The organism is Enterobacter sp. RCC_40, assembly GCF_041360735.1.
Classification (GTDB): Bacteria; Pseudomonadota; Gammaproteobacteria; order Enterobacterales; family Enterobacteriaceae; genus Enterobacter; species Enterobacter ludwigii.
In genome coordinates this window covers 1,424,010-1,537,421 of record NZ_JBFUPR010000001.1, presented here as the reverse complement: position 1 = coordinate 1,537,421, position 113,412 = coordinate 1,424,010, and the positions used below count along the sequence as shown (strand labels likewise).

The 113,412-nt window shown below is 54.0% G+C and carries 118 protein-coding genes and 1 other annotated feature (1 of these 119 cut by a window edge); of the genes, 62 read left to right on the top strand and 56 right to left on the bottom strand.

The window, feature by feature from the left end; all coding sequences use genetic code 11:
- Positions 1-45 precede the first annotated feature (45 nt).
- Genes lolC through cobB form a run of 5 tightly spaced genes read left to right on the top strand, consistent with a single transcriptional unit; the run spans position 46 to position 4,985 of the window.
- Entirely contained in the window at positions 46-1,245 is a 1,200-nt protein-coding gene (gene lolC, locus AB6731_RS07255; protein ID WP_333168221.1) for a lipoprotein-releasing ABC transporter permease subunit LolC, read from the top strand.
- Entirely contained in the window at positions 1,238-1,939 is a 702-nt protein-coding gene (gene lolD, locus AB6731_RS07250; RefSeq protein WP_025204445.1) for a lipoprotein-releasing ABC transporter ATP-binding protein LolD, read from the top strand. The genes lolC and lolD overlap by 8 nt, the downstream gene beginning before the upstream one ends.
- Entirely contained in the window at positions 1,939-3,183 is a 1,245-nt protein-coding gene (gene lolE / locus AB6731_RS07245) for a lipoprotein-releasing ABC transporter permease subunit LolE (protein ID WP_371006092.1), read from the top strand. Before lolD ends, lolE begins: the two co-directional genes overlap by 1 nt.
- Before the next feature lie 54 nt (positions 3,184-3,237).
- Entirely contained in the window at positions 3,238-4,149 is a 912-nt protein-coding gene (gene nagK / locus AB6731_RS07240; protein ID WP_134179217.1) for an N-acetylglucosamine kinase, read from the top strand.
- Positions 4,150-4,163: 14 nt separating this feature from the next.
- A complete protein-coding gene (gene cobB / locus AB6731_RS07235; RefSeq protein ID WP_014169599.1) occupies positions 4,164-4,985 on the top strand; it encodes a Sir2 family NAD+-dependent deacetylase in 822 nt (273 codons plus the stop codon).
- Between the two features lie 46 nt (positions 4,986-5,031).
- Here the strand turns inward: cobB and AB6731_RS07230 are convergent, their stop codons facing one another.
- Complete coding sequence (locus AB6731_RS07230) at positions 5,032-6,963, bottom strand: methyl-accepting chemotaxis protein (RefSeq protein WP_371006091.1); 1,932 nt, start codon at positions 6,961-6,963, stop codon at positions 5,032-5,034.
- 237 nt (positions 6,964-7,200) lie between these two features.
- Between AB6731_RS07230 and AB6731_RS07225 the strand changes: the two genes are divergently transcribed.
- Positions 7,201-8,430: an EAL and HDOD domain-containing protein gene (locus tag AB6731_RS07225; RefSeq protein ID WP_371006090.1), complete on the top strand. Its 1,230-nt coding sequence runs from the start codon at positions 7,201-7,203 to the stop codon at positions 8,428-8,430.
- A gap of 47 nt (positions 8,431-8,477) precedes the next feature.
- Here the strand turns inward: AB6731_RS07225 and potD are convergent, their stop codons facing one another.
- From potD to potA, 4 genes are read right to left on the bottom strand one after another with little or no spacing between them, the layout of a single operon-like run.
- Entirely contained in the window at positions 8,478-9,512 is a 1,035-nt protein-coding gene (gene potD, locus AB6731_RS07220; RefSeq protein ID WP_014169602.1) for a spermidine/putrescine ABC transporter substrate-binding protein PotD, read from the bottom strand.
- On the bottom strand, positions 9,509-10,300 hold the full coding sequence (gene potC / locus AB6731_RS07215; protein WP_014169603.1) for a spermidine/putrescine ABC transporter permease PotC: 792 nt from the start codon (positions 10,298-10,300) through the stop codon (positions 9,509-9,511). Before potC ends, potD begins: the two co-directional genes overlap by 4 nt.
- Positions 10,297-11,154, bottom strand: a complete 858-nt coding sequence (gene potB / locus AB6731_RS07210; protein ID WP_020884651.1) for a spermidine/putrescine ABC transporter permease PotB — start codon at positions 11,152-11,154, stop codon at positions 10,297-10,299. The genes potC and potB overlap by 4 nt, the downstream gene beginning before the upstream one ends.
- Positions 11,138-12,289, bottom strand: coding sequence for a spermidine/putrescine ABC transporter ATP-binding protein PotA (gene potA, locus AB6731_RS07205; protein ID WP_371006135.1), 1,152 nt, complete (start codon positions 12,287-12,289; stop codon positions 11,138-11,140). Before potA ends, potB begins: the two co-directional genes overlap by 17 nt.
- 233 nt (positions 12,290-12,522) lie before the next feature.
- Here potA and pepT point away from each other — a divergent pair, with 233 nt between their 5' ends.
- Positions 12,523-13,746, top strand: coding sequence for a peptidase T (pepT, locus tag AB6731_RS07200; protein ID WP_047357245.1), 1,224 nt, complete (start codon positions 12,523-12,525; stop codon positions 13,744-13,746).
- 58 nt (positions 13,747-13,804) lie between these two features.
- Here the strand turns inward: pepT and AB6731_RS07195 are convergent, their stop codons facing one another.
- From AB6731_RS07195 to rluE, 10 genes are all read right to left on the bottom strand, one after another.
- A complete protein-coding gene (locus tag AB6731_RS07195; protein ID WP_032677894.1) occupies positions 13,805-14,926 on the bottom strand; it encodes a cupin domain-containing protein in 1,122 nt (373 codons plus the stop codon).
- A gap of 91 nt (positions 14,927-15,017) precedes the next feature.
- Complete coding sequence (gene phoQ, locus AB6731_RS07190) at positions 15,018-16,481, bottom strand: two-component system sensor histidine kinase PhoQ (protein WP_032681238.1); 1,464 nt, start codon at positions 16,479-16,481, stop codon at positions 15,018-15,020.
- Entirely contained in the window at positions 16,482-17,153 is a 672-nt protein-coding gene (phoP, locus tag AB6731_RS07185; protein WP_221716723.1) for a two-component system response regulator PhoP, read from the bottom strand.
- A 1,071-nt stretch (positions 17,154-18,224) separates the two neighbouring features.
- On the bottom strand, positions 18,225-18,980 hold the full coding sequence (locus tag AB6731_RS07180) for a glycosyltransferase family 25 protein (protein ID WP_212479898.1): 756 nt from the start codon (positions 18,978-18,980) through the stop codon (positions 18,225-18,227).
- A gap of 29 nt (positions 18,981-19,009) precedes the next feature.
- The gene (locus AB6731_RS07175) at positions 19,010-19,273 is read right to left on the bottom strand and encodes an XRE family transcriptional regulator (RefSeq protein ID WP_371006089.1); all 264 of its coding nucleotides are present in this window, start codon (positions 19,271-19,273) and stop codon (positions 19,010-19,012) included.
- A 331-nt stretch (positions 19,274-19,604) separates the two neighbouring features.
- Complete coding sequence (gene purB / locus AB6731_RS07170; RefSeq protein WP_032681234.1) at positions 19,605-20,975, bottom strand: adenylosuccinate lyase; 1,371 nt, start codon at positions 20,973-20,975, stop codon at positions 19,605-19,607.
- Positions 20,976-20,994: 19 nt separating this feature from the next.
- Positions 20,995-21,624, bottom strand: a complete 630-nt coding sequence (gene hflD, locus AB6731_RS07165) for a high frequency lysogenization protein HflD (RefSeq protein WP_014169611.1) — start codon at positions 21,622-21,624, stop codon at positions 20,995-20,997.
- A 27-nt stretch (positions 21,625-21,651) separates the two neighbouring features.
- Positions 21,652-22,764: a tRNA 2-thiouridine(34) synthase MnmA gene (mnmA, locus tag AB6731_RS07160; protein WP_025204436.1), complete on the bottom strand. Its 1,113-nt coding sequence runs from the start codon at positions 22,762-22,764 to the stop codon at positions 21,652-21,654.
- Positions 22,765-22,804: 40 nt separating this feature from the next.
- Positions 22,805-23,278, bottom strand: coding sequence for an NUDIX hydrolase (locus tag AB6731_RS07155; RefSeq protein WP_371006088.1), 474 nt, complete (start codon positions 23,276-23,278; stop codon positions 22,805-22,807).
- A gap of 9 nt (positions 23,279-23,287) precedes the next feature.
- Positions 23,288-23,941: a 23S rRNA pseudouridine(2457) synthase RluE gene (gene rluE / locus AB6731_RS07150; protein ID WP_032681233.1), complete on the bottom strand. Its 654-nt coding sequence runs from the start codon at positions 23,939-23,941 to the stop codon at positions 23,288-23,290.
- A gap of 117 nt (positions 23,942-24,058) precedes the next feature.
- On the opposite strand from rluE, the gene icd reads away from it, so the two are divergent.
- The 5 genes from icd to AB6731_RS07125 all read left to right on the top strand — a co-directional run bounded on the left by icd (position 24,059) and on the right by AB6731_RS07125 (position 28,754).
- A complete protein-coding gene (gene icd / locus AB6731_RS07145; RefSeq protein WP_014169617.1) occupies positions 24,059-25,309 on the top strand; it encodes an NADP-dependent isocitrate dehydrogenase in 1,251 nt (416 codons plus the stop codon).
- A 587-nt stretch (positions 25,310-25,896) separates the two neighbouring features.
- Positions 25,897-26,943, top strand: coding sequence for a glycosyl hydrolase (locus tag AB6731_RS07140; RefSeq protein WP_050816901.1), 1,047 nt, complete (start codon positions 25,897-25,899; stop codon positions 26,941-26,943).
- Positions 26,944-27,142: 199 nt separating this feature from the next.
- Complete coding sequence (locus AB6731_RS07135; RefSeq protein ID WP_228175643.1) at positions 27,143-27,493, top strand: DUF1304 domain-containing protein; 351 nt, start codon at positions 27,143-27,145, stop codon at positions 27,491-27,493.
- A gap of 76 nt (positions 27,494-27,569) precedes the next feature.
- A complete protein-coding gene (locus AB6731_RS07130) occupies positions 27,570-27,815 on the top strand; it encodes a YmjA family protein (protein WP_014169620.1) in 246 nt (81 codons plus the stop codon).
- Between the two features lie 243 nt (positions 27,816-28,058).
- Positions 28,059-28,754: a hypothetical protein gene (locus AB6731_RS07125; protein ID WP_371006087.1), complete on the top strand. Its 696-nt coding sequence runs from the start codon at positions 28,059-28,061 to the stop codon at positions 28,752-28,754.
- Here AB6731_RS07125 and AB6731_RS07120 read toward each other — a convergent pair.
- A complete protein-coding gene (locus AB6731_RS07120) occupies positions 28,751-30,262 on the bottom strand; it encodes an EAL domain-containing protein (protein ID WP_251884813.1) in 1,512 nt (503 codons plus the stop codon). The two genes, AB6731_RS07125 and AB6731_RS07120, sit on opposite strands and share 4 nt — an antisense overlap.
- A gap of 237 nt (positions 30,263-30,499) precedes the next feature.
- Here AB6731_RS07120 and AB6731_RS07115 point away from each other — a divergent pair, with 237 nt between their 5' ends.
- The 3 genes from AB6731_RS07115 to AB6731_RS07105 all read left to right on the top strand — a co-directional run bounded on the left by AB6731_RS07115 (position 30,500) and on the right by AB6731_RS07105 (position 34,197).
- The gene (locus AB6731_RS07115; protein ID WP_371006086.1) at positions 30,500-32,020 is read left to right on the top strand and encodes an EAL domain-containing protein; all 1,521 of its coding nucleotides are present in this window, start codon (positions 30,500-30,502) and stop codon (positions 32,018-32,020) included.
- A gap of 180 nt (positions 32,021-32,200) precedes the next feature.
- Positions 32,201-33,673: a sensor domain-containing diguanylate cyclase gene (locus tag AB6731_RS07110; protein ID WP_032679672.1), complete on the top strand. Its 1,473-nt coding sequence runs from the start codon at positions 32,201-32,203 to the stop codon at positions 33,671-33,673.
- Between the two features lie 275 nt (positions 33,674-33,948).
- Complete coding sequence (locus AB6731_RS07105; protein WP_006174788.1) at positions 33,949-34,197, top strand: GlsB/YeaQ/YmgE family stress response membrane protein; 249 nt, start codon at positions 33,949-33,951, stop codon at positions 34,195-34,197.
- Between the two features lie 54 nt (positions 34,198-34,251).
- Here the strand turns inward: AB6731_RS07105 and yoaJ are convergent, their stop codons facing one another.
- Genes yoaJ through AB6731_RS07090 form a run of 3 tightly spaced genes read right to left on the bottom strand, consistent with a single transcriptional unit; the run spans position 34,252 to position 35,499 of the window.
- Positions 34,252-34,326 (bottom strand): protein YoaJ, encoded by a 75-nt coding sequence (gene yoaJ, locus AB6731_RS07100; protein ID WP_071605476.1) that lies wholly within the window; start codon positions 34,324-34,326, stop codon positions 34,252-34,254.
- Positions 34,327-34,425: a YoaK family small membrane protein gene (locus AB6731_RS07095; protein ID WP_014883431.1), complete on the bottom strand. Its 99-nt coding sequence runs from the start codon at positions 34,423-34,425 to the stop codon at positions 34,327-34,329.
- Between the two features lie 45 nt (positions 34,426-34,470).
- Positions 34,471-35,499, bottom strand: a complete 1,029-nt coding sequence (locus AB6731_RS07090) for a diguanylate cyclase domain-containing protein (protein ID WP_371006085.1) — start codon at positions 35,497-35,499, stop codon at positions 34,471-34,473.
- 304 nt (positions 35,500-35,803) lie between these two features.
- On the opposite strand from AB6731_RS07090, the gene AB6731_RS07085 reads away from it, so the two are divergent.
- Together AB6731_RS07085 and AB6731_RS07080 are read left to right on the top strand one after the other, a co-directional pair.
- Entirely contained in the window at positions 35,804-36,058 is a 255-nt protein-coding gene (locus tag AB6731_RS07085) for a DUF333 domain-containing protein (RefSeq protein WP_020884447.1), read from the top strand.
- A gap of 80 nt (positions 36,059-36,138) precedes the next feature.
- Entirely contained in the window at positions 36,139-36,444 is a 306-nt protein-coding gene (locus tag AB6731_RS07080; protein WP_020884446.1) for a hypothetical protein, read from the top strand.
- Here the strand turns inward: AB6731_RS07080 and AB6731_RS07075 are convergent, their stop codons facing one another.
- Complete coding sequence (locus AB6731_RS07075; protein ID WP_014169629.1) at positions 36,445-36,789, bottom strand: DUF488 domain-containing protein; 345 nt, start codon at positions 36,787-36,789, stop codon at positions 36,445-36,447.
- 151 nt (positions 36,790-36,940) lie between these two features.
- On the opposite strand from AB6731_RS07075, the gene AB6731_RS07070 reads away from it, so the two are divergent.
- The gene (locus tag AB6731_RS07070) at positions 36,941-37,648 is read left to right on the top strand and encodes a CTP synthase (protein WP_014169630.1); all 708 of its coding nucleotides are present in this window, start codon (positions 36,941-36,943) and stop codon (positions 37,646-37,648) included.
- Between the two features lie 30 nt (positions 37,649-37,678).
- Here the strand turns inward: AB6731_RS07070 and AB6731_RS07065 are convergent, their stop codons facing one another.
- Complete coding sequence (locus tag AB6731_RS07065) at positions 37,679-38,866, bottom strand: CynX/NimT family MFS transporter (RefSeq protein ID WP_371006084.1); 1,188 nt, start codon at positions 38,864-38,866, stop codon at positions 37,679-37,681.
- Between the two features lie 99 nt (positions 38,867-38,965).
- Here AB6731_RS07065 and AB6731_RS07060 point away from each other — a divergent pair, with 99 nt between their 5' ends.
- Positions 38,966-39,757, top strand: a complete 792-nt coding sequence (locus AB6731_RS07060; RefSeq protein WP_270291418.1) for a helix-turn-helix transcriptional regulator — start codon at positions 38,966-38,968, stop codon at positions 39,755-39,757.
- Here AB6731_RS07060 and AB6731_RS07055 read toward each other — a convergent pair.
- The gene (locus AB6731_RS07055; protein WP_014169633.1) at positions 39,741-40,187 is read right to left on the bottom strand and encodes a DUF441 domain-containing protein; all 447 of its coding nucleotides are present in this window, start codon (positions 40,185-40,187) and stop codon (positions 39,741-39,743) included. The two genes, AB6731_RS07060 and AB6731_RS07055, sit on opposite strands and share 17 nt — an antisense overlap.
- Positions 40,188-40,332: 145 nt before the next feature.
- Here AB6731_RS07055 and yoaI point away from each other — a divergent pair, with 145 nt between their 5' ends.
- On the top strand, positions 40,333-40,437 hold the full coding sequence (gene yoaI, locus AB6731_RS07050) for a small membrane protein YoaI (protein ID WP_014169634.1): 105 nt from the start codon (positions 40,333-40,335) through the stop codon (positions 40,435-40,437).
- A gap of 20 nt (positions 40,438-40,457) precedes the next feature.
- Here yoaI and AB6731_RS07045 read toward each other — a convergent pair whose 3' ends face one another.
- From AB6731_RS07045 to yeaG, 3 genes are all read right to left on the bottom strand, one after another.
- On the bottom strand, positions 40,458-40,958 hold the full coding sequence (locus tag AB6731_RS07045) for a YbaK/prolyl-tRNA synthetase associated domain-containing protein (RefSeq protein ID WP_014169635.1): 501 nt from the start codon (positions 40,956-40,958) through the stop codon (positions 40,458-40,460).
- A 114-nt stretch (positions 40,959-41,072) separates the two neighbouring features.
- A complete protein-coding gene (locus AB6731_RS07040) occupies positions 41,073-42,356 on the bottom strand; it encodes a YeaH/YhbH family protein (RefSeq protein WP_040017223.1) in 1,284 nt (427 codons plus the stop codon).
- 99 nt (positions 42,357-42,455) lie between these two features.
- A complete protein-coding gene (gene yeaG, locus AB6731_RS07035; protein WP_014169637.1) occupies positions 42,456-44,390 on the bottom strand; it encodes a protein kinase YeaG in 1,935 nt (644 codons plus the stop codon).
- A gap of 432 nt (positions 44,391-44,822) precedes the next feature.
- Between yeaG and AB6731_RS07030 the strand changes: the two genes are divergently transcribed.
- Positions 44,823-45,572, top strand: a complete 750-nt coding sequence (locus AB6731_RS07030; protein ID WP_014169638.1) for a MipA/OmpV family protein — start codon at positions 44,823-44,825, stop codon at positions 45,570-45,572.
- A gap of 91 nt (positions 45,573-45,663) precedes the next feature.
- Positions 45,664-46,518 carry an aldo/keto reductase gene (locus tag AB6731_RS07025; RefSeq protein WP_371006083.1) on the top strand — a complete coding sequence of 285 codons (855 nt, stop codon included), beginning with the start codon at positions 45,664-45,666 and terminating at the stop codon, positions 46,516-46,518.
- A 47-nt stretch (positions 46,519-46,565) separates the two neighbouring features.
- On the opposite strand, the gene AB6731_RS07020 is transcribed toward AB6731_RS07025, so the two are convergent.
- Together AB6731_RS07020 and gapA are read right to left on the bottom strand one after the other, a co-directional pair.
- Positions 46,566-47,450 (bottom strand): D-hexose-6-phosphate mutarotase, encoded by an 885-nt coding sequence (locus tag AB6731_RS07020; RefSeq protein ID WP_371006082.1) that lies wholly within the window; start codon positions 47,448-47,450, stop codon positions 46,566-46,568.
- Between the two features lie 74 nt (positions 47,451-47,524).
- The gene (gene gapA / locus AB6731_RS07015; RefSeq protein ID WP_020884442.1) at positions 47,525-48,520 is read right to left on the bottom strand and encodes a glyceraldehyde-3-phosphate dehydrogenase; all 996 of its coding nucleotides are present in this window, start codon (positions 48,518-48,520) and stop codon (positions 47,525-47,527) included.
- Between the two features lie 341 nt (positions 48,521-48,861).
- Between gapA and msrB the strand changes: the two genes are divergently transcribed.
- Both msrB and AB6731_RS07005 read left to right on the top strand, forming a co-directional pair.
- The gene (msrB, locus tag AB6731_RS07010; RefSeq protein WP_020884441.1) at positions 48,862-49,275 is read left to right on the top strand and encodes a peptide-methionine (R)-S-oxide reductase MsrB; all 414 of its coding nucleotides are present in this window, start codon (positions 48,862-48,864) and stop codon (positions 49,273-49,275) included.
- A gap of 56 nt (positions 49,276-49,331) precedes the next feature.
- The gene (locus tag AB6731_RS07005; protein WP_153852331.1) at positions 49,332-49,595 is read left to right on the top strand and encodes a YeaC family protein; all 264 of its coding nucleotides are present in this window, start codon (positions 49,332-49,334) and stop codon (positions 49,593-49,595) included.
- A 55-nt stretch (positions 49,596-49,650) separates the two neighbouring features.
- On the opposite strand, the gene AB6731_RS07000 is transcribed toward AB6731_RS07005, so the two are convergent.
- From AB6731_RS07000 to sppA, 4 genes are all read right to left on the bottom strand, one after another.
- A complete protein-coding gene (locus AB6731_RS07000; RefSeq protein ID WP_063214570.1) occupies positions 49,651-50,910 on the bottom strand; it encodes a glycoside hydrolase family 18 protein in 1,260 nt (419 codons plus the stop codon).
- Between the two features lie 170 nt (positions 50,911-51,080).
- Positions 51,081-51,722, bottom strand: a complete 642-nt coding sequence (gene pncA / locus AB6731_RS06995) for a bifunctional nicotinamidase/pyrazinamidase (protein WP_032681225.1) — start codon at positions 51,720-51,722, stop codon at positions 51,081-51,083.
- A 9-nt stretch (positions 51,723-51,731) separates the two neighbouring features.
- Positions 51,732-52,748 (bottom strand): asparaginase, encoded by a 1,017-nt coding sequence (gene ansA, locus AB6731_RS06990; RefSeq protein ID WP_020884438.1) that lies wholly within the window; start codon positions 52,746-52,748, stop codon positions 51,732-51,734.
- Positions 52,749-52,811: 63 nt separating this feature from the next.
- A complete protein-coding gene (sppA, locus tag AB6731_RS06985) occupies positions 52,812-54,668 on the bottom strand; it encodes a signal peptide peptidase SppA (protein WP_277492293.1) in 1,857 nt (618 codons plus the stop codon).
- A 167-nt stretch (positions 54,669-54,835) separates the two neighbouring features.
- On the opposite strand from sppA, the gene AB6731_RS06980 reads away from it, so the two are divergent.
- The 3 genes from AB6731_RS06980 to AB6731_RS06970 all read left to right on the top strand — a co-directional run bounded on the left by AB6731_RS06980 (position 54,836) and on the right by AB6731_RS06970 (position 58,459).
- Positions 54,836-55,387 (top strand): NAD(P)H nitroreductase, encoded by a 552-nt coding sequence (locus AB6731_RS06980; RefSeq protein ID WP_014169648.1) that lies wholly within the window; start codon positions 54,836-54,838, stop codon positions 55,385-55,387.
- Positions 55,388-55,503: 116 nt separating this feature from the next.
- Entirely contained in the window at positions 55,504-56,547 is a 1,044-nt protein-coding gene (gene selD / locus AB6731_RS06975; RefSeq protein WP_020884436.1) for a selenide, water dikinase SelD, read from the top strand.
- Positions 56,548-56,551: 4 nt separating this feature from the next.
- The gene (locus AB6731_RS06970; protein ID WP_025204419.1) at positions 56,552-58,459 is read left to right on the top strand and encodes a DNA topoisomerase III; all 1,908 of its coding nucleotides are present in this window, start codon (positions 56,552-56,554) and stop codon (positions 58,457-58,459) included.
- 49 nt (positions 58,460-58,508) lie between these two features.
- Here the strand turns inward: AB6731_RS06970 and gdhA are convergent, their stop codons facing one another.
- A complete protein-coding gene (gene gdhA / locus AB6731_RS06965) occupies positions 58,509-59,852 on the bottom strand; it encodes an NADP-specific glutamate dehydrogenase (protein ID WP_279260632.1) in 1,344 nt (447 codons plus the stop codon).
- 228 nt (positions 59,853-60,080) lie between these two features.
- On the opposite strand from gdhA, the gene AB6731_RS06960 reads away from it, so the two are divergent.
- Positions 60,081-60,353, top strand: a complete 273-nt coding sequence (locus AB6731_RS06960) for a YnjH family protein (RefSeq protein WP_014169653.1) — start codon at positions 60,081-60,083, stop codon at positions 60,351-60,353.
- Here AB6731_RS06960 and AB6731_RS06955 read toward each other — a convergent pair.
- The gene (locus AB6731_RS06955) at positions 60,313-60,729 is read right to left on the bottom strand and encodes a pyrimidine (deoxy)nucleoside triphosphate diphosphatase (protein ID WP_025204417.1); all 417 of its coding nucleotides are present in this window, start codon (positions 60,727-60,729) and stop codon (positions 60,313-60,315) included. The two genes, AB6731_RS06960 and AB6731_RS06955, sit on opposite strands and share 41 nt — an antisense overlap.
- Positions 60,730-60,804: 75 nt before the next feature.
- Between AB6731_RS06955 and AB6731_RS06950 the strand changes: the two genes are divergently transcribed.
- Entirely contained in the window at positions 60,805-61,374 is a 570-nt protein-coding gene (locus tag AB6731_RS06950) for a carboxymuconolactone decarboxylase family protein (protein ID WP_032677957.1), read from the top strand.
- Positions 61,367-61,984 carry a CDP-alcohol phosphatidyltransferase family protein gene (locus tag AB6731_RS06945; protein WP_371006080.1) on the top strand — a complete coding sequence of 206 codons (618 nt, stop codon included), beginning with the start codon at positions 61,367-61,369 and terminating at the stop codon, positions 61,982-61,984. The genes AB6731_RS06950 and AB6731_RS06945 overlap by 8 nt, the downstream gene beginning before the upstream one ends.
- On the opposite strand, the gene AB6731_RS06940 is transcribed toward AB6731_RS06945, so the two are convergent.
- The 6 genes from AB6731_RS06940 to xthA all read right to left on the bottom strand — a co-directional run bounded on the left by AB6731_RS06940 (position 61,981) and on the right by xthA (position 68,156).
- Positions 61,981-63,288: a rhodanese-like domain-containing protein gene (locus AB6731_RS06940; RefSeq protein ID WP_371006079.1), complete on the bottom strand. Its 1,308-nt coding sequence runs from the start codon at positions 63,286-63,288 to the stop codon at positions 61,981-61,983. The genes AB6731_RS06945 and AB6731_RS06940 overlap by 4 nt on opposite strands.
- A gap of 73 nt (positions 63,289-63,361) precedes the next feature.
- Positions 63,362-63,982: an ATP-binding cassette domain-containing protein gene (locus AB6731_RS06935; protein WP_020884428.1), complete on the bottom strand. Its 621-nt coding sequence runs from the start codon at positions 63,980-63,982 to the stop codon at positions 63,362-63,364.
- Positions 63,982-65,511 (bottom strand): thiamine ABC transporter permease, encoded by a 1,530-nt coding sequence (locus tag AB6731_RS06930; protein WP_148575864.1) that lies wholly within the window; start codon positions 65,509-65,511, stop codon positions 63,982-63,984. The genes AB6731_RS06935 and AB6731_RS06930 overlap by 1 nt, the downstream gene beginning before the upstream one ends.
- A complete protein-coding gene (locus AB6731_RS06925; RefSeq protein WP_371006134.1) occupies positions 65,484-66,644 on the bottom strand; it encodes an ABC transporter substrate-binding protein in 1,161 nt (386 codons plus the stop codon). The genes AB6731_RS06930 and AB6731_RS06925 overlap by 28 nt, the downstream gene beginning before the upstream one ends.
- Before the next feature lie 15 nt (positions 66,645-66,659).
- Positions 66,660-67,343 (bottom strand): TVP38/TMEM64 family protein, encoded by a 684-nt coding sequence (locus AB6731_RS06920; RefSeq protein ID WP_025204411.1) that lies wholly within the window; start codon positions 67,341-67,343, stop codon positions 66,660-66,662.
- 6 nt (positions 67,344-67,349) lie between these two features.
- Positions 67,350-68,156, bottom strand: coding sequence for an exodeoxyribonuclease III (gene xthA, locus AB6731_RS06915; protein WP_020884424.1), 807 nt, complete (start codon positions 68,154-68,156; stop codon positions 67,350-67,352).
- A 433-nt stretch (positions 68,157-68,589) separates the two neighbouring features.
- Between xthA and AB6731_RS06910 the strand changes: the two genes are divergently transcribed.
- The 7 genes from AB6731_RS06910 (at position 68,590) to ves (ending at position 76,304) form a co-directional block, all read left to right on the top strand.
- Complete coding sequence (locus tag AB6731_RS06910; RefSeq protein WP_371006078.1) at positions 68,590-69,810, top strand: aspartate aminotransferase family protein; 1,221 nt, start codon at positions 68,590-68,592, stop codon at positions 69,808-69,810.
- Complete coding sequence (astA, locus tag AB6731_RS06905; protein ID WP_044857183.1) at positions 69,807-70,841, top strand: arginine N-succinyltransferase; 1,035 nt, start codon at positions 69,807-69,809, stop codon at positions 70,839-70,841. Before AB6731_RS06910 ends, astA begins: the two co-directional genes overlap by 4 nt.
- A complete protein-coding gene (astD, locus tag AB6731_RS06900; protein ID WP_126488349.1) occupies positions 70,838-72,325 on the top strand; it encodes a succinylglutamate-semialdehyde dehydrogenase in 1,488 nt (495 codons plus the stop codon). Before astA ends, astD begins: the two co-directional genes overlap by 4 nt.
- A complete protein-coding gene (gene astB / locus AB6731_RS06895; RefSeq protein ID WP_371006077.1) occupies positions 72,312-73,637 on the top strand; it encodes an N-succinylarginine dihydrolase in 1,326 nt (441 codons plus the stop codon). The genes astD and astB overlap by 14 nt, the downstream gene beginning before the upstream one ends.
- A gap of 10 nt (positions 73,638-73,647) precedes the next feature.
- Positions 73,648-74,613, top strand: a complete 966-nt coding sequence (astE, locus tag AB6731_RS06890; RefSeq protein WP_126488346.1) for a succinylglutamate desuccinylase — start codon at positions 73,648-73,650, stop codon at positions 74,611-74,613.
- Positions 74,614-74,951: 338 nt separating this feature from the next.
- Entirely contained in the window at positions 74,952-75,449 is a 498-nt protein-coding gene (spy, locus tag AB6731_RS06885; protein WP_020884420.1) for an ATP-independent periplasmic protein-refolding chaperone Spy, read from the top strand.
- 297 nt (positions 75,450-75,746) lie between these two features.
- The gene (ves, locus tag AB6731_RS06880; RefSeq protein ID WP_020884419.1) at positions 75,747-76,304 is read left to right on the top strand and encodes an environmental stress-induced protein Ves; all 558 of its coding nucleotides are present in this window, start codon (positions 75,747-75,749) and stop codon (positions 76,302-76,304) included.
- On the opposite strand, the gene cho is transcribed toward ves, so the two are convergent.
- The gene (gene cho, locus AB6731_RS06875) at positions 76,282-77,160 is read right to left on the bottom strand and encodes an excinuclease Cho (RefSeq protein WP_014169671.1); all 879 of its coding nucleotides are present in this window, start codon (positions 77,158-77,160) and stop codon (positions 76,282-76,284) included. The genes ves and cho overlap by 23 nt on opposite strands.
- Before the next feature lie 123 nt (positions 77,161-77,283).
- The gene (gene nadE, locus AB6731_RS06870; protein ID WP_020884418.1) at positions 77,284-78,111 is read right to left on the bottom strand and encodes an ammonia-dependent NAD(+) synthetase; all 828 of its coding nucleotides are present in this window, start codon (positions 78,109-78,111) and stop codon (positions 77,284-77,286) included.
- 232 nt (positions 78,112-78,343) lie between these two features.
- Here nadE and osmE point away from each other — a divergent pair, with 232 nt between their 5' ends.
- The 7 genes from osmE (at position 78,344) to chbG (ending at position 84,204) form a co-directional block, all read left to right on the top strand.
- Positions 78,344-78,688 carry an osmotically-inducible lipoprotein OsmE gene (gene osmE / locus AB6731_RS06865; RefSeq protein WP_014169673.1) on the top strand — a complete coding sequence of 115 codons (345 nt, stop codon included), beginning with the start codon at positions 78,344-78,346 and terminating at the stop codon, positions 78,686-78,688.
- 281 nt (positions 78,689-78,969) lie between these two features.
- Complete coding sequence (gene chbB / locus AB6731_RS06860) at positions 78,970-79,287, top strand: PTS N,N'-diacetylchitobiose transporter subunit IIB (protein WP_008500676.1); 318 nt, start codon at positions 78,970-78,972, stop codon at positions 79,285-79,287.
- A 79-nt stretch (positions 79,288-79,366) separates the two neighbouring features.
- On the top strand, positions 79,367-80,725 hold the full coding sequence (chbC, locus tag AB6731_RS06855) for a PTS N,N'-diacetylchitobiose transporter subunit IIC (RefSeq protein WP_014169674.1): 1,359 nt from the start codon (positions 79,367-79,369) through the stop codon (positions 80,723-80,725).
- Positions 80,726-80,772: 47 nt separating this feature from the next.
- Positions 80,773-81,120: a PTS N,N'-diacetylchitobiose transporter subunit IIA gene (gene chbA, locus AB6731_RS06850; protein WP_032681213.1), complete on the top strand. Its 348-nt coding sequence runs from the start codon at positions 80,773-80,775 to the stop codon at positions 81,118-81,120.
- Between the two features lie 8 nt (positions 81,121-81,128).
- Positions 81,129-81,968, top strand: a complete 840-nt coding sequence (chbR, locus tag AB6731_RS06845) for a transcriptional regulator ChbR (RefSeq protein ID WP_324285378.1) — start codon at positions 81,129-81,131, stop codon at positions 81,966-81,968.
- A 110-nt stretch (positions 81,969-82,078) separates the two neighbouring features.
- On the top strand, positions 82,079-83,434 hold the full coding sequence (locus AB6731_RS06840) for a 6-phospho-beta-glucosidase (RefSeq protein WP_371006076.1): 1,356 nt from the start codon (positions 82,079-82,081) through the stop codon (positions 83,432-83,434).
- Between the two features lie 11 nt (positions 83,435-83,445).
- Entirely contained in the window at positions 83,446-84,204 is a 759-nt protein-coding gene (chbG, locus tag AB6731_RS06835; RefSeq protein WP_047955475.1) for a chitin disaccharide deacetylase, read from the top strand.
- A gap of 87 nt (positions 84,205-84,291) precedes the next feature.
- Here the strand turns inward: chbG and katE are convergent, their stop codons facing one another.
- Entirely contained in the window at positions 84,292-86,541 is a 2,250-nt protein-coding gene (gene katE / locus AB6731_RS06830; protein ID WP_020884413.1) for a catalase HPII, read from the bottom strand.
- Positions 86,542-86,728: 187 nt separating this feature from the next.
- On the opposite strand from katE, the gene cedA reads away from it, so the two are divergent.
- On the top strand, positions 86,729-86,983 hold the full coding sequence (gene cedA / locus AB6731_RS06825; RefSeq protein WP_071605472.1) for a cell division activator CedA: 255 nt from the start codon (positions 86,729-86,731) through the stop codon (positions 86,981-86,983).
- Between the two features lie 48 nt (positions 86,984-87,031).
- On the opposite strand, the gene AB6731_RS06820 is transcribed toward cedA, so the two are convergent.
- From AB6731_RS06820 to hxpB, 4 genes are all read right to left on the bottom strand, one after another.
- Positions 87,032-88,423, bottom strand: a complete 1,392-nt coding sequence (locus tag AB6731_RS06820) for an L-cystine transporter (protein ID WP_014169681.1) — start codon at positions 88,421-88,423, stop codon at positions 87,032-87,034.
- Positions 88,424-88,550: 127 nt separating this feature from the next.
- On the bottom strand, positions 88,551-89,141 hold the full coding sequence (locus AB6731_RS06815; RefSeq protein WP_020884412.1) for a metal-dependent hydrolase: 591 nt from the start codon (positions 89,139-89,141) through the stop codon (positions 88,551-88,553).
- A gap of 93 nt (positions 89,142-89,234) precedes the next feature.
- A complete protein-coding gene (kduD, locus tag AB6731_RS06810; protein ID WP_371006075.1) occupies positions 89,235-89,996 on the bottom strand; it encodes a 2-dehydro-3-deoxy-D-gluconate 5-dehydrogenase KduD in 762 nt (253 codons plus the stop codon).
- 130 nt (positions 89,997-90,126) lie between these two features.
- Entirely contained in the window at positions 90,127-90,798 is a 672-nt protein-coding gene (gene hxpB, locus AB6731_RS06805) for a hexitol phosphatase HxpB (RefSeq protein ID WP_371006074.1), read from the bottom strand.
- Between the two features lie 148 nt (positions 90,799-90,946).
- Between hxpB and AB6731_RS06800 the strand changes: the two genes are divergently transcribed.
- The gene (locus AB6731_RS06800) at positions 90,947-91,483 is read left to right on the top strand and encodes a YniB family protein (protein WP_014169686.1); all 537 of its coding nucleotides are present in this window, start codon (positions 90,947-90,949) and stop codon (positions 91,481-91,483) included.
- A gap of 36 nt (positions 91,484-91,519) precedes the next feature.
- Here AB6731_RS06800 and AB6731_RS06795 read toward each other — a convergent pair whose 3' ends face one another.
- The 3 genes from AB6731_RS06795 to pfkB all read right to left on the bottom strand — a co-directional run bounded on the left by AB6731_RS06795 (position 91,520) and on the right by pfkB (position 93,813).
- Complete coding sequence (locus tag AB6731_RS06795; RefSeq protein WP_014169687.1) at positions 91,520-92,380, bottom strand: fructosamine kinase family protein; 861 nt, start codon at positions 92,378-92,380, stop codon at positions 91,520-91,522.
- A 105-nt stretch (positions 92,381-92,485) separates the two neighbouring features.
- A complete protein-coding gene (ghoS, locus tag AB6731_RS06790) occupies positions 92,486-92,776 on the bottom strand; it encodes a type V toxin-antitoxin system endoribonuclease antitoxin GhoS (protein WP_050736661.1) in 291 nt (96 codons plus the stop codon).
- Positions 92,777-92,880: 104 nt separating this feature from the next.
- Entirely contained in the window at positions 92,881-93,813 is a 933-nt protein-coding gene (gene pfkB, locus AB6731_RS06785) for a 6-phosphofructokinase II (RefSeq protein WP_151712264.1), read from the bottom strand.
- A gap of 295 nt (positions 93,814-94,108) precedes the next feature.
- On the opposite strand from pfkB, the gene AB6731_RS06780 reads away from it, so the two are divergent.
- Together AB6731_RS06780 and AB6731_RS06775 are read left to right on the top strand one after the other, a co-directional pair.
- Positions 94,109-94,867 (top strand): YdiY family protein, encoded by a 759-nt coding sequence (locus tag AB6731_RS06780; RefSeq protein WP_025204400.1) that lies wholly within the window; start codon positions 94,109-94,111, stop codon positions 94,865-94,867.
- Between the two features lie 272 nt (positions 94,868-95,139).
- On the top strand, positions 95,140-95,373 hold the full coding sequence (locus AB6731_RS06775; RefSeq protein WP_014169691.1) for a hypothetical protein: 234 nt from the start codon (positions 95,140-95,142) through the stop codon (positions 95,371-95,373).
- A 198-nt stretch (positions 95,374-95,571) separates the two neighbouring features.
- On the opposite strand, the gene yniD is transcribed toward AB6731_RS06775, so the two are convergent.
- Both yniD and yncL read right to left on the bottom strand, forming a co-directional pair.
- Positions 95,572-95,679 (bottom strand): small membrane protein YniD, encoded by a 108-nt coding sequence (gene yniD / locus AB6731_RS06770; RefSeq protein WP_008500658.1) that lies wholly within the window; start codon positions 95,677-95,679, stop codon positions 95,572-95,574.
- A 99-nt stretch (positions 95,680-95,778) separates the two neighbouring features.
- The gene (gene yncL / locus AB6731_RS06765; RefSeq protein ID WP_021241082.1) at positions 95,779-95,871 is read right to left on the bottom strand and encodes a stress response membrane protein YncL; all 93 of its coding nucleotides are present in this window, start codon (positions 95,869-95,871) and stop codon (positions 95,779-95,781) included.
- 323 nt (positions 95,872-96,194) lie between these two features.
- Here yncL and thrS point away from each other — a divergent pair, with 323 nt between their 5' ends.
- The 14 genes from thrS to selO all read left to right on the top strand — a co-directional run bounded on the left by thrS (position 96,195) and on the right by selO (position 108,842).
- The gene (gene thrS, locus AB6731_RS06760) at positions 96,195-98,123 is read left to right on the top strand and encodes a threonine--tRNA ligase (RefSeq protein WP_014169692.1); all 1,929 of its coding nucleotides are present in this window, start codon (positions 96,195-96,197) and stop codon (positions 98,121-98,123) included.
- Between the two features lie 3 nt (positions 98,124-98,126).
- Entirely contained in the window at positions 98,127-98,669 is a 543-nt protein-coding gene (gene infC, locus AB6731_RS06755; protein ID WP_023616141.1) for a translation initiation factor IF-3, read from the top strand.
- Positions 98,670-98,766: 97 nt separating this feature from the next.
- The gene (rpmI, locus tag AB6731_RS06750; protein WP_003030583.1) at positions 98,767-98,964 is read left to right on the top strand and encodes a 50S ribosomal protein L35; all 198 of its coding nucleotides are present in this window, start codon (positions 98,767-98,769) and stop codon (positions 98,962-98,964) included.
- 50 nt (positions 98,965-99,014) lie between these two features.
- Positions 99,015-99,371, top strand: a complete 357-nt coding sequence (gene rplT, locus AB6731_RS06745) for a 50S ribosomal protein L20 (RefSeq protein WP_000124850.1) — start codon at positions 99,015-99,017, stop codon at positions 99,369-99,371.
- Positions 99,372-99,489: 118 nt separating this feature from the next.
- Positions 99,490-99,614 (top strand) — a sequence feature (Phe leader region).
- Positions 99,495-99,539, top strand: coding sequence for a pheST operon leader peptide PheM (gene pheM, locus AB6731_RS06740; RefSeq protein WP_001386830.1), 45 nt, complete (start codon positions 99,495-99,497; stop codon positions 99,537-99,539). Its footprint overlaps the feature before it by 45 nt.
- Before the next feature lie 62 nt (positions 99,615-99,676).
- The gene (gene pheS, locus AB6731_RS06735; RefSeq protein WP_020884406.1) at positions 99,677-100,660 is read left to right on the top strand and encodes a phenylalanine--tRNA ligase subunit alpha; all 984 of its coding nucleotides are present in this window, start codon (positions 99,677-99,679) and stop codon (positions 100,658-100,660) included.
- A 15-nt stretch (positions 100,661-100,675) separates the two neighbouring features.
- Positions 100,676-103,063 carry a phenylalanine--tRNA ligase subunit beta gene (pheT, locus tag AB6731_RS06730; RefSeq protein ID WP_371006073.1) on the top strand — a complete coding sequence of 796 codons (2,388 nt, stop codon included), beginning with the start codon at positions 100,676-100,678 and terminating at the stop codon, positions 103,061-103,063.
- A gap of 4 nt (positions 103,064-103,067) precedes the next feature.
- Positions 103,068-103,367, top strand: coding sequence for an integration host factor subunit alpha (gene ihfA / locus AB6731_RS06725; protein ID WP_003857805.1), 300 nt, complete (start codon positions 103,068-103,070; stop codon positions 103,365-103,367).
- A gap of 103 nt (positions 103,368-103,470) precedes the next feature.
- Positions 103,471-104,451, top strand: a complete 981-nt coding sequence (gene btuC / locus AB6731_RS06720) for a vitamin B12 ABC transporter permease BtuC (protein WP_251884824.1) — start codon at positions 103,471-103,473, stop codon at positions 104,449-104,451.
- A gap of 33 nt (positions 104,452-104,484) precedes the next feature.
- A complete protein-coding gene (locus AB6731_RS06715; protein ID WP_014169696.1) occupies positions 104,485-105,036 on the top strand; it encodes a glutathione peroxidase in 552 nt (183 codons plus the stop codon).
- Complete coding sequence (gene btuD / locus AB6731_RS06710) at positions 105,036-105,791, top strand: vitamin B12 ABC transporter ATP-binding protein BtuD (RefSeq protein WP_059305548.1); 756 nt, start codon at positions 105,036-105,038, stop codon at positions 105,789-105,791. Before AB6731_RS06715 ends, btuD begins: the two co-directional genes overlap by 1 nt.
- A gap of 74 nt (positions 105,792-105,865) precedes the next feature.
- The gene (locus AB6731_RS06705) at positions 105,866-106,330 is read left to right on the top strand and encodes an NlpC/P60 family protein (RefSeq protein ID WP_020884403.1); all 465 of its coding nucleotides are present in this window, start codon (positions 105,866-105,868) and stop codon (positions 106,328-106,330) included.
- A 294-nt stretch (positions 106,331-106,624) separates the two neighbouring features.
- Positions 106,625-107,335, top strand: coding sequence for an EAL domain-containing protein (locus AB6731_RS06700; protein ID WP_020884402.1), 711 nt, complete (start codon positions 106,625-106,627; stop codon positions 107,333-107,335).
- A 64-nt stretch (positions 107,336-107,399) separates the two neighbouring features.
- Positions 107,400-108,842, top strand: a complete 1,443-nt coding sequence (gene selO, locus AB6731_RS06695) for a protein adenylyltransferase SelO (protein ID WP_371006072.1) — start codon at positions 107,400-107,402, stop codon at positions 108,840-108,842.
- Positions 108,843-108,901: 59 nt separating this feature from the next.
- Here selO and AB6731_RS06690 read toward each other — a convergent pair whose 3' ends face one another.
- The 5 genes in view from AB6731_RS06690 to AB6731_RS06670 are tightly spaced (at most 53 nt apart) and all read right to left on the bottom strand, a layout consistent with a single transcriptional unit that may run on beyond the window.
- Positions 108,902-109,672, bottom strand: a complete 771-nt coding sequence (locus tag AB6731_RS06690) for a 3-hydroxybutyrate dehydrogenase (protein ID WP_032681201.1) — start codon at positions 109,670-109,672, stop codon at positions 108,902-108,904.
- A 10-nt stretch (positions 109,673-109,682) separates the two neighbouring features.
- A complete protein-coding gene (locus tag AB6731_RS06685) occupies positions 109,683-111,077 on the bottom strand; it encodes a GntP family permease (protein ID WP_223145393.1) in 1,395 nt (464 codons plus the stop codon).
- A gap of 53 nt (positions 111,078-111,130) precedes the next feature.
- Complete coding sequence (locus tag AB6731_RS06680) at positions 111,131-112,312, bottom strand: acetyl-CoA C-acetyltransferase (protein WP_371006071.1); 1,182 nt, start codon at positions 112,310-112,312, stop codon at positions 111,131-111,133.
- Between the two features lie 9 nt (positions 112,313-112,321).
- Complete coding sequence (locus tag AB6731_RS06675; protein ID WP_252068151.1) at positions 112,322-112,978, bottom strand: 3-oxoacid CoA-transferase subunit B; 657 nt, start codon at positions 112,976-112,978, stop codon at positions 112,322-112,324.
- A gap of 2 nt (positions 112,979-112,980) precedes the next feature.
- Positions 112,981-113,412 carry the 3' portion of a CoA transferase subunit A gene (locus tag AB6731_RS06670; protein ID WP_068794528.1) on the bottom strand. The gene runs 276 nt beyond the window's last position, so 432 of the gene's 708 nt are visible here — the last part of the coding sequence; the start codon falls outside the window, past its right edge; the stop codon is at positions 112,981-112,983.

Here is a 113,412-nt window from a genome sequence, read left to right as displayed (position 1 = left end):
CGCTTATATACTCGTGGGTCTGCTATCAGCAAACAGACGGATTTCATGTACCAACCTGTCGCACTCTTCATAGGCTTACGTTATATGCGTGGGCGCGCCGCGGACCGCTTCGGTCGCTTTGTCTCCTGGCTTTCGACTATTGGCATTACGCTTGGCGTAATGGCTCTGGTGACGGTTCTTTCCGTCATGAACGGCTTTGAGCGCGAGCTGCAAAACAACATCCTGGGGCTGATGCCGCAGGCTATCCTCTCCTCAACCCACGGTTCCGTTAACCCACAACAGCTCCCGGAAAGCGCGGCGAAGTTACAGGGTGTCACGCGCGTTGCGCCGTTAACCACGGGCGATGTGGTGCTACAAAGCGCCCGTAGCGTAGCGGTCGGCGTGATGCTGGGCATTGACCCGGCGCAAAACGACCCGCTGACGCCATTCCTCGTGAACGTGAAGCAGACCGACCTGGAAGCCGGCAAATATAATGTGATCCTCGGCGAGCAACTGGCCGGGCAGCTTGGCGTCAACCGTGGCGACCAGCTACGCGTAATGGTACCGTCGGCCAGTCAGTTTACGCCGATGGGACGTTTGCCAAGCCAGCGCTTGTTCACGGTGGTTGGCACGTTTGCCGCCAACAGCGAAGTCGATGGTTATCAGATGCTGGTGAATATTCAGGACGCGTCACGTCTGATGCGCTATCCGGCGGGGAATATCACCGGCTGGCGCCTGTGGCTCGACGCCCCGCTAAAAGTGGATACCCTCAGCCAGCAAACGTTGCCGGAAGGGACCAAATGGCAGGACTGGCGTGAACGCAAGGGCGAGCTGTTCCAGGCCGTGCGGATGGAAAAAAATATGATGGGGCTGCTGCTGAGCCTGATCGTGGCGGTCGCGGCCTTCAACATCATCACCTCACTGGGGTTGATGGTGATGGAAAAGCAGGGTGAAGTCGCCATTCTGCAGACTCAGGGGCTAACGCCGCGCCAGATTATGGCGGTATTTATGGTGCAGGGTGCCAGTGCCGGGATTATCGGTGCGCTACTCGGTGCGGTGCTGGGGGCGCTGCTCGCCAGCCAGCTTAACAATTTAATGCCGATCATCGGCGCTCTGCTTGATGGTGCGGCGCTGCCCGTGGCTATCGAACCGTTACAGGTGATTGGAATTGCGCTGGCTGCGATGGCCATTGCGCTGCTTTCTACGCTTTATCCTTCCTGGCGCGCTGCCGCCACTCAACCCGCTGAGGCTTTACGTTATGAATAAGATCCTGTTGCAATGCGACAACCTGTCCAAACGCTATCAGGAAGGCACTGTGCAGACTGACGTGTTGCACAATGTGAGCTTCAGCGTGGGCGAAGGTGAGATGATGGCGATTGTGGGCAGTTCCGGCTCCGGCAAAAGTACGTTATTACACCTGCTCGGTGGGCTGGATACACCCACCAGCGGTGACGTGATTTTCTCCGGCCAGCCGATGAGCAAAATGTCATCTGCGGCAAAAGCGGAGCTGCGTAACCGCGAGCTGGGCTTTATCTACCAGTTCCACCACCTGCTGCCGGATTTCACGGCGCTGGAAAACGTGGCGATGCCGCTGCTGATTGGTAAAAAGAAACCCGCAGAAATTACTACCCGCGCCAGCGATATGCTGAAAGCGGTTGGGCTTGGGCATCGCGGTAACCATCGTCCTTCTGAACTTTCCGGCGGTGAACGCCAGCGTGTGGCCATTGCGCGTGCGCTGGTCAACAATCCGCGCCTGGTACTGGCGGATGAGCCAACGGGTAACCTGGACGCCCGCAACGCGGACAGTATTTTCCAGCTGCTGGGTGAGTTGAATGCCTCGCAGGGAACCGCGTTTCTGGTGGTAACCCACGATCTCCAGCTGGCAAAACGGATGGGACGTCAGCTTGAGATGCGCGACGGTCATCTGAACCCAGAACTGACCCTGATGGGGGCGGAGTAATGGCTTCACCGTTATCGTTACTCATAGGGTTGCGTTTTAGCCGCGGACGTCGTCGCGGCGGCATGGTGTCACTGATCTCGGTGATCTCCACCATCGGTATTGCGCTGGGGGTGGCGGTGCTGATCGTGGGCCTTAGCGCCATGAACGGCTTTGAGCGTGAACTGAATAACCGCATTCTGGCGGTGGTCCCGCACGGTGAAATCGAACCGGTGAATCAGCCGTGGACGCACTGGAGCGATGCCCTGAGCAAAATCGAAAAAGTGCCAGGCATCGTGGCGGCCGCACCTTACATTAACTTTACCGGGCTGGTCGAGAGCGGCGTTAACCTGCGCGCCATTCAGGTAAAAGGAGTGAACCCGGTGCAGGAAGAGCGCCTCAGCGCGTTGCCGAAATATGTGCAAAACGGCGCGTGGGCAAACTTTAAGGCCGGTGAACAGCAAATTATTATGGGCAAAGGCGTTGCCGAGGCCCTGAAGGTTAAGCAGGGCGACTGGGTCTCTATAATGATCCCGAACGCCAGTGCCGACCACAAGCTGCAGCAGCCTAAACGTGTACGCCTGCACGTCACCGGTATTCTTCAGTTAAGCGGCCAGCTCGATCACAGCTTTGCGATGGTGCCGGTGGAAGATGCGCGCCAGTATCTCGACATGGCCGACAGCGTGACGGGGATTGCCATTAAGGTCAACGACGTCTTCAACGCCAATAAACTGGTGCGTGATGCCGGCAGCGTGACCAATAACTATGTCTACATCAAAAGCTGGATTGGCACTTACGGTTATATGTACCGTGATATCCAGATGATCCGCGCCATTATGTATCTGGCGATGGTGCTGGTGATTGGCGTCGCGTGCTTTAATATCGTTTCGACGCTGGTGATGGCGGTCAAAGACAAGAGCGGCGACATCGCCGTCCTGCGTACCCTGGGGGCAAAAGACGGTCTTATTCGCGCCATCTTTGTCTGGTACGGTCTGCTGGCTGGGCTGTTCGGGAGCCTCTGCGGCGTGGTGATTGGCGTGGTGGTTTCTCTGCAGCTGACGCCAATTATCAATGGCATCGAGGCGCTTATTGGCCACCAGTTCCTGTCAGGTGATATCTATTTTATTGACTTCCTGCCGTCTGAATTGCACTGGCTGGACGTTTTTTATGTGCTGGTAACGGCACTTTTACTGAGTCTGCTGGCAAGCTGGTATCCGGCGCGTCGCGCAAGCCGAATTGATCCGGCGAGGGTATTAAGTGGCCAGTAATTACGTCATGATTTAGCGGTCGTCAGGCCGCCAAATCAAAAAGAGGAATGCGTGATGTATTATGGATTTGATATTGGCGGCACCAAAATTGCGCTGGGCGTGTTTGATAAAAACCTCAAACTGCAGTGGGAAACCCGCGTTCCCACGCCACGCGAAAGCTACGATGAATTTTTAACTGCCATTGCCGCGCTGGTGGCGCAAGCTGATTCACGCTTTGGCGTGAAAGGCAGCGTCGGCATTGGTATTCCGGGAATGCCCGAAACTGACGATGGTACGCTGTATGCGGCCAACGTTCCTGCTGCCAGCGGTAAACCGCTGCGCGCCGATCTCTCCGCTCTGCTTGAACGCGACGTGCGTTTAGATAATGATGCCAACTGTTTTGCACTCTCCGAAGCCTGGGACGATGAGTTTCAGCACTATCCGCTGGTGATGGGGCTGATCCTTGGCACGGGCGTAGGGGGAGGGATCGTCATCAACGGTAAGCCGATTACCGGGCGCAGTTACATTACGGGAGAGTTCGGCCATATCCGCCTGCCGGTTGATGCCCTGGCGGTCGTCGGGCGCGACTTCCCGCTGACCCGCTGCGGTTGCGGTCAGCATGGCTGTATTGAGAACTACCTCTCCGGACGTGGGTTTGCATGGCTTTACGAACACTTCTATCATCAGAAACTTGAAGCCCCTCAAATCATTACCTTGTGGGAGCAGGGGGATGCGCAGGCGCGAGAGCACGTTGAGCGCTATCTGGATCTGCTGGCGGTGTGTCTGGGAAATATTCTCACCATCGTCGACCCGGATCTGCTGGTGATTGGGGGAGGGCTTTCAAACTTTAGCGCGTTAACGGAACAGCTGTCCGGGCGTTTGCCCCGACATTTATTGCCGGTTGCCCGCGTGCCGCGTATTGAACGTGCGCGACACGGGGACGCAGGAGGAATGCGCGGAGCCGCATTCCTTCATCTCACCGATTAGTTTACGAGGTTTTTATGCTGTCGCGTCGCTTAGGTCGACTCAGCCGTTTTCGCAAAAATAAACGCCGCTTACGTGAGCGCTTGCGCCAGCGGATCTTTTTCAGAGACAGAATGATGCCAGAAGCGATGGATAAACCCAGAGTGGTGGTGCTGACCGGGGCGGGGATCTCCGCAGAGTCAGGTATTCGCACTTTCCGCGCTGCGGACGGGTTATGGGAAGAGCACCGTGTTGAGGATGTGGCGACGCCGGAAGGCTTTGCCCGCGATCCGGATCTTGTGCAGGCGTTTTATAACGCCCGCCGTCGTCAGCTGCAGCAGCCAGAGGTTGTGCCTAACCCGGCGCATCTGGCGCTGGCGAAGCTGGAAGAGGCGCTTGGCGATCGTTTTTTGCTGGTTACGCAGAATATCGACAATCTGCATGAACGGGCCGGTAACAAAAACATCATCCATATGCACGGTGAACTGCTGAAAGTTCGCTGCGCCTGGAGCGGTCAGGTGCTGGACTGGAAAGAGGACGTGCTGCCTGAAGATAAGTGCCACTGCTGCCAGTTTCCGTCGCGCCTGCGTCCGCATGTGGTCTGGTTTGGTGAAATGCCGCTTGGTATGGATGACATCTACAGCGCGCTGGCCATGGCGGATGTCTTTATCGCCATTGGCACGTCTGGCCATGTCTATCCGGCGGCCGGCTTTGTTCACGAAGCGCGGCTGCACGGTGCGCATACGGTTGAGCTGAATCTTGAGCCGAGCCAGGTGGGCAGCGAGTTCGAAGAGAAGCACTATGGCCTGGCCAGTACCGTCGTACCGGAGTTTGTCGATAAACTCCTGAAAGGGCTGTAATCGCGATAGCCTGAAAAGGCACCCGTCCTGCGGGTGCCTTTTTTGTTTATGGCGTAAAGTACGCCAGCGTTTTCTCCAGCGATTTCGCCTGCTCGGCCAGTGACAGGGCCGCTGCCGAGATCTGTTGTACCAGGGACGCGTTTTGCTGGGTCGTGCTGTCCATCTGATTGACGGCAATGCTGACCTGGCTAATTCCCCGATTCTGCTCATCCAGAGCCTGAACAATATCGTTAATCACCAGATGCACATGCGACACGGCCTCAATGACCTGCTTCATCATGACGCCGGTTTCATTGACCAGCTCAACGCCTTTGCTGACACGGCCTGAAGACTCGGCTATCAGCTGGGAGATCTCTTTTGCCGCGTTGGCGCTTCGCTGGGCAAGGTTGCGCACTTCACCCGCCACCACTGCAAAACCGCGCCCCTGTTCGCCCGCGCGCGCCGCTTCTACGGCGGCATTCAGCGCCAGAATATTGGTCTGGAAGGCGATACCGTCCACAATGCTGTTGATCTCTCCAATCTTACGGGCGCTTTCGTCAATTTCCCCGATCACCACCACGACATCGTTGACCAGCGTCTCGCCATGTCCGGCAAGGGTCGCGGCACGATCGGTAAGGGTGGTAGCTTTGTGCGCATTGTCGGCGTTATTTTTCACCGTGACCGAAATCTCTTCCATGCTGGCCGCGGTTTCGACAATCGCCGCTGCCTGTTCTTCGGTGCGTGAGGCCAGATCGAGATTGCCTGCCGAAATTTCACTGGTGCCACCGTGAACGGAGTGGCTGGCTTCGCTGATGTTACCCACGATGCGCTTGAGCTGCATCTGCATGGTGTGCAGGGCGTAAAAAATACTGCTGGTATCCCCGGGACGCACCGGGATAGCGTTGTTCAGGTCGCCGCCGGCCACGGCCAGCGCGATCCCGGCGGCATCTGACGGTTCGCCCCCCACCGGGCGGTCCACTTTACGGGTAAAGATTTGCGCCATGACCAGGCTGACAACCACAATGCTTAACACCATCAGGAGGATGGCTTTCAGTAAAAATTGTCTTGCCTCGGCCATCACTTCGCTGACCGGGGTGACGATAGCCAGCTTCCAGGGCGTCTGACTGTTGCCGATGGTAATCGCCTGCCAGGTGATAAATGCCTCTTCCTTCAGTTGAGGATCGTTTGTGCGTATCACCTCATCCCCTGTGACAGTTCCGGTGTAAGGCTTGCCTACGGCACGTTTATCCGGGCTGGAAACCACGCTGTTGCCCGCCGACAGAAGCAGGGCGTAGCCTGTACCGTTCCACGGCTTAATCGCCCCGATCATCGATTGCAGGGTGGCGAGTGAGAAATCCGACGTGACGGACCCCAGGAACTGACCCTCACGCATGATGGGGGCGGCAATCGAGGTGAGCATTACGTCCACCCCATTGTAGGGATAAATATAGGGTTCGATGATGACATCTTTTTGCCGTTGCTTCGGCAGCAGATAATAATCGCCGCTGCCGGGCGTTTCGATGTCCGTCAGCAGATGTAATGCCGGTTTGCCTGTGGCGTCGCGGTCAACGTAGCGGGCGTAACGTCCGGCGGGATCTTCACCGCTCTGACCGGCAAAGGTGGCATCGTTGCCATCGAAGGCATCAGGTTCAAAGGCCATCGACATTGAAAGAAACTGAGGGTGCGCTGAGAGATAATGGATTAGCAGCTGGTTGAGCCCCTGTCGATCAGCGATGCCCGCATCGCGCAGTGCCTGAGCGCTGTTTCCCATGTCACGTGCGGCCGCCAGGGCGGAATCCATCTGTTTACTGACCTGCAAAGACTGCACTTCAGCAATCTGACGGATGTGTTTTTTAGCCAGCACTTCTTGCTGATCCATCCACTGCCACATCATAAAACCGATCGTTGCCGTAAAGCCCACCGTCACGGTGAGGAAAATGGACAATAGCATCAACGTCTTGACTCTTATTTTTTGTTTTCGGACCATGGCGTCTTTCATTCTCAACTCCCGTAATGACGTGCATGTCGGGCAGGCACAGATCACTTATCGGATATTTCGCCATGTTTCTGTAGAGCACCGGGTATATTTAATTTAAATTTTTGATCGCTAATTCCCGTTAATTAGTGTGGATGCTTTTATTTTGTGCATTCAATCAAATTAGTGTTCGATAATGCTCGTTATCGTTGTGCAGATAGGGGATGCTAATAAATATAAAGACGTTCAGGAGGATGGGATATGTATGGATTTATCGCGAGACAACCCATTTTTAACCTCGATATGAATACCGTGGCCTATGAGCTGCTTTTCAGGGACGGAATGACCAACCGTTTCCCCGATGTGTCGGCGGAATATGCCACGTCCAGAATGATATCAGACCAGTTCTTATCCGTGCCGTCCCAGCGCATCGCCGGGGAACATACGTCGTTTATCAATTTTCCTTCCCGGATGATCATCGACCGCAGCGCTGAGGCGCTGGACAAAAACAACGTGGTCATTGAGATCCTGGAAGATGCTGACCCGGGTGAGGCGCTTTTGCAGGCCGTGAGAGAAGTGTATGAGCACGGGTACTGCTTTGCGCTCGATGATTTCACTCTCGCACCGGAATGGGATGTTTTCTTGCCCTATATTTCCATCATCAAATTCGATGTCCAGAATTACACCTTAGCGCAAATTCAAAATTACCTGAGTGAGCGTAAAAGCCTGACCGGGCATATTAAATATCTGGCTGAAAAAATTGAGACTAAAGAGGAATTCAAACAATACAGCGATGCCGGATTTTCTCTTTTTCAGGGATATTTTTTCTGTCGTCCGGAGGTGATTAAATATAAACGGCTATCGCAAAATCAGCTTGCAATTTTCCGTCTGCAAATGGAAGTAGGACGCAATAAACCTGACTTTCGAATCATCGAGGCGTTAATCAAAAGCGACCTCACGCTGTCCTATAAAATCATGCGCTATATGAAGCACACCGCTTTTAAACACATGGGGGCCTGTAATTTCAGCAAGTTAACGCTGAGTGAAGTGCTGAGGTATCTTGGAGAAAATCAGCTCAGAAGGTTTGTAGCCGTTGTAGTGCTGGCAAGTGCAGCCAACGACACCGTCACCGAGCTTTACCCGATGAGTATGATGCGCGGGAAATTCTGTGAACTGATTGCCGAGAAACTGAACGAGCCGATGCTGGCTGAGAATGCGTTCATGTGCGGTCTTTTCTCACTGCTTGATACCCTGCTTGAGCTGCCGATGGCAGAGCTGATGACGCAAATTGCTGTCCCGCAGAGCGTGAGTAATGCGTTGTGCCATCAGGAAGGGCAGTTAGCGGACATGGTTCGCCTCTGCCAATACTACGAGCAACAGCAGTGGGATGAGGCAAGCAGAATAAGTCACGCGCTGGGGCTGGCAGAGGAAGACATCGTAGAGGCGATGAGGAAGGCCACGATCTGGGCCGGGGAGAACGCCGTCAGTTAATCGTTCCTCACTCCGCTAAGACGGAGTGAGGAAGAAAGCCTGGCCGCTTACCGGCCCGCTTTTAATTTCTGGTAATACTCTTCATAGATGCGGCTTGCGTCACCGACATCGTTTTGCCACTCGCCTTTACTGATGGTTTGCGCATCCGGATAGAGCGATTTGTCGTTCGCGACGGCCGGGCTGAGCAGCTTACGCGCAGCGAGGTTCGGGGTGGGATAACCAATGGTCTCCGCAACCTGTTTCGCGACGTCCGGGCGCAGCAGGAAGTTAATTAGCTTCAGGGCACCGTCAACGTTCTTCGCGTTTGCAGGAATAGAGAGGCTATCCATCCAGAAGATCCCGCCTTCTTTCGGCCACACTACCTCCAGCGGCGTACCGGCCTGACGGGCAACATACGCGGAGCCGTTCCACACCATGCCCAGATTCACTTCGCCTTCCATATACGGGTTTGCCGGGTTATCAGAATTGAATGCCGCCACGTTAGGCATCAGCTTTTTCAGCTCGTTATAGGCCGCTTCAATCTCTTTCGGGTCCGTCGTATTGCCTGAGTAGCCGAGCTTACGCAGCGCGACCTGGAACACTTCGCGCGCGTCGTCGGTTAACAGCAGGCTGCCTTTGTATTCCGGTTTCCACAGATCGGCCCAGCTTGTAACGGTTTTCGGATCGATAGCCTCGCTGTTGACCCCAATGGCGGTTGCGCCCCAGATGTAAGGAATGGAGTAGTCGTTATTCGGGTCAAACGGCTTATTGAGCATCTCCGGATCGAGATTGTTGAAGTGAGTGAGCTTCGTTTTATCGATCTTCTGAATCATGCCCTCTTTGCGCATTTTATCGACGAAATAGGTCGACGGGACGACCAGATCGTACGCGCCTTCTTTGTAAGTTTTGAGCTTGGCGTACATGGTTTCATTCGACTCATAGGTAGAATAGATAACCTTGATGCCCGTCTCTTTCGTGAACTGCTCCAGCAGGCCTGGTGGCACATACTCGGTCCAGTTATAGAAATAGAGCGTTTTGCTGTCATCAGCGTGCGCGGCACCCATTCCGAGCACCAGTGCCGCAGCGGCAAGCATTTTTTTCATTTCATTGTCCCCTGAGATTTTGTTTTATCACGAGCAATAACCTGGCTGGCAATCACCAGCACCAGCGAGAACACTAACAGTATGGTCGCCAGCGCGTTCACCTCGGGCGAGACGCCGACTTTCACCATTGAATAGATCTTCAATGGCAGAATTTCATAACTCGGGCCGGTGACGAAGGAGGAGACCACCACATCGTCCATCGACAGGGTAAAACTCAGCAGCCATCCGGCAGCAACGGCGGGCATCGCCAGCGGCAGGATGATTTTGCGCAGGATGGTCATCTCACTGGCACCCAGATCTTTTGCGGCTTCCAGCATGCGCACGTCAAACCCTTTCAGGCGTGCGAAGACGGTGACCACCACAAACGGCAGGCAGAAAGTGATGTGGGAGAACAGCAGTGACCAGAAGCCCAACTGGACGCCCAGCAGCATAAACAGCACCAGCAGCGAAATCGCCATGACGATATCCGGCGACATCATCACCACAAACAGCATCCCGCTGACGAACGGTTTACCCCGGAAGCGATAGCGGTAGAGCGCCACGGCGGTAAGCGAACCAATCAGCGTGGCGAAGGTGGCGGAGAAAATCGCCATCGTCAGGGAGTGCTGAGCAGCCTGCAGCAGGCTGTCGTTGTTCATCAGCAGGCTGTACCAGTTGGTAGTGAAACCTTGCCAGTTGATGCCGAAACGCGAGCTGTTAAACGAGTTCACGATCAAAATAATGATCGGAATATAAAGATACGCATAGATGGCGGTCATAAAACCGCCGCGAAGCAGTCGACCGATCATTCGAGTTCCACCTTTTTATTCAGTAATCGTGAAGCACGCCAGTAGATCAACAGCATCAGGCCCATCACCACCGTGAGCGTAATGCTGGTGGCGGAACCGAACGGCCAGTCGCGAATGTTCAGGAACTGACTCTTAATCACGTTGCCGATAAGCAGGTTTTTCGCGCCGCCCATCAGGTCGGACACGTAGAACAAGCCCATTGCCGGCAGCATTACCAGCAGACAACCTGCAATGATGCCGGGCATGGTCAACGGAATGATAATCCGGATAAAGGTCTGCAGTTTGCTGGCGCCCAGGTCTCTCGCAGCTTCCAGCAGCGGTTTATCCAGCTTCTCAATGCTGGAGTAGAGCGGCATCACCATAAAGGGCAGCAGGATGTAGACCAGACCCACAATGACCGCACCCGGCGTAAACATGATGCGCACTGGCGTATCAATCACGCCCAGCCACAACAGGAACTCGTTCAGATAGCCTTTGGTGCTGAGGAAAATTTTCAGCCCGTAGATGCGGATCAGGGAGTTGGTCCAGAAAGGCACGATCAGCAAAAAGAGCAGCAGTGGACGCACTTTTTGCGGCAGACGTGCCAGAAACCATGCAAAGGGATAACCCAGCACCAGGCAGGCAACGGTGGCGATCAGCGCCATATTAAGCGAGTGCAACAGCACGTCAAAATAGAGCGGATCGAGCAGACGCGAGTAGTTGTCCAGCGTAAAGACCAGCTTTACGAAGTCAGTATCGTCGCGGGTCAGGAAGCTGGTGGCGATGATCATCAGGTTGGGTAAGAAGACAAACAACACAAGCCAACCGACGATAGTAGCAATCACCACATTCTGGAATTTACTTGTGTTCTTCATCAGCCAGTACAACCTCCCAGCTTTCTACCCAGTTGATAACCATTTTCTGGTCGAGGGAGTGGTCGAAATCAGGGTCGTCCTCATTAAAGAACTCACTGACCATCACCATCTTACCGTTTTCCAGTTCGACGACAGACTCCAGCGTCATCCCTTTATAGTTGCGCTCCCGGATATAGCCAATCAGGCCCTCGGCATCAGTATTGCCGTGGATCTCTTCAACGCGCAGATCCTCCGGGCGCAGCAGGACGTTGAGCTTTTGCCCTTTTTCGACGACAAAATTCACGGTGATATTGCACTCGCGGCCTTCTACGTTGGCCCGCACGCGCTGTTCGTCCAGGCGTTCAATCACCGTGGCGTTGAAAATGTTGATCTCCCCAATGAAGCTGGCCACGAACAGGTTTTTCGGCTCTTCATAGATTTCACGTGGCGTACCGTCCTGCTCGATTTTGCCGTCACGCATCACCACGATACGGTCCGACATGGTGAGTGCCTCTTCCTGATCGTGGGTAACGAAGACAAAGGTAATGCCGAGCTTGCGCTGCAGGGCTTTAAGCTCGTTCTGCATCTGCTTGCGCAGTTTGTAGTCCAGCGCGGAAAGTGACTCATCCAGCAGGAGCAGACGCGGTTTATTGACCACAGCGCGGGCGATAGCAACGCGCTGCTGCTGGCCGCCGGAAAGCTGGTGTGGCTTACGCTGGGCAAATTCTTCCAGTTGCACCATGCGCAGCGCGTCGGTAACGCGAGCAGGGATCTCGCTGGCCGGCGTTTTTTGCATCCGCAGGCCAAATGCGACGTTCTCGAACACGGTCATGTGCGGAAACAGGGCATAGCTCTGAAAAACGGTATTCACGTGCCGCTCTTCGGCGGGAACCTGGGTGATATCCTGGTGTTCAAGGTGGATGTGACCGCTATCGACGTTTTCCAGTCCGGCGATAAGGCGCAGTACGGTTGTCTTGCCGCAGCCAGAGGGGCCAAGCAGCGTGAGGAACTCACCGTCATTGATGGTCAGGTTGAGCCCGGAAATAACATCTTTACCATCAAAACTTTTACGAATTCGTTCCAGTTGCACCAGCGGTGAACGTGAACGGGATTGTGTATTCAATTTTTGCGCTGTCCCATATAGACGCTCCGGGATGCAGACCGAAGCGGGGTTTGTGTGTAACCACCTTGGTGACTCGTAATGAGGGCGGACATTCTACGGCAAACCACTGTAATCGCCAATCCTTGTCACTGATTCATAAGCTACATTTACTAACGGATACGATATAAACGGAAAATATTCTCGTTTGCGGGATAAAAGTGACCTGACGCAATATTTGCCTTTTGATGCTTATTGATAATGTTGTCACAAAAAGTGAGGGTGACTGCATGGATAAATTACTTGAGCGTTTTTTACAGTACGTTTCGCTGGATACCCAATCTAAACCGGGTGTCCGCCAGGTGCCAAGCACCGAAGGCCAGTGGAAGTTATTAAACCTGCTCAAAGAGCAGCTCGACGCCATGGGGCTGGTTAATGTCACGTTAAGCGAGAAAGGCACTGTGATGGGAACGCTGCCTGCGAATGTATCCGGTGATATCCCGGCGATTGGCTTTATCTCCCATGTCGACACCTCTCCGGATTTTAGCGGTAAACATGTGAACCCGCAGATTGTTGAAAACTACCGCGGCGGTGACATTGCGCTGGGGATTGGTGACGAAGTGCTGTCGCCGGTGATGTTCCCGGTGCTGCACCAGCTGCTCGGTCAAACGCTCATCACCACCGACGGCAAAACGCTGCTGGGTGCCGATGACAAAGCGGGGATTGCCGAGATCATGACGGCGCTGGCGGTGCTGAAAGAGAAAAATATTCCGCACGGGGATATCCGTGTCGCCTTTACGCCGGATGAAGAGGTCGGCAAAGGGGCAAAACACTTCGACGTAGAGGCCTTTAACGCGAAGTGGGCCTATACCGTCGACGGTGGCGGCGTAGGGGAACTGGAGTTCGAGAATTTCAACGCCGCGTCCGTGACAATCAAAATCGTCGGAAACAACGTTCATCCTGGCTCCGCCAAAGGGGTCATGGTGAATGCGTTGTCGCTGGCGTCGCGTATTCATGCGGAAGTTCCGCCAGAAGAGAGCCCGGAACAGACCGACGGTTATGAAGGTTTTTATCACCTGACCAGCATTAAGGGCACCGTAGACAGTGCGCAGATGCACTACATCATTCGCGACTTTGACCGTAAAGCATTTGAAGCGCGTAAACGTAAGATGATGGAGATAGCCAAAAAGGTCGGTAAGGGCCTGCATCCGGATTGTTATATCGAGCTGATTATCGAAGACAGCTACTACAATATGCGCGAGAAAGTGATGGCACATCCGCATATCCTCGATATCGCGCAGCAGGCAATGCGTGACTGTGATATTGAACCGCTGTTAAAACCGATTCGTGGCGGCACAGACGGTTCGCAGCTGTCGTTCATGGGGCTGCCTTGCCCGAATCTGTTTACCGGTGGCTACAACTATCACGGCAAGCACGAGTTCGTGACGCTGGAAGGAATGGAAAAAGCGGTGAAGGTGATTGTGCGAATTGCGGAGCTGACCGCGGCGCGGTAAGGACAAAAAAAAGGCCGGGTCAGGCGAAGCCGCCACCCGGCACGCTTTTCTTTACGGTTTAGTCCTCAAAGAACCAGTACCCGCTGTTCACCAGCGCGGCGAGCATCGCGAGGAAAGAGGGATCTTCCAGCGCATCGCCAAAGGTATCGGCCGTTAAGGTCAGGTGGCTGGCAATAGCCTCCAGCGCCGGACGGTGAGGGGAGTCCAGCTTCTCGCCGTTAACGAAAACATCTTCACCGATGCGCAGTACGCGCAACCCGCCCAGACGAACCAGTTTGTCGCCCTGCTGCAGTGCGTCATAAATCTCGTCGGCCTGGTATGGCGGCTCTGGCGGTGCCACATCCAGCTCATGGCGTGACTGGCTGATAAACTCACCAAACCACTGGCTGAAATGCGCCGGTTCATTGATCAAATCCAGCATCATACCGCGAAGCTTGTCCAGTTCGGCTGGCACAATATCGGCCGGGTGCTCGCGTGCAGGCACATCCGGATCGCTGTAACGATGGCTGCCCAGTTCACGCTGCAGCACGTAGTCAGCAAAGCCGCTGATCATTTCGCGACCGCTTGGTGCGCGGAATCCGACGGAGTAGTTCAGCGAGTTTTCCAGCGAATACCCTTCGTGCGGGAAGCCTGGTGGGATATAGAGAATATCACCCGGCTCCAGCTCTTCATCGATAATCCCTTCAAACGGATCGACCTGAAGCAGGTCCGGATGCGGGCAGTGCTGTTTCATCGGCACTTTGTCGCCCACGCGCCAGCGGCGGCGGCCTGTACCTTGAATGATGAACACGTCGTACTGGTCCAGATGCGGACCAACGCCCCCTCCTGGCACGGAGAAGGAGATCATCAGATCGTCCATTCGCCAGTCGGGCAGGGCGCGGAACGGACGCATTAACGCCGCAGTCGGTTCATGCCAGTGGTTAACCGCCTGAACCAGTAATGACCAGTTGTTTTCACCGAGGTGATCGTAGCTTTCGAAAGGACCGTGGCTGACCTGCCATTTCCCGTCCTGGTGGCTTACCAGGCGACTGTCGACTTCGCTCTCCATGGCCAGGCCGGCCAGTTCGTCAGGGGAGAGGGGATCGACAAAATTGCTGAACCCGCGTTTAAGAACGACCGGGCGTTTCTGCCAGTAACGTTCAATAAATTCGGGCCAGTTAAGTGTTAAGTGATAATCCATATTTTTTTATTCCGCAGGCTCTTACTGACTCGGATTATAACGGAAGCACAGGAGCCTGGGTGCGAGATCCTCGCATTTTTCACATAACGGGTTAACTATCGTTCGATGTGGGCTGCTGGCGACCGAAAATGACCTCCATTCTGGCGCCTCCGAGTAAACTGTCTTCGGTTTCAATTTTTCCGTCGTACTGGTCGACGATTTCGCGTGCCACCGCTAACCCAACCCCCTGGCCGGGGCGCAACGTATCCGCACGCTGACCGCGGTCGAATACCACATCACGTTTATTGCGCGGGATCCCCGGGCCATCATCCTCAACGATAATATGCAATTCGTTATCCGTCTGACGCGCGGAAACTTCCACGAATTCCAGGCAATATTTACAGGCGTTATCCAGCAGATTGCCCATCACTTCCATGAAATCATTTTTTTCACCAACAAAGCTGATTTCGGGAGAGATATCGAGGCTGATATTGACCCCTTTGCGCTGGTAAACCTTGTTAAGCGCGGAGGTGAGGTTATCCAGAAGCGGTGCCACAGGATGCAGTTCGCGGCTCAATAACGCGCTGCCGGAACGCATGCTGGCACGGTGCAGATAGTAACCAATTTGCTGAGAAATACGGCTGATCTGTTCCAGCATCACCGGCTCGGCGTCATCAACGCTCAGCTTTGAGCTGCGCATCGAACGCAGGGTACTTTGCATCACCGCCAGCGGCGTTTTCAGGCTATGCGTGAGGTCGGTGAGGGTGGTGCGGTATTTATCATAGCGCTCACGTTCGCTTTTCAGCAGACGGTTGAGGTTACGCACCAGGCTTGTCAGCTCGCGGGTAGTCTCCGGGTTGAGCTTCTCACGATGATGTTCTTCCAGCTCGCGCACCTCTCTCGCCAGCGATTCGATGGGGCGTAAACTCCACCACGCGGCGAGCCACAGCAGCGGGATTACCAGCAGCAGATTCGCGGCCAGAACATAGACGAACCAGTTCCATACCATATAAGAACGTTTAAGCTCGACCGGGATGGTATCGACCACCACGATGGTTAACTGCGGCATGTTCATCGTGGCCGGGTAGAGGTTAATCGCCACGGAGTGCGTCATTTCTGTTTCGGCATCGTCTGCGCGGATCTCATTCAGCTTTTGCTGCAGGGAGCGGTCCTCGCGCAGCAGCGAGCTGGTGGTGTTCAGATCGGCTTCAAGTTCGTGGAAACCATTGGTCTTAAGCCATTCCGGACGAATACTTTTAACCAGCCATGGGATATCGCGTTGTGCCCAAAGTAGTTTTCCCTTTTCGTTATAAATCAGGGCCAGCGTCGGGCTTTGCTGGTTAAGGTTTTCCGGCATTTCTACGGTGATCGTGTTGTTTTCCCATTTCGCCAGGGTATAAAACAGGTTGCTTTCACCACGCAACAGTCGAAAAGTTGTTTTATCAAAACTGACGCTGTAGCCCACCAGAGCCACCATGCCGTAGGAGAGGGATAACACCAGCACGACGGCGGCCGTTGCCAGTAAAAAACGAACCCGCAGCGAGAGGGGCAGAATATGACGCAAGATCCCTTTCATTTAGCGTATTTCGAACAGATAACCCTGACCACGGACGGTCGTGATCACGTCCTGCGGGTACTCCACCTGAATTTTCTTGCGCAGACGTCCCATCAACACATCAATCGTGTGGCTCTCACGCAGCTCGGCATCCGGATAAAGCTGAAGCATTAAGGAGTCTTTGCTCACCACTTTGCCGCTGTTGCGGATTAACGTTTCCATGATGGTGTATTCAAACGCGGTCAGCTTAATGACTTCATTATTGATCGAGAATTCACGACGGGAGAGATCAACCTGGAAAGGGGGAATCGAAATCACCTGGGAGGCCAGGCCGCTGTTGCGGCGTAGCAGTGCCTGCATGCGTGCCGCCACTTCTTCGATGTGAAACGGCTTGGTGACGTAATCATCCGCGCCCGCGCTGAGCACTTCAACCTTGTCCTGCCAGCCTTCACGTGCGGTCAACACCAGAACCGGAAGGGAGACATCATGGCTGCGCCAGCGACGAATCAACGACAAACCGTCTTCATCAGGTAATCCGAGGTCGACGATGGCGATGTCCGGCAGGTGCTCATTGAGATAATAATCGGCTTCTTTTGCATCTTCGGCATCGTCCACCTGATGACCCATCTCCTGAAGCTGAACCTTCAGGTGATGGCGTAGCAATGCGTTATCCTCAACAACCAGTACGCGCATCATCTTTTCTCCCTATATGAATGATATGAATAGTTTAACGCTGATTATGGAGTTTGAAACCAGCGTCATGAAATTAAATGACTTTTTTCATGCTCCCGTACTGTTTGGGGCGTCCTGGGGGCATCGCTGTCGGCATCTGATTGTTCAGCATGTTGACCTGACCCTGGCGCATATCTCCTATCAACCTGGAATAAACCTCGTCGCCAATCCCAAGAAATCGAATTTTTTGAAAAATAGATCTCATTTGCTCGTGATTTTTTCTCTGGTGGAAAACGAAACGTAGATTTTGCGGCTCGGTTTTTCCAGATCAACATCATCCCATGCCAGGGCTCAAATCTTGCCAGGCCTCATTCCCGAGTGTAGGAGTACTATGATGATCAACGCCAATTTTCGGGGGAGGGCTGCAATCAGCGCCAGGTTCTCATGAAGTAAAAGTGGATCGGGATCTGCCTAAGATAGCCTAAGCCGCGATACACCCTCATAAGGAGCGTATAATATAAACCGACTTCGATATGCATGCTGCAGCATTTCCTATAAAACAGCCATTTGTTTATTAATTGTTGAAGGCGCATGGTCCTTTTTGACCCTGTCAGGGACTGAAGAGTTTAAGACCTGCCGGTCGGCAGTTCTTTGCTGCACTTCAGCATATCTCCATGATCAATAACTGACCGAACTGGATTTCACTTGCGATGACAATGCCAGGATTTCCAGCTTTTTTGATATAACTGCTATTTGCAATCCAGTCAGGGAGAATCTCGTGCCAGCAAATACCGCGATAAGTGAAACGCGATCCTGATTTTCCGTTATGAAATTTTACGAAAACTATATGTATTCAGTACGGGTATAATGGTGTGAATTACACAGAAGCAGAAAGAAGAGTCACAATGTATTTCACTGCGGTTTAGCAAACACACTCTTTACAGAATGCGACTCAGTAGTCTTTGGCAATAGATTAAAAAAACTGAATCTTTTATGGAATGGCAAAATTCCGGAGGGGTTCTCAATTGTATCGATATTAGAGAGCCCTCCTATATTGAACGGCCAGTCAAGCCTCCTTATGAATTTACTGTTTTAACCTTTACCTTGATTTATGACCTTATTGAAAAGTGGAAGAATCGCTCTTCTGTATTTGTGTTTGATTTTCGTTTTAAATGTTCTACGTGACATAAGAAGATTCCATAATTCCTTTTTTCTTAAATGGATGGTTTGTGAATCTTCCGGAATGTTGATAGTAGAATTTTGGGCTTCTTCAGAGAGATGAACTGGATGAGGCACTACCGAATATACTTCAACCAATGACATATCTTCGAATAGTCCCCATTTATCAGCCACAATCCAAACAGGATTAAGCCCTTTGAGTAAAGAGCACGCAGCCTTGTTGTTGATAATATAACTGTGCGTGGTAGTGGCATGTAAGGTCTTATGCAAATAATAGCCGGTGGAAATATTTTTTATTTTTTTTTGGAAAAACTTATTTGTACGGCTTAGTAAAATGACAGAAGGACGAACCTCTGGGACAGTAATGTGTTCCAAAACGTTTTTAAAATCATCATTTAAAACAACGTCATCCTCAAGAATAAGGGCTTCGCCGATCTTCTCATCAATCATTTTTTTATAAATTTTTTGATGACTTAATGCACAGCCGATCTCACCAGGAAGGAATGCATAATTAACGTTGGCAGTAACTCCCTTCCTTTCTTCTTCAGACATGAGTCTGCCATCTACTGCTTCGATAAACTCAGCTGAAAGACCTAAGGCATTCAGTTGCGCTTCCATTTTTTTACGACGTTCAACTGATTTTTTTAGATTTACGATAAAAATTTTCATTGTAGTTCCATGTTAAATAGCGAATCCCATCAGGAGATGCTTGCCCCTATCTCACGCATTTTTTCTAGTACTTTCTTCAACTCTTTATCATTCAATGCTAACTGTGCGGCCATGTAAAAGAGCATATGCATTCCCATAATTCTGGGCGTTTCGCCACCAGTATATTTCCTCCAGTGATTGCTGCCGGCAAGACCAGCTAAATCCGCCATTTGGAGACCTGTGAGACCAAGTTCTTCTTTAAGGAGCGCAAGGTCTTCTGTTGTAGGTGGTGTGTAATTATCGATCAGCGACATAATGCACCGGTAAGAGCCCCGCGAGGCTTATTTGTTAAAAGAATTTAATATACACAGATATAATGACTACTCTGGCATCAAAAGGTATAGCATTCATTGTTCTCACTTACGGGATGATGCGCGCAAGCGATTCGGGGCCATAAGGATGAAGGGTAGCCCCTTTAGGGCTTGTTGTCAATATGGATAACTCTATGGTGAGGCGGGTGAGCGCTCTATTGCTATTTCTGTGTTCTCTTTTCCACGGTCACGCTGATTATGTTGTTGTGGGGATAAACATTAAGTAAACCGGGGAAAAGCAGCCCCCTTTCCAGGCGGAAAGGGGGAAGGGAGGTTACTTCAGCTCGTCAACCATGGTGATGGCACGGCCGATATAGTTTGCCGGGGTCATCGCTTTCAGGCGGGTTTTCTCGTCTTCTGGCAGTTCCAGACTGTCGATAAACTGTTTCATGCCTTCGGCGTCTACGCGTTTGCCGCGCGTCAGCTCTTTCAGTTTCTCGTACGGTTTTTCAATGCCATAACGACGCATGACGGTCTGAATGGGCTCTGCCAGCACTTCCCAGTTGTGATCCAGCTCGTCCAGCAGACGGTCGCGGTTCACTTCCAGTTTGCTTACACCTTTCAGGGTGGACTGATACGCGATCAGCGCGTAGCCGATACCCACGCCCAGGTTACGCAGCACGGTGGAGTCAGTCAGGTCGCGCTGCCAGCGGGAAACCGGCAGTTTGCTCGCCATGTGCTGCAGCACCGCATTCGCCAGACCCAGGTTGCCTTCGGAGTTTTCGAAGTCGATTGGGTTGACTTTGTGCGGCATGGTTGAGGAGCCAATTTCACCGGCGATGGTCTTCTGTTTGAAGTGGTTCAGCGCGATGTAACCCCACACGTCACGATCGAAATCGATCAGAATGGTGTTGAAGCGAGCGATACAGTCAAACAGCTCCGCGATATAGTCGTGCGGCTCAATCTGGGTGGTGTACGGGTTCCACTGAATGCCCAGAGAGGTCACGAACGCTTCGCTGAACTGATGCCAGTCCACTTCCGGGTAGGCGGCGATGTGGGCGTTGTAGTTACCTACCGCACCGTTGATTTTACCCAGAATCTCGACCTGCTCCAGCTGACGATACTGACGTTCCATACGGTACGCCACGTTTGCCATCTCTTTACCCATCGTGGAGGGAGTGGCCGGCTGACCGTGGGTTCGGGACAGCAGCGGAATATCACGATATTCGACAGACAGTGCTTTTACCGCGTCGATGATTTTACGCCAGTAAGGCAGCACCACTTCTTTACGCGCGGTGGAGAGCATCAGCGCATGAGACAGATTATTAATGTCTTCTGAGGTACAGGCGAAGTGAATGAATTCAGACACGGCATGCAGAGCAGGCACGCTTGCCACTTTCTCTTTCAGGAAATACTCAACCGCTTTTACGTCATGGTTGGTGGTGCGCTCAATAGTTTTAATGCGCGCAGCATCTTCTTCGTTGAAGTCAGCAACGATTTTATCGAGGTAATCGTTTGCCTGGGCGTCAAAAGCAGGAACTTCCTTGATTGCTGCCTGGGCGGCCAGCTTTTGCAGCCAGCGTACTTCAACCTGAACACGGAACTTCAGCAAACCATATTCGCTGAAGATCCCGCGCAGCGCGCTGACTTTATCGCCGTAGCGTCCATCTACAGGGGATACGGCGGTCAGTGAGGATAATTCCATAATTCGCAACTCCGGGAGGTTAACAATGAGCAAGAATTTGTTTTGCCTGAGTCGTCAGGCGATTACGAGAAAACATTAACTGCAGGCGGCCACCGCCAACCTGATGCCACAGCACGGCGGCACGAATACCCGCCAGCAGGGAGGCGCGTACTTTTGCCTGAACCTGCGGGCTTTGCAGCACGGCAGGAGAGCCGGTGACCTGAATACGTGGGCCCAGCGGGCTGATGACGTCAACATAAATGCCGGCCATGGCACTGAGCAGCGTTTCGGACTGCAGATCAAAATGGTCGAGCTGGCGCTGCAGCCCGGCAATGCGGTCACCGAGCGTATCAAGCGCGCCTTTAGCCGCGCTGAGCTTACGCTCCAGCACCATCAGGCTTAACGTGTAGCGGGTCAGCTCCGCGTTCAACCCCTGACGGCTACTGGCGTTAAGCACGCCAAGCAAAGTTTCAAGACCGAGACGAAGATTGGTTTCACTCCCACCGAAGACACCCAGAGTCGAACCGGGGTTGAGGTCGATAACGCTGTTGAGTGAAACGTGCAGCGCGTCAGCATCGCAATGACCCTGATGCGCCAGCTGTTGCACCAGACGGGCAGACTGGCAAATTCCAGCCAGTGCCAGGGTGATGTCATAATAGTTCTTCGCCACACGTTCTCCTTTATGTGTGCAATCGTGTTAAACGGCCGGCAGCGGCAGGCGCTGTTCAATGATCCCGCCGCCCAGACAGATTTCGCCGCTGTAGAATACGGCGGACTGGCCTGGGGTGACCGCTGCAACCGGTTCGTCGAAACGCACATCAATGCGTTCATCATCCAGCGCGGTGACGGTACAAGGGATATCGGTCTGGCGATAGCGTGTTTTTACCGTGCAGCGCAGCGTACCCTTCAGCGGCTCACGATCGACCCAGTGCAGCTGTTGTGCGATGAGGCCGACGGACATCAGACGCGGATGGTCGTGGCCCTGAGCAACAACCAGAATATTGTTTTCGACATCTTTATCTACGACGTACCACGGATCTTCGCTGCCGTCTTTGGTGCCGCCAATACCCAGCCCTTTACGCTGGCCCAGCGTATGGTACATCAGCCCCTGATGTTGACCAATCTCATCACCGTCGACGGTAACGATTTTGCCCGGCTGTGCCGGCAGGTAACGACCAAGGAAGTCGCGGAATTTGCGCTCGCCGATAAAACAGATACCAGTGGAGTCTTTTTTCTTCGCGGTGATCAGATCCAGCTCTTCGGCGATTTTACGCACCTGCGGCTTTTCAAGCTCGCCTACCGGGAACAGGCTTTGCGCAATCTGTTCGTGGCTGAGTGTATACAGGAAGTAGCTTTGATCTTTGTTGCCATCCAGACCGCGAAGCAGCTGGCTCTTGCCATTCACATCGGCACGACGCACGTAGTGCCCGGTCGCAATATAGTCTGCGCCCAGATCTTCTGCGGCGAATTCCAGGAAGGCTTTAAATTTGATCTCTTTGTTGCACAGAATGTCCGGGTTCGGGGTACGACCGGCTTTGTACTCTTCCAGGAAAAGCTCGAAGACGTTGTCCCAGTATTCTGCGGCAAAGTTAACGGTGTGCAGTTCAATGCCCAGCTTATCGCACACCGCCTGCGCATCGGCGAGATCCGCAGCAGCAGTGCAATATTCCTCGCCATCATCTTCCTCCCAGTTCTTCATGAACAGGCCCTCCACCTTATAGCCCTGTTGTTGCAACAGGTAGGCGGAAACGGAGGAATCGACACCGCCGGACATGCCGACGATCACTTTTTTCTGGCTGTTATCTGACATGGAATACTCACGACATTGAACTTCAAGGCGGCGTATTCTATCACGCCCCCCCACCATTGGCACCCTCTGTAAACGGCCAGTTAAATTCTCCAATCACCTCAAGCGGCAGGCGACCGACAGACTGCCAGCAGCGGATACTCTCGGCAACCAGCGGCGAGCGCAGGTTTGGCGCATTCAGGATCTCTTCGGCAGTGACCCACAGGCAGCGATCGATATCATCGTCCTGCGGCTCTGTGGCGCACGTTTCGCTAAGCTCGACGGCAAATAAAAAGCGCAGGAACGGGGTGTGATCAGGGGCAATCCACTGGTGCATACGGATGAAGTGCTGCGGCTCCGCGTGGATACCGGTCTCTTCCCACAGTTCGCGTTTAGCGGCCTGCAGTAATGTTTCATTGGCTTCAAGGTGCCCGGCTGGCTGGTTCCAGAGTGCCTTGCCGTTAATACTCTCTTCTACGACCAAAAACTTACCCTGCGCGTGAACCACGCAGGCGACCGTGACATGCGGTTTAAACATAGTGACTCCTTAAGGGGTAACGTCCCGCCATTCACCGTTTGCCAGTGAATCCAGGGTGTAGTTGCCCATGGCGTAGCGAATAAGTCGCAGGGTAGGGAAGCCCACGTGTGCGGTCATCCGGCGAACCTGGCGATTACGGCCTTCATAAAGGGTGATTTTGAGCCAGCTCGTCGGGATGGATTTGCGCTCGCGGATCGGCGGGGTGCGTGGCCACAGCCATTCCGGCTCGCTGACGAGCTCAATACCTGCAGGCAAGGTAGGACCATCGTTTAACGTCACGCCGCGGCGTAATGTCGCCAGCGTCTCTTCATCCGGTTCACCTTCAACCTGGACGAAGTAAATCTTTCCCGTGCGTTTGCCCGGCTGAGTGAGCCTGGCCTGTAAGGCACCATCGTTGGTTAAGACCAGAAGTCCTTCGCTATCCCGGTCCAGACGGCCAGCGGCGTAGACGCCCTGAACAGGAATGTAATCCTTCAGCGTGCTGCGTCCGGCTTCGTCAGTAAACTGCGGCAAAACATCGTAGGGTTTATTGAACAAAATAACCCGCTTTGGCTGGGATTCTTGTGGTCTTCTGGCGGCTTGTCGTGAGCTGAATCGCTCAACCCGGTGTTTTGTAAAAGAAGTTTTCTTCATGGTATTTTCAGACGTTATCAATTGCCGCATTATAGCCTATTAACGAAGACCTTTCATGGCGTCGGACAATCAGGTACTATCGAAGGGCTCATTACAATTTATTAACATAAGATCAGTAACAACCAGAAGCGCTCGAAGGAGAGGTTAATGGAAAGCAAAGTAGTTGTTCCGGCGGAAGGTAAAAAGATCACCCTGCAAAACGGCAAGATTAACGTTCCTCACAATCCGATTATCCCGTTCATCGAAGGTGACGGTATCGGTGTAGACGTTACCCCGGCAATGCTGAAAGTGGTTGATGCCGCTGTTGAGAAAGCCTACAAAGGCGAGCGTAAAATTTCCTGGATGGAAATTTACACCGGTGAAAAATCTACTCAAGTTTATGGCCAGGACGTTTGGCTGCCAGCTGAAACGCTGGACCTGATCCGCGACTACCGCGTTGCTATTAAAGGCCCTCTGACAACTCCAGTCGGTGGCGGTATTCGTTCCCTGAACGTTGCGCTGCGTCAGGAGCTGGACCTGTACGTGTGTCTGCGTCCGGTTCGTTACTATCAGGGCACCCCAAGCCCGGTTAAGCACCCTGAACTGACCGACATGGTTATCTTCCGCGAAAACTCAGAAGACATCTACGCGGGCATCGAGTGGAAAGCGGACTCTGCTGACGCAGAGAAAGTGATTAAATTCCTGCGCGAAGAGATGGGCGTGAAGAAAATTCGCTTCCCTGAGCATTGCGGTATCGGTATCAAGCCTTGCTCAGAAGAAGGGACTAAACGTCTGGTGCGTGCGGCCATTGAATACGCGATCACCAACGACCGTGACTCTGTGACGCTGGTTCACAAAGGCAACATCATGAAGTTCACCGAAGGCGCATTCAAAGACTGGGGCTACCAGCTGGCGATGGAAGAGTTCGGTGGTGAGCTGATCGACGGTGGTCCATGGCAGAAGATCAAGAACCCGAACACCGGCAAAGAGATCATCATTAAAGATGTGATCGCCGATGCGTTCCTGCAGCAGATCCTGCTGCGTCCCGCTGAATATGACGTTATCGCCTGTATGAACCTGAACGGTGACTACATCTCCGACGCCCTGGCGGCGCAGGTTGGCGGTATTGGTATCGCCCCTGGTGCGAACATCGGTGACGAGTGCGCACTGTTCGAAGCGACCCACGGTACGGCACCAAAATATGCCGGCCAGGATAAAGTGAACCCAGGTTCTATCATCCTGTCTGCAGAAATGATGCTGCGTCATATGGAATGGTTCGAAGCCGCAGACCTGATCGTTAAAGGTATGGAAGGCGCGATCAACGCGAAAACCGTAACGTACGATTTCGAACGTCTGATGGAAGGTGCTAAGCTGCTGAAATGTTCAGAGTTTGGCGACGCGATTATCGCGAACATGTAATCCAGAGTCTGGGTTAAACAAGAACGGGAGCCAACTGGTTCCCGTTTTTTATTATTCGATATCGTACGGTTATCAAAACCCCTCCTTCAATAGCATTTACCGTCCACGCTCTACCGGGCCATCATGAGCTTTCGTCGTTTGATTCGGCGATGTATACCCCAAAATTTCTTGAATATCTTAATTCCACGTCTCACTAAATTCATTGTTATGGTGTCCGGCCTCATCTGGTGCCGCGATCATGAATACCTGATCTAACTTATCGGGTACGACGATTACGGTGAAACCCTCATTAATTCTGTTGTCAGCATAACTTTCTGGTGTGCGGAATATCACTCGTATTACGGGAGATAGCACAACGTGAATTAGCATCATTTTAAGCAGACGGCTGATATAAATATCCCTGTCGCAGCAAGTTGTCTAATCAAACGGTATTGCTGCGCTGGCACTGTCCGCGGTAGTGGGAAAAGCCAGACAAACTGTACGAAAAAATAAAGCCGGGCAATATCGGTTTTATTGTGTACATAGCAAACACGCATGGTCATTCATTGCCATGTATTTTCCAATCGAGATGTAAGGATATTCTACAAATGAGTACTTTTACTGTAGTACCCGCAAATCAGTCTGCAGATAATAATGCGAAAATGATTTATCAGTGGTTGAGTGGTCTGTCCGAACGACAGGGTAAAAAGCTCATTTCAGGTATTTTTGGTGGCTATAGCAATATCGGCGGCGTCGATGCTTTTTCCTTGCAACAAGGAAAAGACCTGCAGGCCCTGACCGGGAAATTCCCCGCTATTTATAGCGCTGACTATGCCCGTGGCTGGGATGCCTGCACCCCAGGAGAGGAAGCCAGTTTGATCGATTTTGGTTGTAATGCCGATCTGATCGACCACTGGAAAAAAGGCGGACTGGTTGCGATCAGCCACCATTTACCAAACCCTTGTTTTGCGGGGAATAATCCTGGTGATGGAAAGGGGGCTCTCAAGCATCCTGTGAGTAATGATGAATTTTCTGCAATCTTACAGTCTGGAACACCGTCGCGTGGGCGCTGGCTGGCAATGCTTGATAAAGTCGCTCAGGGCCTACAGCAACTGAATGAGAAAGGTGTCACCGTCTTTTATCGACCCTTGCATGAGATGAATGGCGAGTGGTTCTGGTGGGGGGCAACCGGTGAGAATACAAACGATACTGTACGTATGGATCTGTATCGACGCCTGTATCAGGATATCTTTAACTATTTCGTTAAAACGAAAGGGTTAAACAATTTACTCTGGGTCTTCTCTCCTGATGCAAACCGGGATTATAAGACATCTTATTATCCTGGCGCAGAGTATATTGATATTACTGGCCTGGACTTGTATACAGACAATCCTGCCACTGTAAACGGTTACGATGAAATGGTGGCATTGAATAAGCCGTTTGCCTTTGCAGAAGTGGGGCCATCAACAATTAACGGCCAGTTTGATTATGCAAACTTAGTGAGTGTTATTCTTCAGAAATACCCTAAAGCAACCATGTTTATCCCCTGGAACAATGACTGGAGCCCGCTGAAAAACCTGAATGCCTCTGGTGCATACAATAATGACCGGGTAATAAATCTCGGAGAGGTATGGAACGGCAGCGTTCTGAGTTAATGTACGTTCCGGTGTCACGTCGATGCACCATATAAAATGGTTGAAGTCGCTGGCCGGATCGTTAACGCTATAGAAGATGCTAAAATGTTCAGAGTCTGGCGACGCGATCATCGCGAATATGTCCTCCAGATTCTGGGTTAAACGTGAACGGGGGCCAGAAGGTCCCCGTTTTTTTCCTCTGCCCGCGGGAGACTGCAAGATGTTAGCTACGATCCTTGTCGCTATCGTTGCATTAATTCATCTCTACATACTTGTGCTGGAAATGTTCCTGTGGAACACAAAAACAGGCCACAAGGCATTTAATCTCAGCCCTGATTTTGCACGCGATACCCGCGTGCTGGCCGCAAATCAGGGGTTGTATAACGGTTTTCTGGCGGCGGGACTGCTCTGGGGACTGTGGCTTGGTGGAAGCGGTGTTCCTGTGGTCTTCTTCTTTTTGACCTGCGTGTTGATTGCGGGCATTTACGGTGCCATGACCGCCAGCCGAAAAATACTCTATGTTCAGGCTTTACCGGCGCTGGCTGCATTGATTGCACTGTGGTTGCGTTGATTAACAAGGCTTTGGTCTAAGAGTGCCGTCCGATATACTCAGGCATTACCCTTAAAGGTCAGAGAAGAGACTGTTTATGCACAATGAAATTCCACTTAAGTATTATGACATCGTCGATGAATACGCGTCGGAAGCCGCGGAGCCGGTAAGTGAGGCTGAGCGCGATCCTCTTGCCTGTTATTTCCAGTTGCTGCTCACCCGTTTATCGAACAATGAAGAGATCAGCGAGGAAGCCCAGCAAGAGATGGCCAGTGAAGCCGGCATCCGTAGCGCGCGCATTGATGATATTGCGAACTTCCTCAATCAGTGGGGAAATGAATAGTCCGCCTCAAAAACCGTTGTGCTGATGCTTTGCTAAACAGCTCAGCATCACGCTATCGGACCACATGCATTTTTTATCCGGGATGTGTGTTGAGGGTTTACCGATGAGCAGGGCGAAAATAACGATCAGGAAAAAGAGTACCAGCGGAAACAACAGAGAATTTTTCACGTTTTAACCAAATGAGAGTGTGCTTCAGGGTAATCTACGGTCTGAATGTGACGACTATATGTTTTTAGGAAAGAAATGGAAACGTCTGATCTGGAAAAACATTACCACGACACCAACGCGAAGACGCTGGCACTCTGGGAAAAGCGGGACGGTATCGGAGCGGTAAGGGAGCCGTTTTATGCTACGCAAAAGCTCGCACTGGCGACAGGTTTCCAGCCGGAAATGGCCGCGCCTGTCGACATGTTGTTTCGGGAACTGCGGGCGTTGACCCGCCACGACTCGTTAGTAGACCTCCAGCCGCCATCCGGCTTCCATTTCACCTTCGTACCCATAACGCTCCCTCTCTACGACGAGAATGCACCGTTACCGGCGAAGACGCATCAGCTTATCGACGCATGGACCCCTTTTGCCGGTCTGGGTATCACGGTTCGGGAACTCAGGCTGGTGGCATTGCCCAACCAGTTCTTGCTTGCAGGCATACCCGATACACTTGCCTTGAGGCAGCGGCAGGCGTTTTGTGAACGTCTGTTAACGACGGACTGGCAAGAGGCGTTGCGCTTACGCCATGGCAATACCCCTTTGCCAGCGCCGTTCTGGCACACTACGCTGTTGCGCTACCAGGCAGACTGTCTGCCTGAATCACTGAGGGCGTTTTTCCGTGAGCGCCGCATGCAGCGTTACGGTGAGGTTTGCGGAGAGCTAAAACTCAACGTCGTGAATTATAACTGGACGCTATGCAGAGCCGTCACGTCGTCAATGTTGACACGTTAACGCGCTGGTTTTTGCTTATCGTTGTTAAGTTGCTGCGTCAGTTCACCAATGGTCAGTGATTTAGAGAAATACCATCCCTGAATCAGGGCATCAGGATACCGGTCTGCGATAAAGCGATATTGCGTTTCGCTTTCCACACCTTCAAAGACGAGCGTTTTATTCAGTCTGGCGAGGGCGTCACTAAAGATGACGAATATATTCTGTTTATAATGCTCATTAATACCATCTACCAGCGATTTATCTATTTTGATCTCATCGTATTCCAGAAGCGATATGCGGGCGAGGTTAGAGTTTTGCACTCCAAAATCGTCAATTGATATTCTCACACCCAGTGATTTTAACGCCTGACAGAACCCTTCGAGAACATCCGCAGTGGAGACCGCCTTTTCAGAGAGTTCGACTTTTATCAAGGAGAGTGGAATGCTATTCACTAAACACTCACGACACAGAATCTTAATGAATTGCCCGTCTTCAATCTCGGTTCGGCCAATATTTAATGAAATCACCAGCTCATGTTTAATCGCCAGCGAGGCGATTTCTGCCAGGGATTTTTCGATGATATTGATATAATACTTTTGATACAGGCCAATTTTCTTAATTAAGGGAATAAAGAGCTCAGGCGAGACCTCTCCATGATTGTTATCGCGCCATCTCGACAGAACTTCGACGCCCACCATTTTTTTATCCTGGATTCGAATAATGGGCTGGTAGTTAACGCTGATGGTATTGGCTTTTACCGCGTTAACCAGCGTGCGCTCCAGTGAGAACCGATCTTCATAGATGCGGAAGAAAAACAGCGTGATCGCTATCCAGATGAAAGCCAGAATTGCCGTGAGAAGGGTAAACACCACCAGAGACAACGAAGCCAGCCCTGCGTTGTGATGCTTCACGATCACACACAAATCCCATACGGCGCTGCACTGCGTCAGGGTTAAGGTAAACAGATTCGAATGCAGCCAGCTCTGTTCTTTTATCACCGGGGAGGCTGAGAAAAATGTTCTGCCGAAATCTTTGGTCGTCGTACTCAGTGAATAGTTCGCCGTAATCGGCGTGAACTTATCGTAAGCATAGCGGGAGGTGAATATAATCACGTTATTATAAATTGCCGCATTGCCTGTAAAAAAATCTTTTCTGGAAAACTGTGCCAGAAGAAAACCCCGTGGCGTTTTATGCAGCTCTGCAGGAAGGGCAACGGGAGTGGCGAGTTTACCCCAAAAAGCAGTACAGGCTATTTTCCCCTTTTCAATAAAACCGATATCCCCGAAATAGAGGCTATCTAACTTTATCTGCCTGTAACTATCGAGACTGGTTTTATCACAACCCTGTGTAGTAATGCTTTTGAGCGCCTGCGCCACACTTTGAGAGAGGCCTTCTGAATATTGCAAAAGGGAATGGGAAACCTCGAGCTGTTTGCTCTTTTGCTGGGCCACGATAACCGCATTAACCGCGTAGAGAGAGAGGGCGACCAGCAACGTTGAAATGATAGCAACGGCAATGATCTTTTTCATTTTCCAGTGGTCCCGTCCGCTCCCTGATTTCACAAATCTTAACACAGCCAGGGCAAGGCACAAGCCTGATAATAACGGAGGTTTATCTTATTCAGTCAGACTAACTCATGCGGAATTACCAGTTTTTTAAGATAAATCTTAACTAAACTTTTCACATTGCTTTAAGCAGCGCAGAGTTTGCCAGGCGATCGCCTTATACAGGTCATAAATGAGCATTTTTCTCTTAAGGAAAAAATCGTGCGCAACGTTATGCTCCCCATTCTGTGTGCCTTATTTGTGTTTCTGAGTGGCATGCTGATCATTAACTGGCAGTTGTGGCATATGGCCCGGTCAAATTATGCCGAAACCGCCGCCGCAAGCACGCGTAAAATTGAGGCCATTCTTGCTGAGGCTGTCAGTGCTGCAGATACCGCAAAACGGGTCGCCGCTGAAGGGTGTACCGACACCGGACAACGTGAACTGGGTTCGGAAGCTGCGCTGAAACCGCATCTTCGCGCCATTATGATTGAGCAGCAGGGCAGGATCGTCTGTACCTCCCTTCCCGGAAACGGCGTATTGATTGTTCGCCCGCAGACGCTGCCCAACAAAGAATTGATGCTGCTCCCCGGTAATCGCCTGGTGAACGGCATTCCGGTGTTACTTTTTCAGATGCCCGTCGCGAAAGGGCGCGTTATCGTAAGCGTTAGCGACGCGCATTTGCGGGATGTTATTGCGAGTGCAGCAAACAGCACGGGGCTGAGGCTGGTTGTTGGCGAAAAAGCGATAGCCGGCGCGGGGGATGTGACCGGCTGGCCCCCCGTGAAGTGGGCGGGTTCCTTAACAGCATCGGCACATTTTCCGTTTAGCATGGCCTGGCAGCCTCCCGCCTTTTTCAGCCTGACGCGTTTACTGCACCAGGGATGGAGCCTGATACTGCTTATCCTTGCGTTATCTGCGGCTGTTGGCATTCTTATCCGTCGCTACAGGGGGAAAAGCAGCTCGTTTGAAGACGATCTGCGTAAAGCCATCATCCACGGCCAGATCGTTCCGTACTATCAGCCGATCGTGAATGGTGATACCGGCGGTTTGTATGGCGTGGAAGTACTGGCAAGGTGGAAGCACCCAAAATCAGGCTTTATCCCACCGGATGTTTTTATTCCGATTGCCGAGCGCAGCGGTCTGATAATTCCGCTGACCAAAGGGTTAATGGCGAAAGTGGTGACCGAGCTTAAGCCGCTTTTGCCTAAGTTGCCGGACGGATTTCACATCGGGGTGAACATCAGCGCCAGACACATCAATGCGGCTTCTTTTATCGCTGACTGCCGGGTCTTTGGAAAAGGCTTTTATGGTAAAGAGGTCAAACTGGTTCTCGAAGTGACCGAGCGTGAACCGCTGATCGATAATCCTCATCTGGTGGAAAATCTCAATGCGTTACATAACGCCGGTTTCGTCATTGCGCTTGATGACTTTGGGACCGGGTATTCCGGACTCTCCTGTCTGCACGCGCTGGCGATTGATTATATTAAAATCGATAAAAGTTTCGTGAACCGGGTATCAGAGGCGAAAGACTCTACGATCCTGCTGGACTGTGTGATTGACCTGGCGAAAAAACTCTCACTGCATATCGTGGCTGAAGGGGTAGAAACGAAGGAGCAACTGGACTATCTCAACCGTAATCAGATTACCCTGTTGCAGGGATACTATTTTGGTAAACCGGTCTCGTATAAAGAATTTATTAAAGTCATCTTATCTAAGCCCCTGGAGAAGGTCAGTCTGTAAGAGATTTTTTCTGTGAAAGGGGCCCAGTAATAATATCTGATGCCCGTTTGCGAAAAGCGAAATATCATCAGATTTCTGTTGTATGCTTAAGTGCAATTCATTTTCCTCTTATCCTGAGCTTTGTTACAGTGACTCTAGTTGTCAGCCAGGGATGTCAGGCGTGATAAGGTGGAAGAGCTCGTGCATGTGAAAAATACTTTTTACACAACAACTATTACCGTCATCATTGTCTCATTGATCATTTCGCTGTCGCTTGCCGTCCAAATTACCACGTCCAGGCAGCAGTCAATCCAGCAAATAAATACCAGCGTTGCCAACCTGAGCCATACCTTAGACGTGTACAGCGAAGGGATCATGCGCCAAAGTGAAATGTTGATTACTTCGGTTTCCGACATAATCAAAATTTATGGCATGACCCCACAACAGGCCAAAAATATCCAGCGGATGATAAGCAATCAGGATAATCTTCTTATCCAGATAAATAATGTGGTTGTTTACGATGCGCAAGGGAATATTTTTACGGCACTGCATGAAAGTTTTTCCGGACCCCGGAAAGGGGTGGACAGGTCGTTTTTTATCTACCACAAAGAAAATAAGAGCCAGCAGATTTTTATTGGCCAGCCGGTGGTCAGCAGAACGAATGGTAAATGGGTCATAACCATTAGTCGTCGGCTGGAAACCCCTACCGGCGCGTTTAACGGTGTCGTTGTGGTTACGCTGGGTATCGAAAATTTTCTGGCGTTATACGGGCAGATCAATATTGGTCACTCAGGCGTGATCGGCTTAACAACCCAGTCAGGCGTGTTGCTGGTACGTCATCCGTTTAAAAATAATTACATTGGCGCGATTGTTTCGGATTCGCCTCTCTTCAGGACATACCTCAAGGTACAAAACGCGGGTATCGCCAGCTCTGTCTCACGGTTTGATAAAATCGAACGCATTTATGCTTTCGAGAAGAACAAGCGCTACGGGCTCGTCACCACCGTGGCGGTCAGTACGCAAGAAGCGCTCGCCCCCTGGCGCAAGCAGGCTCTCCAGCTTTCTGTACTCATTTTGGTTTTTACCGCGATACTCATTGCGGCGTCCTGTTTCCTCTATTCCGATTTATCCAGAAAAACACGGGATAACAGGGCGCTGAAGATTATTGCGTCTGAAGATGCGCTAACAGGGCTTTTCAACCGACGCATTTTTGATGAAAAAATTCTGTCAGAAATTGCGGCCTGTGCGGCCAGCGACGCCCCGATTTCGGTGTTGATTGTCGATGTGGACTACTTCAAAAAATACAACGATAACTATGGTCATCCCGAAGGGGACCGCTGTTTAACCCTGCTGGGAAATAGCCTCAGGGAGAGCCTCAACCGGGACAACCAGGTTGTGGCGCGCTATGGCGGGGAAGAGTTTGCACTGATCCTGCCTGACACGGATATCCAGGAGGCGCTCCGCCTCGGTCAGACGATCATCCGCAATGTCTTTTCGCTGCATATTGAACATGCTTTCAGTCCCTTCGGGCGGGTCACGGTTAGCGTCGGGATCTCCACTGCGCGTGCCGTGGATATCGCGGGCAGCCAGCAGAACATCATTATAGCCGCTGACCAGGCGCTCTATCAGGCAAAACGTGCAGGGCGAAACCGGCACGCTTTTGTTGCGGTGTAGGCAAAAAAAAGCCCACTTTAGAGTGGGCAAGAAATACTGGAAGCAATGTGAGCAATGTCGTACTGAATACCTGAGTGTTTCGCTCAACTATTCAGTGTTGAGAAAGATAATCTTTCTCAACAAAAGATGCAACCCCACATTTCTTGTGGTGCTGTTGATGAATAAACGCGCACTCTCTCACTGTGATGCTTATCACAAATTTCCTTTCTGAAATCCTGTGCTATCCTTTCTTGTGTCGTTGATTTAATGACAAAAACCATACGGAGAGGAAACTTATGGGAATTTTATCCTGGATTATCTTTGGGCTTATTGCAGGTATTCTGGCGAAGTGGATTATGCCGGGCAAAGATGGCGGTGGGTTTATCGTCACCGTAATACTGGGGATTATCGGTGCAGTGGTGGGCGGTTGGATCAGTACGCTGTTCGGCTTTGGTAAGGTCGATGGTTTTAACTTCGGCAGCTTCGCTGTCGCGGTGATCGGTGCGTTGGTTGTTCTGTTTATCTACAGAAAAATCAAAAGCTAAGCCTGATAAATGTTGAAAAAGGCTGCCATATGGCGGCCTTTTTACGTGGTGGGTTTACCACCAGCCTAGCTGCGAGCCTGCAACAGCCACGATTGCCACGATCAGCATAATGAGGGTTGTTTTTCTCATTTATGCCCCCGGAGCAGCGTAACCACCGACAAAAAACCAGGCCAAAAACACTACCGCCGTTATAAAAATAACGACCGGGAAGAGGATCCCTATTCTCATACCATCACCTGTTTCGGTTTTTATAACGCCGTAGAGTGTACGGGGTTAATCCATCGCGAGAAAGCACGTTTTGCTTTTTCCTTTCTTATGCTGATACATCGCGACATCAGCCGCGCGTAACGCACTGTCCGGATCGGTCACGGTGGGGTCAACTTCAATCACACCGAAGCTGGCGCCCGGATAAATAATGTTCACGCTCCCCAGCCAATATTCTCCTGCAATACGGGCGTCGAGGCGCGTTTTAAGCAGGTTAATCTGTGTGTTCTCACCCGTACTGTTGGTTTGGCTAAGCGAGGCCACCAGAAACTCATCACCGCCCAGCCTGCCAATTATTTCGTCCGCCTGTTTTTCTTCAGTCAGACGTTTACCCACTTCAATCAGGAACCGATCGCCTGATTCATGTCCGTAACGGTCGTTAATCAGCTTGAAATCATCAAGGTCGATAAACGCGATGATGGCGTTGCGTTTAAGGTGCTTTGCCAGCGAAAACAGGGTCGTCAGCTCTTCGAAGATGGCGCGGCGGTTTGGTAATCCGGTAAGGGCATCGGTATAAGAGTGCGCAATGAGTGCCGCATTGGCTTCCCGAAGCTGGATCACCAGCGACTCTTTCTGAATATACTGGGCAATCAACCCGGCGAATAATTTCAGAACTTGTTCACCGCGGTCACTGGGATGTTTCTTTTCTGTGCTGGTGGCGCAGAGCGTGCCATAGAGTGAACCATCCGCAAGGTGAATAGGAATACTCATGTAGGTTGTAATGCCAAGGGCTTTCGCGGCATCGCAATCCGGCCAGCGCTCAGCCACCTCGTTATTGAACAACGTACCACTCTCAATGGCGCGCTTACACAACGTGTCGCCCCAGGGAACGCTCAGCCCCTCAGGGATCTGCATCTGCTTGCTGTTGCGGGCGTAGAGGATATGCTGCAGCCGCGCATTGATATCGACCTTCGTCAGGTAGGTGGACTCCATTTCAGTCACAATCTCCAGCATCTCCAGCAGCTGGCGGACGAGACTTTCAAGGGACTGCTCAGTGGCGAGCGTTTCTGAAACACGGGCAAGGATAATATCCGACATGACGTAGGCTCACTCCCATGCAGAAGACGTCTGCATCTGCATGTTATGCTGAATTTTTCGACTTCGGGCATAGTAAAACATGAATATAAAAATTTTAATATTCATCACAGGGGAGCGGGGGAGAAAAAAAGCCCCGATGTTGAGACCGGGGCAAAGACATCTTGATTACGGAATGATGTTCTCTGGTCATTGAGAACACGTGCCACTGTAGTGTGGAAAAGTGCAGTTAAGATGGAGAAATCGTGGAGAAAGCGGCGATGACCCGTTACCCTTAAAGTCTGATGAAGTTAAAAGGATCAATGAGATGAGATTACTGCTTCTGGCACTGGCGTTACCGCTGGCCGCCTGTACCTCCAAAACATCCCCGCCTGATGCCCCGAAACCGCCCCATGTTATCGGGATGGCTAATCCCGCCTCCGTCTACTGCCTGAATAAAGGCGGGGAACAGGTCCCGGTTCAGAGCCCGCAAGGGGTTCGCACGGAGTGCAAGTTGCCCGGTGGCGAAGTGATCGATGAATGGGCGCTTTATCGTCGCGATCATCCGCAACCTGCCAGGTGACAGCGGGACAGTGGCTGCGGTACACTTCTATTTAGGATTATTCTTAGCCTTTCGATGGCTACCGTTATCGTGAGAGAAGTATGTTTCAGCTTAAACCGGGCAGCATGGCGATGATCATCGGTGCCCGCACGGCGTCCGGCCGTCGTAATATTGGTAAATCTGTTGAACTGTTTGGCCTGTGTCAGCCCGGCCAGCGTTTTGTTAATCCGGTCAATGGCGTCATGACGCAGTTACCTACCACCTCGGATCGCGCGCTTTGGCTGGTGACCGGTGATGTCTTCGCGTTTGACAATCAGCACGGCTTTGCGTTTATTCGCGCCGAACATCTGATGCCGCTTACCCCGGATACGGCGCCGCAAATCCTTGATGAACTGATGATCGACTGACTAGACATTACGCAGCCAGTCGGCTAACACCAGGGCGTGATTGTGTTCCTTATCTTTCGCGCCATAGAGAAGGGTTAAGGTCTGCTTGCTGGCCAGCGCCGCAAGACGCAACCCCTCATCCTTGTGCTGCGCCAGCTCTTCCCGGTACGCCTTGCTGAAGGCGTTGAAATCAAGGGTTTCGCTATGAAACGCCTTGCGTAAATCATTGGACGGGGTGAGCGTTTTACACCATTCATCATACGCGAGATCGGTTTTCTTCACGCCACGCGGCCAGAGTCTGTCTACCAGCACCCGATAACCATCGTCCGGGCTTGCCTGTTCGTATACGCGTTTACACTGGATCATCTTTTCTCCTCACCTGCGGCAAAACGTTCTGCGTATTACTCTAGCACTTTGTCTTTACCCACCCAATTTAAGGTATTGTGATAATTGCAGAAGATCGGTAGTCTGAGGTTCCTTATGTTATCTGCTAATACTCAGGCATAAGGAACCTTTCATGGAACACCTCCCGGCTAAAACCACACTGCGCATTGCGCTGGTTGGCGATTACAATCCCGATGTTATTGCGCACCAGGCGATCCCGCTGGCAATTGACGACGCCGCTGCCGTTCTTGACCTCACCGCTGATTATGACTGGCTCGCGACCACGGAACTGACCAGCCCGGAAGATCTGGTGGGTTATGACGCTATCTGGCTGGTTCCTGCAAGCCCGTACAAAAACACGGCGGCGGCCTTTATCGCTGCACGCTACGCACGCGAAAACAGCATTCCCTTCCTCGGCACCTGCGGCGGGTTTCAGCATGCGCTGATTGAGTACGCCCGTAATGTGCTGGGCTGGCACGATGCGGCGCACGCCGAAACGGATACCGAAGGCACAATGGTGATTGCGCCATTAACCTGCTCGCTGGTGGAAAAAACCGATGCAATTGAGCTGCGCAACAATACGCTCATCGCCAAAGCCTATGGCAAACCGGAAATCGTGGAGGGGTATCACTGCAATTACGGTGTGTCGCCGGAATTTGCACGGGAGCTGGAGAGTGGCGAAATGCGCGTCACCGGCTGGGACGAGCAGGGTGAAATTCGCGCCGCGGAATTACTGACCCATCCGTTCTTCGTGATCACCTTATTCCAGCATGAACGTGCCGCGCTGGAAGGTCGACCGGTGGTGTTGGTACAGGCAATGCTGCGCGCGGCGCGCGGATAAAAAAGGCAGACCTGGTGGTCTGCCATTCTACTAACGGGGCGTGACCTCCCGGTCACGCCCGGCAAGCATACCGCAAACGGCCATGATCACGGCGGCCAGTGCACAGGCCAGAAGCGGATACCGCCAGTCACCGGCAGCATCGTGAATTTTGCCCATCAACGGCGGGCCACAGGCGGCCAGCAGATAGCCAACCGACTGTGCCATGCCGGACAAGGCCGCGGCCTGATGCGCAGAGCTGGCGCGCAGCCCGATGAAGGTCAGGCCAAGGATCATCGTTGCCCCGGTACCAAAACCAAAAACCAGCGTCCACATGACCGCCATTCCCGGCGCAAACCACAATCCTGCTGCGCTTATCGCGCACAACAGCGCCACGACGCCGGCGATTGCTCGCTGATCCTTCAGACGATGGAGGATCAGCGGGACAGCGAGACCCGGCACGGCGGTGGCCAGCTGTAAGAGTCCGTGCACAGAACCCGCCTGGGCTTCGCTATACCCGTGGCTGAGCAGGATCGCCGGTAGCCAGCCGATGATGACATAGTAAATCAGCGAGTTAATCCCCAGAAAAAGGGTGACCTGCCAGGCGAGGGCAGAGCGCCAGATGGCGCGGTTATGTAACGCGCCTGCACCGGTCACCGTCGCAACGTGTTTCTGACGCCACTGTGGCAGCCAGAGCAGTAACGCCGCCAGCGGAAAGGCCATCAGCATTAGCAGGGCGCCATGCCAGCCGGCTTCCCCTTGCGCCAGCGGAACAATCAGTGCGGAACCTAACGCCGCGGAGATCCCCATCGTCAGGGAATACGCGCCGGTGAGTCTGGCAACCTGTCCCGGGAAGTCACGTTTAATTAACCCAGGCAACAGCACATTGCCCAGTGCGATACCGCAGCCAATCACCGCCGTACCGATGAAAAGCAAGGGGGCGGAAGGCAGAGAGCGCACAGCAATGCCGACGCAAATCAGCAGCAGGGCGATAAACAGGCTGCGCTCCATGCCGATACGCCGGGCAACACCTGCGGCGAGCGGAGAGATAAGGGCGAAAGCCAGCAGAGGCAGGGTGGTCAGCAGACCGGTTTGCGCCGTACTCAAGCCATAATCGAGACGAATGGTATCGAGCAGCGGTGCTGCTCCGGTAAAGGTGACGCGAAGCGTAGTGGCAATCATCAGGATACCTGCGATCAGCAGCGCGCCCTGTTTTCCTGAAACCCGAATTGTAGTAGTCATTGTGTTCTCATACGTTCAAGCGAGCGCACACAATACCGATTTTCTCCACGGTTGAAATCAGGCTAAAATGACAGTTTATCGCTAATATCGGACAACCTGATGATTGGTCTCGGACTGGACGGCTACGATCCCGATAGCCAGCATGATGCGGCTGTCGCGTTTCGCATCCGCGTGGTGGCGCAGGAACAATACATTCCGCGGCACCAACACCGTAAGGGACAGCTGATTCTGGCGCTGGGGGGCGCCATTACCTGCGAAGTGGAAAACGCCATGCTGATGGTACCGCCCCAGTATGCCGTGTGGATCCCTGGCCAGATGCCGCACAGCAATAAGGCCACGCCGGGTGCCCAGCTTTGCTTTTTGTTTATTGAACCCGGAGCGGTAAGTTTGCCCGATCGCTGCTGCACCCTGAAGATCTCCCCTCTGGTGCGGGAACTGATCTTATCGCTGGCGGAAAAATCACGTGAAGCGCTTTCGCTTGCTGCCACATCGCGTCTGGTGGATGTTCTTTTTGACGAGCTACCGCTGCAGCGTCAGGAACATTTGCAACTGCCCGTTTCGCCTCATCCAAAAATCCGTCTGATGAGCGAGAAGATGGCGGAAGAGCCTGCCGCCTGGCAGACGCTGGCGCAATGGGCGAGCCACTTTGCCATGAGTGAGCGCAATCTGGCGCGCCTGGTAGTGAAAGAGACGGGCCTGAGCTTTCGCCGCTGGCGGCATCAGCTGCAGCTTATTGTGGCGTTACAGCTGTTGATTGGGGGAAAGTCGGTACAGCAGGTGGCACAGTCGCTGGGGTACGACTCCACCACCGCGTTTATCACGATGTTTAAGAAAGGGCTGGGGCAGACGCCAGCGCGGTATATAGCCAGCCTGACTACGACTTCCCGATAAACAGTGAGACCAGCCCGGCCGCAATCAGTGGGCCCACCGGAACGCCACGAAAGAGCGCCACGCCCAGCACGGTTCCCACCAGCAGACCGGCCACCAGCGAGGGCTGGCTGCTCATCAGCGTAACGCCACGCCCGCCCAGCCACGAGACAAAAACGCCTACCGCTATCGCTATCAGCGATTTCCAGTTCACAAACGAGTGCAGCAGCGTCGAGGCAGGCAGCGTACCGCTGGCGATAGGTGCCATCACCCCAATGGTCAGAATGATGATCCCGATGGTGAGACCTTGTTTTTCTATCCACGGGAAAAAGGTGTTTAACGGGGTCACGCGCACAATGATCAGCACCAGAATTGAGATAGCGACGGTGGTGTTATGGCTGACAAAGCCAAGCGCAGCGAGGGCCAGAAGAATGAGCAGAGTCGGGTCAAACATAAGGAATCCTTGCCAAAAGAGTAAGCCTGCTTACTTTACGCGGAAACACGGCTGAAGACAGTTTTTAAAAAGATTTTACTGCTGTCATAACCCTGTCATTTACGGGGGATAAAACAGGGGCAGGCATCGAAAAAGGGTCGCAAAAATGTACGATCACATGTTTGTCGAAACGCTGATCATCTCTTCATCGTTTTTCGCTGTTGCCATTATCCTGGTCGCGTCAGTTATTTTTCTGGAAAAAAAAGGCTGACGGGATGCCAGCCTACACGATTACGCTTTATGGAACGTCACCAGCTCAGGACGGGCGATACGCAAATAATCCTGCGTATCCATAATCACGGATTTTTCCAGCAGACCGGCGTTAAACGCGATTTCATCAAAACGCTCGAACAGGAGCGGGTCGGCCACCAGTGCCAGATCGGGATGGAAGCTAAAAGGCGGAATGGCGCCAAAAACGCAGGCGGTCAGGGTATCGACTTCGGCAGGGCTTGCGAGAGACGCTTTTATCCCCCCAAAATGGCTGGCAAGCTGGCTTAAATCGGCCTGCAGATCGGCGGCGAGGATCGCCAGAACGTGTTTTTTTACGCCGTTTCCCTTCACCTTACAGACCAGTGCTTTTGCCCCTTGCCCCAGATCGGTTCCGCGGATCTCACTCACCGCTTCACATTTCCCCACGGCGTCATGCTCCATGACGCGAAATCGTGCGCCCTGCTGGGTTAACAACGTAATGAGTTGCTGGTGGGTTGTTGTTCCCTTAACGTCATCAGACATAGCGATTTACCTGTTAAATACCAATACGCAGCGTTTAACCTTAGCACAGAATATTTCGCCGTTGGGATAGGCAGGACGCAAAGAAAACAGCCAGCGGATTCGCTGGCTGTTGGGTCAGGCATTGCTGTTGGCTGACTGTTTATGGAACAGTTCCCTGAACACCGGATAGATATCATCCTGATCGCGGATATGCTGCATGGCAAAGTTATCGAACATCGATTGCAGATGTTCATACTCACGCCACAGCGTCTGGTGAGCACGGCGGGTAATTTCGATATAGCTGTAGTAACGCACCACCGGCAGAATTTTCTTCGCCAGAATATCGTGACACAGCGGGGAGTCATCTGCCCAGTTATCGCCATCTGATGCCTGCGCGGCATAGATGTTCCACTGCGCAGGGTCGTAACGCTCTTTCACCACTTCATCCATCAGTTTCAGAGCGCTCGACACGATGGTGCCACCGGTCTCCTGCGAGTAGAAGAACTCATGTTCATCCACCTCTTTCGCCTGAGTGTGGTGGCGAATATAGACCACTTCCACGTTCTTATAGGTTCTGCTCAGGAACAGATAGAGCAGGATATAAAAACGCTTCGCCATATCCTTGGTGGCCTGGTCCATCGAGCCGGAGACATCCATCAGACAGAACATGACTGCCTGGCTCGACGGTTCGGGGCGTTTTTCGTAATTTTTGTAGCGCAGGTCGAAGGTGTCGATAAACGGTACCCGGTCTATTTTAGCCCGGAGTTCGGCTATCTCTTTGCGCAGGCGTTCCTCTTCCAGCAGTTGTGCCGGTTCAGTATTTTCCACCACCTTCAGGTTGCTCTCCAGCTCGCGGAGTTCGCGCCGTTTACCTGCCGTCATGGCCGTGCGTCGCGCCAGAGAGTTCTGCAGCGAACGGACCACGCTGATGTTGGCGGGCACGCCGTTTGCGGTATATCCCGCGCGATGTGTTTTGTACTCGTTAAGCTGACGATGCTGGTTCTTTTTCAGATTCGGCAGCGCCAGATCCTCAAACAGCAGGTCGAGATACTCATCTTTTGAAATCTGGAAGACAAACTCATCCTGTCCTTCACCGTCCTGGCTGGCCTGTCCCTGACCGCTTCCTGAACCGCCCCCGCCGCCTTGCGGGCGCTCGATTCTGTCGTTCTGCACGAAGTGGTCATTACCTGGGTGTACGCGATGGCGCAGGCCGCCACGTCCCTGATGAAACATCGGTTCGCTGATGTCATCGGTGGGGATGGAGACAGATTCGCCGCTGTCGACGTCGGTCACCGAGCGTTTATTGATGGCCTCGGAGATCGACTGTTTAATTTGCGCTTTATAACGGCGCAAGAAGCGCTGGCGATTTACCGTGCTCTTGTTTTTGCCGTTAAGACGACGGTCAATAAACCAGGTCATATATCCCCCGTACTGCATTTGCCAACTTGCAGTGTCCGGACGTGCCGGACATTTTTGTAGCCCGGCAGGCGTATGCGCTACCGGGCACTTGTACTTGTATTAAGACGATTTACGTACGCGCAGATACCATTCGCAGAGCAGGCGAACCTGTTTGCGGGTGTAGCCTTTCTCCATCATACGGTCGACAAAATCGTCGTGCTTTTTCTGCTCATCGGTTGACGTTTTGGTGTTAAACGAAATCACCGGCAACAGCTCTTCGGTATTGGAGAACATTTTCTTCTCGATTACCGTGCGCAGTTTCTCGTAGCTGGTCCAGTTTGGATTACGTCCGTTGTTATGCGCTCTGGCGCGCAGGACGAAGTTCACAATCTCGTTACGGAAGTCTTTCGGGTTACTGATCCCGGCCGGCTTCTCGATTTTTTCCAGCTCTGCGTTCAGGGATTCCCGGTCGAACAGCTGGCCGGTATCCGGGTCGCGGTACTCCTGATCCTGGATCCAGAAGTCAGCATAGGTGACATAACGGTCAAAAATGTTCTGCCCGTACTCTGAATAAGACTCCAGGTAGGCGGTCTGGATCTCTTTGCCGATGAACTCCGCATATTTCGGGATCAGGTAGCCTTTCAGGAACTCAAGGTAGCGTTCAGCCTGTTCCTGCGGGAACTGCTCGCGTTCAATTTGCTGCTCCAGCACGTAGAACAGATGAACCGGGTTGGCCGCCACTTCCGCATGGTCGAAGTTAAACACGCGGGAGAGGATCTTAAAGGCGAAACGCGTGGACAGACCGTTCATCCCTTCGTCCACACCGGCGTAGTCGCGGTATTCCTGATAAGACTTCGCTTTCGGGTCGGTATCTTTCAGGCTTTCCCCGTCATAAACACGCATTTTCGAGTAGATGCTGGAGTTTTCCGGCTCTTTCAGGCGCGAAAGAATGGAGAAGCGTGACAGCGTTTCCAGAGTGCCTGGTGCGCAAGGTGCGTGTACCAGCTCACTGTGGTTAAGCAGTTTCTCGTAAATTTTGATCTCTTCGGAGATCCGCAGGCAATAAGGCACTTTGACGATGTAGACACGGTCAAGGAACGCCTCATTGTTTTTGTTATTACGGAAGGAGACCCACTCAGATTCGTTTGAGTGCGCGAGGATAATGCCGTTAAACGGCAGGGCGGAAATACCTTCCGTACCGTTGTAGTTCCCTTCCTGGGTGGCCGTCAGCAGCGGATGCAGCACTTTAATCGGTGCTTTAAACATCTCGACGAACTCCATAATCCCCTGGTTGGCGCGGCACAGCGCACCCGAGTAACCGTAGGCATCCGGGTCGTTTTGCGCGTAGTTTTCCAGCTTACGAATATCGACTTTACCCACCAGGGCGGAGATATCCTGGTTGTTCTCATCCCCCGGTTCAGTTTTGGCGATAGCAATCTGTTCCAGAATGGATGGCCACACCTTGACGACGCGGAATTTGGTGATATCCCCACCAAACTCGTGCAGGCGTTTTGCCGCCCATGGCGACATGATGGTGCCAAGATAGCGCCGTGGAATACCAAACTCTTTATCCAGAATTTGCGCATCTTCCTGCGGATTAAACAGGCACAGCGGATGGTCATTCACCGGGCTGCGTTCACCGTTAGCGCTCAGCACATAGATAGGGACGCGCTGCATCAGTGATTTCAGACGTTCAGCCAGTGATGATTTACCCCCACCCACAGGGCCGAGTAAATAAAGGATCTGTTTCTTCTCTTCCAGACCCTGGGCGGCATGCTTCAGGTAGGAGACAATCTGTTCGATGGCATCTTCCATACCATAGAACTCTTCAAACGCCGGGTATCGGGCGACCACCCGATTCGAAAAGAGACGGGAAAGCCGAGGTTCCAAGGCAGTATCAACCATGTTTGGCTCACCAATAGCCATTAATAGCCGTTCTGCCGCATTGGCATAGGCACTGCGATCTTGCCGACAAATGGTAAGAAACTCCTGCAGTGTGAACTCTTCGTCCTTGGCAGCTTCATAACGCTGGCGATAGTGATCGAATATATTCATGGCATGCCGTCCTTTCGTTTTTTAGCACAGGATAAGAGCCGTTCGTATGAGTAGTGGAGGCTCCCGGAAGAGAATCTCTCGCACCTCACTGCCAGAGCAGCAACCTGTGTGCCAGGTCAGACGCTAAGAACCGCAGGGTGTTCAGAAAAAACTCTTCTTAATTTAAAGCGTAGATGGCATTTGCAAAACTTGCATGCCGATAAAATCTAATTTCAATGACATATCAATAACTCATCCAAAAATTTCCCCTGCTGTTTTAGGGTAAAAGCACGTTTTTCATTCAGTAGTCATATAAATGAAAGCAGGCTGTCACCTGAAAAGTTGAAAATAACGGGTTAATCAGACTGATTAGCAGGCAAAAAATTTTGGGATGTACGACAATGGCGGTTAAACTTCTCTCGCTGATTATTTGACTACAGGAAAGAATGGATTGTGACCAAACTCAAACTTCTGGCATTGGGCGTACTTGCCGCAACCGCTGTTAGCACCGCACAGGCGGCGGAAAGTCAGTGGACTGTTGGCGCGGGCGTTGGTGTGATTAACAGCCCATACAAACAGTATGATCGTGATGTTTATCCAGTTCCGGTTGTCACCTATGAAGGCGATAACTTCTGGTTCCGCGGTCTGGGCGGTGGCTACTATCTCTGGAATGATACGGCCGACAAGCTCTCCATCATGGCTTACTACGATCCTACGCACTTCAAGCCGGGTGACAGCGACAGCCATGCGCTTCGCCAGCTCGACAAGCGTAAGAGCACCATGATGGCGGGACTCTCTTATGTGCATAACACCGAATATGGCTTCCTGCGTACCGCACTTGCGGGGGATACGCTGGATAACAGCAACGGTTTTATCTGGGATCTGGCCTGGCTCTATCGCTACACCAACGGTGCGTTAACGCTAACCCCGGGTATCGGTGTACAATATAACAGTGAGAACTACAACGACTACTACTATGGTGTTTCTAAGAACGAATCCCGTCGTAGCGGTCTGAAGAGCTACAGTGCGGACGACGGCTGGGATCCGTACCTTGAGCTGACGGCGAGCTATAACTTCCTCGGTGACTGGAACGTCTACGGTACCGGGCGCTATGAGCGTCTGAGCGATGAAGTGAAAGACAGCCCGATGGTTGATAAGTCCTGGGCGGGCATATTCTCAGTCGGTGTGTCCTACAAGTTCTGATTGTGCATTAAAATAGTGCAATCATTGCATCAAAACGGGGCGCTTGCGCCCCGTTTGCATTGGTGTGGTGCAACGAAAAAGAGGGGATGATATGAGCGTAAAAACCGTGATCTTTTCCGCAGGGCGTCCACTTCCGGCTATTGGACAGGGTACCTGGTATATGGGAGAAAAAGCCAGCCAGCGTAAATCCGAAGTGAATGCACTGCGGGCGGGCATTGATCTGGGGTTAACGTTAATTGATACCGCTGAAATGTATGCCGAAGGCGGAGCGGAAGAGGTGGTCGGGGAGGCCATTAAGGGCCAGCGCGACAACGTTTTTCTGGTATCAAAAGTCTACCCGTGGAACGCTGGCGGTCAGAAAGGCCAGGCGGCGTGTGATGCCAGTCTGCGACGTCTCGGAACAGACCATATCGATCTCTACCTTCTGCACTGGCGCGGTAACTATGGCCTGGATGAAACCATTACGCTGATGGAAAGACTCCAGCAGCAGGGAAAAATTGGCCGCTGGGGCGTCTCAAACCTGGATTATGAAGATATGCAGGCGCTGTGGCGTGAAGAGGGCGGTTCCGCCTGTGCCACTAATCAGGTGCTTTATCATCTGGCGTCACGGGGAATTGAATTTGATCTGCTTCCCTGGTGTCAGCAACAGGCGATGCCGGTGATGGCTTACTGCCCGCTGGCTCAGGCCGGGCGCCTGTGTTCGGGGCTGATGAACCATCCGGTCGTGAATGCCATCGCGCATAACCACCGCGCCACTGCCGCCCAAATTCTGCTGGCGTGGGTTATCCGCCATCAGGGTGTTATTGCCATACCAAAAGCGGCCTCGATTGAGCATGTTAACGCCAACGCTGGAGCGCTGGAGATAACCCTCACCGCGGAAGAACGTCACAAACTGGATAATGCTTTCCCGCCACCCACCCATAAACTCCCGCTGGATGTCGTTTAATCCTGACGCATGCCCCTCTCCTTTACAGGAAGAGGGGCGGTAGCGTATTAGCGCTTCACAATACTGATTGTCTGCCCTAAGCGAGACGGTTTTTCTTCGCTGGTTTTTTGTGGCGCAGTGACGCACGCCGTTTCCACACAGACGAAGGTTTTGTAACCGTCATCAGGCACGTCGGCCATACTGACAGAAAGTGCCGGGCCCGGGTTCCAGCCCACCACGTTGCTGTGATGGTGGTGTACCACTTCGATACCACGGTTCAGGGCGCTGTCGTGGATCACGTTGCACGCTTCCGGATGCAGGTAAACGCGGTCAGTACGGTCCGGGAACGTCTGAATGCCGTCGCTCAGTTTTCCTTCTTTCGCGTTATCCACTTTGTCGATAAAGGTATCGCCAAGGCCGCTCACCTTCACGGCGCTGATGTCACCAACGTTGAAATAGGTGTGCAGGGCGGAGGTGGTTTCAAATTCACCGTGCGCTTCCAGTCCGATTTCGCAGGTTTTGCCCAGCTTGAAGCGTGCGTATAGGGTGAAATCGTGCGGCCACAGGGCGCGGGTTTCATCATTCGCCTGCAGCTCAAAGGTCAGTACCGCACCGTTATCGTCTTCATTGTGCGCTTTCAGCGTCCACTGCTGGTTACGGGCAAAACCGTGAGAAGGCAGGCCTTTCTCAGCGGAAGGACCAAACCATGGCCAGCAAATAGGCACGCCGCCGCGAATCGCATCCCCTTTTTTAAAGGAAGTCGCGTCGCTCAGCCACAGTGCTTCCGTTTCGCCTTCAGGTTTCCAGGAGAGCAGGTGTGCGCCGTTCAGCGCCACGGAGGCTTTTACGCGCGGGTGGTCAACGACGATGATATCCGCACCATCAATCTGGCGGCGGGAGAGCACAGGGGTAAGTTGTTCGACTACCGGAAGTGCAAAAATTTTATTAATCATTAAGCAATCCTCTGTCTAAAAACAATAAAAAAGGCGACCGAAGTCGCCTTTTTGGATCAAGCACTCATCTCAACTTATTTGGAGATGTGAGCGATCAGGTCCAGTACTTTGTTAGAGTAGCCGGTTTCGTTGTCGTACCAGGAAACCAGTTTCACGAAGTTGTCGTTCAGTGCGATACCCGCTTTAGCATCGAACACGGAAGTGCACACTTCGCCGTTGAAATCGGTAGATACAACGTCGTCTTCGGTGTAGCCCAGAACGCCTTTCATTGCGCCTTCGGAAGCAGCTTTGATTGCTTTCTTAATTTCTTCATAAGAAGCAGCTTTTTCCAGACGAACGGTCAGGTCAACAACGGATACGTTAGGAGTTGGAACGCGGAACGCCATACCAGTCAGTTTGCCATTCAGTTCTGGCAGTACTTTACCTACAGCTTTAGCTGCACCGGTAGAGGATGGGATGATGTTCTGAGCCGCGCCACGGCCGCCACGCCAGTCTTTGTGAGACGGGCCGTCAACAGTTTTCTGAGTCGCTGTGGTCGCGTGAACGGTAGTCATCAGACCTTCGACGATGCCGAAGTTGTCGTTGATTACTTTAGCCAGCGGTGCCAGGCAGTTGGTGGTGCAGGATGCGTTAGAAACGATGTCCTGGCCAGCGTAAGTTTCGAAGTTTGCACCACGAACGAACATTGGGGTGTTGTCTTTAGAAGGACCGGTCAGAACAACTTTTTTCGCACCCGCGGTGATGTGTTTACGCGCAGTTTCGTCGGTCAGGAAGATACCGGTAGCTTCAGCTACAACATCAACACCGATTTCGTTCCATTTCAGGTTAGCTGGGTCTTTCTCAGCAGTAACGCGGATGGTTTTGCCATTAACAACCAGGTGGCCGTCTTTCACTTCAACGGTGCCGTCGAAACGACCGTGAGTTGAGTCGTACTTCAGCATGTACGCCATGTATTCAGCGTCCAGGAGATCGTTGATACCAACGATTTCGATGTCAGAACGTTTCTGAGCAGCACGGAAAACAATACGGCCGATACGGCCAAAACCGTTGATACCTACTTTGATAGTCATATATTCCACCAGCTATTTGTTAGTGAATAAAAGGTTGCCTGTAAAATTACAAAAACCTTACGCAGCGTCAAGCGGAATCGTGTCAATCATTGCGACAAATCAATCCTGTGACTAACGTTTGTGCGACTGACTCGCCTCACTTTCCCTTTGAGCTAGCAACCACATGGGGGCTGCGCGCGGCATTTTAAAGTCCTCGCAGGATAAAAATGTGAATATGATCACAATTGCCTGACCGCCTTTTCGCGACACATAAGTTTAGAACAAAAGTGCACGCAAGGGTGTTAATGTTTTGTTAGAATCCGGGTTAAAAGGTGTCTGTTTCTACAGCGAGATGTAAGCATATGTCGAACCAACGTAACCCTGACGATTTGAAAAAAAACCTCACCGAAATGCAGTTTTACGTGACGCAAAATCACGGAACCGAACCGCCTTTTACCGGCCGTTTACTGCACAACAAGCGCGACGGTGTCTACCACTGTCTGGTATGTGATGCCCCGTTGTTCAATTCCCAAACGAAGTTCGATTCTGGCTGTGGCTGGCCAAGCTTTTATGAGCCGGTCAGCGACGATGCGATCCGCTACCTGAGTGACACGTCGCACGGCATGGTGCGTACTGAAATTCGTTGCGGAACCTGTGACGCTCACCTTGGACACGTCTTCCCGGATGGTCCTCAGCCGACGGGTGAGCGTTTCTGTGTGAATTCAGCGTCGATGAGCTTCACCGATGATGAAAACGGTGACCAGATCAAAGGTTGAAAAAACGATTCAGCAAATTATTCCTTTGAAAGGGAGAGATCGTGAATATTGATGACATGATTAGCGGTATGACGCCGGAGGTGTATCAACGCCTGGTGACTGCTGTTGAACTGGGAAAATGGCCGGACGGTGTCGCGCTCACGCCGGAGCAAAAAGAGAACAGTCTGCAACTGGTGATGCTCTGGCAGGCGCGTAACAATACCGACGCGCAACACATGACTATCGACACTCAAGGCCAGATGGTGATGAAGAGCAAGCGCGAGCTGAAAGAGGACTTTGGTATCACGCCAAAGCCGATCGCGACGATAAAAATGCAGTAACGGTGGGGCGGCAGTCCTGCCAGCGCCCTCTCTCTGGAGAGAGGGCGTGCTTACCTTACTCTTTGGGTTTAATTCCCAGCGACTCCGCCAGCTGTTTCGCTAACTGGTTATTGTCATCCGCGCCGTACTCCCAGAACATCGCCCCGGCGAGACCTTTCTCCTTGATGTAATCCGCTTTGATGGCGACGGAACGCGGGTTCTCATAGGAAAGGGCAAACAGCGCCTTGCCGTCCGCCGCATTCACTGAAAGCCACGGCACTTGCGCCCGTTCGTCCCAGTGTTCGGTAAAACGCTTCTGCGGATCGTTTAAGAGCTTTTTCACAATATCGTTGTACTTCACATACGTATCTTTGGTCAGGTCGTAACCCAGTGACGCGAACAAGCCGGTCTCCTGAGGCCCAAAGTAGGGCTGGGTCACCGGATGGTTTTGCGCATCGGGTTTTGTCCAGTCAATACCGGGCTCCACGGCGCGTTTCGGCACGCGGCCGTAAAAACCAATCCCGAGGTTCATCTGCTGCGGCTTCAGCCCGGCCGCCAGATAGTTGTTCACCACAAAATCCACGCTGTATTTGTCTGCGGCGGCCACCGTTGGCCAGTCGCTGGAGTCATACAGATTGGCGTTGAAATACTGTGTGCCATACGCCATGTCGTAGGTCATCAGGTTGATGTAGTCGAGCAGCGGGGCAATGGCCTTTACATCCACCCAGCTTTTCGGACTTTCTGCATTTGCCCCCACCGCGATGGTGACCAGCTTTTTATGGCCGAAGGCGGTGCGCAATTCTTTCAGCAGTGCGGTGAAGTTATCGCGATCGGCTGGCGTGCTGGCCACCAGTCCCCATGCGCCATTTACCGGGTATTCCCAGTCAAGATCGATGCCGTCGAGTGCATATTTTTCGACAATCTCCTGAGCCGAGCGGATAAACACCGCACGGCTCTCTTGGGTCGCGGCTGCGCCGGAGAAGCCACGCGCACCCCATCCGCCCACGGAGAGTAGCACTTTCAGGTTTGGATTTTGCTTACGCAGCGTCGGGATTAGCGCCAGATCGGCGGCGACTTTTGGCGACAGCCAGATCTGATGAAGTTTCGCCGGATCTTTCAGCGCAGCATGGGTTTCGTCTTTCTCATCGTTATAGACCAGACCAAATGAGTAGTTCAGGTGGGTAATCTGACGAACGTCGAGCGTATTGATATCACCACCGGGACCGGCGGTGACATCGCCACCGCCATTAAAATATCCCACAGACATCAGGGGAGTGGCGGAAGCAACTGACGCGCAAAGCAGGGGTAATGCTGCCAGCAAAGGCAAACGTTTCATACAAGTTCCTCTTTGACTTAACAAAAATAACCACGCCACGGAAAAGGCGTGGCGAAAAAACAGCCTGAAGAGAATAGCATTGCCGCTTCGCTGGTGATGCGAGGGAGTTCACTTTATGGGGAATGAGACGGGGCGTGCCGGGCAGCACTGTGGCTTGCCCGGCGAGAAGGTCAGGCGTGCGTTTCCAGCCAGTCTTCCAGGGTATACAGGGTGGCGCCTTCCGCGGCCATATCCATAAACGCCTGGGCGCTGTCCTGCGCCTGAATGTTCACCCCACGACAGCCGTCGGTGATGACGCTGACGGTATAGCCTAGCTGGAGGGCGTCCAGCACGGTGAACTTCACGCAGTAATCCGTCGCCAGACCCAGCACAATCAGTTCGGTGATTTCGTGATGGCGTAACCACCCGTCCAGCGCCGTTTTCTGGCGATGCCCGTTATCAAAGAAGGCGCTGTAGCTGTCGATAGACGGGTTTTCCCCTTTATGAAACACCGCGTCGATGGCCTTCTGATTCAGCAGCGGATGCAGCTGCGCACCTTCCGTCTGTTGCACGCAGTGATCCGGCCAGAAGGTTTGTGCCAGGCCGTCAAGTTCACCCTGAGTGAAGGGCTCAACGCCGTGCTGGCTGGCAAAACTGCCGTGGTCAGCCGGGTGCCAGTCCTGGCTTGCGACAACTGCCTCACCTCGCGTTTTGCACCACTCAATCAGCGTATTCGCCACGTCTACGGTGCTGTCACCTTCAGCGACGGCCAGTGCGCCGCCCGCACAGAAATCATTTTGCAAATCGACCAGTAACAGGGCGCGTTGCGTCATGGTGCCTCCTTATTCGTCCGGCGTCAGTTCGCCGCGCAGGTTTTGCATCATCGCGCTGCGGATGGACTGAATGTCCAGATCCTGACTCAGTAAATAGTGAAGTTTAGTCAGCGTGGCTTCAACGGTCATATCGAATCCGCTGATAACGCCTGCATGCGCGAGGGCGTTACCGGTGGCGTAACCGCCCATGTTGACTTTACCGGACATGCATTGCGTCAGGTTAACCACCACGATCCCGCGCTCGCTCGCTTCCTGCAGCTCTTTCAGAAACTCGCCGTTCTGCGGGGCATTGCCCACGCCGTAAGAGCGCAGGATCAGCGCTTTCACCGGCTGGCGCAGGAAGTTACGCACCACATCTGCAGAGATACCCGGGTAAATCGTTACCACGCCAATCGGTTGCGGCGTGATCGGATGAACAATCAGTTCGCCTGCCGTGCTCGGCGCAGGCGGGGTGCCCAGACGACGAATATGGATGCCCGCCTCCAGCAGCGGCTGCAGGTTCGGTGAGGCGAAAGCGTCAAAACCATCGGCGTGCGCCTTCGTGGTCCGGTTGCCGCGATACAGTCGGTTGTTGAAGAACAGCGACACTTCGTTAATCGGGTAATTCGCTGCCACATACAGGGAGTTGAGCAGGTTGATCTGCCCGTCAGAACGCAGCTCCGCCAGCGGAATTTGCGAGCCGGTGACGATGACAGGCTTACCCAGATTCTCCAGCATGAAGGAGAGTGCCGAGGCGGTAAACGCCATCGTGTCGGTACCATGTAGGATCACAAAGCCGTCGTACTGGTCGTAATGGGCTTTAATGTCGTCCGCGATATGCTGCCAGTCTTCCGGCGTCATATCGGAGGAGTCCATCAGCGGCTCGTATTCGTGAATGGTGAAGTCAGGCATTTCAGGACGGTGGAATTCAGGCATCAGCGCGAGCTGGCGCTGAAGGTGGCCGGAGACCGGGATATAGCCGTTTTCAGAGCGCTGCATACCGATGGTACCGCCAGTGTAGGCTACATAAATCGATTTCTTCTGCATGGTAGTGAGTTCTTGTTCTTCAAAAGAAAAAAATCCCCTCTTCACGGGAAGAGGGGACGGTGTTTAACGGACGTTTGCGCAGGTCAGACAAAACGCGTAACGGCTTTGTGGATCGTTAAAGACCGCCAGTTTGTCGCTTTCCGCTTTCATCGCTTTAGCCGCCGTCGCGACTGGCGCAGGCAGATACGCCTGCAGCGCCTCAGGCAACATGGCGCGCACGGAGCCGGACATGCTGTTCATCACCAGGTCAAAGAACGACGGCTCGTCCTGGTAATACTCAACATGCCACTGCTTGAGCTTCGCCAGCTCGGCGGCTTTCTTCACCGCGTCATCAAAGTCGCCCAGGCTGTCTACCAGACCATTATTCTTAGCATCCTGGCCGGTCCAGACGTGGCCCTGCGCAATGTCGTCGATCTGTTGCGGTGTCTTTTTACGGGACTCTGCCACCAGCGTAATAAAGCGCTTGTAGCCGTTCTCGATACTGAGCTGCATCATCTCAGAGACTTCAGGCGGCAGCGATTTGGTGACCGACACATCCGCCAGCGGTGAAGTGGCAACGCCATCGGTATGGACGCCCAGATAATCCAGGCTGTTTTCCACGGTGTTAATCACCCCAAAGATGCCAATCGAGCCGGTCAGCGTGCTCGGGTTGGCGACGATGTAGTTAGCCGGGGTTGAAATCCAGTAACCGCCCGATGCCGCCATTCCACCCATCGACACCACTACCGGCTTGCCGGCTGCACGTGCCGCGGCAAGTTCAGCGCGGATCACTTCAGAAGCGCTGACGCTGCCGCCAGGGCTGTTTACGCGCAGTACAATCGCCTTCACTTTCGGATCAAGGCGAGCATCACGGATTTGCGATGCGGTGGTATCACCGCCCACGTTACCCGGCGTTTCCTCGCCGTCCATGATGGCACCATTAGCAAAGACCACCGCGACGCTGTCACCGCTGTCATCCGGCTTTTTGGTCGCATAATCGTACATGCTGATAGCGCTGAAGTTTTTATCCTCTTTGCTCCAGCCAAACTGTTTGCTCAGTGATTTTTCGATATCCGCGCTGGTGCCCAGCGCATCGACCAGTTTGTTATCCAGCGCATATTTTGCGGTATCACCATCAACCTTGCGCAGGCCCTCCAGCACGCCCTGCGCGCCAGGGAACACCTGTTCAGCGGTTATCTGGCGGTTAGCGGCCACGGTGCTCAGATAGTTCTGCCACAGCTCACCAATCCAGCGGCTGTCCGCTTCACGGGCCGCAGGGGACATATCATCACGAATAAACGGCTCCACGGCGGATTTATAGGTTCCGACGCGGAAGACGTGGGTGGTGACTTTCAGTTTGTCGAGCAGCGATTTGTAATACAGACCGTTAGTGGCAAAGCCATGCAGATCGACCGTACCCTGCGGGGAGAGCCAGATTTTGTTGGCGAAGCTGGCCAGATAATACTGCCCCTGGCTGTAGCTGTCCCCGACCGCAATCACCGGCTTGCCGCTGTCACGGAATTCGCGCAGCGCTTTACCAATGTATTGCATCGAAGGCTGGTCGCCGCCGGCAAAATCTTTCAGATCCAGCACGATGCCGGTAATGTTGCGGTCGTCTTTTGCCTGACGAATGGTATCGACGATATCGAACAGGGAGTTTTCCTGAAGACGGTCTGATGTCGCGCCAAACAGCTGACGGCCAATAACGCCCAGACGATTGCTGGTGGACGGCTTATCGACGATGACGCCCGTGATATCAAGTAACAGCGCCCCGCGAGTCGAATGCTGCGCCTGATTTGCGTTGCTGATATGCATCCAGACGCCTGCGCAAACCAGAACCAGGAGGATGAAGAAGATATTCATCACCAGGTTGCGGACGAAGTTGAGCAGTCGCCACGTCCATTTAAAGAAACCGGCAATGATTCGCCAAAGGGTTCGCATGTATTCTCCCTAACCAGAAAATGACTGTTTCCGTCGCCACGGGACGGCAATGTGCGGTTATCGTAATGACCCAACCGTCACTTGTCAGCAGGAATCGCCTGCTACGCTGTAACAAAATCTGCCGCCGTGTTAATTTTGTGAGTAAATTTCAAGAAAGGAGTTAACCAATGGACGCACTTGAACTGCTTGTTAACCGCCGTAGCGCTTCACGTCTCACCGAGCCGGCGCCGGCAGGGGAGCAACTGGAGAATATTCTGCGTGCCGGCCTGCGTGCACCGGATCATGGTACGCTGCAGCCATGGCACTTCTTTGTGATTGAAGGTGAAGGCCGCGATCGTTTCAGTCAGATACTGGAGCAGGGGGCGGTTGCCGCAGGTCAGGATGAGAAGGGTATTGAGAAAGCCCGCAGTGCGCCATTCCGTGCGCCGATGATCATCGCTGTCGTGGCGAAATGTCAGGCCGACCACAAAGTGCCGGTCTGGGAGCAGGAAATGTCTGCCGGCTGTGCCGTCATGGCAATGCAAATGGCCGCCGTGGCACAAGGGTTTAACGGTATCTGGCGCACAGGGCCGCTGACCAACAGCCAGCCGGTTCGCGACGGATTCGCCTGTGGCGAACATGATAAAATTGTCGGTTTCCTCTATCTCGGCACGCCTCAGCTTAAAGCCTCCGCCACCATTAATGTGCCGGACACCACGCCTTTCGTCAGCCGTTTCTGATAACGCGCGCTAAACTGTCTGGATTCTGAGCATCTGCCGCAGAATTCAGACAGTCATACTTACCTCTTTATGGAATGAGCGCTACCATAGCGCGATTGAGATGACAGGAGACGTCCATGAGCGAGCAAACCATTCGTTTAACGCAATACAGCCACGGAGCCGGTTGCGGTTGTAAAATTTCCCCGAAAGTGCTGGAGACCATTCTCCACAGTGAACAGGCGAAGTTTGTCGACCCGAACCTGCTTGTCGGTAACGAAACGCGTGACGATGCGGCAGTTTATGACCTGGGTAACGGCACCAGCATTATCAGTACCACCGACTTCTTTATGCCGATTGTCGACAACCCGTTCGATTTCGGGCGTATTGCGGCCACCAACGCCATCAGCGATATTTTCGCCATGGGGGGCAAACCGATTATGGCGATTGCCATTCTGGGCTGGCCGATTAACACCCTTGCCCCTGAAATTGCCCGTGAGGTGATCGAAGGGGGACGTTTTGCCTGCCAGCAGGCGGGGATCGCGCTGGCCGGGGGGCATTCTATCGATGCGCCGGAGCCGATCTTCGGTCTCGCGGTCACGGGCGTGGTGCCCACCGAGCGCGTGAAACGCAACAGCACCGCGCAGGCGGGCTGCAAGCTGTTCCTCACCAAACCGCTGGGCATTGGTGTCCTCACTACTGCGGAGAAAAAATCGCTGCTGAAGCCGGAACACCAGGGGCTGGCAACCGAGGTCATGTGCCAGATGAACCTCGCGGGTGCGGCCTTTGCGAATATCGACGGCGTGAAAGCCATGACCGACGTGACCGGTTTTGGCCTTCTCGGACACCTCTCCGAAGTGTGTCAGGGCGCGGGCGTACAGGCGCAGGTCTGGTATCAGGACGTGCCGAAGCTGCCGGGTGTGGAGGAGTACATTGCAGCGGGCGCCGTTCCGGGCGGTACCCAGCGTAACTTTGCCAGCTATGGTCATCTGATGGGCGAAATGCCTGAAGCGTGGCGCAATCTGCTGTGCGATCCGCAAACGTCCGGTGGTTTGCTGCTGGCGGTCACGCCAGACGCTGAAGCCGACGTTCAGGCGACGGCCGCAGAGTTTGGTATTACCCTGACGGCGATCGGTGAACTGGTGACCGCGCGCGGTGGCCGACCGATGATTGAGATCCGTTAATTCAATGCGGTTGTTTATTGCCGAAAAGCCGAGCCTGGCCCGTGCCATTGCCGATGTGCTGCCGAAGCCGCATCGCAAGGGCGACGGCTTTATCGAATGCGGTAACGGGCAGGTGGTCACCTGGTGTATCGGTCACCTGCTTGAGCAGGCGCAGCCGGATGTCTACGACAGCCGCTATGCCCGCTGGAACCTCAATGACCTGCCCATCGTCCCTGATAAATGGCGCCTGCAGCCACGGCCTTCCGTCACCAAACAGCTCAACGTGATTAAACGTTTTTTGCATGACGCGACGGAAGTCATCCACGCAGGTGACCCGGACAGGGAAGGGCAACTGCTGGTGGATGAGGTGCTGGACTATCTGGAGCTGGCGCCGGAAAAACGCCAGCAGGTCCAGCGCTGCCTGATTAACGACCTCAATCCGCAGGCCGTGGAGCGGGCCATTTCACGTCTGCGCGCGAACAGCGAGTTTATTCCGCTGTGCGTTTCCGCGCTGGCCCGCGCTCGAGCGGACTGGCTTTACGGGATCAACATGACCCGCGCCTACACCATCCTGGGGCGTAATGCCGGTTATCAGGGCGTCCTCTCCGTCGGGCGTGTGCAAACGCCGGTGCTGGGGCTGGTGGTGCGTCGTGACGAAGAGATTGAGAATTTCGTCGCCAAAGATTTCTTTGAGGTTAAAGCGCATATCGTCACGCCGAAAGACGAGCGCTTTACCGCCGTCTGGCAGCCAAGCGATGCTTGCGAATCGTATCAGGATGAAGAGGGGCGGTTGCTGCACCGTCCGCTGGCGGAGCACGTGGTCAACCGGATTACCGGTCAGCCTGCTATTGTCACCAGCTATAACGATAAACGGGAATCAGAACCCGCGCCGCTGCCGTTCTCGCTTTCCGCGCTGCAGATTGAAGCGGCGAAACGCTTCGGTCTGAGCGCGCAGAACGTCCTTGATATCTGCCAGAAGCTCTACGAAACCCACAAGCTCATTACCTATCCGCGTTCGGACAGCCGGTATCTGCCGGAAGAGCACTTTGCCGGCCGTCACTCGGTGATGAACGCCATTGCCGTTCACGCGCCGGATCTGCTGCCGCAACCGGTTGTGAATCCGGACATTCATAACCGCTGCTGGGATGATAAAAAGGTGGATGCCCACCATGCGATTATCCCGACGGCGCGCGCCAGCAACGTTAACCTCACGGAAAACGAAGCGAAGGTGTATAACCTGGTGGCTCGTCAGTATCTGATGCAGTTCTGCCCGGACGCCGTGTTCCGCAAATGCGTGATTGAGCTGGAAATTGCCAAAGGGAAATTTATCGCCAAGGCGCGTTTCCTGGCGGAGGCTGGCTGGCGCACGCTGCTTGGCAACAAAGAGCGTGACGAAGAGAATGACGGCACGCCGCTGCCGGTGGTTGCCAAAGATGACGAGCTGCTGTGTGAGAAAGGCGAAGTGGTTGAACGCCAGACCCAACCGCCGCGCCACTTCACCGATGCGACACTGCTCTCGGCAATGACCGGGATCGCCCGTTTTGTTCAGGATAAGGATCTGAAGAAGATCTTGCGTGCTACCGACGGACTGGGCACGGAAGCGACCCGTGCGGGCATTATCGAGTTGCTGTTTAAGCGCGGTTTTCTGGAGAAAAAAGGGCGCTATATCCACTCGACTGAACCGGGGCGCGCATTGATCCACTCGCTGCCTGAGCTGGCCGCAAGGCCGGACATGACGGCACACTGGGAATCTGTGCTGACGCAAATCAGTGAAAAGCAGTGTCGCTATCAGGACTTTATGCAGCCGCTGGTGGGGACCTTGTACGAGCTGATTAACCAGGCGCGGAATACGCCGGTGAAGCAGTTCCGGGGGATGGTTGCACCGGGTGGTGCGCCGAAGAAACCGTTCAAAAAGAAAAAAAGCGCAGCCTGATGTGCTTTCGGCTGTTGCCCTCTCCCGACGGGAAAGGGCGACAGCGTGCTTAGATAACCCCTTGTCCAATCATCGCATCCGCGACCTTCACGAACCCGGCGATATTTGCGCCACGCACGTAGTTGGTTTGCGATGCCTCACCGCCGTACTCGACGCAGGCGTGGTGAATATCCAGCATAATGTGGTGCAGACGCGCATCCACTTTTTCTGCCTTCCAGCCGAGGCGCGCGGCGTTTTGCGCCATCTCCAGGCCAGAGGTCGCCACGCCGCCGGCGTTCGCGGCTTTGCCCGGCGCAAACAGCACGCCGGCCTCAAGGAACAGATCGGTCGCTTCGATGGTGGTTGGCATATTCGCCCCTTCGGCCACGGCCTTCACGCCGTTGGTAATCAGGGTACGTGCGGCCTCGGTATCCAGTTCGTTCTGGGTCGCACATGGCAGGGCGATATCAACCGGCACGCCCCACGGTTGTTTGCCTTCGAGCCAGGTCAGACCAAATTCACGGGCATAATCCGCCAGACGGCCGTCGCGGCTGGCTTTAATGTCGCACAGGCGTGCCAGCTTCTCGGCCGTAAAACCGGCTTCATCCACCACGGTACCGCGTGAATCTGACGCGGTAACCACGCGGGCACCAAACTGCATTGCTTTCTCAATGGCGTACTGGGCCACGTTACCGGAGCCGGACACCGCCACGCGCATACCTTCAAACCCTAAGCCGTGGCGCTTCAGCATCGCCTCGGTAAAATAGACCAGCCCGTAGCCGGTGGCTTCCGGACGGATCAGGCTACCGCCAAAGGAGAGCCCTTTGCCCGTAAAGACACAGGCGCTGTTATTCGAAAGCTTTTTCATCATGCCGGCCATAAAGCCCACTTCACGCGCACCGACGCCGATATCGCCCGCCGGAACGTCAGTATCGGGACCAAGATGACGATAGAGTTCGGTCATCAGCGCCTGACAGAAACGCATCACTTCACTTTCGCTTTTGCCTTTTGGATCGAAATCGCTGCCGCCTTTCCCGCCGCCCATGGGCAGGGTCGTAAGGGCGTTTTTAAACGTCTGCTCAAAGCCGAGGAATTTTAAAATCGACAGATTCACGGAAGGATGGAAACGCATCCCGCCCTTAAACGGGCCGATGGCGGAATTAAACTGCACGCGCCACGCGCGGTTAACCTGGACCTGATTACGATCATCTACCCAGGTCACGCGAAACTGGATCACGCGCTCCGGCTCCACGAGGCGCTCAAGCAGTGACATCTGGCGATAACGCGGGTTTTCTTCAAGGAACGGCCACAACGTGGTCATGACTTCACGTACGGCCTGCGCAAACTCACTTTGATGCGGGTCGCGCTGTTGAACATAAGAGAGGAAAGCTTCCAGAGAGCGTGTCTGATCCATAGATATAAGAACCCCTTATATTATTTTATGTATATTGCTTATACGAATTGTGTTGTTTTTTTGACTATACCATCCGTACCGCTTTGTGAAGCAAGCAGAAATGCATGCCGAAAGGGAAATTAATCAGTGGGGCTGCGTCATAACCAAAAGCGATGACGAGATAAATTAAAGGTTCTGCGCCGGTTTACCGTTATAGTCTTTATCAGGGCACAACAGGAAGATAAGTCTATGAACCGTTACGTGATAGCCGCGTTATGTTTGATGTTTACCGCAGGCGCGCAGGCAGACCGCATTCGCCCGGATGTGGACGTGAATGTGCCGCCGGAGGTGTTCAGCTCCAGCGGCCAGCGAGCGCAGCCGTGTAACCAGTGCTGCATCTATCAGGATCAGAACTATTCGGAAGGGGCGGTGGTAAAAGCGGACGGCATTCTGTTGCAGTGCCAGCGTGATGAACGCACCATTAGCACGAATCCGCTGGTCTGGCGTCGCGTAAAACAATAAATGCCTCCAGCAGTGGGATGTCCGCAGGCGCTAAGTTGAAACCAAATGCGTCTTCGGGCGTACACCACACCAGCGCACTGTGGTAATGCGCCGTCAGCGCGCCGCTGAACGCCGGAACGTGCCAGGCGTGAAGGTTGATTAACCGCTGTGACACCTCACGCTGATGGCTTGCCACATACTCACCAGGCTGCGCGTGGATGCCGAGCTCTTCGTGAAGCTCCCGGACAAGCGCCTCGGGCTGCGTCTCACCGGCTTCTACTTTTCCGCCTGCGAATTCCCACATGCCCGGCTGGTCGGCATGAGCCGGACGCTGGGCCAGTAAAATTTTGTTGTCTTTTTCGATGATTGCCGCAACGACATCGACTGTTTTTAGCATGGTCGTCAATACTTGTTAGCGAAAAACACCATATTATCGTGCCCTTTCTAAGAGTCCAGCCATCAGGAGAATCAGGTGAAAGAGACGTCCACCTGGGTAGATCCCATCGCCACCCTTCCGGTCAGCATAAAACCGATTGCCGCCATGCAGAAAAAACACTTTGGTGCCGTGCTTAACCCCACGCGCTGGTGGGGAAGGATGCCACGTCTTTTCTGGCTGGTGGCATTGTTCGTCGGTTTTCTCGAACGTCGTCACGCGCGCCTGTCGCCGGTGCTCCGTTCGCTGTTAATGACCCGGGTATCGCAGCTTTGTCACTGCGCTTTTTGTATCGATGCCAACAGTTTGCGCCTGGCGGAGCGATCGGGCGCATTGGATAAGGTTCAGGCCGTCAACGCGTGGCGTGATTCCGCTCTTTTTAGCGAAGAGGAGCGTGCAGCGCTGGCCTATGCCGAGGCTGTCACCGCGACGCCGCCCCGTGTGGATGACGAAATCAAAAGTGAGATCACACGCCATTTCAGCGAGGACGCGATCGCCGAAATGACGGCGCTGATTGCGTTTCAGAATCTCTCTGCACGCTTTAATGCCGCGCTGGACATCCCGGCGCAGGGGTTATGTGCCACGTTTAAAGAGGATCCCCATGCTTGATCGTCATCTGCACCCGCGGATTAAACCCACGCTCAACAGACTGGTGTCAGTAGTGGATAAGCCGGGGATTACGCCTGACGGATTAACCCTGACCGGGTTTGCCATAGGCGTGCTGGCCTTACCGTTTCTGGCCCTCGGCTGGTATCCGGCGGCGCTCGTCGCCATCGTGCTGAATCGCCTGCTGGATGGTCTGGACGGTGCGCTGGCGCGCCAGCGCGGGCTGACGGATGCGGGAGGCTTTCTTGATATCGCCCTCGATTTTCTGTTTTACGCGCTGGTTCCCTTCGGATTCGCGCTGGCGGCCCCCGCAGAGAATGCGCTTGCCGCTGGCTGGCTGTTGTTTGCCTTTATCGGTACCGGGAGCAGTTTTCTGGCATTTGCCGCGCTGGCAGCGAAACACGACATCGACAACCCCGGCTACGCGCATAAGTCGTTTTACTATATTGGTGGGTTAACGGAGGGGACGGAGACGATCGCGCTGTTTGTGCTGTGCTGCCTCTTTCCGGCGCACTTCAGCGTGCTGGCGTGGATATTTGGCGCGTTGTGCTGGCTGACCACCACAACGCGCATCTGGAGCGGGTACGTGACGCTTAAGTCACTTACCCGTTAGCGTGAACTTTCTGGCCCGCGTTTTCCGCTGGAGACGGGGTTCTGTGGATGACTGCTCCACTCGTACCAGCCGCCGTCATAGACGGCGACATTTTTCCAGCCCATCGCCCGTGCGTACATAAACGTCTCGGACGCACGCCAGCCGGTGCCGCAGTAAAACGCGACGTGCTGTTCCGGCAGGATGTTCCAGGTTTTCCACATGGCGGCGATGTCGTCAGCGCTGCGCATGGTGCCATCCGGATTATGGAAATCTTCCATATGGGTGGCGTCGCTACCGGCATGACCCCAGCGGGCACCGGCAATTTCACCTTTTGGCTTGATGTAGCTGTAGCCGCTGGTTTCGCCGATGAACTCCGGCCAGGAACGAATGCTGACCAGCGACGCGTCCTGGCGATGCAGCATCCCGCGTGCTTGCGCCATATCCACCATCAACTGCGGCTGGCCAGGGATCGGTGCACCAAAATCGGGGGCGGGCTTCACGTCTTTGGGCATTCCCCGTTCAACCGGCAGACCCGCGTCAGACCAGGCTTTCCAGCCGCCATCAAGAATGCGGACGTCCTTCACGCCCGCATACAGCATGATCTGCGCCACGCGGGCGGCGGCATATACGTCACGGCCATACAGAATGACGGTCGTATCGTGACGGATCCCGTGCTTCGCCAGCATCGCTTTTAGCGTGTCGTCAGAAACTTTATTCCACAGCGGTTCGCTTTCCACTTCGTTGGTATCAATGTAGCCGGCACCGGGAATATGGTTCAGCAGATAAAACTTCGGCGCACCCCATGCGGCTTCAATGACTTTCCAGTCGCCCGTTGGCGCAGCAGCGACGGGTTTACCCTGCTGAAGCTGGTGGATCCACTCCGGGTAGACGAGTTGTTCAAAGTGCGGCAAACGCTGCAGACGCTCAGGTACCTGCAGGGCATCGTTGAGCACGGAAATCTGGTGGTAGCCGGCTTTTTCCAGCCGCGCTTTGACCGCCTGATTATCGGCGTCGCGGCCGTAGAGCGCGATCGTCATGGCCGGCGTAAGCTGGTGCTGTCTGGCCCAGACGGTAATCTGGTCATCGCTCATCGCGCCAAGCCAGGAGGCGGAAAGGTTAAGTGCGGCGGGCTCATGCCCGGAGGGCGCGCTCAGCGTTTGCGGCCAGCCGTTGTAAAACGCGCTGGCGCGGGTGTCGATCACCGCGCCGTGTTGTGCCTGAAGTTGAGACAGCGTCATGGCGTGCGGCTTATCAGCAGCCAGAGAGGAAAATGAAGCGAGGCCGCACAGCATGGCCAGCGCGGTCAGTTGAGAAACACGTTTCATCGAATAACCTGACGTCAGTAAAAGAGGGGGGCATTGTCGTCTCTCCTGAAAGGTAAAACATTGCGTTAGCACATTATTGCCAGCGAGAAATCTCAATCACTTCGCCGCCCGGGGGCACGTCTTCGTCGTCATGCGTGACCAGAACCACCGGAATATTGCGTGCGCGGGTAGTGTCAAATACCCATGCCCGAAACGAGGCGCGTAACGCATTATCGAGACGGCTGAACGGTTCATCCAGCAGTAACGCCTGCGGCTCTGCAAGCAGGGCACGCAGCAGACTGACCCGGGCACGTTCGCCGCCGGAAAGGGTCGCCGGATCGCTGGCGTAATGCCCGACAAGCCCGGCAGAACCGAGCGCCTGCTCGACCGCTTCCCGCCGTGCTCGTCCGACAATCCGTTCAGGTAATGCCAGCAGCAAATTTTGTCCGACGCTGAAATGGTCAAACAGCAGGGCATCCTGAAAGAGGATCCCCAACCCGCGGGCCTCCACGGGCAGTCCGTCGCAGCGACGTTCATCAAGCCACAGTTCGCCCTGAGCCTGAAAGTCATCTGACAGTGCGCCCACCATCCAGGCAAAAAGGGTTGATTTTCCGCTGCCGGAAGGACCCATCAGCGTGACTATTTCGCCGCGTGGCACACAAAAATTGACCTCGCGGAAAAGCGGTTCAATGGTGAGATTGCTGACCTGCAGCATTAACGTAATCCTCGTCGGTAACGGCTTGCGAGCCGGGATAGCAGGGCGGCAAGGCCAAACACGCTCCCCGTGACCAACAGCAACCCCAGCGCCCGGTTAGCCAGAAGCGGAATGCTGCCTCCACTGCTGAGCGCCACGGTTTCAGTGGTCAGCGTCGCAAAACGGCCCGCGCCCAGCCAGAGGGTTGGCATGTATTGCGCCATGCTGACGGAAAACCCGGTCGCGAAAGCCAGCAGCGCCGGGCGTACCAGCAAGGGGCATTTCAGCAAGCAGAAGATTTTTCCCCGCCGCCAGCCGAGCGTTCTGGCGGTAAGGATCAGCCGGGGATCGATCCTCTGCCAGGCCGGCTGGAGGACCAGCAACATCCACGGTAAAACCCACAGCAGATGGCTCCACAGCACGGCGGCATAGTGCCCGTCGAGACCCAGTCGCAACGCGATAACATATTGTCCGGTAACGAGGGGCAGCGCCGGCAGCGCCAGCGGCAACCACACCCACAGCGTGCCTCGCTGCGGTCCCCACTCAAGCCAGAGAACAATTACCCCCAGCGAAATCAGGCTGGCGAGCAGGCCAAAGGAGAGGCTGGCGCCAACCGCACCGATGTCGTCCCGCTGCGCCAGCATGAGCAGCACGACCGCGCAAAGCACCCCGCAGGCGGGCAGAAATCCGCTGAGCAGACGCGCTGGTGGCGCGATAAGCGACATTCGACGGCGTCCGCTCAGATCCGGCAGCGTGCGACGCCAGAGTCTCCATGCGCCGTAACCCAGTGCAGAAAGCGCGGCCAGCAGCAGAAGGAGAAGCAGGCACAGCAGCGTTCCCTTTGTCTGCTGCTGCGCATCGCCCTGACTGAGCCACTGCCACGCCAGTACGGCAAGCGTCGGGGGATTGCCGGGCCCGAGCACCATCGCCACATCCACAACCGACAGGGACCAGGCCAGCACCGCCAGCATCACCGCGCCAAGAGCCGGCGCGATCGTTGGAAGGATGAGCCAGTTCAGCGCCTGAAAACGCCCGTAGCCGAAGGTATGCAGCACGACCTTTTGCTGCGCAAGGCGTTTTTCCGGCAGGACGGCGTAAAGGGCCCACAGCACAAACGCGCTCTCTTTTACCGCAAGCGTCAGCCCCAGCCCTGCACCGTATCGGTCAAGCGGTGGCGTACAGACGCTACACACCTGATACAACAGGCCCCCTTCGGCAAACAGCAGTAAAGCGCTGGTGGCAAAGGCCACATGAGGAACGGCGAGCAGCCACGGCAGCCGGCTGCTGAGCCGTCGCCAGCGCTCGCCCGGCCACAGGAGGGCCACGATCACCAGGGCGATAAACATCGACCCCAGCGTCGCGATAAGCGTTGAGACCAGCGTGGCGACCGTTGCCTGTGGCAGCTGCGGGTCGTTAAGCAGCAACTGCCAGTTGTTCAGCGAGAATGCCGGGGCAAACAGTATGGCGGCGGCGGGAAGCAACGGCAGATAGATGACCGCCATCGCCAGCCAGACGAGCCAGCTCAGCGGGTGCCGTAACGACGCAGCCATTCCTGCTCCAGCGCGTTAACCCAGGCGGAGTGCGGCTCGGGAAGCATTTTCGGCAGCCCTGCCGGCGTATGTGCAGCGAGCTGCTTCGCTTCTTTTTCGGGCAGTGTTTTCGCATCCAGTACGCTCGGGTCTCCCCAGATGGCCGGGTCGGCCTTGCGGATTTGCGCCTGCGGTGAAAGGAGGAAATTGGCGACCACCTTCGCACCTGCGCTTGCGCTGGCATTCGACGGAATGGCCACAAAATGGACGTTGCCTATCATTCCGTTGTCAAAACCAACGCTGTAGCTGTCGGCAGGCAGTTCACCGCTGGCCACTTTTTGCTGCGCATGTGCCGGGTTAAAGGTCAGGGAGAGATTAAGACTACCGCTGGCAAGCAAGGTATCCATTCTGGCGGGCGAGGGAGGAAAGTCCTCTCCCTTTCGCCACAGCAGCGGGTGTAATTTGTCCAGGTAGTGCCACAGCGGAGCCGTCACCTGGGCAAAGGTGTTATCAGGGGCTTTTTGCAACGCCTCCGGGTGAGCGGTGAGGGTCAGGAGCAACTGTTCCAGAAACGCCGTACCGGTAAAATCGGGCGGGCGTGGGTAGCTGACTTTGCCCGGATGCTGCTGCGCATACGCCAGCAACGCCTGAGGATCGTTTGGGGGCGCAGGCAGGCTTGCGTGGCGGGCAATAAAGGTGAGCTGCGCTCCACCCCATGGGGATTCCGCGCCATCGGTGGGGACAGCAAAATCCTCCATAACCGGTTTGCGGGTATCGACATAGCGCCAGTTGGGCAAGGTCTCCGCCCATCCGGTTTGCAGCAGATTAGCGGCTTTCAGGGTACGGAAGTTCTCACCGTTGACCCATAAGAGGTCGACTGACCCGTTCGTTTTCCGGCCTGCGGCGGCTTCTGTTTGAATACGTTTGACCGCATCGGCGGCATCCGCCAGTGGGACGATTTTAAGGGTTATGTCGTAATGCGTTTTCATCTCACCGCTTACCCACTCGAGGTAGCGGTTTACCGCCCGATCGCCGCCCCAGGCGTTAAACCAGACGGTCTGGCCTTTGGCTTGTTGTTGGATAGCCTGCCAGTTGTCCGCTGCAAACAGCGGGGCTGCCAGCAGCAGACCGCTCAGAAACGTGCAAAAACGCACACGGCGCATAATGCCTCACTTTTTTGATGAAGGGGTAAAACGGGAAAACAGCCAGCGCGTCGCCAGCGGCAATAACCCCAATAGTGTAAAGGCGAATATCAGTCCCGGCGATAAAATATCGCGAAGCGAATTCACTTTCCCCAGCGCGCGTCCGGCGTTCAGAAAGATAATGGTTGCAGGCAGCATGGCGACCTGGCTCACCCACCAGTAGCGACTGACCGCAATACGTGTCAGCCCCATGAGCAGATTCACCAGAAAAAACGGGAACAAGGGCATCAGACGCAGGGCAAAAAGATACCCTGCACCGTCCCGCGCCATACCGGCGTTCACCGTATTCATCTGCGATGTGAATCGCCGCTGTACCCAGTCGCGCAGCAGATAACGGCTGGCAAGCATCGCCAGCGTGGCGCCGAGGGTAGAAGCAAACGAGACCAGCAGGGTGCCTTCCCACAACGTAAACAGCGCTCCCGCCAGCAGCGTCAGTATCGCCGCACCGGGTATCGACAGGGCGGAGACCAACACGTAGAGGGCGAAAAAGAAAAACGCGCTTTGCCACGGTGCCTGTTCCACGTGCGAGAGGAGCGACTGCTGGTGCGTTTTGATGGTTTCCAGGGAGAGCGTCCCCGGCGGAAGAAAGACGAAGGTCAGAACAAATGCGCCCAGAAGGGCGCACATCAGGAGTATTTTTTGCGTGTTCACACGAGGTTACAGTTTGAATTTCGCCCAGACCGGCGCATGGTCAGACGGTTTTTCCATGCTGCGGATATCGTAGTCGATGCCAGTTTCGATGCAGCGTTCCGCCAGCGGCGGGCTGGCCAGCAGCAGGTCTATACGCAGACCGCGATTGTCATCAAAGCCTTTTGAGCGGTAGTCAAACCACGAGAAGCGATCCTGCGTTTCCGGGTTGGCGGTGCGGAAAGTATCAACCAGACCCCAGCCGAGCAGGCGTTCCATCCACTCGCGTTCTTCCGGCAGGAAAGAACATTTACCGGTACGCAACCAGCGTTTGCGGTTCTCTTCTCCAATGCCGATATCGAGATCGGTCGGGCTGATATTCATGTCGCCCATGATCAGCACCGGATTCTCTTTTTTCAGTTCGGTGGTCAGGTAATCCTGCAGATCCTGATAAAACTTTGCTTTGGCCGGGAATTTTGTCTCATGGTCGCGGCTCTCACCCTGCGGGAAATACCCGTTAATCACCGTGATATTGCCAAGTGGTGAAGGAATTTCCGCCATGATGATGCGACGCTGCGCTTCGCCATCATCGCCCGGGAAGCCACGACGTACGGAAACCGGCGTCTCTTTGGTCAGCAGCGCCACGCCATAGTGACCTTTCTGTCCGTGATAGAAGACGTTGTAACCGAGCTTCGCCACCTCTTCGAGGGGGAACATATCGTCGTGAACTTTTGTCTCCTGCAGGCCGATCACATCTGGCTGATGTTGCTCAACAATTGCTTCAAGCTGGTGAGGGCGGGCACGCAGGCCGTTGATATTAAAAGAGACAAATTTCATAGTCGCTGCCAATGCAAGGTGAATAGTGCATGGATGGTAGCAGAATTTCCGTCATCTGTTACGGGGTTCGACCAATAACTGCGACAGATCATGCCAACGGTGCAATATTTGCACCATTCTGACGCGCATTGCCCCCCAACAGGGCGTAAAGAACCGATAAATTTCGCGAGCGATCACAATTCCAGAATTATATTTGGCTTCTGCATACTCTTTCTTATTTTCGTGCGGCAAAGCGCCGCTTGTCGTAAAAATATTCACTTTTTATGCAATAACAGTGAATAACTCCATATCGTAACTTATTGATATTCTGTAACCCTAACCCGTTTATGCATTTTTATTGCTGGCTGGCACGAAGGCTGCAATCTACATTCACAGTGCAAACACTCAATTATTTAACATCTAAATAACCTTTTATTTACCGGATGAGGTCGCTATGTCTCTGTCAATTACGCGTGAAAATTTCGATGAATGGATGATGCCGATTTACGCTCCGGCGGCTTTTATTCCGGTACGGGGGGAAGGCTCACGCCTGTGGGATCAACAGGGCAAAGAGTATATCGACTTTGCAGGCGGGATTGCGGTAAACGCGCTGGGTCACGCGCACCCGGCACTGCGCCAGGCGTTGAACGACCAGGCGGCGAAGTTCTGGCATACCGGTAACGGTTTTACCAACGAGCCCGCTCTGCGACTGGCGAAAAAACTGATCGACGCAACGTTTGCCGAAAAAGTCTTTTTCTGTAACTCAGGTGCGGAAGCAAACGAAGCGGCCCTGAAGCTGGCGCGCAAATATGCACACGATAAATTTGGCGTTCATAAGAGCGGTATTGTGGCGTTTAAAAACGCGTTCCACGGCCGCACGCTCTTTACCGTCAGCGCCGGCGGTCAGCCGTCATACTCGCAGGATTTTGCGCCACTGCCGCCGGATATTCGTCACGGCGTGTATAACGATCTGCAGTCCGCCAGCGAGCTTATCAACGACACCACCTGTGCGGTGATCGTCGAACCTATGCAGGGTGAGGGCGGGGTCCTTCCGGCGCAAAAAGCGTTCCTGCAGGGGCTGCGTGAGCTGTGCGATCGTCATCACGCGGTGCTGATTTTCGATGAAGTCCAGACGGGGGTGGGGCGTACCGGTGAGCTGTATGCCTATATGCACTACGGCGTAACGCCGGACGTGCTCTCTACGGCGAAAGCGCTGGGCGGTGGCTTCCCGATTGGCGCCATGCTGACCACTGATAAATTCGCCAGCGTAATGACCGTGGGTACGCATGGTACAACATACGGCGGTAACCCGCTGGCTACCGCCGTGGCCGGACAGGTTCTCGACATCATTAACACGCCGGAAGTGCTCAAGGGCGTTAAACAACGTCATGACTGGTTTGTTGAGCGCCTGAACGCCATCAACAGCAAGACGGGACTGTTTAAAGAGATCCGCGGTCTGGGTCTGTTAATTGGCTGCGAACTCACACCTGAGTTTGCCGGAAAAGCTAAACTTATTTCACAGGAAGCGGCAAAAATGGGCGTGATGGTACTGATTGCCGGTGCCAACGTGGTGCGTTTTGCCCCTGCGCTGATTGTCAGCGAGGAAGAGGTGAGAACCGGTTTAGACCGTTTTGCACTGGCCTGTGAACATGTGAAGTCCGGGGTGTCATCATGATGGTCATCCGTCCCGTTGAGCGCGGCGATATCGCCGGGCTCATGCAGCTTGCCGGTAAGACGGGAGGCGGGCTGACCTCGCTTCCTGCCGATGAAAAAACGCTGTCGGCGCGCATTGAGCGCGCCCTGCAAACCTGGCAGGGGACGTTGCCAAAAAGCGAACAGGGTTATGTGTTCGTTCTCGAAGATACCGACACCGGTACCGTGGCCGGTATTTGCGCAATCGAAGTGGCCGTCGGGCTTAACGACCCGTGGTACAACTACCGTGTCGGTACGATGGTTCACGCCTCAAAAGAGCTGAACGTCTATAACGCGCTGCCCACGCTTTTTCTCTGTAATGACCACACGGGAGCCAGCGAGCTTTGCACGCTGTTCCTCGATCCTGCATGGCGAAAAGAGGGCAACGGTTATCTGCTCTCCAAGTCGCGCTTCATGTTTATGGCCGCGTTCCGCGATCGTTTTAACGAAAAGGTCGTCGCCGAGATGCGCGGCGTGATCGACGACACCGGCTATTCACCTTTCTGGGAGAGTCTCGGCGAGCGTTTCTTCTCGATGGAGTTCAGCCGGGCGGACTATCTGTGCGGCACCGGGCAGAAAGCGTTTATCGCCGAACTGATGCCGAAACACCCCATCTATACCCATTTCTTAAGCCCCCAGGCGCAGGCGGTGATTGGCGAAGTGCACCCGCAAACCGCGCCGGCCCGGGCGGTGCTGGAAAAAGAGGGTTTCCGCTACCGTAACTATGTGGACATCTTTGATGGCGGACCCACCCTGGAGTGCGATATCGACCGCGTGCGTGCGATCCGTAAAAGCCGGCTGGTTGAGGTTTCCGAAGGCCAGCCTGCACCGGGTGAGTGGCCAGCATGTCTGGTGGCTAACGAGCAGTACAACAATTTCCGCGCCATGCTGGTGCGAACCAACCCGAAATGTGAACGTCTGGTGCTGACGGCCGCGCAACTGGATGCCCTGAAATGTAACGCCGGCGACACGGTTCGCCTGGTGCGTCTCTGCCCTGAGGAGAAAACAGCATGACTTTATGGATCAACGGTGACTGGGTCACGGGCGAAGGCGAGCCGCGCATAAAGACCAATCCGGTCGGACAAGAAGTGCTCTGGAAGGGAAATGATGCCAGCACCGGGCAGGTCGAACAGGCCTGTCACGCCGCCCGTCGCGCCTTCCCGGGATGGGCGAAACAACCGTTCTCCGTGCGTCAGGGAATTGTCGAGAAATTTGCATCACTGCTGGAGGCCAATAAAGCCGAATTGACGCGCGTTATCGCTCAGGAAACCAGCAAGCCGCGCTGGGAGGCGGCCACCGAAGTGACGGCGATGATCAATAAAATCGCCATTTCGGTGAAGGCGTACCATACCCGTACCGGCGAGCAACATACCGATATGCCTGACGGTGCGGCCACGCTGCGCCACCGTCCGCACGGCGTGCTGGCGGTATTTGGCCCCTATAACTTCCCGGGGCATCTGCCGAACGGGCATATCGTGCCCGCGCTGCTGGCGGGCAATAGCGTGATTTTCAAGCCGAGTGAGTTAACGCCACTGACCGGTGAGGTGGTGGTGAAGCTCTGGGAACAGGCTGGTCTACCGCACGGGGTGCTCAATCTGGTGCAGGGGGGACGTGAAACCGGCCAGGCGCTGAGTGCGTTGAGTGATATCGACGGCCTGCTGTTTACCGGCAGCGCCGGAACAGGCTACCAACTGCATCGCCAGCTGGCGGGGCAGCCGGAAAAAATTCTCGCGCTGGAGATGGGCGGTAACAACCCGCTGATCGTTGAAGATCCCGATGATATCGACGCGGCGGTGCATTTGACCCTCCAGTCAGCGTTTATTACCGCCGGACAGCGCTGCACCTGCGCGCGTCGTCTGCTGGTGAAACGGGGTGCACAGGGCGACGCCTTCCTCGCGCGGCTGGTGGAAATCAGTGCGCGTCTGGTGCCTGCGCAGTGGGATGCCGACCCACAGCCGTTTATTGGGGGGCTGATTTCCGAGCAGGCCGCGCTGAACGTGCTGAAAGCCTGGCAGGATCACGTGGCGCGCGGGGCGAAAACCCTGCTTGAGCCAAAGCAAATCAAGCCCGGAACATCGCTCCTGACGCCGGGCATTGTTGAGATGAGTGGCGCACGCAACGTGCCGGATGAAGAGGTCTTTGGCCCGCTGCTCTGCGTCTGGCGTTATGACGATTTTGACAGCGCCATTGAGATGGCCAATCACACCCGCTATGGCCTGTCGAGCGGTCTGATTTCCCCGCATCGTGAGAAATTTGATCAGCTGCTGCTCGAAGCACGCGCCGGGATTGTGAACTGGAATAAACCGCTTACCGGTGCGGCGAGTACGGCACCGTTTGGCGGGGTAGGCGCTTCGGGTAACCACCGCGCCAGCGCATGGTATGCCGCAGATTACTGCGCGTGGCCGATGGCGAGCCTGGAAACGCCTGCGCTGACGCTGCCGGAAACGCTGAGTCCGGGGCTGGATTTTACTCAGGGGGATCGTCATGAAAGTGCGTGAAGTCAACTTTGACGGGCTGGTGGGGCTGACGCACCACTATGCCGGCCTCTCATTTGGTAATGAAGCCTCGACGAAGCACCGTTTTCAGGTCTCTAACCCGAAACTGGCGGCGAAGCAGGGGCTGCTGAAAATGAAAGCCCTGTCGGATGCCGGTTTCCCACAGGCGGTGATCCCGCCGCAGGAGCGTCCGAACGTGGCGGTGTTACGTCAGCTCGGCTTTAGCGGCAGCGATGAGCAGGTTATCGAAAAAGCGGGTACGCAGACGCCGCACCTGCTTTCAGCGTCGAGCTCAGCCTCGTCGATGTGGGTGGCAAACGCTGCTACCGTTGCACCGTCGGCCGATACGCTGGATGGCAAAGTGCATTTAACGGTAGCGAACCTGAATAACAAATTCCACCGTGCTACCGAAGCGGAGACGACCGAGCGCGTTCTGCGTGCGATTTTCCGTGATGAGGCCCACTTTGAGGTCCATCAGGCATTGCCACAGGTGGCCATGTTTGGGGATGAAGGAGCGGCAAACCATAACCGTCTTGGGGGGGATTATGGCGATCCCGGCGTGCAGCTGTTCATTTACGGGCGAGAAGAGGGCGGCCATTCGGCGCCTGTCCGTTATCCCGCCCGCCAGACGCTGGCGGCAAGCCAGGCCGTCGTGCGGCTGAACCAGGTGAATCCCTCACAGGTGATTTTTGCTCAGCAGAACCCGCAGGTGATTGACCAGGGGGTTTTCCACAATGACGTCATTGCCGTCTCTAACCGCCAGGTGCTGTTCTGCCATGAACAGGCGTTTGCCCATCAGGAGAAGCTGCTCGCTACGCTGCATGAGCGGGTGCCGGGGTTTATGCCGATTCAGGTGCCGACCCAGGCGGTCAGCGTGCAGGACGCGGTTGAAACTTACCTCTTTAATAGCCAGCTGTTGAGCCGTGAGGACGGCAGCATGATGCTGGTGCTGCCGCAAGAGTCGCAGGACCATAAAGGGGTGTGGCGTTATCTGTCTGAACTGGTGAAAGCCGATAACCCGATCGATGAACTGCGCGTCTTTGACCTGCGCGAAAGCATGGCCAACGGTGGCGGTCCGGCCTGTTTACGCCTGCGCGTAGTGCTGACGCAGAACGAAATGCAGGCTGTTAATCCAGCCGTGATGATGAATGAGACGCTTTTTAACTCCCTGAATGACTGGGTGGACCGCTACTATCGTGACAGATTAACGCAGGCCGATCTGGTCGACCCTCAGCTACTGCGTGAAGGGCGTGAGGCACTGGACGCGTTAACAACAATCCTGCAGTTGGGATCGGTTTATCCGTTCCAGCGCTAAAGGAGTGGCTATGGAAAATTTACTGGCGTTGACACTGGCCGATGAACCCCCCGAACAGCGTGAGGGGGAGGGCCCCTCATTTCACTGGCGGTGGCTGGGTCGCGGCGTCCTTGAACTGACACCTGCCGCGAAGAGTGAGTTATCGCTGCTGCTTTCAACCGGCATCCATGGCAATGAAACCGCGCCGGTTGAAATTGTCGACCTGCTGCTTCGCGCGTTGTATCGGGGAGATATCACCCTGCGGTGCCGTCTGCTGGTGGTGCTTGGCAACCCGCCTGCGCTGGCGCAAAACAAACGTTATCTTGAGAGCGACCTTAACCGCATGTTTGGCGGCCGCTGGTCACAGTTTGTGCCGGGCGATGAAACGTCGCGGGCGCAGTGGCTTGAGCACGTGGTTGCCACATTTTTCGCCGTGGCCGGTCCCGTGCGCTGGCATCTCGACCTGCATACGGCAATTCGCGCCTCTTATCATGTGCGCTTTGGTGTTCTGCCCCAGCGTAACCAGCCGTGGGATGAGGCGTTTCTGAGCTGGCTGGGCGACGCCGGGCTGGAGGCTCTGGTGTTTCATCAGTCGCCGGGGGGGACATTTACCCATTTCACCTGTGAGCATTTCGGCGCGCTGGCCTGCACGCTGGAGCTGGGAAAAGCGCTACCGTTTGGCCAGAACGATCTCACGCGCTTCGCGCCAACGCATCTTGCGCTTCGCGCGCTGCTTGGAGGATTGGCACCCGAGCCAACGCAACAGACTGTCGTGCGCTATCGGGTCGTACAGCAGATCACTCGCCGCAGCGAGGCCTTCCGGCTGCATATGGCCGCCCACACGCTGAACTTCACCCCCTTTCGCAAAGGCGTTCTGCTGGCGGAAGATGGCGACGAGCGCTACGAGGTGCAGAAAACCACTGAATATGTTCTGTTCCCTAATCCATCGGTAGCGTTTGGCCTGCGCGCCGGACTGATGCTGGAAAAAGTGTCCTGAACATTTCCCCTCTCATTGCCTGAGAGGGGAACGTCAAAATATTTTTCTTAGCGATTAAAGCGCAATGACAACTATTGCAGAATATTCCTGGTGAATTGCTTTATTATTGGTCTTCACTTCGCTATACTTTTTTAAATTGCTTTGAAAATCATCATTTTGAATATTTTCGTTGCAACTCTCCATCCTTTATCCTTAATTCCTCCACATTTGGCGATGATTTGTTTTTTACACTTTCATTGTTTTACTGTTGCTCTGATTAATTGACGATAAACCCCGTAAAGTTAATCTCGTCAACACGGCATAGCGCCGAAGAATAACTGAAAGTAAGGAAATAAATTATGCGTAAGTTTACTGCACTGTTTGTTGCTTCTACCCTGGCTCTGGGCGCTACCAGCATGGCGTTCGCTGCAGATACCGCGACCACCACCACTGCCGCGCCTGTCGAAGGCAAAATGATGATGCATCATAAAGGCAAGCCGGGTATGCACCACGAGATGATGATGTTTAAAGATCTGAACCTGACGGATGCACAGAAACAGCAGGTCCGCGACATCATGAAAAGCCAGCGCGACCAGATGAAACGTCCGTCACTGGACGAACGCCGCGCGATGCATGACATCATCGCCAGCGACAGCTTCGATAAAGCAAAAGCCGAAGCGCAGATCGACAAAATGGCTGAGCAGCATAAAGCCCGCATGCTGGCGCATATGGAAACCCAGAACAAGATCTACAACATTCTGACGCCGGAACAGAAAAAACAATTTAATGCCAATTTTGAGAAGCGTCTGACAGAACGTCCAGCAATGGAAGGTAAAATGCCAGCACCAACCGAATAATCGGTTCAACATCTTAAGACCGCCGGGATCCTGTCCACAAAAGCGTTAACGCTGTGGACAGGACCGGCGGTTTTTCTTTCCTGCCCTCTTGTCTGCCGCCGCCAGAGCGGTATTCTCCTGTAGTCGCTTCAGAGAATGTTTGCAGAGTCATGGCGTTATAATTTTTATTAACGTTCCGCTAAGGCCTGCCCGCTCTGCTGCCGATACTGTGTCTGTGAAAACCCAACGATAACAAACAAGACAGCAACGATAGCGATATCCTTGCCCTGGCACAGGTTGTGCCTTTCAGGAGTGGTGATGGAGTTCTTTGATATCCGTAAGATGCCGGTCAGCCTCTGGCGCAATGGCGCAGGCGAGACGCGGGAAATTTGTTGTTTTCCGCCCGCAACGCGCGATTTTTACTGGCGTGCCAGTATCGCGACCATCGCCAGCAATGGCGAATTCTCCTCTTTTCCCGGTGTCGATCGGGTGATTACCTTGCTTGAAGGGGGTGAGGTAACGCTGGATGCCGGTCAGGCGTTCTGCCATACCCTGAAACATCATCAGCCATACCATTTTTCCGGCGATCAGCCGGTGAAAGCACTGCTTTCCGAAGGACGGATGTCGATGGATTTCAACATCATGACCCGGCGTGACCGTTGTCAGGCGAAAGTGCGTGTCGCTGACCGCACCTTTACCACGTTCGGCTCCCGCGGGGGCGTCGCGTTCGTGTTAAGCGGGGCGTGGCAGCTTGGCGATAAGTTGCTGACGGCCGATCAGGGCGCCAGTTGGGAGGAGGGCGTCCATACTCTCCGCCTGCTGGAGGCTCAGGGCACCTTATTATTCAGCGAAATTAACTGGCTGCCGGGGCACTAAGCTCAATGACCTCATACTTGCCGGTTAACACGGGCTTGCAGAGAATTTTGTAGCCATCGTGGTCGAAACCGGCGGGTGTGCGCAGCAAGGTTGCCGCATCGTTTACATCGTCAACAGCTCCCAGCCAGAGCCAGTTATTGATGATGTGGTACTGGGTCATCGCGTCACCGACTTCTTTTAGCGCAACGGCACCCTCCCACGGCCAGCAGTTAACGCTAAGCGCCGCCAGCCCTGCAAGGAGCCGGGCGTGGTGTTCCTCAATGCTTTCTTTCCCGCAGCAGGCCCCTGCGCAGCGCTTTAACGCTGAGCGGAAACAGGCCCGCCCGCGGGTGGTTGCTTCGAGGCCTAGCAGGCTGTAGCACAGCTGTAACTCATCGGCCAGCGTTTGCAGAGCCTGCAGAGCCGCCCGTTTGTTAGCGAACAGCCCGTAGAGATTGGGGGCGTGAGAAAAATCGACTTCGCGTGCGTAGACAACCTGCGGCTTACCGGCGTTTATCTGCAGGGAGCAGAGCTGCCGGTTGCGGCGCAGGCGCTTATTGAACAGCGGCTGTTGCTCTTTGATCAGCCGCGCTTCCAGTAAGAGCGCGCCCATCTCTCCGGCGGTACGAAACCAGGTGATACGTCGCGACTGGCGCAGCATTGCCGCCTCGTCTGGCGTGCGCAGATGAGACATGACCCGGCTGCGAATATTTACGCTTTTGCCAATGTAGAGCGGAAGGGTGTCACTCTCACCGTGAAAGATATACACGCCCGGCTGTTTAGGCAGTTCCTCAAGCCAGGGGCGAAGATGTTCGGGATATTCGTAGATAGCCGCCGCTTCAAACTCAAGACGCGGGGCGGATTGACGCCTGCTCACATACTACTCCATATACTGTTCAGGCATACAGTGTAGCAGAGCCGGTTTGGTTAAAAAAGAGCCGGATGGCGCAACGGACGGTGCGGGCGAACACCCCCTCCCCAGAGAGAGGGTGCCAGAGTGTTACTTTTTCCAGAAATCATCGAACACGGTGATCGGTGGGCGACGCTTGTGCTCGGTTTTCAGATACCAGCTTTCAATGATCTTCGCGGTACCTTCATCCAGTTTTTTGCCTTCCAGATAATCATCAATATTGTCATAGGTGACACCCAGGGCCGCTTCATCCGGCAGGGAGGGGCGATCGTCTTCCAGATCTGCCGTTGGCGCTTTCTTGTAAAGGTGCTCCGGGCAACCCAGCGCGGCAAGCAGCTGCTTACCCTGACGTTTGTTCAGACGGAAGAGCGGGTTAATATCGGTACCGCCGTCGCCATACTTGGTGAAGAAACCCGTGATGGCTTCTGCCGCATGGTCGGTACCGACCACAACGCCTTTGGTCATCCCGGCAATGCTGTATTGCGCTTTCATACGTTCACGGGCTTTTTCATTGCCGCGGACAAAATCGCTCAACTCAATGCCTGCTTCGCGAAGCGCCTGCTCGCTGGCCAGCACCGATCCTTTGATATTGACGGTGAGCACGCGATCGGGCTGGATGAAGGCGATGGCATCCTGGCAATCCTGTTCATCAGCCTGCACGCCATAGGGAAGACGCACGGCAATAAACTGCAGCGCGTCATCACCCGTCTCTTCGCGGAGCTCTGAAATTGCCATCTGGCAGAGTTTACCGGCCAGGGTTGAGTCCTGACCGCCGCTGATGCCCAGCACCAGGGATTTCAGGAACGAGTGAGTTTTTAAATAAGACTTTAAAAAATCCACGCTGCGGCGGATCTCTTCTTGTGCGTCTACCGCGGGCTTCGCGCCCAGCGCCTGAATAATCTCTTGTTGCAGAGCCATCACGCCCTCCATATGCAGAACATAAACAGATTGTGTTAACTGTTAAAACTAACCCTTTGAACGAGAAACGACAAGGATCACAGTTTCGAGTGCGCTAAATTGCGGCGATTTAGCAGGTTATCGTTGTTTTATTAGAATTTTCCGAAATTCGTCTGGCGGAATTCACAAAGTTGAACAATAGTACTTTTTATTCCATGCTTAGATAACACGCTGATAAACAAGAGGACGGAATATGAACAAGAACGTAGCAGGAATTCTTAGCGCAGCGGCGGTACTGACTATGCTGGCAGGGTGTACGGCCTACGACCGCACCAAAGATCAGTTTACACAGCCCGTAGTGAAAGATGTCAAAAAAGGCATGACCCGTTCGCAAGTGGCTGCGATTGCCGGCAAGCCTTCTTCGGAAGTGACAATGATTCATGCACGCGGTACCTGCCAGACCTATATCCTGGGTCAACGTGATGGTAAGGCAGAGACCTACTTCGTTGCGTTGGATGAGACCGGTCATGTGATCAACTCCGGTTACCAGACCTGTACTGAATACGATACCGATCCGCAGGCACCTAAGGCGCAGTAACCCTTCTTGCCTGAGTATGTTAACAAACCGGCCGTTGGGCCGGTTTTTTTATACATACGTAAATCTTATTTCTTCTCGCGAATTATTTGCCTGAAATGTGAAGGTAGTCAACACACCAGGTCAATGAGAGACAATTTGACCCTGTGCAGAATTATCTCCTGTCTGTACCATTGCGTATACTCACTCCAACGACAAACAACAGTAAGCAAACTACCTGTCTGCCAGGATAGCGAGTCGAGTGATAGCGCGATGGCAGGTAGTCATACGAGAGGGAAGTTACTATGGAAAAGAAACATATCTATCTGTTCTGCTCAGCAGGCATGTCAACCTCGCTTCTGGTGTCAAAGATGCGTGCTCAGGCTGAGAAGTATGAAGTCCCGGTGGTGATCGAAGCGTTTCCGGAGACGCTGGCGGGCGAAAAGGGCCAGACAGCCGACGTCGTTTTACTGGGGCCGCAAATTGCCTATATGTTGCCCGAAATTCAACGTCTGTTACCCAATAAACCGGTCGAAGTGATCGATTCGGGATTGTACGGCAAGATTGATGGTTTAGGTGTATTGAAAGCTGCTGTTGCAGCAATTAAAAAAGCTGCTAATTAATTTTTATTTTTCCCGTCAAAGAGTTATTTCACACACAATACGCCGTAACCTGCGTTGCGGCATTTAAGGGTATTTTCCTATGAGTAAAGTCATCGCTTCACTTGAAAAGGTACTCCTTCCTTTTGCTGTTAAAATAGGAAAGCAGCCTCACGTTAATGCCATCAAAAACGGTTTTATTAGATTAATGCCGTTGACGCTGGCTGGGGCAATGTTCGTTTTAATTAACAACGTTTTTCTGAGCTTTGGTGAAGGTTCCTTTTTTTATTCATTAGGAATTCGATTAGACGCTTCCACAATTGAAACCCTTAATGGTTTAAAAGCCATCGGCGGCAACGTATATAACGGTACGTTAGGTATTATGTCGCTGATGGCACCTTTCTTTATTGGCATGGCACTGGCGGAAGAGCGGAAAGTGGATCCGCTGGCCGCAGGTTTATTATCCATTGCCGCCTTTATGACCGTGACGCCATACAGCGTCGGTGAGGCCTATGCCGTAGGGGCCAACTGGTTGGGGGGCGCTAATATCATCTCCGGTATCGTTATCGGTCTGGTGGTTGCGGAGATGTTCACCTTTATTATTCGTCGCAACTGGGTTATCCGTTTACCGGATAGCGTGCCGGCGTCCGTTTCTCGTTCATTTTCCGCGTTGATTCCAGGCTTCATTATTCTCTCCATCATGGGGATTATCGCCTGGGCGCTCTCTCATTGGGGCACTAACTTCCACCAGATCATTATGGACTCTATCTCAACGCCGCTGGCGTCAATGGGTAGCGTGGTCGGTTGGGCGTATGTGATTTTCACCTCCCTGCTGTGGTTCTTTGGCGTGCATGGTTCACTGGCACTGGCGGCGCTGGACAGCGGTATCATGACCCCATGGGCACTGGAAAACGTTGCACTTTACCAGCAGTACGGCTCCGTTGACGCGGCGCTGGCAGCCGGTAAAACCTTCCATGTGTGGGCGAAGCCGATGCTCGACTCTTATATCTTCCTGGGGGGTACCGGGGCGACGCTGGGTCTGATCATCGCGGTCTTTATTGTTTCTCGTCGCGCTGACCATCGTCAGGTTGCGAAGCTGGCACTGCCGTCAGGCATCTTCCAGATTAACGAGCCGATTCTGTTTGGTCTGCCAATCATCATGAACCCGGTAATGTTCATTCCGTTCATTCTGGTTCAGCCACTGCTGGCGGCCATTACCCTGACGGCCTATTACCTGGGCATTATCCCGCCCGTCACCAACATTGCGCCGTGGACCATGCCGGCGGGTCTGGGGGCGTTCTTCAACACCAACGGTAGCGTGGCTGCCTTCCTGCTGGCGATATTCAACCTCGGGATTGCAACACTGCTCTATATGCCATTCGTGGCGATAGCAAACAAAGCTGCAACCGTTATCGATGAAGAAGAGAGCGAAGAGGATATCGCCCTCGCACTGAAATTCTAAAATTGCACGGCGCGGGGCAACCCGCGCCAGCCAAAAGGAGCTTAAAAATGTTAGATTTGGACAGTATTGTCGCAGAAGAAACCGCAGAGAACGATCTGGAAGAGGTGGTGATGGGGCTTATCATCAATTCCGGGCAGGCGCGTAGCCTGGCGTATGCCGCGCTCAAACAGGCCAAGCAGGGTGATTTCGCAGCCGCGAAAACCATGATGGCACAGTCCCGTACGGCGCTGAACGAAGCGCACCTGGTGCAGACAAAGCTTATCGAAAGCGACCAGGGTGAAGGCAAGATGAAGGTCAGTCTGGTGCTGGTGCATGCGCAGGATCATCTGATGACGTCGATGCTGGCACGTGAACTGGTGGCCGAGTTAATTGAGCTTCACGAGAAGATGCAGTAAGGCAGAGTTTGCAGCAGGAGGTCAACGCGATGGAAATAAAAACCGCACTTGAACAGCAACTGTTTAATGGCAAAAATTTTCACGTGATTATTTACAACAAGACGGAGAGCGCGAGCGGTCTGCATCAGCATGACTACTATGAGTTCACGATTGTTCTGACCGGTCGCTACTACCAGGAAATCAACGGCAAGCGCGTCCTGCTTGAGCGGGGAGATTTCGTCTTCCTGCCGATGGGGTCCCATCACCAGAGCTTTTATGAATTTGGTGCAACCCGCATTCTTAACGTAGGTGTCAGCAGACGCTTCTTTGAGAAACACTATCTGCCGCTGGTGCCGTTCTGCTTTGTGGCCTCGCAGGTCTATCGCATCAAAAACGAATTCATGACCTGGATTGAAACGGTTATCGCCTCGCTTAACTTTCGCGAGAATGAATTTGATGAGTTTATTGAAACGGTGACGTTTTATGTGATGAACCGTCTGCGCCATCATCGTGAAGAGCAGCAGGTAAGCGATGATATTCCGCAGTGGCTGCGCAGTACGGTTGAACTGATGCACGATAAAGGGCAATTCAGCGAAAATGCGCTGGAAAATATGGTCGCTTTGTCCGGTAAATCACAGGAATATCTGACCCGAGCAACTCAGCGTTATTATCGTAAAACGCCAGTGCAAATTATTAATGAAATCCGCATTAATTTTGCTAAAAAACAGCTGGAAATAACCAACTACTCGGTTACCGATATTGCTTATGAGTCAGGCTACAGTAGCCCCAGCTTGTTTATTAAGACCTTTAAGAAATTGACCTCGTTCACACCGAACAGTTACCGGAAGAACCTGACGGTAATTAATTAAATTTCGGCGGATTTACCCGCCACAAATATTGCCTTGATTGCTTGCCCACAGAGCGGGAAGAGTACGCTACACCTTGCAGGCGATTAACCTGATATGCTAAGGGAGATATTATGCAGAAGAAATTAAAAGTCGTAACCATTGGCGGCGGCAGCAGTTATACCCCGGAATTACTCGAAGGTTTCCTGAAACGTTATCATGAATTACCGGTCAGCGAATTATGGCTGGTGGACGTTGAGGAAGGTCAGGAGAAACTGAATATCATTTTTGAGCTCTGCAAGCGGATGGTCGCGAAAGCCGGTGTGCCATTGACCGTGCATAAAACCCTCGACCGTCGCCTGGCGCTGCAGGATGCCGACTTCGTGACGACCCAGCTGCGCGTCGGCCAGCTCAAAGCGCGTGAAATGGATGAACGTATTCCACTGAGCCACGGCTATCTGGGGCAGGAGACCAACGGCGCGGGCGGCCTGTTCAAGGGGCTGCGTACCATTCCGGTCATTTTTGACATCATCAACGATGTGGAAGCGATCTGCCCCAACGCGTGGGTGATTAACTTCACCAACCCGGCCGGGATGGTGACCGAGGCGGTCTATCGCCACACCGATTTCAAACGCTTTATCGGCGTCTGTAATATTCCGATTGGCATGAAGATGTTCATCAGCGATGTGCTGGAGTTGACCGATAACGACGATCTTTCTATCGATCTCTTTGGCCTGAACCACATGGTGTTTATCAAAGATGTCATCGTGAATGGTCAGTCTCGCTTTAGCGAACTGCTTGACGGCGTAGCCTCCGGACGTCTGACCGCTGCGTCAGTGAAAAACATCTTTGACCTGCCGTTCAGCGAAGGGCTGATCCGCTCGCTTAATCTGCTGCCTTGCTCATACCTGCTTTACTACTTCAAACAGAAAGAGATGCTGGCCATCGAGATGGGTGAGTACTATAAGGGTGGCGCACGCGCTCAGGTGGTGCAGAAAGTTGAAAAACAGCTGTTTGATTTGTATAAAGATCCGAACCTGAACGTGAAACCGAAAGAGCTTGAGCTGCGCGGCGGAGCGTATTATTCCGATGCGGCGTGTGAAGTGATCAACGCCATTTACAACAACAAGCAGGCCGAGCACTACGTCAATGTGCCGCATCACGGCCATATCGACAATATCCCGGCTGACTGGGCTGTTGAGATGACCTGCATTCTGGGACGTGATGGCGCCAGGCCACATCCACGGATTACCCACTTTGACGACAAAGTGATGGGGTTGATCCACACCATCAAAGGGTTTGAAGTGGCAGCCAGCAACGCGGCGCTGAGCGGTGAACTCAATGACGTTCTTCTGGCGCTCAATCTCAGCCCGCTGGTCCATTCCGATCGTGATGCCGAGCAACTGGCCAGCGAAATGATTCTGGCGCATGAAAAATGGTTGCCTAATTTTGCCGCCACGATTGAGAAGCTGAAATTCAAACAGCACTGAGAGGATGTGTGATGGAAAACCTGCTGATCGTCAATGCTGATGATTTTGGACTCTCGAAAGGTCAAAACTACGGCATTATTGAAGCCTGCCGCCGGGGTGTGGTGACCTCAACAACGGCACTGGTTAATGGTGACGCGGTTGAACACGCGGCGCAGCTCAGCCGCGAGGTGCCAGCGCTGGGCGTCGGCATGCACTTTGTATTGACGCTCGGGATGCCCCTTTCACCGATGCCGGGACTGACGCGGGACGGACAGCTGGGTAAATGGATTTGGGAGCAGGCAGAGCAGGGCACGCTGCCGCTCGAGGAGATTACCCGCGAGCTGGACTGTCAGTTCAACCGTTTCGTCGATCTCTTTGGCCGTGAACCCACGCATATTGACAGCCATCATCACGTGCATATGATCCCGGCACTTTTCCCGGCAGTGGCGGAATTTGCACAGCGCAAAGGCGTGGCAATGCGCGTGGATCGTGAGGTGCAGGCGCTGCACGGGCTGTCATTGTCTTCTGTGCCCACAACGGACGGGTTCAGTAGCGCGTTCTACGGCGACGAGATTAGCGAAGCGCTGTTTCTGCAGGTGCTGGATGAGTCCGCCGCGCGGGGGGAACGGTCGCTGGAAGTGATGGCACACCCTGCGTTTGTCGATAACATTGTGCGTAAAAGTGCCTACTGCTGGCCGCGACTGGCGGAACTGGATGTGCTGACGTCGGCATCGCTGAAATACGCCATTGCCGAGCGTGGGTACCGTCTGGGCACCTTTGAGGATGTATGAAAATAGCCCGGAGGCGCGGTGCCTGCCGGGCTGAGTAAACGATGTCAATCAGCGCCGGGTCGGGCAAAGCCAGACCCGGCTTTTCTTTTATGCCGGTATACGATCAATCTTACTGCTGCGTGACCACACACGGTGCGCTGCGAGCAGATCGAACAGCTTCGTCATAAACGCATCATCGACGTTATCGCCTTCGACAATGCCATCTTCGCCTTGCTCAGCCACCTTCAGGTGCGCTTTAAACTGTCGCGCATCGCCGGACAGGGCGATCGGCTTCAGGTGCTTATAGGCTTCCAGCAGATAATAAATCGCATCGCCATTGTTCAGCAGACTGTCGATGTCGCCGCACGGCACAATCACCGCATCAACGGTGAGCGATGGTGCTCCGGCAAAAGTGGCCGCAACCGGGAGCACTGAACCGTCGTCGGCGGTCACTTCCCCCATGCGGGAATAGAGCAGTTTGGCGTGAACGCCTTTGGTTTTCAGCGCCTGCATAATCCCCAGCACGTCGCTGGCACGGGTTTTGTCATTCAGCAGAATGGCCACTACCCGGCCTTTTATCGAGCCACCCGGCACCGCATACAGACTCAGGGACGGATCTTTCTTCAGGCCGTTAACGTCTTTCGGTGGGGCCGCATTGCGTTGCTCATCCGTCAGCGTAATGCCAAGGTTATCCGCCACGCTCTGGGCAAGCTGAATATCGATATGGGCGAGCTGATCGACCACGCGCTCGCGGATGTAAGTCCGCACCACTTTGCTCAGTTCAAAGCTAAAGCCACCGATAATGTGCTGTTGCTCGATCGGCGTCTGGCTGTTCCAGAACAGGCGAGGTTGGGCATAATACTCGCCGAATGACGGGCTACGCTCGCGGATTTTATTGCCATCGATGCGCTCCTGGTACGACTCAAAACCACCGCGTTTCGGTCCAGGCGGCGTTTCGCGCGGCCAGTTATCGTTGATGGAGTTCGGCTCATAGTTAGCCGGATTGGTATCGATATCCTGGCGATGCATCCCGTCGCGCTGGAAATTGTGGTACGGGCAGGTTGGACGGTTAATCGGAATTTCGTGGAAGTTGGGCCCGCCAAGGCGACTGATCTGCGTATCGGTATAGGAGAACAACCGCCCCTGCAGGAGGGGATCGTTCGTGAAATCCAGCCCCGGAACGATATGCCCCGGGTGGAACGCGACCTGCTCATTTTCGGCAAAGAAATTGTCCGGGTTACGGTTGAGCACCATTTTACCCACCAGCTGAACCGGCACCAGCTCCTCTGGGATCAGCTTTGTCGGGTCGAGAAGATCGAAATCGAAGTTAAACTCATCCTCTTCCGGGATCAGCTGTAACCCCAGTTCATATTCCGGGAAGTCACCGGCTTCAATCGACTCCCACAGCTCACGACGGTGGAAGTCCGGATCGCGCCCGGTCAGCTTCTGGGCTTCATCCCACACCAGCGAGGCTTTGCCCGCCACAGGCTTCCAGTGGAAGCGTACGAATGTGGCTTTCCCGTCCGCGTTGATCATCCTGAAGGTATGAATACCAAACCCTTCCATCGTGCGGTAGCTGCGCGGAATGCCCCGGTCTGACATCGCCCACATCACGTTGTGTAACGTTTCTGGCTGCAGTGAGACATAATCCCAGAAGGTGTCATGCGCACTTTGTCCCTGCGGTATGGCCCAGTGGGGCTCCGGTTTTACCGCATGGACAAAGTCAGGAAATTTATGCGCATCCTGAATGAAGAACACCGGGGTGTTATTGCCGACGAGATCGAAAATACCCTCTTCGGTATAAAATTTGGTGGCGAAGCCGCGGATATCACGCACGGTATCTGCCGAACCCGCGCCGCCCTGCACGGTAGAAAAGCGGACAAAGACCGGTGTGATTTTGTCCGGATCGGAAAGGAAATCCGCTTTGGTTATCTCTTTAAGGCTTTTGTAGGGCTGGAAGTAGCCGTGTGCCGCGGAGCCACGCGCGTGAACGATGCGCTCAGGTATACGTTCATGGTCAAAATGGGTGATTTTTTCCCGCAGAATAAAGTCTTCCAGCAGGGTTGGTCCGCGCGTTCCCGCACGCAGCGAGTTCTGATCGTCAGCAATGCGCACGCCCTGGTTGGTGGTAAGTGCAAAACCTTCGCCGCCTTTACGGTGGGACTCAAGGGATTTCAGCTTCTCGTTTCCGGTATCCGGGGATTTCATACTTCCCGGCGCGGTAGGCTGTTCGCCAGGTGCGGAAGGGCCGGGGGATGGGCGGTGAGAGCCATCCGCTGGGGCCAGAGAGTCCATGCCTGGTTGAGATTCTTCAGTGCCATGAATGGGTGATTGATGTGTTTTATCTTTGTTCGACATTGCACGCTTCTCCTTTATCCATTGCTAAAAACCTTGTTAACTATAGAACAATGTGGCGAAAGGGCGGGCGAACTAAGAGTTTTCAGATGACCTGGTTAAGGAATGCGCTATCAGAGCGATGCAGGGCGCGACGCGTGGGGGGAGGATCGGCTATCATAGAATTTTCCTGCTTCCAGAATGTGCTTTAGTGAACCCGTCGCTTATGAAACCTTTTCGTCAACAAAACCGCCCTGTCATTAGCTACGTGCCCCGCGTCGAACCCGCGCCGCCCGAACACGCCCTGAAGGTGGATGGTTTTCGTGATGTCTGGCAACTGCGCGGTAAATACGTAGCGTTTGTTCTGATGGGAGAACACTTCCGCCGTTCGCCCGCGTTTTCGGGGCCGGAGTCGGCCCAGCGATGGGCGAACCAGGTCCGCCAGGATGAAGAGATTGAAGAATAACAGCCAAAAAAAAACCGCCATCAGGCGGTTTTTTTTATTCATCCGTGATTAACGGTGCGCCAGTTCAGCGTCGTCTTCACTTTCCAGAATGGTTTTATCGGTCTGCTTCAGCCACTGGCTGGTCAACGTACCGGCGGTCATGGAACCGCTCACGTTCAGCGCAGTACGACCCATGTCGATCAGCGGCTCAACGGAGATCAGCAGGGCAACCAGCGTCACCGGCAGACCCAGGGCCGGCAGGACAATCAGCGCGGCGAAGGTTGCGCCACCGCCAACACCCGCAACGCCTGCGGAGCTGATGGTAACAATCCCGACCAGCGTGGCAATCCAAACGGGATCCAGTGGGTTGATACCCACGGTCGGAGCAACCATTACCGCCAGCATTGCAGGGTAGAGACCTGCGCAACCGTTCTGACCAATGGTGGCACCAAAGGAGGCAGAGAAGCTGGCAATAGATTCCGGTACGCCCAGACGACGGGTCTGCGCTTCAACGTTCAGCGGAATAGACGCGGCGCTGGAACGGCTGGTGAACGCAAAGGTCAGTACCGGCCACACTTTACGGAAGTATTTCAGCGGGCTAACGCCATTGACGCCCAGCAGGATACCGTGCACCACGAACATAATGCCCAGACCCAGATAAGAGGCGACGACGAAGCTACCCAGCTTAATGATGTCCTGCAGGTTAGAGCCGGCAACCACTTTGGTCATCAGCGCCAGAACACCGTAAGGGGTCAACTGCATCACCAGACGGACCAGCTTCATTACCCAGCTTTGCAGGGTATCGATAGCCACCAGCACGCGCTCGCCTTTCGGCGCGTCGTCTTTCAGCAGCTTCAGCGCCGCCACACCGAGGAAGGCCGCAAAGATCACCACGCTGATAATGGAGGTTGGGCTGGCACCGGTCAGGTCAGCAAACGGGTTCTTCGGCACGAAAGAAAGCACCATCTGTGGCACCGTCAGGTCAGCGACTTTACCCACGTAGTTGGTCTGAATCGCGGTAAGACGCGCCGTTTCAGCCGTACCCTGGACCAGACCTTCAGCGGTCAGCCCGAACAGGTTGGTGACCAGCACACCGACCAGAGCTGCAATCAGCGTGGTAAATAGCAGCGTACCGATGGTCAGGAAGCTGATTTTACCCAATTGGGTGGCGTTATGCAGACGGGCAACGGCGCTCAGAATAGAGGCAAACACCAGCGGCATAACGATCATCTGCAGCAGCTGGACATAGCCGTTACCGACGATGTTGAACCACTGAATAGAATCTTTCAGAACTGGATTATCGGAGCCGTAAATAGCCTGCAACGCCAGACCAAACACGACACCCATGGCCAGACCAACCAGCACTTTCTTCGCGAGGCTCCACTGTTTGTGGCGCGCCTGCGCGAGAAGCAATAGCAATACAACGAACACCACAATGTTCGCGATGAGTGGAAAATTCATCCCCGTTCTCCTGATTTATTATACGGTCGGTTTTTACCGATCCTGTTGGCGCAAGATTATCAGAAGTGTGATGTGGCGCTTATATCCAAATGGAATGGGTTATGACAAATGGAAATAATTTGTGTGCTTAGTGTTCAATCTGGTGATTAATGAACCGATTAAACTGAAATTGCAGCGAATTGATCATCTGGGATGACCAGCGCACTGCACTGTTTTCGGGCAAGGTTTGCGGCATCCAGACGGCGTAGGCAAAGAGCGCCATACACAACACACGCTCAAGCTGATTACCTTTCTGCGGCGCAAGAATGGGCAAACGGAAACGCCAGCGGCATGGCCAGAGCAGCGGCACGCCCGCAGGCGTCAGCATATCGGCAAGGATATGGCTTAAATAACCCAGCACCATTCCCTGGATAGCATCGGCGGGCACTATCCAGCTCTCAGGGACTTTTAAATAGAACAGGGTGAGCAGGCCGAATACGGCCAGCAGGCTGTGGGTAAACCCACGGTGACCAAACGCGCGGGCGATGGGTTTTGATATCCACTTTAGGCGCTGTCCCAGGAATGACTTTGGATGGTCGATATCGGGCAGCAGACAGGTCAACACGGCGGACGGGACAATATGCCACCAGTCCCCCTGTGCGAGCACAGGGGTAAGTTCAGCGTTTTTGGCAAAAACTGCGCACGCAATGGAAAAAAGCAGATGGCCTTCCGCCGTCATGATAAAACCCACAAAACTGTCAATTCATACAGTATAGGGTTTTTATACAGTAGACGAAAGAGGTGACGGTGTAACTGTATGTCACAAATGCGCCTAGCGCGCCAGCCAGCCCCCGTCGACGGCTAACGTATGACCGTTCACGTAATCCGAGGCGGCGGAGGCTAAAAAGACCACCGGTCCCTGCAGGTCTTCCGGAACTCCCCAGCGCCCGGCAGGTATCCGGTCGAGGATCTCCTGGCTGCGCTGCTGGTCATCTCGCAGTTGCTGAGTGTTGTTGGTCGCCATGTAGCCTGGCGCGATGGCGTTAACATTGATGCCGTGCGTCGCCCATTCATTCGCCAGCAGACGCGTGATCCCCAACACGCCGCTTTTGGACGCGGTGTAAGAGGGCACGCGGATGCCGCCCTGGAATGAGAGCATCGAGGCGATATTAATGATTTTCCCGCCCTGGCCCTGCGCTATAAACTGTTTAGCCACGGCCTGGGAGAGGAAAAAAAGCGATTTCAGATTCAGGTTGATGACGTCGTCCCAGTCCTTTTCGCTGAACGCGAGAGCATCTTCACGGCGTATGGTCCCGGCATTGTTCACCAGAATATCGACTCGCCCCATCTCAGCCACCGCGCTGTCAACAACGTTCTGAAGACTCTCCTGCTGACTGAGGTCGGCCCGAATCGCCCTGAACCGCCTTCCGAGTGCGCTAATGCAGGCAGCCGTTTCCTCCGGCGCTTTGCGGTTAATACCCACGATGTCGCATCCCGCCTGCGCCAGCGCAATGGCCATGGCTTGTCCCAGACCGGTATCGCATCCGGTGACGATGGCCACTTTTCCTGACAGAGTGAAGTTATCCAGTATCATACGCGCCTCAGAAGTAAGGTTATTGTCATTCTGACGCTAAGGATAGAAGCGGGGGATAAGAAAAGCAAACAAAATGAAACGATGTTTTGTTTTTAAAGCAGGCAGCCTGACGCTGCCTGAAAGGGGCGGGTTACTCGCCGCGCAGGTGCTGCGCCGTCAGCTCAACCAGTGAGTTCAGCTTTACGTCGGCAAGGGCAAAACGGGGATCGTGTCGGCCTTCCTCCGCGGGAACAACAATCGAACGCATGCGCGCGGCCTTCGAGGCCACCATTCCGTTAACGGAATCTTCCAGCGCGACACAGCAGAGGGGATCAAGACCGAGCTTAGCGGCACAGTCGAGATAGACCTGCGGGTGCGGCTTGCTGTATGGCAACGTTTCCGCTGAGGCCAGCGCGTCGAAGCTGTCGCGCAGCTCAAACATGGTCAGTACTTTTTCCAGCATATGCAGCGGTGAAGCTGACGCCAGGCCAACTTTCAACCCCTGCGCTTTGCACAGCGCGACGGCTTCACGCACGCCGGGCAGCAGGGGCTTGCTCTCTTCCACCAGTGAGATGGCGCGGCTGATAATGCGCGCGGTGACTTCGTCGCGATCGGGTCCTCCCCACGGCTGCTGGGCATACCACAGGTCCACCACCATATCGATGCGCAGACCAAGCGTATCCGGAAGTTCATTACGGCGGCTGATATCAACGCCCAGGCTGGCGATAACGTCCAGTTCGGCGCGATCCCACAACGGTTCGGAATCGATCAGTAATCCATCCATGTCAAAAATTGCGGCAAGAATCTGGCGCGGTGTCGACATCACAACGTCTCCTTATCCAGGGTGTACGACAGACGATAAATGCTAAGTGCACTCTGCAATTTAGCATATTGCCTTTAAAGAGCGGGCGAAAATGATGGTCAGCAGGTAGACTTAGGCAGAAATAACGCGTCTTTATGAAGGGGAACTGATGACGTATCAACAAGCTGGACGCATTGCTGTCTTAAAACGTATTGCTGGCTGGGTAATTTTTATTCCAGCCGTCATTTCGACGCTGATCTCTGTGCTCAAATTTATGTACGATCACAGTGAAAAACAGCCAGGTATTAATGCGGTAATGCTTGATTTTGCTCATGTCATGATTGAAATGATGCGTTTTAACACGCCGTTTCTGAATGTCTTTTGGTTCAATTCGCCGACGCCGAATTTTCATCAGCAGTTGAATCTCGGGTTTTGGGTGATCTACGCGCTGATCTTTATTGGTATGGCGTTGCAGGCCTCTGGCGCACGCATGAGCCGTCAGACGCGCTTTTTACGCGAAGGTGTGGAAGACCAGATGATTCTGGAACAGGCGAAAGGCCCGGAAGGAATGAGCCGCGAGCAGATTGAGTCCCGCATTGTTGTGCCGCGTCACACCATTTTCCTGCAAATTTTCCCGCTGTATATCCTGCCAGTCATTATCATCGTGGCGGGTTACTTCTTCTTTTCGCTGTTGGGATTTCTGTAACCGATGAGGGTGGCGACATAGCCACCCGTCCCGCCATTACGCGGCAAGCACACGTTCAAGTGCCCTCTGGGCATTGACCAGATGCTCTCCGCCAAACAGAATGGCGCGGTTCATCAGTGTGTAGAGCTGATACACCGGCTGGCGCTCAAGAAAACCCTGCGGCAGAGGCAGAACGGACTGATACCCGTCGTAAATTTGCGGCGGTTGCTCAGGGTGCAGTGGCAGCATCGCCAGGTCACACTCCCTGTCGCCCCAGTAACAGGCCGGGTCGAAGATATAGGGGCCGTCAGGACCCAGCGCGCAGTTATCTGACCACAAATCACCGTGCAGCAGAGACGGCTGAGGCTGGTGGGATGCCAGACGCTGCTGAATATGTTCGACGATGGCATCGATATTGCCAAACTCCAGACCTTTCTCCGCAGCCAGTTCCAGCTGCCAGCCAATGCGTTGCTCAGCAAAGAATGTCGACCAGCGTCGTTGCCAGGCATTGGGTTGTGGGGTGGTGGAGAGGTCGTTGTCAAAATCGAGACCAAACTGCGGCTGGTCGCTCCATTGATGCAGTCGCGCTAACTGTTGGCCGAGAATGAAGGCGTTATGGGCGTCTAACGGGCGGGCAGGAAGAAATTCCATGACCAGAAAACTGTAGTCGCGGTCGCTGCCCACGGCCCAGACCTGCGGGACCGTCACCGTTTTACTGCGCGACAACAGTTCCAGCTGGTCGGCTTCGGCGGTGAAAATCGGAAGCAGCTCTCGCTCATCGCATTTAACAAAGAGATCGCGCCCGGCGTAGCGTAAGTGCCATGCGGCGTGGATTTCTCCGCCTGGCAGCTCGTTCCGCAGTTCAATTTCACCTTCACCCAGTTGCTCACTTAAAAGATGACTGATAGCCTGCCACATGTTGTCTCTCCCATGTTGTCTGCCAGATCATAAAGTTAGCGCATAATTGCGGTAAAAAAATACGAACTAACGCACACCTGAGCGGTTTAAATTCATGCAGGGCACTTATTGTTCTTTTTTCTGCCAGTTTTCCCAGGTATCAAGATCAATTTCTGCCGCTTTGTCGGTCACGCTTTCGACCAGACTGGCCGCCAGAGCGTGAACCTCTTCTTTACTCAGGGCGCTGATCAGGCCAAACGTCAGGGTGCCTAAATCATGGATATTGCCCTCGTCATCCGTGAGTGTGAGCAGGAAATTGGCCCGGGTAAAGGCGTTGTTGAGCTCATTAAGCTCGGTCAGCGACGCTTGATGAATGTTGATGGTAACGACGTAGCGGGTGATGTCACCACTGCTCATAATTCACCTCATTGTTATCTTGGAAGTTTTCTTAGCATAGTCGATAGGCTGCGTTTGGCGACTATGGCGCGTATTTCCCCTTCACAGAGAAGGGGAAAGGGGGATTAATTTCGGGACAGGTAATCGACGATTTTTTGCGTGTCGCTAAGCGAACAGAGACGTGTGCCCTGGTTGATGGTGGCAGCGCTACCCGCTGCGACGCCGTAGCGTGTCATCTCCAGTAATGAAGCACCCTGGGCCAGTTTCAGGGTCATCGCTCCAACCATGCTATCACCTGCGCCCACGGTACTCTGGCTTTTCATCGGCGGCGGAACAACCTGAACGGACCCCGTTTCGTCCACGGCCAGGGCACCTTGTGGGCCAAGGGAGACCACAACCCGTCGCGCTTTGCCGCTGTGAACCAATTCCTGCGCGGCGGTGAGGACATCGTCTGGCTGGTTCAGTTCGCGGTTCACCAGCGCGCTTAACTCTTTCTGATTGGGTTTAACCAGCTCAAGATTGCCCGGCGTCAGGGCTGCCTGCAGCGCCTCGCCGCTGCTGTCGACAATGCAGCGGATACCGCGTTGCTGCGCGGCCCGAATCAGCGCCGTCAGTTTTTCCGTGCTGACACCGGGCGGCAGGCTGCCGCTTATCACCAGCAGAGCACCGCTCTCAATGGCCAGCACCTTCTCTTCAAGCTGACGAAACTCATCTTCATTGAGTTTTGCACCCGGCATGACGAAACGGTATTGCTCGCCGCTGGACTCCACGTGCACATGCAGGTTTTGCCGCGTCCAGTCTTTGGACTCGACGGTCTGCGAGGCCACCTGTTCATCGGCCAGCAGAGAGACCAGGTGCTCACCGGTCGCGCCGCCTGCGGGGAAAATTGCTGTCGCCTTTCCACCGAGGTGCGTTATGGCTCGCGCCACATTGATACCGCCGCCGCCGGGCTCAAACACCGGGGCGCTGCAGCGCAATTTACCTTCCGGGTAAATCTGGGGCGTCAGGGTGGCGGAGTCGAGGGAAGGGGAGAGCGTCAGGGTGTAGATAGAAACCATCATTACCTCCTTTTAGCGTGGGTTCCTTTTAGTCTGGCACCATTTGTCAGGAAGGCAATGTAAATAACAGTATGATTTTAAATATGAATACTGACATAAAGTCTGCTGCGGCTTATATAAAATAAAACGCTTTTTGAGATCGTTCTTATTCAAAAAATGAAATAAGAAATCATTGCTATGTTATTTGCGGCTTTTTATAATTTGTTACCTTTCTCTGGACGCCTTGTCATTGATCCTCAAGAAAGTTTCCGGGACCGTGTGGTCTCTTTTTTTGTTGTACGGACTCCTTAATAAAATGAAGCTTTTGAAGACAGTACCCGCTGCACTGATGCTGGCGGGTGGCGTGTTTGCTGCAATGAACGCGACCGCAGATGATTCCGTTTTTACTGTCATGGACGATCCAGCCACCGCGCAAAAACCGTTTGAAGGTAACCTGAACGCTGGCTATCTTGCACAATCCGGTAACACGAAAAGCTCCTCTCTCACGGCGGACAGTACGCTGACCTGGTACGGTAATACCACCGCCTGGTCTCTGTGGGGAAATGCCAGTAACACCTCCGCGAATGACGAACGCTCTTCCGAGAAATATGCGGTTGGCGGACGTAGCCGTTACAACATGACCGACTTTGACTACCTGTTTGGTCAGGCCAGCTGGTTAACTGACCGTTACAACGGCTATCGCCAGCGTGATGTGTTCACTGCCGGTTACGGTCGTCAGTTCCTGAACGGTCCGGTACACAGTTTACGTTTTGAATTCGGTCCAGGCGTGCGCTACGACGAGTACACCGACGGCGAAACCAAAACTCAACCGCTCGGTTACGCTTCCGGCACCTATGCCTGGCAGATGACTGACAACACCAAATTTACCCAGGGGGTGTCTGTGTTTGGTGCCGACGATACGACGCTGAACTCAGAAACAGCGCTGAACGTGGCCATCAACGAACACTTCGGCCTGAAAGTGGCCTACAACGTCACCTGGAACTCTTCTCCTCCTGATTCTGCTCCGGATCATACCGACCGCAGAACCACGGTTTCACTGGGTTATAAAATGTAATATTCTCGGGCCGATTACGCTATCGGCCCGTTTTTTATTTTTTGAAACTGTGCTGTTTTATATTAAACGCTGTTTTGAAATATCTGGTCTGCTGATATCTTCATAATTTCTTCATAATGCATTTTCATTAATTTTCGGCTTATTTGACACGAATTGATAACGTGACAGGCTAGGCAAAAGTGTGATCTGGATCTACACTCTTAGCACGGGCAGAATTCGGCCTTAAGGTATTTAGCATTATTAGCATTAAATGTAGAAAGAGAAAAAACATTATGAAAAAAATCAAAACTGCCGCAGCAGCGATGGTGCTTTCCGCACTGTCTTTTGGCGTGTTTGCTGCTGATGAAACCACCCCGACAGCCAGTGAGACCCACAGCCAAATCGGCATTGCGAAAGCCGCTGACGTTGAAGCCGGATCTAACATCGCGCCAGCCTCTCAGTCCACAGGTCAGTCTATGAATGATGCTTTTGACGTCCATAAACTGGTTGCAGGTGAATGGTCCTGATGGGTTTTGCCGTGTTGTTATTGACGTTTAAACGCTAATTCAACGCGCCAAAAAAACCGGATTTTGTGGTACCGGTTTTTTCGCGGTAAACCTATTTGACGTAAACGTATCGTCCGTATTTCGTCCTGGCGGTGAATGTCCGCAAAAGGGTATTACGGATAACGATGTTATTCCCTGCGCAGTTATTTATATCCACATTCAGCCCCAAATCATTGCCGCCCAACGCAGAAGCAGCATCGCGCCGCAGATGGCAATCAGCACCAGTACCATTTTCCAGTGTTTTACGGCAAATCGTTTTGTTGGCATAACCTGATCCTTGTAAGTTGATGCGAACAGTCTACCAAACAGGGCGGGGAAATGCCCCTTCTCCAGTGGTGAATCAGGTTATGCCTGCTTCCGGTTCGGTTAGAACCAGTGGAATCGTTCTGCAAGAATCAACAATAAACCGGTGGCTGAAAGGATGTTCAATATCACAACCGTTCTACTTGATACGTTCATGGTATGCACCTTTGGGTTTAAAGACTTGTTCAAGAGTAGCCCAGCATCTCTGGAATGCGAGCACCGGAGATATGCGCCCTGCAAATTCATGCGAAAGTGCCAGCGCAGCAATCTGCCCGCAAAGGGTGCAATCTCTCTTTTGTTAGTGTTACCATTGCAGGGCTTGCCGTAAATCCGCATTTATCTGATTTTCGGCGGGTGAATGATCGCGAGCCAATTTGACGATTGTTGGTCAGATGGTGTCGTAATCTATTGTCAAATCACGATTATTTTCTTTGTATATGCTCTTATGTGTGGGGCATCACTGCAAATAAGGATATAAAATGCCTGTAATTACTCTTCCTGATGGCAGCCAACGCCATTACGACCACGCTGTAAGCCCAATGGATGTTGCCCTGGACATTGGTCCTGGACTCGCGAAAGCAACCATCGCTGGCCGTGTTAATGGTGAGCTGGTTGATGCATCTGACCTGATTGAAAGCGATGCGCAGCTGTCTATCATCACAGCGAAAGACGAAGAAGGTCTGGAGATCATTCGTCACTCCTGCGCGCACCTGTTAGGTCATGCGATCAAACAGCTGTGGCCGAACACCAAAATGGCGATCGGTCCGGTTATCGACAACGGTTTCTACTATGACGTTGATCTTGACCATACCCTGACTCAGGAAGATATCGACGCGCTCGAAAAACGTATGCACGAGCTCGCCGAAACTAACTATGACGTCATTAAGAAGAAAGTCAGCTGGCACGAAGCGCGTGAAACCTTCGTGAAGCGTGGCGAAAGCTATAAAGTCTCTATTCTTGATGAAAACATCTCTCATGATGACAAGCCTGGCTTGTACCATCACGAAGAATACGTCGACATGTGCCGTGGACCGCACGTGCCGAACATGCGCTTCTGTCATCACTTTAAGCTGATGAAAATCGCGGGCGCCTACTGGCGTGGCGATAGCAACAACAAGATGTTGCAGCGTATCTATGGTACCGCGTGGGCCGATAAAAAAGCCCTTAACGCCTACCTGCAGCGCCTGGAAGAGGCGGCTAAACGTGACCACCGTAAAATCGGTAAGCAGCTTGACCTGTACCACATGCAGGAAGAAGCGCCGGGTATGGTGTTCTGGCACAATGACGGCTGGACTATCTTCCGTGAACTGGAAACGTTCGTACGCTCCAAGCTGAAAGAGTACCAGTATCAGGAAGTGAAAGGCCCGTTCATGATGGACCGTGTGCTGTGGGAAAAAACCGGCCACTGGGACAACTACAAAGATGCGATGTTCACCACCTCTTCTGAGAACCGTGAATACTGCATTAAGCCAATGAACTGCCCGGGCCACGTTCAGATCTTCAACCAGGGTCTGAAATCCTACCGCGATCTGCCGCTGCGTATGGCAGAGTTCGGTAGCTGCCACCGTAACGAGCCATCAGGTGCACTGCACGGTCTGATGCGTGTTCGTGGCTTTACTCAGGATGATGCGCATATCTTCTGTACTGAAGATCAGGTTCGTGATGAAGTTAACGCCTGTATTCGTATGGTCTACGATATGTACAGCACCTTTGGCTTCGAGAAGATCGTTGTCAAACTCTCAACGCGTCCGGAAAAACGTATCGGTAGCGATGAGACCTGGGATCGCGCAGAGGCGGATCTCGCCGTGGCGCTGGAAGAGAACGGCATTCCGTTCGAATACCAGCTGGGCGAGGGCGCATTCTACGGTCCGAAAATTGAATTTACCCTGTATGACTGCCTCGATCGTGCATGGCAGTGCGGTACTGTACAGCTGGACTTCTCCCTGCCGCAGCGTTTAAGCGCCTCTTATGTTGGCGAAGACAACGAACGTCAGGTACCGGTTATGATTCACCGTGCAATCCTCGGTTCTCTGGAGCGCTTCATCGGCATCCTGACTGAAGAGTTTGCCGGCTTCTTCCCAACCTGGCTTGCGCCAGTGCAGGTCGTGGTGATGAACATTACCGATTCTCAGGCTGAATACGTTAAAGAATTGACGCAGAAACTACAAAATGCGGGCATTCGCGTAAAAGCAGACTTGAGAAATGAGAAGATTGGCTTTAAAATCCGCGAGCACACTTTACGTCGTGTCCCGTATATGTTGGTCTGTGGTGATAAAGAGGTGGAAGCAGGCAAAGTTGCCGTTCGCACCCGCCGTGGTAAAGACCTGGGGAGCCTGGACGTAAGTGAAGTGATTGAGAAGCTGCAACAAGAGATTCGCAGCCGCAGTCTTCAACAACTGGAGGAATAAGGTATTAAAGGCGGAAAACGAGTTCAAACGGCACGTCCGAATCGTATCAATGGCGAGATTCGCGCCCAGGAAGTTCGCTTAACAGGTCTGGAAGGCGAGCAGCTGGGGATTGTGAGTCTGAGAGAAGCGATCGAAAAGGCTGAAGAAGCTGGAGTAGATTTAGTTGAAATCAGCCCTAACGCCGAACCGCCAGTTTGTCGTATCATGGACTACGGCAAGTTCCTTTATGAAAAGAGTAAGTCTTCTAAGGAACAGAAGAAAAAGCAAAAAGTTATCCAGGTTAAGGAAATTAAATTCCGTCCTGGTACCGACGATGGCGATTATCAGGTAAAACTCCGCAGCCTGATTCGCTTTCTGGAAGATGGCGATAAGGCCAAGATCACACTGCGTTTCCGCGGTCGTGAGATGGCCCACCAACAGATTGGTATGGAAGTGCTTAACCGCGTCCGTGACGATCTGAGTGAACTGGCAGTAGTCGAATCCTTCCCTACGAAGATCGAAGGCCGCCAGATGATCATGGTGCTCGCTCCTAAGAAGAAACAGTAAGGCCTTCAAGCAGCAAAACCTGTGGAGCCTTCGGGTCTCATAGGTTTTGTTCGCCTATGTTTCGTTTATTTAACAATGCGAAGTGGAAGTAATTAAGATGCCAAAAATTAAGACCGTACGCGGTGCTGCTAAGCGCTTCAAAAAAACCGGTGGTGGTGGATTTAAGCGTAAGCACGCAAACCTGCGTCATATTCTGACCAAAAAATCTACTAAGCGTAAACGTCACCTGCGTCCAAAAGGCCTTGTTTCTAAAGGCGATCTGGGTCTGGTTATCGCGTGCCTGCCGTACGCATAAGCCGTTAACGTTTAATTTTTTACTAAGAATATAGATACAGGAGAGCACATATGGCTCGCGTAAAACGTGGTGTAATTGCACGTGCACGTCACAAGAAAATTTTGAAACAAGCTAAAGGCTACTACGGTGCGCGTTCACGCGTATACCGCGTTGCCTTCCAGGCTGTTATCAAAGCAGGTCAGTACGCTTACCGTGACCGTCGTCAACGTAAGCGTCAGTTCCGTCAACTGTGGATTGCGCGTATCAACGCAGCAGCACGTCAGAACGGTATTTCTTACAGCAAATTCATCAACGGCCTGAAAAAAGCCTCTGTTGAAATCGACCGTAAGATCCTGGCTGACATCGCAGTATTCGACAAAGTAGCGTTCACCGCTCTGGTCGAAAAAGCGAAAGCAGCACTGGCATAAGCCAGTTGAAAGAGGGGGCTTCGCTCCCTCTTTTCATTTAACACCATCAGAAGATTGACTTTTACCCGTGCAACCTTTTCAATAAGGTCTTAACGGTTTTTTACCACACAAGGTAACGCAAGCATGAATGCTGCTATTTTCCGCTTCTTCTTTTACTTTAGCACCTGAATTCAGGAGGCTAGCGCGTGAAAGATGAAACGAAAAACAGCGCCAGATAAGCCTCCTGATGGAGGCTTTTTTTGTGTCTAAATTCGAGAGAATAACTCCACCAAATCGGTGTCTGCACCGACATAATGAGGAAAATCATGTCACATCTCGCAGAGCTGGTTGCCAGTGCAACAGCCGCCATTAATCAGGCCTCAGATGTTGCCGCGTTAGACAATGTCCGCGTCGAATATCTCGGTAAGAAAGGGCATTTGACCCTTCAAATGACAACCCTGCGTGAACTGCCGCCAGAGGAACGCCCGGCAGCGGGTGCGGTCATTAACGAAGCCAAAGAGCAGGTGCAACAGGCACTGAACGCGCGCAAAGCTGAGCTGGAAAGCGCGGTGCTGAATGCGCGTCTGGCGGCAGAGACTATCGATGTCTCCCTGCCGGGTCGCCGTATTGAAAACGGTGGCCTGCATCCGGTTACCCGCACCATTGATCGCATTGAAAGTTTCTTCGGTGAGCTCGGCTTTACCGTGGCGACTGGCCCGGAAATCGAAGATGATTACCACAACTTCGACGCCCTCAACATTCCAGGCCATCATCCGGCACGTGCTGACCACGACACTTTCTGGTTCGACGCCACCCGTCTGCTGCGTACTCAGACCTCGGGCGTTCAGATCCGTACCATGAAGGAACAGGAACCCCCGATCCGCATTATCGCACCGGGCCGCGTGTACCGTAACGACTACGATCAGACCCATACCCCGATGTTCCATCAGATGGAAGGCCTGATTGTTGATAAGAACATCAGCTTTACCAACCTGAAAGGTACGCTGCACGATTTCCTGAACAACTTCTTTGAGGAAGACCTGCAGGTTCGTTTCCGTCCGTCCTACTTCCCGTTCACTGAACCGTCTGCGGAAGTTGACGTGATGGGTAAAAACGGCAAATGGCTGGAAGTGCTGGGCTGCGGCATGGTGCATCCAAACGTTCTGCGCAACGTGGGTATCGATCCAGAAGTCTACTCCGGCTTTGCGTTCGGTATGGGCATGGAGCGTCTGACAATGCTGCGCTATGGCGTGACCGATTTGCGTGCATTCTTCGAAAACGATCTGCGTTTCCTCAAACAGTTTAAATAAGGGCAGGACAGAACAATGAAATTCAGTGAACTGTGGTTACGCGAATGGGTGAACACCACGCTTGATAGCGAAGCGCTTTCCAACCAGATCACCATGGCGGGTCTGGAAGTTGACGGTGTTGAGCCGGTTTCTGGCGCTTTCAATGGCGTCGTTGTGGGCGAAGTGGTTGAGTGCGGTCAGCACCCTAACGCTGACAAGCTGCGTGTGACAAAAATTAACGTAGGCGGCGATCGCCTGCTGGATATCGTCTGCGGCGCGCCAAACTGCCGTCAGGGCCTGAAAGTGGCCGTGGCGACCGTGGGGGCTGTACTGCCGGGCGATTTTAAAATTAAAGCAGCGAAACTGCGCGGTGAGCCGTCTGAAGGCATGCTGTGTTCGTTCTCTGAGCTGGGTATTTCCGACGATCACAATGGCATCATTGAGCTGCCGCTTGATGCGCCTATTGGTACCGACATCCGCGAATACCTGAAACTTGATGACAACACCATTGAAATCAGCGTGACGCCAAACCGTGCGGACTGCTTAGGCATTATCGGCGTGGCCCGCGATGTGGCCGTGCTGAACCAGACTGAACTGAACGTACCGGAAATCGTACCGGTTGACGCTACCATCAGTGACACACTGCCGATTCAGGTTGAAGCCGCTGATGCGTGCCCACGCTACCTTGGTCGTGTGGTGAAAGGCATCAACGTAAAAGCGCCAACCCCGCTGTGGATGAAAGAGAAGCTGCGTCGCTGTGGTATTCGTTCTATCGACGCCGTCGTTGATGTGACCAACTATGTTCTGCTGGAGCTGGGTCAGCCGATGCACGCGTTCGATAAAGATCGTATCGAAGGCGGTATTGTGGTGCGTATGGCGAAAGAGGGCGAAACCCTGGTTCTGCTCGACGGCAGCGAAGCAAAACTGAATGCTGATACGCTGGTGATCGCGGACCACGTTAAAGCGCTGGCGATGGGCGGTATCTTCGGTGGCGAACACTCCGGTGTAAACGATGAAACGCAAAACGTTCTGCTGGAGTGTGCGTTTTTCAGCCCGCTCTCTATCACCGGTCGTGCACGTCGTCACGGCCTGCATACCGATGCCTCTCACCGTTATGAGCGTGGCGTCGATCCGGCACTGCAGCACAAAGCGATGGAGCGTGCGACGCGTCTGCTGATCGACATCTGCGGCGGTGAAGCGGGCCCGGTTATCGACGTCACCCACGAAGCGACGTTGCCGAAGCGTGCGACCATTACCCTGCGTCGTAGCAAGCTGGATCGTCTGATTGGTCACCATGTTGCTGACGCACAGGTCAGCGATATCCTTCGCCGCCTGGGTTGTGACGTGACCGAAGGGCAGGACGAGTGGAAAGCCGTTGCGCCATCCTGGCGTTTCGACATGGAGATCGAAGAAGATCTGGTGGAAGAAGTGGCTCGCGTATATGGCTACAACAACATCCCCGATGAGCCTGTTCAGGCGGGTCTGGTGATGGGAAGCCACCGTGAAGCAGATTTGTCTCTTAAGCGTGTGAAAACCATGCTGAACGACAAAGGCTATCAGGAAGTGATCACCTACAGCTTTGTTGATCCAAAACTGCAGCAGATGATCCATCCGGGCCAGGAGGCGCTGATCCTGCCAAGCCCAATCTCCAGCGAAATGTCCGCGATGCGCCTGTCCCTGTGGACCGGTCTGCTGGGAACTACCGTTTACAACCAGAACCGTCAGCAAAACCGCGTGCGAATTTTCGAAAGTGGTTTACGCTTTGTACCGGATAATCAGGCAAATTTAGGCATCCGTCAGGATCTCATGCTGGCTGGTGCCATCAGCGGTAACCGTTACGAAGAGCACTGGGACCTGGCAAAAGGCACGGTTGATTTCTACGATATGAAGGGAGATCTGGAAGCAATTCTCGATCTGACCGGTAAATTATCTGAAATTGAATTCCGTGCAGAAGCGATCCCTGCGCTGCATCCAGGCCAGAGCGCGGCTATCTATTTAGACGGCAAACGCATTGGTTTCATTGGCGTTGTTCATCCTGAGCTGGAGCGCAAGCTGGACCTGAACGGCCGTACCATCGTGTTCGAGCTGGAATGGAGCCCGGTTGCAGACCGCGTCATTCCTCAGGCCCGCGACGTCTCACGCTTCCCTGCAAACCGCCGTGATATCGCGGTTGTGGTCGCGGAAAATGTGCCCGCAGCAGATATTTTGGCCGAATGTAAGAAAGTTGGCGTAAATCAGGTAGTTGGCGTAAACTTATTTGACGTGTACCGCGGCAAGGGCGTAGCAGAAGGTTTCAAGAGCCTCGCTATTAGCCTTATCCTTCAGGATACCAGCCGTACACTCGAAGAAGAGGAGATTGCCGCTACCGTCGCCAAATGTGTAGAGGCATTAAAAGAGCGATTCCAGGCATCATTGAGGGATTGAACCTATGGCGCTTACAAAAGCTGAAATGTCAGAATATCTGTTTGATAAGCTTGGGCTTAGCAAACGAGATGCCAAAGAGCTGGTAGAGCTGTTTTTCGAAGAGATCCGTCGTGCTCTGGAAAATGGTGAGCAGGTAAAACTCTCCGGTTTTGGCAATTTTGATTTGCGTGACAAAAACCAACGTCCGGGCCGTAACCCAAAGACGGGGGAAGATATTCCGATTACAGCCCGCCGCGTGGTGACCTTCAGACCCGGCCAGAAGTTAAAAAGCCGTGTCGAAAACGCAACGCCCAAAGCAGAGTAATATGAACTAACTAAAAAGGCCGCTCACGCGGCCTTTTTTCTTTGCGCTCTCTGGCAAACCCGCCGTAAAATCAATTACATCACACGCTACTAAAACCATGTCCATGCTTGATTATGCCCATCGCCAGCAACGTTTAGATCAACGACACCTGCTTTTGCTCGTGCTGCTGCTCATTGTTACCGCAGGCGTTAGCCTGTGCGCAGGGGAACAGTGGATAGGACCTGAACACTGGTTTGAGCCTGAGGGGCAGCTTTTCGTCTGGCAAATCCGTCTGCCGCGCACGCTGGCGGTGATCCTGGTGGGCGCCGCGCTGGCATTGTGCGGCACCATTATGCAGGCATTATTTGATAACCCGCTGGCGGAGCCCGGGCTGCTCGGCGTGTCGAATGGCGCGGGCGTAGGGCTGGTGGCGGCGGTGATGTTGGGCGGGGGGGAACTCTCCTCATGGGGGATTAGCCTCAGCGCCATTATCGGCGCGTTGCTGATAACGGTAATCCTTTTGCGCTTTGCCAGACGGCACTTATCAACCAGTCGGCTGCTGCTTGCCGGGGTGGCTCTGGGGATCATCTGTAGCGCGCTGATGACCTGGGCGGTGTATTTCTCCACATCCTTTGACTTGCGTCAGTTGATGTACTGGATGATGGGCGGCTTCGGGGGCGTAGACTGGCGCCAGGGCTGGCTGATGGCACTGCTGATACCGGTCTTGCTATGGGCAGGCCTGCAGGCACAGCCGCTGAATATTCTCGCGCTGGGGGAAACCTCGGCCCGCCAGCTTGGCATGCCAATAGGCTTCTGGCGTAACGTGCTGGTCATTGCCATTGGCTGGCTGGTTGGTGTGAGCGTGGCACTGGCCGGGGCGATTGGCTTTATTGGGCTGGTTATCCCGCACATGCTGCGTCTGTGCGGGATCACCGACCATCGAACCTTACTGCCGGCCTCGGCGGTTGCCGGGGCGGTAACGCTGCTGGTGGCGGATATCATCGCCCGGCTCGCCCTGACAGCCGCTGAGCTGCCAATAGGCGTGGTGACCGCCACGCTGGGCGCGCCGGTATTTATCTGGCTACTATTAAAATCCGGACGTTAAATCACTACCCGTAAGATAACCTGAGGGAATGCTATGCAGTCTGATATTTTGAATACCGAAGTGACCACCATTGAGGGTGAGAAAACCACGCTGGAAAGCTATAAAGGCAACGTGCTGCTCATCGTGAATGTGGCCTCCAAATGTGGCCTGACGCCGCAGTACGAGCAGCTGGAAAACATTCAAAAAGCCTGGGAGAAAGACGGTTTCACCGTGCTGGGCTTCCCGTGCAACCAGTTCCTGGGCCAGGAGCCGGGCAGCGAAGACGAAATCAAAACGTTTTGCAGCACCACCTACGGTGTGACGTTCCCGATGTTCAGCAAAATCGACGTTAACGGTGAACATCGCCATCCCCTGTATGCGAAGCTGGTGGCGGCCGCGCCGACCGCCGTTGCGCCGGAAGGCAGCGGTTTTTATGAGCGCATGGCCAGTAAAGGACGCGCGCCGCTCTATCCGGACGATATCCTGTGGAATTTTGAAAAATTCCTTATTGGTCGTGACGGACAGGTGGTGCAGCGTTTTTCACCGGACATGACGCCTGAAGATCCGATTGTGATGGAGTCTATCAAGCTGGCACTGGCGAAATAATGACGTTGCTGATGCAGCTCACGGACGTCGCCGATACGGGGCGTCTGGAGCCGATAACCGGTGCCATCAATGCAGGCGAAATCCTGCATCTTGTCGGGCCGAACGGCGCAGGAAAAAGCACCTTACTGGCGCGCATGGCGGGGCTGACCGCCGGCGCGGGGGAGATAACCCTGCTGGAGCATAACCTTGCTGACTGGTCGCCAGTCTCGCTGGCACACAGGCGCAGCTATCTGGTGCAGCAGCAGGTCCCGCCCTTTGCGATGCCCGTCTGGCACTACCTGATGCTGCATCTGCACGATAAACAGCATACGTCGCTGCTCACTGAGGTGGCGGCGGGATTAGGGCTAGAAGATAAACTGTCCCGGCATGCCAGCCAGCTTTCCGGAGGCGAGTGGCAGCGCGTGCGTCTGGCGGCCGTCATTTTGCAGATTCACCCGGCCGGCAATCCACATGGCAGACTGCTGCTTCTGGATGAACCGATGAGCGGTCTGGATGTGGCACAGCAGGCCGCGCTGGACACCCTGTTAAGCTCCCTGAGCAAAAAAGGGATCGGCGTGGTCATGAGCAGTCATGACCTGAACCATACGCTGCGTCACGCCCACCGGGTGTGGCTGTTGGCGCGAGGAAAGATGATTGCCAGCGGCACGCGCGATGCGGTATTGACGCCGCCAAATCTTGCCCGCGCGTACAATATGTCTTTCCGCAGGCTGGATATAGAAGGGCATAAGATGCTGATTTCTACCGCGCAGGCGTAACCGTTTCTTGCCTGTTAACGCCGTTGCACGCTAAATTACGAAAAGAACAAAAAAAGCAGAGGATTCGTCTGAAAATGCGATTCTGGTTTCTCCTGATGGCCGCGTTATTTCTTGCGGGATGCAGTAGCCATCGTGCGCCGCCGCCTAACCCGCGGCTTTCAGATTCTATTACCGTCATTGCCAGCCTTAACGATCAGCTGAGCAACTGGCGCGGCACGCCCTATCGCTATGGCGGCATGAGCCGTGGGGGCGTAGATTGTTCTGGCTTTGTTCTGATGACGTTTCGCGATAAGTTTGATTTACAGCTTCCGCGCGAAACGCGCAAACAGGCGGAAATTGGCACGGAAATCGATAAAGATGATTTGCTGCCCGGCGACCTGGTTTTTTTCAAAACCGGCTCGGGTGACAGTGGGCTTCACGTCGGTATTTATGATACCGATAATCAGTTTATTCACGCCTCGACCAGCCGTGGGGTGATGCGCTCGTCGCTCGATAATGTTTACTGGCGTAAAAACTTCTGGCAGGCACGACGTATTTAGTCTGTCAAAGAGCAGTCTCTTATGATGGCATGATAACTAATAAATCATGCCATTTTTTCTCAAATAAGAGGTTTAAAGTTAAATTTACGAAAAATGACTTATCTCCTCAGGTGTCTGTTTTATCTAAAACTGGCTATTACTGAGCAACCAGGATAAGATTATTTTAGATTCAGGGATAAATCTGAAAAATAATACGGAACTAATGAAATTAATCTTATTAAAATCAAGACAGTGGAATTGTGTCGGCAATTGCTCCAGGATGTCCTCTCTCATCTTTAATGCGGGGCGAGTGCAATGATTATTACGCTAGATAATGCTTACCAGTCTGAACTGATGCTTCTGCCTGCCCGAAATAGCGCCGGCGAGCTTAAAGGTTTAGAGGTTCTGGTTAACTTTACTGGCGTCGGTACCCACGTTCGGATCCCTACCGAACTCGTTATCCCGCGGCTTTCGGCTGAAGAAGAGTTAGCGTTGTTTAACGAGAAATTGCAATTGCTTGATACCTGTAAACTGTTTTTTATTCAGCATCAGTTAATTGCATGGATCAATATTACACCTGTAATTGTTGAATTTTTATTAAGTAATGGGAACGCTGTTTCAATACTTGAGCGTTATCCGTTTCTTGAGTTTACTGTTAATGAGAATTATCCAGGTTTAAATAACGGGAAGGACGATCTGCAACTGGCGAGAATGGCAATCCATTTTCCGCTGGTGCTGGCAAACTTTGGCGCAGGCGCAGCGTCGTTGAAAGCCGTTTATGATGGATTGTTTAAACGGGTCATTCTCGACAAGGGATTTATCCAGCAGCGTGCTTCTGAACTCTCTTTTGAGCCTTTTATGCGCGCAATCCTCTGGCAAATAACGCCTCACTGTCAGTCCGTGCTCGTCGGCGGCATTGATGACCACGGTTTATTGCAGCGCGTCTTGTCCTTTAACTTTGGCGCAATGCAGGGGGCGCTCTGGCCAGCCGTCTCTGCAGAGCACGTCACCACGCTCGTTCAGTGATAACCCTCTCTTTCGCCCGTGTTTAAGTCCGGGTAAACCCTCTACACTAAAAGCAGGAGGACCTATGACCCTGTCTTTTACTGCTCACTGGCATGACGAGTTGCCGGGTTTTTATACCGCACTCAAACCCACACCGTTACAAAATTCCCGTCTTATCTGGCATAACGATCGGCTGGCAGATGAGCTGGCTGTTCCACCTGAGATGTTTCAGCCCTCCGACGGCGCTGGCGTCTGGGGAGGCGAAACGCTGCTTGCCGGTATGCAGCCTCTGGCTCAGGTCTATAGCGGACATCAGTTTGGCGTCTGGGCAGGACAACTGGGCGATGGCCGGGGGATCCTGCTGGGCGAACAACGGCTGCCCAACGGGGAGACGGTGGACTGGCACCTGAAGGGGGCCGGCCTGACCCCTTACTCTCGAATGGGCGACGGGCGCGCGGTATTGCGTTCGACTATTCGCGAATGTCTGGCATCAGAAGCGATGCATGCGCTGGGGATCCCCACCACCCGCGCACTGTCGATTGTAATCAGTGACACCCCGGTGGCGCGTGAAACGATGGAAAAAGGGGCGATGCTTATGCGCGTTGCGCAAAGCCATCTGCGTTTTGGCCACTTTGAACACTTTTATTATCGTCGTGAGCCGGAAAAAGTCCGCCAGCTTGCGGATTATGCCATTCGTCATCACTGGTCTCATTTCCAGGACGAGGCCGATAAGTACATTCTCTGGTTCCGCGATGTGGTAGCCCGTACCGCAACCATGATTGCCCGCTGGCAGACAGTCGGGTTTGCCCATGGGGTGATGAACACGGACAACATGTCGCTTCTCGGGTTGACCTTTGATTACGGTCCGTTTGGCTTCCTTGATGACTATCAGCCGGGGTACATCTGCAACCATTCTGACTATCAGGGACGTTACAGTTTCGACAATCAGCCGGCTGTTGGCCTGTGGAACCTGCAGCGCCTTGCGCAAACTCTGTCGCCGTTTATCGACGTTGATGCCCTGAATGATGCGCTCGACAGCTACCAGGACATTTTACTGCGCGAATACGGCGCGTTGATGCGCAACAAACTGGGGCTGGTGACGCAGGAGAGGGGCGATAACGACATCCTGAACGCTCTGTTTGCACTCATGGAACGTGAAGGCAGCGATTACACCCGCACCTTCCGGATGCTGAGCCAGACTGAGCAACACAGTAGTGCCTCACCGCTGCGCGACGAGTTCATTGACAGGCAGGGCTTTGACGACTGGTTTGCGCTTTACCGTGCGCGGTTGCAGCAAGAGCAGGTCGACGACGCAACCCGGCAGGCGCAAATGAACGCGGCGAACCCGGCGATGGTGTTGCGCAACTGGCTGGCGCAGCGGGCCATTGAACAGGCAGAACAGGGTGAGTATGACGAATTACATCGCCTGCATGTGGCTCTGCGTACGCCGTTTGCTGACCGTGATGACGACTATGTAAGCCGTCCGCCGGACTGGGGAAAACGCCTTGAAGTGAGCTGTTCGAGCTAGCCCGGGCGGACAAAACCTGACACCTTGCGGTGCCAGGTTTTTTTATGCCGATACCGCGGTCACTGTGCGACCCATCCGCCATCCATATTCCAGGCGGCGCCGCGGACCTGTACTGCGCTGTCACTGCACAAAAACAACGCCAGCTCGCCTAGCTGTTCCGGCGTAACAAACTCACCGGCGGGCTGTTTCTCTGCCAGCAGTTGCTCACGAGCGACATCCGGTGCGACGCCATCGGCAATACGTCTGTCGATTTGCTGCTGCACCAGCGGGGTCAGCACCCAGCCCGGACAGATGGCATTGGCGGTAATACCGGTGCGGGCGGTCTCCAGCGCCAGGGATTTGGTAAAGCCCACCACGCCATGCTTGGCGGCAACATAGGCGGATTTCTCTTTCGACGCGACCAACCCATGCACGGAGGCGATATTAATGATGCGCCCCCAGTTTTTCGCCTGCATCGCAGGCAGCGCCAGCCGGCTGGTGTGAAAGACGGAAGAGAGGTTGATGGCGATAATGTCGTTCCATTTCTCCACCGGGAACGCATCAACAGGTGCGACGTGCTGTATACCGGCGTTGTTGATCAGAATATCGACTCCGCCATACCGGGTTTCGGCGTAGTGCATCATGGCTTCAATCTGCTGGACGTCACGCAGGTCCGCATCGTGATAGCCCGGCGTTTTACCCCGTTTTGCGATTTCGTCTCTTGCCGATTCACTGTCGCCGAAACCGTTAAGAATCAACTGCGCGCCGGCCTTCGCCAGCACGCCAGCGATCCCAAGTCCAATACCACTGGTCGAGCCGGTCACCAGTGCGGTTTTACCGTTCAGATTCATTTTATTCTCCTTACACAATGCCGGTGAGATAGAACACGGCAATGACAAAAAGCACCGCCAGACTTTTGATGAGAGTGATAGCGAAAATGCCGCCATACGCCTGACGATGGCTCAGACCCGTAATGGCAAGCAACGTTATCACGGCCCCGTTATGGGGAAGCGTATCCATGCCGCCGCTGGCCATCGAGGCCACGCGGTGGAGAACCTCCAGAGGGATATTGGCTGCGTGGGCGGCCGCGACAAACGTATCGGCCATGGCCGCAAGGGCGATGCTCATCCCGCCCGACGCCGAACCGGTGATCCCGGCAAGCACGGTCACGCTGATGGCTTCGTTGAGCAACGGGTTCGGGATAGCGGCGAGCGCTTTGGATAAGACCAGAAAACCGGGCAGCGCAGCGATCACCGCCCCGAAACCGTATTCAGACGCGGTATTCATTGCCGCCAGAATGGCGCCGCTGACCGCCGTCCGGCTGCCTTCTGCCAGCCGTCCCCGGATATTGCGAAATCCAAAAAGCAGTACCATGACAATACCCGCGATCAGCGCCGCTTCCACGGCCCAGATGGCGGTGATTTTGCTGACCTCGGTGACAATCGGCTTCGCCAGCCCGGGCAGGGTAAGTTCATGGCGCGTCCCGTACCAGCCGGGGATCCAGCGGGTAAACAGCAGGTTGAGGATCCCGACCAGCAGCAGAGGTGAAATGGCGATCAGCGGATGGGGCAGATTAATGTTGTCCGGCGTTTCAGGTTCATTTTTCAGATCGGAACCGTAGCCCTCATTGTTGTTGAGCGCCTTTCGCCGCTGACGCTCCAGCCAGAGCAGGCCAAAACAGAGGATAAACAGCGAGCCAATAAGACCAAGCCACGGGGCAGCCCAGGCGTTAGTGCCAAAGAAGCTGGTGGGGATAATGTTCTGGATCTGCGGCGTACCGGGCAGGGCGTCCATGGTAAACGAGAACGCACCCAGAGCCACGGTCGCCGGGATAAGACGTTTGGGGATGCCGCTCTGGCGGAACAGTTCGGCGGCAAAAGGATAGACGGCAAAGGCCACCACGAAGAGCGAAACGCCGCCGTACGTTAACAATGCACACACCAGCACAATGACCGGAATCGCATGGCGGCGCCCGAGGATCTGGATCGCTGCAGCGACGATAGCGCGTGAGAAACCGGAAAGCTCAATCAGCTTGCCAAACACGGCACCCAGCAGGAACACCGGGAAGTAGAGCTTGACGAAGCCGACCATCTTTTCCATAAACAGACCGGTAAACGTCGGGCCGACGGCCCCCGGATCGGTCAGCAGCACGGCACCCAGCGCCGCGATGGGGGCAAACAGAATAACGCTGTATCCGCGATAGGCCGCAAGCATCAGCAATGCCAGCGCCGCCAGGGCAATCAACACACTCATTATGACTCCTCACTATCATTGTTATATTCGGGTACCAACGAGATGTCCGGGCGCGGTTAGCGCGCAAGGGTTAACGCAATGCCTTGCCCACCTCCCACACACAGGGTGACGAGCCCTTTTTTCGCGTCGCGGCGTTGCATCTCATGCAGCAGCGTGACGAGGATCCTACAGCCAGAGGCGCCGATGGGGTGGCCAAGCGCAATCGCACCACCGTTAACGTTCACCTTGCGTTCATCCCAGCCGAGCAGTTTGCCAACGGCCAGCGCCTGCGCGGCAAAGGCTTCATTTGCTTCAATGACGTCCACTTCATCCAGCGCCCAGCCTGCCCGGGCCAGAGCCGTCTGGCAGGCGCTGACCGGCCCGATGCCCATCACCGATGGATCAACGCCGGTCACGGCATAACTCACGACCCGTCCCAGGATCGGTAATCCGCTTTCCCGCGCTTTTTCACCGCTCATTAACAGCACCGCAGCGGCACCATCGTTCAGGGTTGAGGCATTACCCGCCGTCACCGTTCCATCTTCACGACGAAAGGCAGGGCGCAGGTGCGCGAGTTGCTCAGCGGTGGTTCCCGGCCGGGGTTGTTCATCACTGCTGACCAGGCGCGGCGGCTTTTTACCCTCGCTCACCGTGACCGGAGCCATCTCCGCGTCAAACAGACCGCGCGCAATGGCCGACGCCGCTTTTTGCTGCGACCGGGCGGCAAAAGCGTCCTGCTGCTCGCGGGAGATGCCATACTGGCGGGCAACGTTTTCCGCGGTGATGCCCATGTGATAATCGTTAAATGCGTCCCACAGGCCGTCCGTTATCATGCTGTCCTGCAACCCTGTATGACCAAAACGCAACCCTGACCGCGCACCGTCCAGCAGGTAAGGGGCATTGCTCATGCTCTCCTGGCCGCCAGCGATAACCACGTCGGCATCGCCGCAGCGGATAGCCTGCGCGGCGAGCTGCACCGCTTTTAAACCAGCACCGCACACCAGATTGACGGTTGTCGCGGGGGTACTGACGGGCAATCCGGCCGTGAGAGCGGTCTGACGGGCGGGGTTTTGTCCGCACCCTGCCGTCAGCACCTGACCGAAAATCAGTTCGTCTACCTGATCTGCGCACAGCTGGCTGTTCTCAAGCAGGCGACGAACCGCTACGGCACCCAGTTCAACCGCGGAAAGGGAGGAGAGCGATCCGCGAAAACTGCCTACAGGGGTTCGCGTGGCCCCGACAATCATGACCTCATTCATGTTCACTCCTCAGTTGAAGCGCATCTCGCGCACGTCGTCCGCCACGATGATTTTCCCGGCTGTTTTACTGACGATGTCGTCAATACTGACGCCGGGGGCGTATTCCCGCAGAATGAACGCGCCGTCTTCAATCTCCAGCAACGCAAGGTCGGTTAACACCCGACGGATGCAGCCAGCGCCGGTCAACGGCAGCGTGCAGCGCGGCAGCAGTTTTGACTCGCCGTTTTTTGCGGCATGGGTCATCACCACAATGATGTTCTGCGCCCCGGCGACCAGATCCATCGCGCCTCCCATCCCTTTCACCATCTTGCCCGGGATCATCCACGAGGCGATGTTGCCTTCGACATCCACTTCGAACGCCCCGAGTACGGTCAGGTCAACATGGCCACCCCGGATCATGGCGAACGACTGAGCCGAGTCGAAAATGGCGGCACCGATCCTCGCGGTGACGGTCTGCTTACCGGCGTTAATCATGTCGGCGTCAAGGCTCTGCTCATCCGGAAAGGCTCCCATCCCCAGCAGGCCGTTTTCAGACTGGAGCATCACGTCCATTCCCGCCGGAATATAGTTCGCCACAAGGGTGGGGATCCCTATCCCCAGGTTGACGTAGTAACCGTCGCGCAGTTCTCGGGCGATGCGCATGGCCATCTGTTCACGGGTTAACATCTTCAGACTCCCTCTGCGCGCAGCGTGCGCTGTTCAATGCGTTTCTCGAACTGGCCGACAATCAGCCTGTCGACGTAGATCCCCGGGGTATGAATGGCCGACGGGGGCAGTTCGCCCGGGGCGACGATCTCTTCCACTTCCACCACCGTTATCCGGCCCGCGGTGGCCATCAGCGGGTTAAAGTTTTGCGCGGTATGGCGATAGATAACGTTGCCATACCAGTCCGCTTTCCAGCCCTTGATCAGCGCAAAATCGCCGGTGATGGCCTCTTCGAGGACATAATGCTTGCCGGCAAACTGGCGAACTTCCTTGCCAGCAGCCACGGGGGTGCCATAGCCGGTGGCCGTGTAAAACGCCGGAATACCCGCTCCGCCAGCGCGAACCTTTTCTGCCAGGGTTCCCTGTGGGGTGAGTTCCACTTCCAGCTCGCCGCT

Bases quoted from the DNA above. Each gene is read 5' to 3' on its own strand.
- pheT (WP_371006073.1), top strand. From the start codon at position 100,676: ATGAAATTCAGTGAACTGTGGTTACGCGAATGGGTGAACACCACGCTT.
- AB6731_RS06940 (WP_371006079.1), bottom strand. From the start codon at position 63,288: ATGAAACGTGTTTCTCAACTGACCGCGCTGGCCATGCTGTGCGGCCTC.
- AB6731_RS07105 (WP_006174788.1), top strand. From the start codon at position 33,949: ATGGGAATTTTATCCTGGATTATCTTTGGGCTTATTGCAGGTATTCTG.
- AB6731_RS07060 (WP_270291418.1), top strand. From the start codon at position 38,966: ATGATTGGTCTCGGACTGGACGGCTACGATCCCGATAGCCAGCATGAT.
- selO (WP_371006072.1), top strand. From the start codon at position 107,400: ATGACCCTGTCTTTTACTGCTCACTGGCATGACGAGTTGCCGGGTTTT.
- AB6731_RS06945 (WP_371006080.1), top strand. From the start codon at position 61,367: ATGCTTGATCGTCATCTGCACCCGCGGATTAAACCCACGCTCAACAGA.
- AB6731_RS07005 (WP_153852331.1), top strand. From the start codon at position 49,332: ATGATTAGCGGTATGACGCCGGAGGTGTATCAACGCCTGGTGACTGCT.
- chbG (WP_047955475.1), top strand. From the start codon at position 83,446: ATGGAAAACCTGCTGATCGTCAATGCTGATGATTTTGGACTCTCGAAA.
- AB6731_RS06715 (WP_014169696.1), top strand. From the start codon at position 104,485: ATGCAGTCTGATATTTTGAATACCGAAGTGACCACCATTGAGGGTGAG.
- AB6731_RS06800 (WP_014169686.1), top strand. From the start codon at position 90,947: ATGACGTATCAACAAGCTGGACGCATTGCTGTCTTAAAACGTATTGCT.
- yeaG (WP_014169637.1), bottom strand. From the start codon at position 44,390: ATGAATATATTCGATCACTATCGCCAGCGTTATGAAGCTGCCAAGGAC.
- katE (WP_020884413.1), bottom strand. From the start codon at position 86,541: ATGTCGAACAAAGATAAAACACATCAATCACCCATTCATGGCACTGAA.
- AB6731_RS07055 (WP_014169633.1), bottom strand. From the start codon at position 40,187: ATGTTTGACCCGACTCTGCTCATTCTTCTGGCCCTCGCTGCGCTTGGC.
- AB6731_RS07045 (WP_014169635.1), bottom strand. From the start codon at position 40,958: ATGTCTGATGACGTTAAGGGAACAACAACCCACCAGCAACTCATTACG.
- purB (WP_032681234.1), bottom strand. From the start codon at position 20,975: ATGGAATTATCCTCACTGACCGCCGTATCCCCTGTAGATGGACGCTAC.
- yncL (WP_021241082.1), bottom strand. From the start codon at position 95,871: ATGAACGTATCAAGTAGAACGGTTGTGATATTGAACATCCTTTCAGCC.
- AB6731_RS07225 (WP_371006090.1), top strand. From the start codon at position 7,201: ATGTATGGATTTATCGCGAGACAACCCATTTTTAACCTCGATATGAAT.
- yoaI (WP_014169634.1), top strand. From the start codon at position 40,333: ATGTACGATCACATGTTTGTCGAAACGCTGATCATCTCTTCATCGTTT.
- AB6731_RS06705 (WP_020884403.1), top strand. From the start codon at position 105,866: ATGCGATTCTGGTTTCTCCTGATGGCCGCGTTATTTCTTGCGGGATGC.
- pfkB (WP_151712264.1), bottom strand. From the start codon at position 93,813: ATGGTTTCTATCTACACCCTGACGCTCTCCCCTTCCCTCGACTCCGCC.
- astB (WP_371006077.1), top strand. From the start codon at position 72,312: ATGAAAGTGCGTGAAGTCAACTTTGACGGGCTGGTGGGGCTGACGCAC.
- phoQ (WP_032681238.1), bottom strand. From the start codon at position 16,481: ATGAAAGGGATCTTGCGTCATATTCTGCCCCTCTCGCTGCGGGTTCGT.
- ihfA (WP_003857805.1), top strand. From the start codon at position 103,068: ATGGCGCTTACAAAAGCTGAAATGTCAGAATATCTGTTTGATAAGCTT.
- AB6731_RS07020 (WP_371006082.1), bottom strand. From the start codon at position 47,450: ATGATTAATAAAATTTTTGCACTTCCGGTAGTCGAACAACTTACCCCT.
- AB6731_RS06910 (WP_371006078.1), top strand. From the start codon at position 68,590: ATGTCTCTGTCAATTACGCGTGAAAATTTCGATGAATGGATGATGCCG.
- yniD (WP_008500658.1), bottom strand. From the start codon at position 95,679: ATGCCAACAAAACGATTTGCCGTAAAACACTGGAAAATGGTACTGGTG.
- AB6731_RS06980 (WP_014169648.1), top strand. From the start codon at position 54,836: ATGGACGCACTTGAACTGCTTGTTAACCGCCGTAGCGCTTCACGTCTC.
- potC (WP_014169603.1), bottom strand. From the start codon at position 10,300: ATGATCGGTCGACTGCTTCGCGGCGGTTTTATGACCGCCATCTATGCG.
- nagK (WP_134179217.1), top strand. From the start codon at position 3,238: ATGTATTATGGATTTGATATTGGCGGCACCAAAATTGCGCTGGGCGTG.
- AB6731_RS07090 (WP_371006085.1), bottom strand. From the start codon at position 35,499: ATGTCGGATATTATCCTTGCCCGTGTTTCAGAAACGCTCGCCACTGAG.
- astD (WP_126488349.1), top strand. From the start codon at position 70,838: ATGACTTTATGGATCAACGGTGACTGGGTCACGGGCGAAGGCGAGCCG.
- AB6731_RS06840 (WP_371006076.1), top strand. From the start codon at position 82,079: ATGCAGAAGAAATTAAAAGTCGTAACCATTGGCGGCGGCAGCAGTTAT.
- AB6731_RS06935 (WP_020884428.1), bottom strand. From the start codon at position 63,982: ATGCTGCAGGTCAGCAATCTCACCATTGAACCGCTTTTCCGCGAGGTC.
- cobB (WP_014169599.1), top strand. From the start codon at position 4,164: ATGCTGTCGCGTCGCTTAGGTCGACTCAGCCGTTTTCGCAAAAATAAA.
- sppA (WP_277492293.1), bottom strand. From the start codon at position 54,668: ATGCGAACCCTTTGGCGAATCATTGCCGGTTTCTTTAAATGGACGTGG.
- xthA (WP_020884424.1), bottom strand. From the start codon at position 68,156: ATGAAATTTGTCTCTTTTAATATCAACGGCCTGCGTGCCCGCCCTCAC.
- hxpB (WP_371006074.1), bottom strand. From the start codon at position 90,798: ATGTCGACACCGCGCCAGATTCTTGCCGCAATTTTTGACATGGATGGA.
- osmE (WP_014169673.1), top strand. From the start codon at position 78,344: ATGAACAAGAACGTAGCAGGAATTCTTAGCGCAGCGGCGGTACTGACT.
- lolC (WP_333168221.1), top strand. From the start codon at position 46: ATGTACCAACCTGTCGCACTCTTCATAGGCTTACGTTATATGCGTGGG.
- selD (WP_020884436.1), top strand. From the start codon at position 55,504: ATGAGCGAGCAAACCATTCGTTTAACGCAATACAGCCACGGAGCCGGT.
- astE (WP_126488346.1), top strand. From the start codon at position 73,648: ATGGAAAATTTACTGGCGTTGACACTGGCCGATGAACCCCCCGAACAG.
- AB6731_RS07040 (WP_040017223.1), bottom strand. From the start codon at position 42,356: ATGACCTGGTTTATTGACCGTCGTCTTAACGGCAAAAACAAGAGCACG.
- chbA (WP_032681213.1), top strand. From the start codon at position 80,773: ATGTTAGATTTGGACAGTATTGTCGCAGAAGAAACCGCAGAGAACGAT.
- pheS (WP_020884406.1), top strand. From the start codon at position 99,677: ATGTCACATCTCGCAGAGCTGGTTGCCAGTGCAACAGCCGCCATTAAT.
- icd (WP_014169617.1), top strand. From the start codon at position 24,059: ATGGAAAGCAAAGTAGTTGTTCCGGCGGAAGGTAAAAAGATCACCCTG.
- spy (WP_020884420.1), top strand. From the start codon at position 74,952: ATGCGTAAGTTTACTGCACTGTTTGTTGCTTCTACCCTGGCTCTGGGC.
- rpmI (WP_003030583.1), top strand. From the start codon at position 98,767: ATGCCAAAAATTAAGACCGTACGCGGTGCTGCTAAGCGCTTCAAAAAA.
- potB (WP_020884651.1), bottom strand. From the start codon at position 11,154: ATGAAGAACACAAGTAAATTCCAGAATGTGGTGATTGCTACTATCGTC.
- msrB (WP_020884441.1), top strand. From the start codon at position 48,862: ATGTCGAACCAACGTAACCCTGACGATTTGAAAAAAAACCTCACCGAA.
- AB6731_RS06930 (WP_148575864.1), bottom strand. From the start codon at position 65,511: ATGGCTGCGTCGTTACGGCACCCGCTGAGCTGGCTCGTCTGGCTGGCG.
- AB6731_RS06795 (WP_014169687.1), bottom strand. From the start codon at position 92,380: ATGTGGCAGGCTATCAGTCATCTTTTAAGTGAGCAACTGGGTGAAGGT.
- AB6731_RS07230 (WP_371006091.1), bottom strand. From the start codon at position 6,963: ATGAAAGACGCCATGGTCCGAAAACAAAAAATAAGAGTCAAGACGTTG.
- AB6731_RS06690 (WP_032681201.1), bottom strand. From the start codon at position 109,672: ATGAATCTGAACGGTAAAACCGCACTGGTGACCGGCTCGACCAGTGGT.
- gapA (WP_020884442.1), bottom strand. From the start codon at position 48,520: ATGACTATCAAAGTAGGTATCAACGGTTTTGGCCGTATCGGCCGTATT.
- ves (WP_020884419.1), top strand. From the start codon at position 75,747: ATGGAGTTCTTTGATATCCGTAAGATGCCGGTCAGCCTCTGGCGCAAT.
- AB6731_RS07155 (WP_371006088.1), bottom strand. From the start codon at position 23,278: ATGTTTAAACCGCATGTCACGGTCGCCTGCGTGGTTCACGCGCAGGGT.
- AB6731_RS06970 (WP_025204419.1), top strand. From the start codon at position 56,552: ATGCGGTTGTTTATTGCCGAAAAGCCGAGCCTGGCCCGTGCCATTGCC.
- ansA (WP_020884438.1), bottom strand. From the start codon at position 52,748: ATGCAGAAGAAATCGATTTATGTAGCCTACACTGGCGGTACCATCGGT.
- AB6731_RS06960 (WP_014169653.1), top strand. From the start codon at position 60,081: ATGAACCGTTACGTGATAGCCGCGTTATGTTTGATGTTTACCGCAGGC.
- AB6731_RS07065 (WP_371006084.1), bottom strand. From the start codon at position 38,866: ATGACTACTACAATTCGGGTTTCAGGAAAACAGGGCGCGCTGCTGATC.
- AB6731_RS07125 (WP_371006087.1), top strand. From the start codon at position 28,059: ATGGAAACGTCTGATCTGGAAAAACATTACCACGACACCAACGCGAAG.
- phoP (WP_221716723.1), bottom strand. From the start codon at position 17,153: ATGCGCGTACTGGTTGTTGAGGATAACGCATTGCTACGCCATCACCTG.
- AB6731_RS06775 (WP_014169691.1), top strand. From the start codon at position 95,140: ATGAAAAAAATCAAAACTGCCGCAGCAGCGATGGTGCTTTCCGCACTG.
- AB6731_RS07140 (WP_050816901.1), top strand. From the start codon at position 25,897: ATGAGTACTTTTACTGTAGTACCCGCAAATCAGTCTGCAGATAATAAT.
- AB6731_RS07130 (WP_014169620.1), top strand. From the start codon at position 27,570: ATGCACAATGAAATTCCACTTAAGTATTATGACATCGTCGATGAATAC.
- AB6731_RS07135 (WP_228175643.1), top strand. From the start codon at position 27,143: ATGTTAGCTACGATCCTTGTCGCTATCGTTGCATTAATTCATCTCTAC.
- gdhA (WP_279260632.1), bottom strand. From the start codon at position 59,852: ATGGATCAGACACGCTCTCTGGAAGCTTTCCTCTCTTATGTTCAACAG.
- chbB (WP_008500676.1), top strand. From the start codon at position 78,970: ATGGAAAAGAAACATATCTATCTGTTCTGCTCAGCAGGCATGTCAACC.
- btuD (WP_059305548.1), top strand. From the start codon at position 105,036: ATGACGTTGCTGATGCAGCTCACGGACGTCGCCGATACGGGGCGTCTG.
- AB6731_RS06955 (WP_025204417.1), bottom strand. From the start codon at position 60,729: ATGCTAAAAACAGTCGATGTCGTTGCGGCAATCATCGAAAAAGACAAC.
- AB6731_RS06815 (WP_020884412.1), bottom strand. From the start codon at position 89,141: ATGACGGCGGAAGGCCATCTGCTTTTTTCCATTGCGTGCGCAGTTTTT.
- AB6731_RS06700 (WP_020884402.1), top strand. From the start codon at position 106,625: ATGATTATTACGCTAGATAATGCTTACCAGTCTGAACTGATGCTTCTG.
- AB6731_RS06780 (WP_025204400.1), top strand. From the start codon at position 94,109: ATGAAGCTTTTGAAGACAGTACCCGCTGCACTGATGCTGGCGGGTGGC.
- AB6731_RS07070 (WP_014169630.1), top strand. From the start codon at position 36,941: ATGGAACACCTCCCGGCTAAAACCACACTGCGCATTGCGCTGGTTGGC.
- AB6731_RS07120 (WP_251884813.1), bottom strand. From the start codon at position 30,262: ATGAAAAAGATCATTGCCGTTGCTATCATTTCAACGTTGCTGGTCGCC.
- AB6731_RS06680 (WP_371006071.1), bottom strand. From the start codon at position 112,312: ATGAATGAGGTCATGATTGTCGGGGCCACGCGAACCCCTGTAGGCAGT.
- nadE (WP_020884418.1), bottom strand. From the start codon at position 78,111: ATGGCTCTGCAACAAGAGATTATTCAGGCGCTGGGCGCGAAGCCCGCG.
- rluE (WP_032681233.1), bottom strand. From the start codon at position 23,941: ATGCGGCAATTGATAACGTCTGAAAATACCATGAAGAAAACTTCTTTT.
- AB6731_RS07000 (WP_063214570.1), bottom strand. From the start codon at position 50,910: ATGAAACGTTTGCCTTTGCTGGCAGCATTACCCCTGCTTTGCGCGTCA.
- btuC (WP_251884824.1), top strand. From the start codon at position 103,471: ATGCTTGATTATGCCCATCGCCAGCAACGTTTAGATCAACGACACCTG.
- pepT (WP_047357245.1), top strand. From the start codon at position 12,523: ATGGATAAATTACTTGAGCGTTTTTTACAGTACGTTTCGCTGGATACC.
- ghoS (WP_050736661.1), bottom strand. From the start codon at position 92,776: ATGAGCAGTGGTGACATCACCCGCTACGTCGTTACCATCAACATTCAT.
- potD (WP_014169602.1), bottom strand. From the start codon at position 9,512: ATGAAAAAAATGCTTGCCGCTGCGGCACTGGTGCTCGGAATGGGTGCC.
- rplT (WP_000124850.1), top strand. From the start codon at position 99,015: ATGGCTCGCGTAAAACGTGGTGTAATTGCACGTGCACGTCACAAGAAA.
- mnmA (WP_025204436.1), bottom strand. From the start codon at position 22,764: ATGTCAGATAACAGCCAGAAAAAAGTGATCGTCGGCATGTCCGGCGGT.
- thrS (WP_014169692.1), top strand. From the start codon at position 96,195: ATGCCTGTAATTACTCTTCCTGATGGCAGCCAACGCCATTACGACCAC.
- lolD (WP_025204445.1), top strand. From the start codon at position 1,238: ATGAATAAGATCCTGTTGCAATGCGACAACCTGTCCAAACGCTATCAG.
- lolE (WP_371006092.1), top strand. From the start codon at position 1,939: ATGGCTTCACCGTTATCGTTACTCATAGGGTTGCGTTTTAGCCGCGGA.
- AB6731_RS07095 (WP_014883431.1), bottom strand. From the start codon at position 34,425: ATGAGAATAGGGATCCTCTTCCCGGTCGTTATTTTTATAACGGCGGTA.
- AB6731_RS07075 (WP_014169629.1), bottom strand. From the start codon at position 36,789: ATGATCCAGTGTAAACGCGTATACGAACAGGCAAGCCCGGACGATGGT.
- AB6731_RS07180 (WP_212479898.1), bottom strand. From the start codon at position 18,980: ATGAAAATTTTTATCGTAAATCTAAAAAAATCAGTTGAACGTCGTAAA.
- kduD (WP_371006075.1), bottom strand. From the start codon at position 89,996: ATGATACTGGATAACTTCACTCTGTCAGGAAAAGTGGCCATCGTCACC.
- AB6731_RS07080 (WP_020884446.1), top strand. From the start codon at position 36,139: ATGTTTCAGCTTAAACCGGGCAGCATGGCGATGATCATCGGTGCCCGC.
- pncA (WP_032681225.1), bottom strand. From the start codon at position 51,722: ATGACGCAACGCGCCCTGTTACTGGTCGATTTGCAAAATGATTTCTGT.
- astA (WP_044857183.1), top strand. From the start codon at position 69,807: ATGATGGTCATCCGTCCCGTTGAGCGCGGCGATATCGCCGGGCTCATG.
- AB6731_RS07085 (WP_020884447.1), top strand. From the start codon at position 35,804: ATGAGATTACTGCTTCTGGCACTGGCGTTACCGCTGGCCGCCTGTACC.
- AB6731_RS07025 (WP_371006083.1), top strand. From the start codon at position 45,664: ATGAGCGTAAAAACCGTGATCTTTTCCGCAGGGCGTCCACTTCCGGCT.
- AB6731_RS06675 (WP_252068151.1), bottom strand. From the start codon at position 112,978: ATGTTAACCCGTGAACAGATGGCCATGCGCATCGCCCGAGAACTGCGC.
- AB6731_RS07175 (WP_371006089.1), bottom strand. From the start codon at position 19,273: ATGTCGCTGATCGATAATTACACACCACCTACAACAGAAGACCTTGCG.
- chbC (WP_014169674.1), top strand. From the start codon at position 79,367: ATGAGTAAAGTCATCGCTTCACTTGAAAAGGTACTCCTTCCTTTTGCT.
- AB6731_RS06820 (WP_014169681.1), bottom strand. From the start codon at position 88,423: ATGAATTTTCCACTCATCGCGAACATTGTGGTGTTCGTTGTATTGCTA.
- AB6731_RS07195 (WP_032677894.1), bottom strand. From the start codon at position 14,926: ATGGATTATCACTTAACACTTAACTGGCCCGAATTTATTGAACGTTAC.